Below are 112,319 nucleotides of genomic sequence, written 5' to 3'. Positions count from 1 at the left end.
CGCCACATCATCCACTAGGTGGGCAGTCACGCTATTCACATCGACGTATTTCTCAAACATCGCCATGTCGTGCGTCTGCACTGCGGCGGCGGCCGAAACCAGCGCGCCACTCGGGCCTTGCTTCAGGCTTCGGTAGTAATAGTACCCGCCGGCTGCGAGGGCTAGCAACACAACAAGTAGCAGTAGTTTTTTCATGAAATCATAAAAGGTTAGGATGAGCTGTAAAATTACCTCAAACCATGTAGCAAACACCGCACTTCATTAGCGGCCCGCTTAGTCCATGCTACGCCGCACACTTTACTTATCCCTCATTCACATACCCACTCCATGTCTGTTTCCTCTCAAACCTCACTTCCGGAGCTTCACGGCCATCGCGGCTGTCGTGGCCTGCGCCCTGAGAATACCTTGCCAGCCTTTCTGCACGCCCTCGCCCTCGGCGTCGATGTGCTCGAGATGGACGTGGTTATTTCTGCCGACCATCAGGTTGTCGTTTCACATGAACCTTGGCTCAATCCGGCTATTTGCCTCGACCCTGAAGGCAGAATTATCGAAAATAGCCCCTTTCCGCGCTTCAATCTTTACCAGATGCCCTACGCTACTATTCGCCGCTGCGACTGCGGCCTGCGGCATCATCATGTCTTTCCTGAGCAAGTTTCTGAGCGGGCCTACAAGCCGCTATTGCGGGAAGTGTTGGCCGCCATTGAGGCCATAGTCCGTCCTTCCGGCCGCCCACAAATTCGCTACGCCATCGAAATAAAAAGCAGCCCGGCCGGGGACAATATTTTTCATCCCGCTCCCGAATTTTTCCTGCCCTTGGTCCTGGCAGAAATTGATGAGGCACAAGTTTCAGCCCGCACCACCGTGCTCTGCTTCGACCCACGGGTTCTTCGCCTCGTCCATCTTCAACAGCCCGACCTCGCCACCTGCCTGCTCCTTGAAGCCAACCAACCTTGGCTTGCCAGTATACAGGAGCTAGGCTTTATACCCACCACGTTGGGCCCCGACTTTACTACTGTTACAGCCGCACCAGTGCATCAGTTGCGGACCCTATACCCAAACCTACGGCTTGTACCATGGACCGTAAACCACCAGTGCGACATGGCAGCCTTAATCGCACTCGGCGTTGACGGCATCACAACTGACTACCCAAACCGATTTCTAGATTTAGTTCAGCTACGGCCTATTTAAGGGTGGTTTTTATGCTAGGCCGGTGACAGCTGAGTAAACTTTCCAGTGTATCAACATACATGTAATTTGTGTTACAATAGTGATTTGTAAAGTGTAAATACAATCAATATTGTACGCAATTTGTAATGGTGTAACAGTTTTGATGGAGTTACGTAACATTGATATAGGTGTAATTAATGTTCAATTGCATTTGTTTAATCGGGTTACATTAAACATATTTGCATCAGCGTTACGCAACATCATTTCTATGCCACACCAGGGCGAAATCCTTCAGGAAGCTATTAAAAACAGCGGTATTTCCATCACTCGCATAGTCGACGAGCTAGGTATTACACGTCCGACAATTTACCGTAAATTCAAAGATGAGACAGTCGATTACAGCTTTGTAAAAAGAATAGGAGAAATAATTAATCATGATTTTTCCGACGAAATTACAAGTGTACAACAATCTGTATTGCCGTTTGTAACAACTGTTCAAAAAAACCCGATTGTAAACTCTGTTACACCGCGTGTAACGCAAACACTTAATACCGACGCTGACCTGTCTAAACAGTTATTAGCACTCCAGACTAAGTACATAGCTCTTCTCGAAGCATACAATGAACTCCTGTTAAGGGTGTATGGCCCGAAGTGACAAAAACGTTCCACGTGAAACATTTTTGTTCTGTTAATGGGTGCAGTAGTCGAGCCAGGGTGATTCTGGAAGCGTAAAAGCAGCGGAGGATAGTCACCAACAGAGGCTCAATCACCAATTCTATTCTGCGGTAAAGATGGGCCTTACAACAACCGATAGTTGACTTGCCAAGAGTTGCAAAATGGCATCGGTTTGCCCCAGATAATGGGTTGGTCTATCGGCCAAAAAATAGGGGCCTACCAGAGCCGAAACGATTATAGGAAGATGACTTCCGTTACCACCGTCTCCCCAACTTCTGCATTGATAAGTTCGGCCACGCGGGTCTTTGCCATGAGTAGCTCATGCTTGAGCGGAGCGGAACTGAGACGCACGAATAGTCGACCCTTATTCACGTAAACTTCCTGGGTTTTCAAAGCGACAGCTTTGCCCATCACCCGCTCCCAACTCGATACCACGGTTACCTCGTTGAGCTTGCCCTGCAGGCGGTAAGCCCGAACAAGCGCTTCGAGGCCTTCCTTGAGTGGAATGATATCGCCGGAGCGGGAAGGAGCAGAGGGTTTTTTCACGCGACTTTAAGGCAAGTTCAACTAGCGACAGCAAGCCAGTTGCAAAGTCACAAAGGTACTGCTGAGCGGAGCCTAAACGGGTGCCACAGTACCATTCTGCACCCGAAATCGGATGATGGGAACCGCTACCCGAGCCAAGGCCTGGTCGGTGCGCTCCAGATTAGTATCGGTAAGAAAAACCTGACCGAAGGTCTCGTCGGCGACCAACTCCAGCAGGCGGGCAATGCGCTTATCGTCTAGTCGGTCGAAAATGTCGTCGAGCAGCAGTAGGGGCTTCTTCTGTTGCTTGGCTGCCAACAACTCAAACTGGGCTAGCTTAAGAGCGATGGCGAACGACTTCTGCTGGCCCTGCGAGGCGTGGCTCTTCACCGGCTGGTCATTCATCAGAAAGACAAAGTCGTCGCGGTGGGAGCCCACGGTGCTGCGTTGCATCATGAAGTCCTTGCGCTCATTGAGGCGCAATAATTGGGCAAATTCGGCCCCGGCCAACTGGCTCTTGTAGGTAAGCAATACTTGTTCCCGGCCGTCGGCGAGCTGCTCGTAGTGCCGCTGAAAGATGGGCAGGTAGTCGATAAGAAAGGCTTCACGTAGCGCAGTAAGCTGCTGCCCCAACGGCGCAAGTTGCTCATCAATGGCTAGTAAGTATTCGCGGTCAAAACCATGGGCGTTGCTATGCCCGCCTTGCTTAAGCACGGCGTTGCGTTGGCGCAGTAAGGAATTATAGGAGATGAGGTGCTCCAGAAACTCATGGTCGAGCTGCGCCATGAGGCTGTCGAAATACTTGCGCCGCTCTTCGCTGCCCTGGCGAATCAGGTCGGTGTCGTAAGGGGAGATGAGCACGGCGGGGTAGCGGCCAATGTGGTCGGCCATGCGCTCATAGGCCTGCTTATCGTGCGTGACAGTCTTTTTCTGGCCCTGCCGGAGGCTTACCTGGATAGTTTCTTTCTCAGTAATATTATTTGAAGAAAAAATACCCTTAACTACAAAGAAATCAGCGTCTTGCTTGATGCAAAGAGCGTCTGAAGCAGTAATGGCACTTTTGGTCAGAGACAAGTAGTGAATCGCATCCAGCAAGTTGGTTTTGCCGCTCCCATTATCACCGATGAAGCAATTGAGGCCGGGCGATAAACGAAGCGCGGCGTCGTCGTAATTTTTAAAAAAAAGAAGCTGGAGGGAGTCAAGAGTCATAAGGTGCGGATTTGCCAGCAGTTTTACGTAATTTCGCCCTCCCAACGCGAATTATTCTTTCCTTAACAGTGCTATGGCGGATACGAAAGTAAAAGCTGCTTCTAAAAAACCGACGGCCCCGAAGGCTACCAATGGTTCAGCCGCCAAAGCTGCCAAAGGAAAGAGCAACGGTGTGACCACCGTGGCCCAGCCCGACCCCGTTATGCCTGGAACCGATAAGCCCACAGCGGCGGCATCAGGTTCTGCTACGACGATGCCTGCCTCCACGGCTACGTTCCCCAAGGAAACGTACCTGCAGTGGTACGAGCAAATGCAGCTCATGCGCAAGTTTGAGGACAAGGCCGGGCAGCTCTACGGTCAGCAGAAAATCAAAGGTTTTTGCCACCTCTACATTGGCCAGGAGGCTTGTGTAGCCGGGCAGGTATCGGCGCTGGAAAAAGGCGATAAGTACATCACGGCTTACCGCGACCACGCCCATCCGCTGGCGCTGGGCACCTCGCCCAATGCCGTGATGGCCGAGCTGTTTGCCAAAGCTACTGGCTGCTCAAAAGGCAAAGGCGGCTCGATGCACATCTTCGATAAGGAAGTTGGTTTCATGGGCGGCCACGGCATCGTGGGCGGCCAGGTGCCAATGGGTGCGGGCATTGCCTTCGCCGAGAAGTATAACAAGACAGGCAAGCTTTGCATCTGCTCGATGGGCGACGGCGCGGTGCGTCAGGGCGCACTGCACGAGGCCTTCAACATGGCCATGTTGTGGAAGCTGCCGGTCATCTTCGTGATTGAGAACAACGGCTACGCCATGGGCACGTCGGTGGCTCGTACTTCCAACGTGACGGACCTCTACAAAATTGGCCTGAGCTACGACATGCCCTCCGAGCCCGTGAACGGCATGCGCGTGGAAGACGTGCACGAGGCCGTGGCCCGCGCCGCCGAGCGCGCCCGCGCCGGCGAAGGCCCCACGCTGCTCGAGTTCAAAACCTACCGCTACAAAGGCCACTCGATGAGCGACCCGGCCAAGTACCGCACCAAAGAGGAGCTGGAGGACTACCGCCACCGCGATGCCATTGAGGGCGTGCGGCACACCATCCTGACGAACAACTTCGCCACCGAAGCTGACCTCGAAGCCATTGACGAGCGCATCAAAGCGGCTGTTCAGGCTTCGGTTGAGTTTGCCGAAAACTCGCCTTACCCCACGCCCGATGAGCTGTACAAGGACGTGTACGTGCAGGCCGATTATCCCTACATCCACGACTAATTAACCGGGCCCCGGGCCCCCGGCCTGCTTGCGGGCCGCCGTAGCAATACCCTTTGTAATGTCGAAGATTCCGTACACTGGCAAGAGCCAGCAGGCCCGCCAGGGGCAAGCTAACCAGCAGACCAACGTGCCCGCCGACCCGCTGGCCCCGGCCGAAGAATTTGTGCCGTCTGAAAACCCATTGCTGGAAGACCCGGACGCCCTGGCTGCCCGCCTGGCCGAGTCCGAGGATTTCGTGCGCAACAACCGCAGTCTGCTGCTGGGTATTCTGGCCGTGGTGGTGCTGGCCGTGGTAGGTGGCTTTGGTTACTACACCTGGCGCAACCAACAGGACTCGAAGGCGCAGGCCAGCATGTTCCGTGCCGTGAACAACTGGGAAGCTGATTCGCTCAACAAAGCCATCAAAGGCGACGGCAAGGCGCCCGGCCTGACCACCGTAGCCAATGAATACGGCAACACCAAGGCTGGCAACCTCGCCAACTTCTACGCTGGCGTGGCTTCGCTGAAGAAGGGCGACTACAAAGCGGCGCTCGATTACCTGGAAGATTTCAGCTCCGACGACTACCTGGTGCAGAGCCGTGCCTACTCGCTGATGGGCGACGCGCAGCTGGAGCTGAACAAACCGAAGGAAGCCGCCGACCTCTACGCCAAAGCCGCCGAGCACAATGCCAATGAGTTCTTCTCGCCCGGTTACTTGCTGAAAGAAGGCATGGCCCGCGAGCTGGCCAAGGACGACGAAGGCGCGGTGAAAGCCTACGACCGCATCATCACCGATTACCCCACGGCCCAGGAAGTGGCAGAAGCTCGCCAGTACAAAGCCAAACTGGAAAAATAAGCCTGGTGAGCTGCCAATTCAGGCAGGCATGCCAACATTCGATTGCGCTTTCTCATCTTTGAGGAAGCGCAATTTTTTTACTTTAATCAGGAGAAAAGCAAACCATCGCGCCCGTTACGGCTTACTGGCACGGCGGCGAAAGGCCTCTATACAAATTTCTCTTCCGATACGAAAACCGCGACATGGCAACTTCCCTACAAAACTTGAGCGAATACGACGCTTCAACTTTCATTGACATCAGCAACAAGCGGTTTGGCCTGGTAGTAGCCGACTGGAACCGCGAGATAACCGATGTGCTCAGCGCCGGGGCCTACGATACCCTGATAAAGCACGGGGCCGTAGCCGATAACATTTACCGCAACACCGTGCCCGGTAGCTTTGAGCTGACGCTGGGGGCCCAGTTTCTGGCCCAACACGAGGAGATTGATGCCGTCATCTGCCTGGGTGTGGTAATTCAGGGCGAAACCAAGCACGACGACTACATCTGCCACGCCGTGGCGCAGGGTATCACCCAAGTAGGGTTGAAGTTCAATAAGCCCGTTATTTTTGGGTTGGTGACGACTAACACGCTGGAACAGGCTTGGGACCGGGCCGGCGGAAAGCACGGCAATAAGGGCGTAGAAGCAGCTGTAGCAGCCATCCAAATGCTGGGCTTTTAGCATTTGGAGGAAAAGCGCCCCGAAAGAGCTAACTTTGCACCCGCAAAATCAAGCCTGCAAAGGCTTGTAATGGTGGGAATAGCACCCCGTCCGGGGCTGCCAAACTTTTTAGCAGCTCCCGGCGTTGCGCCACTACCACCGCTTCACCATTCCTTAACTTCCCCTAGCAGGCCTTTTTTCTCATTGTAATGAACGACGACAACATTCGCTATTCGCGGGAGGACTTGAATGAGTTCGACCAGATTATCCAGGAAAAACTGACGGCGGCCCGCAAGGAGTTGTCGTTCATTAAAGAAACCCTGAATCGCAGCAACGACTCGGGCACCGACACGACGGCTTCGTCGGCCAAAGTATTGGAGGATGGTGCCGAGACCGCCGAGAAAGAGAGCATGAACCAGTTGGCCTCGCGCCAGATGAAGTTCATCCAGCAGCTCGAAAACGCGCAGGTTCGCATCAAAAACGGTACTTATGGCGTGTGCATCGGCACGGGCAAACTCATCCCCAAGGAGCGCCTGCGCGCCGTGCCGCACACCCAGCATTCCATTGAAGCCAAAATGGCCCGGCGCGACTAAGCAGCCGCTTTTTTGGTAGTCGGCATTAAGTGGCCGGCAGTCAGAATTTTATTTGGGTTGCTGTTGTTGACCCGCTTCTGACCGCCGGCTACTTGATGCCGACCTTTTTTTAACCTGTACCGTAGCGATACGGCACGCAACTTTTCTCCCCATGGGCAAGAAACATTTTTCAGAAGATAGGGCGGACCGTCGAGGCGGCCGCAATGCCGGCGGTCCCGGTGGCTTTGGTGGCAATAGCGCCGGCCGCAGCGAGCGGCCAGGCAGCAGCCGGGGCGGTGAGCGCGGCAGCGACCGAGGCAATTTTGGTGGCAACGGCCGTCCTGCTTCGAATGGCGCATTCGGTCGTCCTGCTACTGGTGGCGCGTTTGGCCGTCCATCGGGCGGCGCTTTTGGTGGAGGAAAGAAATTTGATGGTGCCGAGAAGCGCCCTTATAGCGGCGGCCAGCGCGAGAGCGGCTTTGGCGGTGGCAACAAGAGCTTTGGTGGTAAGAGCTTCGGCAATGACCGTCCTTTTGAGCGTCGCGACGAGCGGCCCAGCTTTGGCAAGGAGCAGCGCAGCGGCACCAGCTACGGCCGCACCGCTACGCCCCGCCCCGAGCGCGGCAGCTTCGGCGGTGAGCGTGACCGCGACGACCGCGGCGCTAGCACCGATTCCCGTCCCATCCGGCCGTATCAGCCCAAGGAAAACTGGGCCGGCCAGCCCTACCGCCGCGACGGCGAAAAGGCGGTGCCTCGGGGCCTGCCCGGTGAGCGCAACCGCAAATTTCAAAAGACCAACCCCTACGCCACGGACGCTGATAGCAGCCCACGCGGCGGTAGCAGCTTTGGCCGCAGCACGCCGCGCGAGCCCGAGAACTTCGACCGCAGCGACGAACGTGGCCCGAACCGGCCCATTCGGGCGGCTCGGCCGTTTGAAGCCAACCCGCCGCAGCCTCGTGAGGAGCGTGGCGAGCGCCCGGAGCGCCGCAGCTTTGGTGCCGAGCGCAACGAGGCTGGCGATGCCGATTACCGCGCCGACCAGGCCGCATTTGGCCGTAAATTCACGCCCGGCGCGTTTGGTCGCCGCGATGGGGCACCCGGCACGCCCCGCAGCACCGGCGAGCGCCCCGGCGGCTACGAAAAGCGCAGCACCGAACGCTGGACGCCGGCTCCCGGCAGCTTTGCCGAGCGCCGCGAAGCCCTGAAAGCGCAGGAGCGTAGCGTACGTCGCTCGGGCACAGCCTACGGCTCCGGGGTGGAGAAGGCCCGCCCGGCCCGCCCTGTGGTGCAGGAAAACCGCGCCGACAAGCCCCGCTTCGGCGAGCGCCCCGGCGAGGCACCCGACTACAAAAACCTGAAGCACTACGAAGCTGATAAAACCCGTGGCAACAAGCGCCGCCGCGAGGAGGACGATTTTGGCGTGGATGAGACGCGCCTGAACCGCTACATCGCCAACGCAGGTATTTGCTCGCGCCGCGAGGCCGATGCGCTGATTGCGGCCGGCGAAATCCGGGTAAACGGCGAAGTGGTGACCGAAATGGGCTACAAAGTGCAGCCCGAAGACACCGTGCAGTACGGCAAAACCAACCTCAACCGCGAGAAGTCGGTGTACGTGCTGCTGAACAAGCCCAAGGATTTCATCACCACCACAGAAGACCCGGAGGGCCGCCGCACGGTAATGGACCTGGTGGCCAGCGCCTCGAAGGAGCGCATCTTTCCGGTGGGCCGCCTCGACCGCAACACCACCGGCCTGCTGCTCTTCACCAACGACGGCGAAGTGGCCCAGAAGCTCTCGCACCCGTCGCACAAGAACAAAAAAATCTACCAGGTAGAGCTCAGCCGGCCGCTGGCTGAAGACGACCTGCGCAAGATTTCGGAAGGCCTGGAATTGGAGGATGGTAAAGCCATTGTCGACGACGTGGCTGTAGTGGCGGGCAACGCGCACTTCGTGGGCATCGAAATCCACATTGGTCGCAACCGCATCGTACGCCGCATTTTTGAGCACCTCGGCTACGAGGTAGTGGCTCTGGACCGTGTGCAGTACGCGGGCCTTACCAAGAAGGACCTGCCGCGCGGCAAATGGCGCTTCCTGAGCGAGCAGGAGGTGATTCGTCTGAAATACTTCCTGTAAGAAAAAATGAGGAATGAAAAATGAGGAATGAAGAATTGTCCGTCTGGGCAGCCTTCAATTCCTCATTTATCATTCCTCATTATTCATTCTAGAGAATGCGGACTCTGGTTCTGGACATTGGCAACACGGCCGTGAAGGCCGGCTGCTTCGATGGCCCGCTGCTGCGCGAAATGGCGGCTGGCCTCACGCCGGCCTCGGTGCGGGAACTGGTGCGGCGCTGGCAGCCCTTGCATGTCATCGTTGCCTCGGTGGCGGAAGCGGCGGTGTTGGCCGTGGAAGAACTGCAGGATTTGGTGCCGGGTCAGGTGCTGGGTTTTAGCCCCGGCACCACGCCCGTGCCGCTGCGCAATGCCTACGCCACGCCCCACACGCTGGGGGCCGACCGGCTGGCGGCGGCCGTGGGCGCGGCCGGCCTGCGCCCGGGCCAGGATACCCTCATCATCGACGCGGGCACGGCGCTGAAGTTTGACCTCGTGACGGCCGACGGCGCCTACCACGGCGGCAGCATAGCGCCGGGCCTGGCCATGCGGCTGCGGGCGCTGCACACCTTCACGGGGCGGCTACCGCTGCTGGAGTTGCCTGCTCCCGATGCAACGATTCCGCTGGTGGGAGACTCCACTACCGGGAGCCTGCTGAGCGGCGTAGTGAACGGCACGGTAGCCGAAATCAACGGCTTAGTGGCTCAGTACCAAATGCAATACCCCGGCATTGGGGTATTGCTGACCGGGGGCGATGCCGCGTTTCTGGCAGCCCGGCTCCCGCCTCGTATCTTTGTAGTTCCCGAGCTGGTGCTGCTTGGTCTTAATCGGATTCTAGTTTATCATGTTGACAAATAAAGAGATGAAGCGTTTGGTGCTGGTAAGCCTGGCGGTAGCGGCGGCCGGCGGCGCGCAGGCGCAGGGCCTCGGCAACTCGCCGTACTCACGCATCGGGCTGGGCGAATACAACGCCAACACCGGCGGCGTGCGCCAGATGGGCATGGGCGGCGTTGGCCTGGCCGCGCCCAACGCTATCAACGTGAATGAGTTGAACCCGGCAATGCTTTATTACACGGGCCGGACCACGTTTGAGGCCGGCTACAACGGGCAATACAAAACGGTGAAAAACGCCAGCGCTTCCAGACGCACCGGCAACGGCACACTAGGCTACTTTGCCATGTCGGTGCCGCTGAGCTCGAAATGGGGCGCGGCCGTGGGCCTGAAGCCACTCAGCGCGGTCGACTACGAGTCGAACATCGTGAAGGACGTAACCAATACGCCCACCGGGCAGCCGGCGCAGTCGCTCACGCAGCTGAAAGGCACGGGCGGTGTTTCGGAAGCCTATTTTGGACAGGGTGTGCGTATCACAAAAGCCTTCACGCTGGGCTTCACAGCCTCGTATGTGTTTGGCGTGGTAGATGAAACTACGGGCACCACCGTGGTGGTGACCAACGGCACCAACACGCTGGAAAAGGCCGTGGACCGCCAGCACACCCGCTACTCAGACTTCGCTTTCCGGGCCGGTGCGCATTACCGCCAAAAGCTCGGTAAGAACCTCAACATGAACCTGGGCGGCGTGTATAGCTTCGCTCATAATCTTAAAGGGCAACAAACCAACACCCAAGAGCGCGAAGACACCAACGGCACCCTGGTGGGAACGTCCACGGTGGTGACCGACGGCCGGGGCAGCACGTTTGTGCCGGCGCTGGCGCAGGTTGGCATCAGCTTCGACAATGACAAGAACTATAGCCTGAACCTGGATGTGGCGCAGCAGCAATGGTCGCAGTTCCGGAGCTTCAACTCCACCGGGCCGGCGCTGAGCAACACCATGCGTTTCGGCCTCGGAGGAGAAATTACCCCGGACCCGGGTTCGGTGGAGCATTACTTTCAGCGGGTAGCCTACCGGGCCGGCATTTCGCTGGCGCAGCTGCCGTACCAGCCGGGCGGCAAAATGCTGTATGACCGGTCGGTAAGCTGGGGCTTTGGCTTTCCGCTGCCCACGGCCACGCCGCTGGAGGCTACTACCATCAGCTTGGCCTTCACCTATGGCGTGCGCGGCAACACGGAGTTGGTGGGCGCGACCACGGGCAGCAGCAACGTGCAGGAAAACTACATCCGCGGCCAGCTGGGCATCACGCTCAACAACCGCTGGTTTATCAAGCGTCGCCTGCAATAAGGCCGGAATTACCTAACCGATATTCAAGTGAGAGCATCGTGGCGCGCGGCAGGAGTGGGGGCAATGCTGGCCGCACTGGCCCTGGCTGCCTGCGAAAAAAAAGCCGCCACCGGCCCCATGGAGGTCTACACCGGCCCGCTGATGGAAACTACCAACGTGCTGACGCTGGTGAGCGACTCGGCCAAGCTGAAGTTTCAGCTGACGGCCCCGCTGGAGCAGCAGTTTGAGAACGGCGACATCATTTACCCCAAGGGCATGGTGGTCACGTTTTACTCGGCCGATGGCAAGAAGAACGTTATCAACACGCTGAAAGCGAATTACGGCAAGTCGGACAAGGCCAAAAACCTCTACATCATGCGCGGCAAGGTGCACGTTATGAACGTGCCCGAGCAGCAGAACATGGACACCGAGGAGCTGTTTTTTGACAAGACCAAACAGCTGATTTATACCGATTCGGCCATGTTTGTGAAGGTGACCACGCCCACCGAGTACCTGACGGGCTACGGGCTGAAAGCCAACCAGAATTTCTCGCGGTATCAGATTACCCGGCCCACCGGCGTGTTTGCCGCGCCGCAGGCCGTGGCCGCACCTCAGCCGGCCCGTTAAAACACAATCCCATGAAATTTGACAAAGACTTGCTGCGCACCGTGCTCTTCGCCGTGGGCGTGGCAGCCATGGTTATTGGCATTTACCAGACGCTGCTCTTCAACGACCTGATGCGCAACTACTGGATTTTCATGGTGGCCATGGCCTGCTGGATGCCGCTACTCTACTGGCGGCAGCAGGAGCGGCTGGAGGCAAAAATTGCTGAGCAAAAAGCCAAACTGGCCCAGCAGGCTCGCGCCAAAACCCCAGCCAAATCGACCAAAAAACGCCGCTAGGCCAGCACTGGGCCGAAACGCCGCTGTAGCAATCCGGGCGATGCAATCGGTTGGGGTGGGCTGGGTGAGGACTTTAAAAACGGTAAAACTTTGATTGCCGGTCAAATTCTGGTTATTTTGCGCCTCTTTTGACCAACACAGAGTTCGATTCTTTTGACAAGTAAATGGCTTTAATTAACACGATACGGGAAAAATCTGGCTGGGCGGTGGGTACCGTAGCCGTCGGGATGCTGCTCTTCATTGTGGGCGGCGACCTGGTGGGCGGCAAAAACCGCCTCTTCAACCGCAACGACCAAACCGTGGGCGAAGTGGCGGGCGAGAAAGTAGAGCTGGCCGATTACAACAACGCCCTGGAGCAGGCCAAGCAGGCATTTGTGGCCCAGCAGCAGCGCCAGCCCGACGAGCAAGCCCTTGGCTACCTGCGCGACCAGGCCTGGAACCAGACCATTTACCGCATGGCTTTTAAGCCGGAATGGGATAAGCTGGGCCTGGCCGTGAGCGACGACGAGCTGGTGGACATGGTGCAGGGCGATAACATCAGCCCCGGCATCAAGCAGGCCTTTACTGACCAGAAAACCGGCCAGTTCGACAAAGCCCGCCTGATTGAATACCTGAAAAACCTCGACAAGCTGCCCCCCGAAAACCAGGCCGCCTGGCATAATTTCGAAGCCAACCTGCCTGCTGAGCGCCTCGCCAACAAGTACAACGCCCTGCTGAAAAACTCGGTGTACGTAACCACGGCCGAAGCCAAGCGCTTCGACGCGGCCCAGAACACCAAGGAAACGGTGAAGTACCTGTTCGTGCCCTACGGCAGCATCTCCGACTCGGCCGTGAAAGTGACCGACGAGCAGCTGCAGGCTTACCTCGACAAGAACAAAGGCAAATACAAAGTAGAAGACGGCCGTTCGGTGGAGTACATCACCGTGCCGGTGGTGGCTTCGAAAGAGGACAGCGCCGCCGTGAAAAACTCGATGGCCGAACTGACTACGCAGTTTGCTTCGGCCCCGGTCGACTCGCTGTTTGTGATGCAAAACTCGGAGCAGCCTTACAACAAGGCCTTCCGCAGCCCCGCCGATTTGCCTGAACAACTTCGTAAGCAGCTGCCGCTGGAGCAGGGTAAAATCTACGGCCCGTACGCCGAGAACGGCACGTACTCGCTGTACAAAGTGACGGGTACGGGTGTGGGCAAAGAGCCCGCCGCGCGCGCCAGCCACATCCTCATCAAGGCCGAGGGCACCACGCCCGAAGCCAAAGCCGCCGCGAAAGCCAAGGCACAGGACATTCTGAACAAAATCAAGGGCGGTGCCGATTTCGCGGCCATGGCCCGCCAGTTCGGCACCGACGGCACCAAGGAGCAGGGCGGCGACCTCGGCTGGTTCGGTAAGGGCCGCATGGTACCGGAGTTCGAAAAAGCCATTTTTGGCGCTACGGCCCCCGGCCTGTTGCCCAACGTGGTGGAAACTTCGTTCGGCTACCACATCATCAAAATCACGGCTGCGCCCACCAAGCAGACCTATCAGGTTGCTGAAGTGAAGAAGACCATCGCCCCGAGCGATGCCACCCGCGAAGCTGCTTATGCCAAGGCTCAGGAACTGAAAGGGCAGGCTACGGACCTCGCCAGCTTCCGCGCCCTGACCACCAAAGACAAGACCCTGCAGAAACAGGAAGCCAAAAACCTGGACCGCGGTGCCCGCAGCGTGAACAACCTGCAGAACGCCCGCGAGCTGGTGCGCTGGGCCTTCGGCTTTAGCCCGAACGGCACCGAAACCAAGGTGGGCGACATCTCGGAAGTGTACGAAATGGGTGACCAATACGTCATTGCCGCCCTCACCGACGAGCGCGCCAAAGGCACCGCTACCGTGGCCAACCTGAAGCCCGAGCTGTCGGCCATGGTGCGCAACGAAGAGAAAGCCAAGCAAATCATTGCCAAACTGCCCAAGACCGGCAGCCTGGAAGAAATGGCCACCAAATACGGCCCCACCGCCCAGGTAGGCACCGCCGAGAACGTGATTTTGGGGCAGGGCAACATTGCCAACATCGGCTTCGAACCGCTGGCCGTGGGCAAAGCCTACGCGCTGAAGCCCGGCCAGAAATCGGCTCCGATTCAGGGCGAGCAAGGTGTGCTGGTGATTGAGCCCGTGAGCGTAGCCACGCCGCAGGTGGCCAATACCAACCTGAAAGCCGTGCAGCAACAGCTGGCCCAGCAGCGCGCCCAGCAGCAGGATGGCAAGATTTACGAGGCCGTGAAGGCCCACGCCAACGTGAAAGACAACCGCACCAAGTTTTTCTAGGACGTCAATTCGCGAGTTTGAAAAGGGCCGTACCTTCGGGGGCGGCCCTTTTTCGTTTGTTGAGAGAAGGGTTTTCGGAACCGGGCCAGTCTTCTGATATTGAACGATGCGCCCGAAGTTCTGCGTTTTGAGGCGGGCAACCGGTGGCGTCTCGCGCCCGACTATTGCTTCGTGAATCGACTACTGAAATCTATGCGTTCGCCTTCCTTCCTTTTTGCTGCTGCTTTACTCTTGAGCCTACCTGCGCACGCGCAGCCATCCAAGGGCTGGGCGCCCGTGAGCAATACGACGCTGGCGCAGGATTACGCCAGCCGGGGCGAGCACGAGAAAGTGGTTTTTTTGTTTGAAAAGCTGCCTGTAGAAGAGCAAACCAGCCTGACGACCTTTCCGGTCTACATCGCGTCGTTGCAGGCCTTGAAGCGGAATAAAGACGCCGAGAAACTGACTAAGAAAGCCATTAAGCTGCGGCCCGAGGATGCCACGCTGGGCGTGACATTAGGCGGCGTGTATCAGGCGGCCGGGGACAAGCCAGCAGCTGAGAAGCAGTGGCAAAAGGTGCTGGCCCAGCTCACGCCCGCGCAGGTGCAGCCGGTGGCGGTCGAATTCAGCCGCCGCGAGCTGCCCGAGTGGACCGAGCGCACTTACCTCCGCGGCCGTGCCCTGGCCAAAAACGACACCGAGTACGCCCCGCAGCTCATCCAGCTTTACACGCAAACCCAGGACCAGCCCAAAGTGCTGGCCGAAACCCTTCGCCTGATAGCCCAGGACGACAAGCAGTTGCCCTACGTGCGCAACATGCTACAAAATGCCCTGCACGAAGAAAAAGACTTCGACGCATTGGAAAAGCAGTTGATTACCGCTACCCAGGAGCACCCCGACCAGGCGGCCTACAGCGAGCTCCTGCTGTGGCTGCAGATGCAGCGGCACGATTTCGGTGGCGCACTGATGCAGGCCCGTGCCCTGGACCGCCGCAGCCGCAGCGAGGGCGTGCGGGTGATGGAGTTGGCATCCATTGCGCAGCAAAACAAGGACTACGAAACGGCCATCGAAGGCTTTAGCTACGTGGCAAAGGAGTATCGCAACGGTCCGTACTACACCGGAGCACGCCAGCACCTGCTGCAGGCCCGCGAGGCCCAGGTGCGCGAAACCTACCCGGTGGATGTGACCAAGGTGCGCGCCCTGGTGACGGAATACGACCAACTGCTGGCCGAGCTGGGCCGCACGCCCGATACCGCTCCCGTTATTCGCAACCTGGCCAACCTCTACGCTTTTCAGCTGAACGACCGGGCCAAGGCCATGACCTTGCTCCAAGAAGTCATCGATATGCCCCGGGCCAGCGATGAGGTGGTGGACGAGGCCAAGGTTACGCAGGGCGACTTGTACATCCTGAAAGGCGAGCCTTGGGAGGCCACGCTGCTCTACTCGCAGGTAGAAAAATCGCATAAAGACTCGCCGCTGGGCTACGAGGCCAAGCTGCGCAACGCACGCCTGAGCTATTACGCCGGAGATTTCAAGCTGGCCCAGAGCCACCTCGACATCCTGAAAGAAGCCACCACCCGCGAAATTGCCAACGACGCCATGCAGCTCTCGCTGCTGATTCAGGACAATACCGTGGAGGACACGCTGGGCCTGGGCCTGAAAGCCTACGCCGCCGTGGAGCAGCTGGTGTTTCAGAACAAGATTCCCGAAGCCATCAAAGGGCTGGATGCGCTGCTGGAGCGCTTCCCCGGCCACTCGCTGGCCGATGATACTTACTACCTGAAAGCGCAGCTCCAGCGCCGCACCGGTGATTTCCCTGGGGCTATTGCCACCCTCGAACGCATTACCGCCAACCCCAAAACCGACGTGCTGAGCGACGACGCGCTGTTTCTGCTGGCCCGTATTCAGGAGGAGGATGTAAAGGACAGAGGGAAAGCGCAGGAGCTCTACAACCAGGTGATTACAAAATTCCCCGGCAGCATTTACGTGGCCGAAGCCCGCAAGCGCTTCCGCAAGCTGCGGGGTGATGGTGTGCAGTAGGCTTTAGGGCAGGAGGGTGTGGGGGTAAGAGGGTAGGAGGCAGGAAAGCTGCATTCTTGACCCTAGCCCTGACACCCGTTTACCCTAAAAACACGAACATCAGCGCCAGTACCAGGATGAATACCCCGTACATCAGCACATCGGTGCCGATGTACTGGCGGTATTGGCGGTAGAAATCTCGGAGCTTTTTCATGGCGCGCGGGGGTGGCAAAACGTGGGGCAAAGGTAGGGCCTTCGGCGTGGGGGAGGGGTTTGGTCGTACTTTTGGACCCATTTTGACGAAGTATCCAATGTCCGTATCCGCTGGTAAGCGCTGGAATTATATCCCCGAACCCGACCCTGCCCAGGTCCATAGCCTCACCCAGGCCCTATTCATTGCCCCCGAGATAGCCGCCCTTTTGGTGCAGCGCAGCATTGCCACGCCCGAAGCCGCTGCCTCGTTTTTCCACCCCGACCTGCGCCAGCTACCCAACCCGCTGCTGATGCGCGACATGGACCGCGCCGTGGCTCGCCTGGCCCACGCCCTGCAAGCCGGTGAGAAAGTACTGGTGCTGGGTGATTACGACGTGGACGGCATCACCTCGGTGGCCACGGTAATCAGCTACCTCACGCCGCTGTTCGGGGCCGAGCGCCTGCGCGACTACATCCCCGACCGCTACACGGAGGGCTACGGCATTTCCCAAAAAGCCATTGACACGGCTGCCGACCAGGGTTTTGCCCTCATCATTGCGCTCGATTGCGGCATCAAAGCCGTAGAGCAAGTGACCTACGCCAGCAGCCAGGGCATCGATTTTATCATCTGCGACCACCACCTGCCCGGCGAAGAATTGCCGGCTGCCGTGGCCGTGCTCGACCCCAAGCGGGCCGATTGCGAGTACCCTTACAAAGAGCTTTCGGGCTGCGGCGTGGGCTTCAAGCTGATGCAGGCCCTGGGCGAACACCTCGGCCTGCCCAAGGAGCCGCTGCACGACTTGCTGGATTTGGTGACGGTGAGCATTGCCGCCGACATTGTGCCCATCACCGGCGAAAACCGCATTTTGGCCTCCTACGGCCTGCGGCGTTTCAACGAAGATGCCCATTTGCTGCGTCCCGGCCTGGCCGCCCTGCGCGAACTGGCCACGCTGCGCGAAGGTCCATTGGGCATCAGCAGCCTGATATTTGGCTTTGCGCCGCGCATCAACGCGGCCGGACGCATGGGCGACGCCCGCCGCGCCGTGGCCATGCTGCTGGCCCCCGACCAGCAGGAGGCCCGCTACACCGCCGAAGTAGTGGACCAGATGAACCAACAGCGTCGCGGCTCGGACCAGCACACCACCCAGGAGGCGCTGGACATGATTGCCGGCGACCCCGTGCTGCAAAATGCCCGCGCCACCGTGCTCTACAAGGCCGACTGGCACCAGGGCGTGCTCGGCATCGTGGCCTCGCGCTGTCTCGACCAGTATTACCGGCCCACCGTCATTCTCACGCAGCGCGATGGCAAGGCTACGGGCTCGGCTCGTTCTGTAGCGGGGTTCGATGTGCACGAGGCGCTGGAGGCCTGCTCGGCGCTGCTCGACCAGTTTGGCGGGCACCGCGCCGCCGCTGGCCTCACGCTGAAGGTGGAAAACGTACCGGCTTTTCAGCGTCGGTTCGAGGAAGTGGTGGCCGGCACGCTCACCACCGAGCACTTGGTGCGGCCCGTGGAAATAGCCGCCGTGCTGCCCCTGGGCCGCATCACCGAAGAATTCTTCGGAGAATTGCGGCGCATGGAGCCTTTCGGTCCCGGCAACCCCAACCCAGTGTTTGCCTCGCAACGGCTGATTGCCGTGCCGCACAGCGCCCGGGTGGTGGGGCAAGGCCACCTCAAGCTCCGCCTGGCCTCGGCCGATGCCCAGGGGCCGGCCGTGGACGCCATTGGCTTCGGCCTGGCCGACTACCTGCCCGAGATTGAGCAGGGCCGCCCCTTCAGCGCCTGCTACACGGTGGAATTGAACGAGTACCGCGGCCAGCGCAGCGTGCAGCTGCGCCTGCTGGACGTGCGCTGGGAGTAAGCTCAGGGCAGGAGGGTGCGATGGTAGGAGGGCATGAGTTCACTAGAATAATTCATGCCCTCTTACCCCCGTACCCTCCTGCCCCAGAAACCCGCCACACCCACCACAGCAGCGGCAGTTGCAGCGGCAGCCGGCCCCACGCTACCCAGACGGGAATGTGCAGACGCTCATGAATGAGTGCCATGTACACGTTGGCCGGAAACACAGCTATCAGCAGCGCCAGCAAGCCCCAGCCGGCCAACCGCCGCGTGCGCGTCGGCAATAGCCCCAGCCCGCCCATTATTTCGAAAATACCGCTCGCGTACACCAGCGCCAGCGGGGCCGGTAGCATGGGCGGCATAATGGCCAGGTAAGTGGCAGGATGCACAAAATGCCAGCTGCCGGCCAACACAAATAGCAAAGCCAGCGCGTAGCGGCTGAGGAGGCGGAGGGTCATATCCGGGTAAAAGTCGGGCAAAAACTTCGGGCCGCTCAAGGCAGTTGTTTTGGTGCCCAAAGCCAGTTTTATTGGCTAACGGCTGTTCGGGGAGCTGGCTACTACCATTCATCTTGCCCGTCGTGCCCTGAGGGCGTACTTTTGCGCCATTAAATCAATTATTCCCACCCCGCCCATGCAAACCGCCACATCTTCTAATATTTACCAACTCAGCGAAGAGCAGCTGGCCGTGCGCGACGCTGCCCGCGACTTCGCCCAGAGCGAGCTGTGGGCTGGTGTCATCGAGCGCGACGAGCACCAGAAATTTCCCGCCGAGCAAATCAAAAAGATGGCCGAGCTCGGCTTCATGGGCATGATGGTGAGCCCCGAGTACGGCGGCTCCGGCCTCGATACCGTGAGCTACGTGCTGGCCATGGAGGAAATCAGCAAAGTTGATGCTTCATGCTCGGTGGTGATGAGCGTGAACAACTCGCTGGTGTGCTGGGGCCTGGAAAAGTACGGCACCGAAGAGCAGAAGCAGAAATACCTGCCCCGCCTGTGCTCAGGCGAAATCATCGGCGCCTTCGCCCTAAGCGAGCCCGAAGCCGGCTCCGACGCCACCAGCCAGCGCACCACCGCCGAAGACAAAGGCGACCACTACCTGCTGAACGGCACCAAAAACTGGATTACCAACGGCACCACGGCCTCGGTTTACCTAGTTATCGCCCAAACCCACCCCGAGCTGAAGTCACGCGGCATCAACGTCCTCATCGTTGACAAGGACATGCCCGGCTTTATTCAGGGCCCGAAAGAGAACAAGCTCGGCATCCGCGGCTCCGACACCTGCTCGCTGATGTTCACCGATGTGAAGGTGCCCAAAGAAAACCGCATCGGCGACGACGGCTTCGGCTTCAAGTTCGCCATGCAGGTATTGGCTGGTGGCCGTATTGGCATTGCGGCGCAGGCACTCGGTATTGCCTCTGGCTCTCTGGAGCTTAGCCTGAAATATGCCAAGGAGCGCAAGGCCTTCGGTGTGCCGATTGCGCAGCACCAAGCTATTCAGTTCAAGCTGGCCGACATGGCCACGAACGTGGATGCTGCCCGCCTGCTCTGCCTGCAGGCCGCCGCCGACAAGGACAACCATGCCGACTACGGCAAGTCGGGCGCGATGGCCAAGCTCTTCGCTTCCAAAGTGGCCATGGATTCGGCCGTAGAAGCCGTACAGATTCATGGCGGCTACGGCTTTGTGAAGGAGTACCACGTTGAGCGCTTCATGCGCGACGCCAAGATTACCCAGATTTACGAAGGCACTTCGGAAATTCAGAAAATTGTGATTTCGCGGGATATTCTCAAGTAAGCCGGGAATTGCCTAAAATTCAGATTCATTGCACAAAACCCAGCCACTATTTGGCTGGGTTTTTAGTTTTTGTGAATTTCAAGCTGTTATATTGCATTGCGGTAGCCACCCAGTTACCTCCTCCGCACCCCTCAACGGCCTTCCGGGCCACCTGAATTATGGAAGATTACAATAAAGTCATCGAGTCGTTGGGCGTCCGCTACATCAAGGCCAAAAACCTGGTGTTGCACCAGCCCTTCACCGTGCGCAACTCTTACGATGTCGGCAACAACCTGATTCTCTTGCACAAGGGCCACATCACGTTTGGCGAAGAGGCCATGGTGGTGGAAGAAGGCGAAATGCTCTTCATTCCCGGCGGCCGGCCCACCCGTGTGAGCTACGGCGAAGACACCAAGAACCGCGTCATTACCAACGACGACCTCATCTCGAACAAGGACAAGTTCTTCCATTCCAACGACAACCTCGACCTCATCGGCGACGCCGACGAAAGCCACAGCTTTGTGAGCTTCGAGGCCAAGGTGTTTGATTCAGTTAACTTCTTCGCCTCGCTCGACGTGCCGGCCTTCCTCATCTCGGGGCAGCCTAAGCTCGCCAACCTGGTGATTAAGGTGGTGGAAGAGAGCATGCAGGACCTGCCCGGCCGCGAGCGCCTCATCAACATCTACACCGAGAACATCGTAGTGGAAGTGGTGCGCTACGTGCTGCGCAACAACATGTTTGTGGAGCAACTGGCCACCAACAGCACCTACTTCAAAGACCCGCGCCTGATTGACCTGTTCAACTACATCAAGGAAAATCTGGGCGGCGATTTGTCGAACAAAGTGTTGAGCGGCGTGGCCAACGTGAGCGAGGACTACGTGGGCCAGTATTTCAAGATGCTGACCAACATCAACCCGCAGGACTACATCGAATACCAGCGCATGGAGCGCGCCGTGTTCCTGCTGCGCACTACCAAGAAAAGCATCCGCGACATCGGCAAGGAAGTGGGCTACAAAGACACCGCCTATTTCTGCCGCCGCTTCAAGATGATGTTCGGTATCCCGGCCGGCAAAATGCGTCGCCGCGAGTCGGCCATGAACATCTAAAACACGCTTTCGCCTTTGGGGCGATAGAAAGCAAAAAGCCCCGCTTCGATGAGAAGCGGGGCTTTTTGCTTACAAAAGCACGATGCTATTCGATGCTACGGAAACCGTCATCCTTAGAATGGGAGCGGTGCTCAGAAGCCTGCGAGCCATGGTCGGTAAACGACGAGGCGCTGGGGCTGCTTTCGCTACGGCCGCTGCCCGAATGGATGCCGGTGTTGCCGGATGATTTAGAAGCACTGCTATCGCTGCCGTAGCTACCGCTGCTGCCGTAGCGGCTGCCGCTGTTGGCGTAGAGAGCGCCGCTATCGGAACGGCCGGTGGTGCCGGCGGCTGGGCGGCGGCTGGTGGTTGCATCGGGGGCCTGATAGCCGTAGCTGCGGCGGCCGTAGCTGCCAGCATCGCGCTGGCGACCATAGTTATACGGGCTGTTTTCGCTGCTGCCCGACTTGCTCTTGCGGGTAGCCAGCCAGGCAATGCCGCCGGCCAGAATGGCGCCGCCCACTACTTTCTGGGTCGTGCTGAGTCCGTTCACACGGTCGAGGGCGCGGTTGCCGAGGTCCTTGAGCGACTGGGGCAACTGATTTACGCTGTCGAGCATGCCCGAATCTTCAATCCATTTTTTGCCGCTGTTCAGGGCCGTGTCGAGCAGGGTGCCTTCTTGGGCATTTGTTTGCTGGCCTTCGCCCTGGCGGCTGTCGCCGGCGTTGGCCGTGGTCTGGTTTTGGGCGTCGGGAGTCTGGGAGGAGCTTTGGGCGCTGGGCGTGGGGGCCGATTTGCGCGAAGCGGCAGAAGCGCCGCTGGAAGTGCTAGAGGCACCCGGCGTGGTGGGGTTCTGGCCGGTGCGGCCGGTATTGCCGGTATTGCCGGTATTAGCTTGGTTCGGGGTCCCGAACTGGTCTTGTTGGTTATCCATGAGTATGAGCGGGAATTGGGTGGTGGAAAGAATAAGAAAATTGCCGGGCGCTGAAGCGCCGGAGGCGTGTGGTTTATTCGTAATCAACTGCCGGTTAGTTGCAATTCGCCGGTTTTATTTTGACTAATGCCGGCTTGGCTAGGCAGTTTCGGGGCCGGGCTGGGCGTGGCGCGGCAGGGGGCACAGCACATGCTTAGGGTCGGCCAGCACTACGCGGCGGGCTTCGTCGCGGGCTTCCACTTCATACTTGTTGTGGTAGTAGCCTACGCGGGCCGATTCAATGAGGTATTTCCAGAGAAAAGGGAGCAGGCCGTGCTCTTTGTACTGGCGCAGGTGCACGGCCTCGTGGGCCACCCACTCGGCATCGGCCAGAAACTCTTCACGGGAGGCCCCGCTCAGGTGCACCGTTTGGCCCACCACCATGGCCACGCGCTGGGCCTTGAGCACGCGTCGGGCAATGAGAGCAAGGGGAGAGTTGGTCCAGGTCTGAAGCTTTTCCATAAAAGAGAGGATATAGGAATATTTTGGTCGCGCAGATACGAAGCAAAGATGAGCTTGGTTGCAAGCTGTTAAGTTAATATTTATTGATAAAATTATCTTTTAGAAAGTGTTTTTGCTTTTTTTTAAGAAAAAGTGCCGGAGTTACCAAAAGTTTAACATAGCTTTACCCCACGACCTATTCTACGAACAATAGAAATTATCAGGTACGACTTCTTTTCACCACCTCTTCACTCGGCTGCACTCAGCCTTGCCTATCGCCTAAGAAAGCTACTACTCCGGCTCTTCCGCTCTCACCGAGGAATCCGGTTTTTTGCCCCCAACTCTAACGACGGACAATGAAAAACAGCCTCCTGTATTGCCTCGCCGCTACCTCGCTGGCCCTCTCCTTCTTCTTCGAACGTGCCCCCGAAGCTTCGGCTACGGCCCGTGCCACCTCGGCACCGGTCGTGGCCGAAGCTTCGCTGCTTCCGGCCCTGACGAGCGAGACTGCCCCCGAAAGCGACCCGAGCAACCCGCCGGCCACCAAACCCACCGCCGCCGAGCTGGCCGCCTCCCGCGACTCGCTCACTTACAACTACTACGCCCAGACCTTGGGCCTGCACCTTGCGTTCAACGAAAACAAGGACTTGTTGCGCACGGTAACTGACTGGATTGGAGCTCCTTATAGCTACGGCAGCAACTCGCGCCGCGGCACCGATTGCTCGGGCTTTGTGACGCGGGTGTTCCACGAGGTGTACGGTATCAACCTGATTCACTCGTCGCGGGCCATGTTCAGCAACACCAAGCGCGTGGCCAAAGCCGAGATGCAAACCGGTGACCTGGTGTTCTTCCGCAGGGGCAAAGGGCCGATTTACCACGTAGGTATCTATTTGAAGGACGGCAAGTTTGCCCACTCGGCCTGCAACGGCGGCGTGATGGTGAGTTCGTTGAACCAGCCTTATTACCACCGCAATTTTTATGCGGCCGGCCGCGTGCGCGCCGCGGCAGCGGCCGATGTGGCTGCAACCGAAGCAGTCGCTGAGTCAGCAATTGCCTCGGTTCAATAGTCTTCGACTCTGAATCAGAAGTTCAAAAAACGCCCGGCCTTGCAGCCGGGCGTTTTTTTTGTGCCCTTCGCCGGGCTATTGGCTCCGTTGGCGGAGAGTTCAGTGATTACTCAGTAAGAAACAGGATACTTGTATTAAACGCAACAGGCTTTGTCTGGTCTATGCTAAACTATTGGCCCAGAAGGGGAAGAATGCCGGGCCAAGCGTCGTTTCATTGTTGCTTCTGATTACATCATTACGCCCTGCTTATGAATCGCAGACATTTCCTCCAACGAAACGCGGCCGTCCTGAATGCCCCGGCAGCGGCCGTGGCCGAGCAGCCCGCCGCCGCGCAGAATCAGCAGGAACCGCCCGAAACCGTGAGCCGCTACGCCAACAAGGCGCTGCCCACCGGCCTAGCCCGTACCACCAGCACCCTCACGCCCTACGCCGGCGCCTGGGGCTACGCGCAAGCGGCACATTTGCTGCGCCGCTGCCTGTTTGGGCCCACCCGCACGGAGATTATGACGGCGGCGGCCTCCAACCTCACGGCGGTGCTCAACGGGATGCTGACGGCCCCGGCCACCGCACCCGACCCGCCCGTGAACGTATCGGCCACCGATACCAGTGTGCCCATCGGCCAGACATGGACGGCGCAGGTATTCGACCAGAATTTTGAGGGTGTGCGGCGGGCTTCGCTGCGCGACTGGTGGCTGGGGCAGCTGCTGGGCCAGGGCACCACGCTGGTGGAGAAGATGACGCTGTTCTGGCACAACCACTTCGTGATTGAATTCGGCGACATCAACGACGCCCGCATAGGCTACGAATACTGCCGGCTGCTGCGCCAGCACGCGCTGGGCAATTTTAAGCAGCTGGCCAAGGACGTGACCGTGACACCCGCCATGCTGCGCTACCTCAATGGCAACCAGAGCGTAACGGGTGCGCCCAACGAGAACTACGGCCGCGAGCTGCTGGAATTGTTCACGGTGGGGAAGGGGCCGCTTATCGGCACAGGCAACTACACCAACTACACCGAGGCCGACGTGCAGGCCGCCGCCAAAGTTCTCACCGGCTGGCGCGACCAGGCCACCGTGCCCGTGGGTAGCTACTTCACGGCCAGCCGCCACGATACCAGCACCAAGGTGTTTTCGTCGGCCTTCGGCAATGCCAGCATCGCCAACAGCGGCGCTACGGAATATCAGGCGCTTATCAACCTGATTTTTCAGCAGGTGGAAACAGCGCGGTTCATCGTGCGTAAGCTCTACCGCTGGTTTGTGTACTACCTGATTGATACGCAGGTGGAGACGGATATTATCCGCCCGCTGGCTACCATTCTCATCAACAACAGCTTCGATATTGTGCCGGTGCTGCGCGCGCTGTTCAGTTCCGAGCATTTCTTCGACACGCTGAACGTGGGCTGCCTCATTAAAAGCCCGCTCGATTTCACGGTAGGCCTGTGCAGGCAAATGGAAATGGTGTTTCCGCCTGCCACCAACGTGGCCGTGCAGTACACCATGTGGGACTACCTCAACAGCCTGACTTACGTGCAGCAGCAAACGCTGGGCGACCCGCCCAACGTGGCCGGCTGGGCCGCCTACTACCAGACGCCGCAATACCACGAGCTCTGGATAAACGCCGTGACGCTGCCGCGTCGCAATCAGGTAACGGACCTGTTCATCGGCCCGGGCTACACGCGCAGCGGGGTCAAAATCGTGATTGACGTGCTGGCCCTCACGCAGTCGTTTCCGGCTGCCACGGCCGCCGATTGCAACCTGCTGATTGCCGAATATGTGAAGTTGATGCTACCCATCGGCCTCACCACCAATCAGATTGCCTTTCTGAAAACCGCACTGCTGCCCGGCCTGCCCGATTTTGAGTGGACTGTGGAGTGGCAGCAGTACCTGGCTGCGCCCACCAACACGGCCAAAAAAGCCGCCGTGACAACCAAGCTGCAAGCCATGCTCCGCGCCCTGATGGGCCTGGCCGAATATCATTTGTCCTAACGCCAACCGATTCCCATGAAACGTCGCGAATTTCTACAGACTACAGCTGCGGCCTCGGTTGGTACTGCTTTTTTGAGCGGGCTGCCCATTGGCGCCTACGGGTATTCGGCCCAGCTGGCGGCCCTTACCAATGCCACCACGGTTACGGATAAGGTGCTGGTCATCATTCAGCTGCAAGGCGGTAATGATGGGCTGAACATGATTATTCCCTTGGACCAGTACCCGGCCCTGCTGGCGGCCCGCAGCAACATTGCGCTGCCGCAGGCGCAGGTGCTGCCGCTCACCACGGCTACCGGCATTCACCCGGCCATGGCCTCGCTCCAGAACCTGTACCAGAACGGCAAGCTGGGCGTGGTGCAGAGCGTGGGCTACCCCAACCCCAACTTCTCGCACTTCCGGGCCACCGATATCTGGACTTCGGGCTCCGACTCGAACGTGACCTGGACAACCGGCTGGGCCGGCCGCTACCTCGACAGCGAGTTTCCGGGCTACCCCACCGGCTACCCCAGCACCGCAAACCCCGACCCGCTGGCCATCAGCATTGGCTCGGTGGTGAGCAACTGCGTGCAGGGCCCCACCGTGAACATGGGCATGGCCATTGCCAGTACGTCGTCTTTCTATCAACTACTTAGCGGGGGCGTGGATGCCGCGCCGAACACGCCGGCCGGGCACGAGCTTACCTTCATTCGGCAGGTGGTGAGCCAGACGCAGGTGTACACCACGGCCATTCAGGCGGCGGCTGGGCGGGCTCAGAACCTCTCGCCGCTGTACCCCACGGCGGGCCAGAACTCGCTAGCCGACCAACTCAAAATAGTGGCCCAACTGGTGGCCGGGGGCCTGAGCACGCGCATCTACGTGTGCCAGCTCGGCGGCTTCGATACTCACACGCTGCAGGTGCCCAGCACGGGCAGCACCACCGTGGGCACCCACGCCACGCTGCTGGGCAAGATTGCGGAGGCCGTGAATGCCTTCCAGGACGACCTGCGGCGGCTGGCCATTCAGGACCGGGTGGTGGGCATGACATTCTCGGAGTTTGGGCGGCGCATCCGGTCCAATTCGGGCTTCGGCACCGACCACGGCGCGGCGGCTCCGCTGCTAGTGTTTGGCACCAAGGTGAACCCCATTGTGCACGGAGCCAACCCCACGTTGCCCACCAATGCCGGCGTCAACGACAACATTCCCATGCAGTTCGACTTCCGCAGCATCTACACCAGCATCCTCAAAGACTGGTTCCAGGTGACGCCAACTACGCTCACGCAACTCTTTGGGCAGTCGTTTACCTACGTGCCGGTGCTGCGGCCCGGCGCCGTCACTGCCACCGCTTCGGCGGCCGAGGTAGCTGATTTCACGGTATACCCCAACCCGGTAGCGCGCGACGGCCGCACTACCGTGGCCTACGAAAGCGCCGGCGGACACGTCCAGATTGTGGTGCTGGATGCGCTGGGCCGCGAGGTGCGCCGAGCCGTGGACCAGGTGCTGCCCCGCGGCTCCCAGCTGCTGCCCGTGGACCTGCACGGACTGGCTCCCGGCGCTTATTACTGCCAGGTGCGGGAGGACCGGCGCACCGGCTCCCGCATTGTGGTGGTGGAGTAAATTCGGGAATTGTCAGGCAATTTGCGTGAATGAATAATGTTGATAATGAGGGTTTTGGGTTTGGGTATTGTTTGTTGGCTGGCTTGGGGAAATGAAAAAAGGCAGCCCCGCTCCGCGCTTTTCCGTACAGCGAATCCGGGGCGGTAATTGCCCTCTTTCACCTCTCCCTTCTCAAGACCCAGCTTTATGGAAGCGCAAATCGAAAAACAACTCGAAGACATCCTGCCCGAAGACCTTGCCCGTACTTTCGAGAGTGCCTACCACGTATTTCAGGGCAAGACCGAGCACGTAGACGACCTGCTGAAAAACGGCGGCGTGCTGCTGCGCAAAGCCGCTCAGCGCTTCACGCCCACGCAGATGGTGCTCGGCATTGCCGCCATCGCGGCCGTGACGGTAGTGCTCATCAACCGCGCCAACCACGACTAAATAATTGCCGGCTTTCTGCTGTAAAACAGTGGATTTCCTGTGTGATACGGAAAAGGCGGCCTTCTACGGAGGGCCGCCTTTTCTGTGTGCTTAAGATGCTGATTCTCGACGAAAAAGCTGTTTAGCGAATATCAATCAGGACTGGTACGGCCAGGCGCACGGCTACCGGCTGGCCGTTGTGGCGTCCGGGCTCGAAGCGGGGCAGGCGCAGGGCGGCCGCCAGCACGGCCTCGTCCATCGCGCTGTTGATGGGCTTGAGCATCACCGGGCGCGTGACGCGACCATCGGGCTCCACCACGAAGCTGACCTGGCCCTCGCCGCTGGGGGCGCGCTCAGGGTACTCAATCAGCTCCTGCAGGGCGGCTTGCAGACCAGCGGAGCCGCTACGGCCGGGCAGCACGGGCATCTGCTCAACCTGGCTGTAAACCTGGTTTTCGGGCACCGGCGCAGCCTGCCCGCTGGGCGGCGCGGGCGGGCTGAACCAGATGTTGACCACTTGATACATGGCCACGGGCTGGTCGTCGTAGCCCAGGGCGGGCTGCCAGCGCGGAAAGCCGCGCACGAGGCGCAGGGCTTCGTCGTCGCAGCTGGGACAGAGGGAGTTGATAACTTCGCTGGCGCCTACGCGGCCGTCAGGCTTGAGCACGAAACGCACCACCACGCGGCCTTTGAGGTCGCGCTGTTTCACTTCGGCGGGCGTGGTTTTGTTCTTTTGCAGGTACTGCTCCAGTCCCGCATCGCCGCCGGGAAACTGGGCCGGCCGGGAAACCTCCGTGCTGGCAAATACGTGGCGCGGCGACAGGAACATGACCGGCACCGTGAGCAGCACCGCCACCGGCTGGCCCTGGTAGCGGCCCGGCAGCAGGCGCGGCATGCGCTTCACGGCGGCCAGCGCGGCGGCATCGCAGGCGGGGCTGAGCGACTGCACCACGGCCGCTTGCCGGGCCACACCACTCACCCCCACCACAACGCGCACGAACACCCGGCCTTCGGTGCGGCCCTCGCGTACTTCTACCGGCAGCTGGAGGTGCTGCTGCACAGCCTTCACCAGGGCCAGGTTGCCGCCCCCGCCGGGTAGGGTGGGCATCTGGTCCACGTAGTTGAATATCTGGGTGGTATCGACGGCATACTGGCCGTAGTATTGGGCAGCGGCGGGGCGGGTAGTTAGTAACGCCAGCACCAGCAGCAGCCATAGCCGCTGGGAATGCTTGCTGCCAAGGATGTTGAAGAGAGTGCGGGTATCCATGCCGCAAATTTATTAGCAGCTAAGGCTGTCTGGCCATATTGCTTCAATAGCTGATTTTTAGTCAAATTACTTCGCTTGCAGCGTCCACGCTGTAGTCACTCGCGCATTCGGCACTTCCGCGCTGCGCAGGAATACCAGCTCGTCGAGCTGGCCCACGCGCCAGGTTTCCAGCAGGTTGCTGTAGAAGGGTGAGCCGGGGTTGCCGCTCTGGCCGCCGGGGTACACGCCGTAGGCGCGCACCTGCGGGCCCAGGGCCACCACCATACGCCAGCTGGGGCCGTTGCGCTCGGTGGTGGCGTTCACGATGCCGGAGCCGCCGCCGCAGTCCACGTCCATCTGCCCGAAGCCGGGAAGTTTGAGCAGGTGCAGAATGTCGGTGCTTTTCTGGCTGGCCCAGCGCCATTTGGGACTTTGCGCGCCGTACTTGCGGGTGAGGCTGTCCACGGCCCAGCGCAGGCTTTGGCGGGCTAGCAGGGGCAGGGTTTCGCGGGCGCGGGTGCGGCGGTCGTCAATCCAGCGGCTGCTGTCTTCTTTCAAAATCAGATTGTTGGTACGGTCGCGGGCGGGGTAGCGGTAGGCCGGGCCTTTGGGGTCGAGGGGGAAGTCGTCGTCCCAGAGGCGCTTCACCAAGTTGTCGTACCACAGCTCAAACAGGCTCGGCCCCACAGCCTCGGCCGTGTATTGGTAGTTCCAGGCGCGCAGGGCGGCCAGCGCCTGGCCCTCGGGCGTGGTGGCGGGCGCGGGGCCGGCCAGCGCCAGCATGCGCGGCAGCATTAGTTGGGCATTCAGGCCAAGCACGTCGTTCTGGAGCAGGCGCAGGCTGTCAGCCGTCACGCGGGGCATCTGGCCCAGGCGCTGGTTGATGCGCCGGCCGCGCTCCGACGAGCCATAATCCCAGTTCATATAATACGGGTAGTCCTGCGGGCGCACCGACGACTGGTTGGCCGACGACACGAAGCCCCGGGACGGATTCTTGGCGTGGGGGTTCTGGGCGGCCGGAATCCAGCCCTGCCAGTCCTGGGCCGGGTCGCGGCCATCGAGCAGGTACTTGCCCTGCTCGTGCCATTTCAGTGGTAGGCGGCCGTTGGGCCAAATGGCAATGTCCTGGCCAGCATCGGCAAACACGAAGTTCTGGGCCGGCGCGCCGTAGCTGGCCAGCGCGGTGGTGTAGTCGGCGTAGGTGCGGGCGCGGTTGAGCTGGTAAAACGTCTTAAACTCGTTGGCCGCATCGTGGGCCGTCCAGCGGGCCGCGTAGCCGATAGGAGTCTGCGGCAGAAAGGGCTTCTCGGCGTGGTCATACACCACCGGGCCGTGGTGGGTGTATAGCACGGTATCGAGCCGGTCGGCCTGCCCGCGTACTTTGATGTGCTCCACCACGCGGCGCACGGGCTTCCAGCGGCCGGCGTGCCAGTATTCCAGCTTGCGGGCATCGCGAAACTGTACCTGGTACCAGTCCAGCACGTCAGCGTAGGTGTTGGTCACGCCCCAGGCCACCTGCTCGTTAAAGCCGATGATGGCCAGCGGCGCGCCCGGAATGCTCACGCCGTATACGTTCACGCCCGGCGCGGTCATCTGCACCTGGTACCAGATGCTGGGCAGGTTGAGCTGCAGGTGCGGGTCGTTGGCCAGCATCGGGAAGCCGGTGGCCGAGCGGGCCCCGCTCACGGCGAAGTTGTTGGAACCCAGGTCGCGCGAGGGTTCCTGGTTGGGCGCATACGGCGCCTCGGCTGCCACAAAAGCCGGCGGCACGGGTGGCGTGGCCAGCGGCTTAAAATCCAGGGCTGTGCCCACCGGAATCACCGGGTCTTCGCGGGTGGGGTAGTCCGGAAACAGGTCGCGCATCACCGCCGGGCCGTACTTGCGCAGGGCGTTGCTCATGCGCAGGTCGTCGGAGCGGCCCGTCAGGTCAAAGGCCATGTATTTGAGAATGAGGGCGCTTTTCAGCGGCTCCCAGGGTTCGGGCGCGTAGTCGAGTAGCTTGTATTCAAACGGATAGGTGGCGGGCGTGAGGCTATTGATGTAGGCGTTGATGCCGTCGGAATAAGATTGCGCCACCACGCGGGTCACCGGGTCGGCCAGCACGGCGGCCACCGATTTCTGCGCCCCGAAGCCCAGGCCCATGCGCCGGAAAAACCGGTCCGTCTCCAGTCGCTCTGGCCCCACAATTTCGGCCAAGCGCCCGGCCGCTACGTGCGCCACGAAATCCATTTGCCAGAGCCGGTCGCGGGCCGTGAGGTAGCCCTGCGCCAGGTACAGGTCGTGGTCGTTCTGGGCGAAGATGTGCGGCACGCGGCGGTCGTCGTAACGCACCGTCACGGGCTGTTGCAGGCCCGCGATTTCCAGCTTCTGCTGAGCCGGGAAATCCTCGGGCCGCTCGCCGTTTTGCCAGAAGCCTCGGTACGGGCTCAGCAGCTTGCCGAAGGGCGGCAGGTTGCCCTGCTTGGTATTCAGCACCCAAACGAGGGTGAGGCACGCGGCCAGCGCCAGTATGGCTTTTATCATGGCAGATAATGGATTGGATTTCCGAACGCAAGCTACGGCCCGGAGCCGCAGCGCGGCGACAGGTTTGTAGGTCGGTACTGAAGAAAGAACAAAAGCCGCGTAGCGGCGACAGAAATTCCTGCTGGATTCTGTCGCCGCTACGCGGCTTTTACCGGTTGCGGTTGGTTTGCTACAAACATGCCGCCGCTATGCGGCTAGTCTACTGTTATCGAAGGGCGACTTCGCGTACCAGTCCGCCGATGCCCCAGACCAGTAATTGCTGGCGCACGGCCTCGGCCTCGGGGCGCTCGCCAAACTGGCCCACGAGCACGCGGCTGCGCTGACGGCCATCGAGCAAATCCTGGGAAATCGTCACGTTGAGCTCGGGCATCAGCGACTTGATACGGGCCTGCACCGACTGGGCATTGGCGGCATCAATGAAAGAGCCAGCCTGAATGAGAAAGCCCGCCGGGCAGTTCACCGATTCGGTAGAAGTGATAACCTCGGCTTTGGTGCTGGTGGAAGCGGCGATGAGCGTGGCCGTGGCAGCTACCCGGGCTGCCGAATCAGCGGGGCTGATGCGGGCGTCCGGGGTTACTGTGTAGGTCGTGAACGCAGCATCGGGGTTGGGGTCGGCGGCGAAGAGGGCGGCCAGGTTTTCGGGGGTAGAAGCGGGGCCGAGGGGCGTTTCGGGGGCCACTACTTCGGCCACAACGGTAGTAGCGCCGCAATCAACTACGCCCAGGGGCTTGGCGGCGGCTTCGGATAAGTCGAGGATGCGCTGGTGGCGGAACGGGCCGCGGTCGGTAACGCGCACGATAACCGACTTGCCATTCTTCACATTCGTGACCCGCAGGCGGGTGCCGAAGGGCAAGGTTTTGTGGGCGCAGGTGTATTTGAAGCGGTTGTAGCGCTCGCCGCTGGTGGTGCGCCGGCCTTGGAAGTAACTGCCATACCAGGAGGCCCGGCCGCGCAGCACCGTGGTGGCGGTGCTAGTGGCGGGAACTGCTTTGGTGGTACCGGGGGCGGTGCGCGCCGAAGCGCCCAGCAAAGTCAGCAGAAAAAAGAAGCAACTGGAAAGGACGAGTACTTGTAGGCGGCGAAATAAAATCATGCGATTTGCAGATGGTGAGCAGGACAAACATAGACCCATCCATTTGAGCAATGCTAAAAATTTGCTGACCTCTACTAACCGAATTAGGTTAAAAATTGACCTTTATTTAGAAAACTTGCATTTAATTAATCTTCATGTTGGCCGGAAAAGTAGCCGTGAGGTTGTCTCAAAGTATATTTTGCCGAATGAGGCCTTTGCCATTGCGCAGGTGCAAAAATTAGATTATGCGGCGGGTATAAAATTTGGGCATCGGCGCGGCGACTACCTTCGAAGCCGGGTTGCAAAAGTCCGGTTTTTGTCGTAAGAGCATTAGCCCGCCACCGGGGCCCCAACCCTACCTTTGCCCCATGGATTTTGGCCGCCTGCCCGACCTTCGCTACGTTAATTTCAGCCTGCCGCCCGACCACCCCGAAACGGCCCGGGTACTGGCCCGCGCCCGGCCCACGCAACCCGCGCCGGCCCGCCTCTACGTCGGCTGCCCCATCTGGACGAATAAGGAATGGCTGGGCACGTACTTCCCGGCCGGCATCAAGGAGCCCGACTACCTGCGCTATTATGCGCAGCAGTTCAACAGCATTGAGCTGAATACTACGCACTACCGCATCCCGGATGCCGCCACCGTGCGGCGCTGGCGCGAGGCCGTAGGGCCGGATTCCGGCTTTAAATTCTGCCCCAAGCTGCCGCGCAGCATCAGCCACGAGCGGGAGTTATTCCAGGCTGATGACCTGGTGGTAACCACGGCGCGGGCCTTCGAAGGGCTGGGCGAGAACCTGGGCTGGGCCTTTTTGCAGCTGCCGCCGCACTTCGGCCCCGAGCATTTGCCGCGCCTGGAACGCTTCCTGCTCGACTTCCCCGAAACCGTACCGCTGGCCGTGGAGCTGCGCCACCCGCGCTGGTTTGCCGATAAGGTTTTGGCCGATGCCGTGTTCGCCACCCTCGAAGCCCTCAATAAAACGCTGGTGATAACCGACGTGGCCGGCCGGCGCGACGTGCTGCCCTTGCGCCTGACCACGCCCACCGCCTTTATCCGCTTCAATGGCCACGGCCTGCATAGTACCGACTACCACCGCGCCGATGCCTGGGCCGAGCGCATTGCCGCCTGGGTGGCGCAGGGTGTGCACGAAGTGTACTTCTTCATCCACCAGAAGGACGTGCGGCACGCGCCGGTGCTTACCCAATACTTATTGGAGAAAATCCGCATCCTGACGGGCATTGTGGTGCCGCCGCCGCACATCATTCCGCAGCCGGTGCAGGGGAATCTGTTCGGGTTTTAACAATTTTCAGCAGCTACGAGCTGACCGGCTGCTGCAGCAGTGGCCCGAGCACCTGCCATACGTTCTCGGCCAGGATTTTCTGCCCGGCCGCGTTGGGGTGCACGCCGTCGGCCAGGTTCAGCTCGCGGCGGCCCAGTACGCCTTGTAAAAGAAAGGGCACGAAGGGCAGCGAGTTTTTATCGGCCAAGGTCCGAAACAGGGCTTTGAATTCAGTAGCGTAGTGGGCCAGGCGGTGGCCGCCGAGCGGGCCAAGGTCGAAGGGAAACTCCAGGCCGGCCAGCACAATTTGCGCTTTAGGATATTGCCGCCGCACGGCGTCGATGATGAACTGCAGGTTCTGGGTGGTTTCGCGCACGGGAATGCCTCGGATACCGTCGTTGGCCCCAAGGGCCAGCACAAATACATCGATGGGGTGGCGGGCCAGCACGGCGGCCAGGCGCTGGCGGCCACCGGCGCTGGTTTCGCCGCTCACGCCGTAGTTGTAGGCTTTATAAGGAAACGACTGCGCATCGAGCCGCTGCTGAAGGAGGCTGGGAAAGCTATTGGCCGCGGGCAGGCCGTGGCCGGCGGTGAGGCTGTCGCCGAAGAAAATGATGTTTTTCATATAGTGCTGTTTAAACAGCACAGGCGGCGATTTCGTGCCCGGCTGGTGGGCTGCGGCTTATTGGTAGGGGGATAAAAAAGAACGTCATGCTTAGCCTAGGCTCGGCACGACGTTCTCGATAAAGGCAGTGGAAGGCTTTACTCCACCACTTCCAGCACGGTCCGAAACGAGACGTACTTGCCGGCGAAGTGTTTTTCCATATCGGCGCGTAGGGAAGGAGCGCAGATGGCCTGATATTCTTCCAGTTGTTCCAGGCTAAGGCAGTAGTACTGGGCGGCGTAGGTAATGCCGCCTTCTTCCTCGTTGAGCAAGCGGCAGAGCTGGCTCTTGATGAAAAAGCCGGTCTCCATCACCTCGGGTATGTGGGTGGAGCGCATGTAGTCCAGCCAGTCCTCGGCGGCGCTGGGCTCGATGCTGCTGGTGACGTTGTAGAGAATCATATGCGGGTTGGTGGATTGGTGGGTTGGTGGATTGGTGGTTTCCTGAAATGACGGGACCGATTAGGCAAAATCCTCCATTCCACTACTCCGCCAATCCACTAAATCAGACGCGCATGGTGTCGAACTGAAAATCGGTAATACGGGCCTGGATGTCTTTTGGCGAAAGGTTGGAGGTTGCGGCGGCCTGGGCCAGGGCCGGCAGTTCGGCGTCACCGGCCAGGCGCAAGCTCAGGATTTGGGCGAGGCTAAGCTGCTTTTCGAGCGGCGCGAAGCGTTGGCCACTCACCTCAAAGTAGCGCTGACGCACTTCGAGCCGGCAGATGCGGTCCTGCAATTGCAGGGCGTAGTGCTGGCGCAGCATCAGGAGCACACCCAGGCCAATAACGGCCAGTGCGGCCACCGTGAACCAAAGCCGGGCTGTCTGGTCGTCGTCGCCGGCTACTTTGGTGTAGCGAGTGATGGCGTAACCAGCCATGAGGAATGCCAACGGCAGCAGCACGAAGTGGTGCCACGGGTAGTACATGGTGGTGTTTTTGGTAGGTGTGGCCATGCGGGTATTGGGAAATGGGGACGAAAGTAGGAGCAGAGACCGGCAAGCGGGCAATAAAAAACTCCGGCCGGGGCCGGAGCTTTACTGAATACGACGGATAGGCTGCTTCGTTATTTCATTTCCTTGGCGCGTTTCTTTGCGGCCTTGGCCATGTCGCGGGCGTCGCGCTCCTCTTTCTTGGCTTCGGCGGCGACGTCGCGCTGCTCTTTAAGCTGGGTTGTTTGGGCTTTTTCGGCGTCGCGCTGCTCGTGCAACTGCTTTTTCAGGTCTTTTGCTGGTTGGCGGTTTCTTTTAGCTGGTTTTTGCTGTCGCGCACGGCTTGGTCGCTGTTGTTGCTTTGCTGCTTCTAGGCGTCGTAAGTGGCTTTGGCATCGGCCGCACGCTGGGTCTGCCGAGGCCGGCGTGATGGCGGGAGTGGTTTGAGCGTGGGCCGAAAGGGCGGAGGCCGTGAAGATGGCCGCGCCAAAAAGGAGTTTGTTCATGGCAAGGGATTACGGCCCGCCAACGGTGGGGTGTTTCTTCAAACGCAACGCGCCCGCCGAAGGTGGTTGTTTGCTGGCTTACATCAGGTTTATTCTTTCGCGTGGCCCAGGTATTGGCGTGGCGCCAGCGGTGGCTGATGGCCGCGATACAAGGCGGTATCAAAAATAAAATCAAGCAGGATTCCTGTAGAAAAAATACTTGCGGTGCGGCCGCGGCTACCCAGGCCGACGACACCAGGGCCGGGGCGCACCGCATAATACCCGTTATACTTGTGACTGCCCCCACATTTTCTGCTCTATTTATGAAACTTTGGCGCTTATTCCTGGCGGTGGCTGCACCGGCCGCACTCGCAGCTTTTCAATGGCCGACCGATGATTTCGGGCCGCGACTCGCGCAGCAGCTGCGGCGTTTCTACGCCCTCACCACCCCGGAGAAAGTGTACCTGCAGCTCGACCGCGACGCTTACGCCGCCGGCGAAACCATCTGGTGCAAGGGCTACGTGACCGGTGCCGCGCCCCTGCTGCCGGACAGCCTCAGCCGGGTGCTTTACGTTGACGTCGTCGGGCCCGACCAGAAGCTGCTCCTGCACCACGCCCTAGCCGTGCAGGACGGCGGCGCCCCGGGCAGCTTGCCGCTCCCGCCTAACCTGCCCGAAGGCCTCTACACGCTCCGCGCCTACACCAGCTGGATGCGCAACACGCCCAACTACCTCTTCAGCCGCGTGGTGCCGGTGGTGGCCGCCTCGGGGTCTGGGGCTCGGGCCCCGGAAAAGAAGCCGCCGGCTACGGCCGGCGCGGTGCAGTTTTTCCCCGAAGGCGGCGAGTTGGTGGCGGGGCTGCCGAGCACCGTCGCCTTCAAGGCCACCGATGCCGCCGGCCGGGGCATTGGGGTGCAGGGCACGGTGCAGGACGAGCAGGGCACGGTGGTGGCCCAGTTGCGCAGCCAGCACCTGGGTATGGGCCGCTTCGAGTTGCAGCCCGCGCCCGGCCGGCGCTACACGGCCCGCCTCCGCTTTTCCGGCGGGCCGGAGGCCACGTACCCGCTGCCCGCGGCCCAGCCGGCCGGGCTTACCCTGCAGGTGCAGGAGCGGCCCGATGCTTTTCTGGTGCTGGTGCGCCGCATGGCCGGCTCGGGCGAGGCCGCGACCGAGCGCGTGGCCCTGGCCGCCCATGTCCAGAACACCCTGGCTTATGCGGGGCAGGCCGAGGTGAGCGAGGGCCGGCCGCTGGAGCTGGCCGTGCCTAAGAAGAACCTGCCGGCCGGTATTTTGCACGTCACCCTGTTCGACGGACAGCAGGTGGCCCGTTGCGAGCGGCTGAGCTTTCACGACCCTGGCCCCGGTGTCCGGCTGCGCGTGCAGCCGGACAAAGCCGCGTACGCCCCGCACGAAAAAGTAACGCTGCAGGTATCGGCCCAAGATGCGGCTGGGCGGCCGCTGGCCGGCAACTTCGCCCTGGCCGTGACCGACGCGGCGGCCCCCACGCTAGCGCACGGCCCGGATATTCGCACCGCGCTACTGCTCACGGCCGACCTGCCGGGGCCGGTGGAGCAGCCCGGGTATTACTTCGCGGCCCGCACCGCGGCTGTCGGCCGCGCCCTCGACGACTTACTGCTCACCCAGGGCTGGCGGCGCTTCGTGTGGAAGGAAGTGCTGGCCAACCAGTGGCCGGAAACAAGCTACCCGCGCGAGCTGGGGCCCAGCCTTGGCGGCCGCGTCGTGGACAAGCACCTTGCGCCGGTGCCCGGTGCCATCGTCAGCCTCACCCGCTTGCAGCCCTTGCAGGTGCACGAAGTGCAGGCCGACGGGCAGGGCCGCTTTATGTTTACCGGCTTTTCGGGGCAGGACTCGGCGGCCGTGCGCGTGGTGGCCCAGCCCGTCAAGGGCACCCGGCACCCGCAAGTGCTACTCGACGACAATACGCTGGCCATTTCGGCCGCGGACCGGACGCCGTGGCCCTGGGCTGCCGACAGTGCCGGACCGGGTTTTGCCGCTATTCAGAAGCAAGTGGCGGCCTACCAGGGCCGGAGTATCCTGTTGGGCGAGGTGCAGGTGAAGCAGCGCGCCCCGCAGGCGCCGCTAACTGACAACCGCCGCATCTACAGCCGCCCCGACGTCACCATTCTGACCAAAGACATACCGGGCATTGCCACTTATCAAAACGTGTTGCAAATACTGCAAGGCCGGGTCTCGGGCCTCAGCGTGACCGGTAGCCAGGGCAACGTGCGCATTACCATGCGCGGCCAGAGCGGCGCCGAGCAAACCCACCTGGGCCCGGCGCTGCAGGCCGCTTCGGGCGCGGCTAGTGCCGCCGGACGCTCGCGCCAGCCGGTGGCGACCGAGCCCGTCAGCGAGGCGGCGGGCTTGCCGCTGCTGCTGCTCGACGGGGTGCCCGTGAGCCCTAGTATGCTGGCCACCGTGCCCATCGTCGACTTTGAGGCCGTGGAGGTGCTGCGGCCGGGGTCGGCGGCCATTTTTGGCGAGCGGGGCGGGGCCGGGGCCCTGTCCTTTCTGACCAAACACGGCAACCCCAACTACGTGGCCGGGGCCGAACCCGCCCCCACCACGCGCCCGCCGCTGTACGCGCCGCCGCGCCTGCAGCGGGTACGCGAGTTTTACCGCCCCGCCACGGGCGCCGAAGCCCCCACCGACGGGCGCAGCAGCGCCACGCTCTACTGGAACGCCGGGGTGCGCACCGGCGCCACCGGCACGGCTACCGTGACCTTTGTGAGTGCCGAAAAGGCGGGCAGCTTCCGCATCGTGACGGAAGGGCTGACGCAGCAAGGGGAACCGGTGCGCACCACAGGCCAGTTTCAGGTGGAAGCCCCGAAGTAGGTCCGTCCGGAGTGCGCCGCGCCGCCTGCTGCGCAGGCTATTCTTCCACGTAGTCGAGGTCCTTGCCGTAGCTCTCGGGCAGGGTGCTCACGGCCCAGAAGGCCACCAGCAGCGAGAGGCCGCCCAGCACCGCCGCGCCTGGCACGAAGCCCAACGCCCCGCTCAGGTACTTGAAAGCGGGCACCAGGCCCACCACCGCGCCGCGCGCAAAGTTGGGGGCGGTGGTGGCCACTGTAGCCCGCAGATTGGTGCCGAACTGCTCGGCGGCCACCGTCACAAACAGGGCCCAGAAGCCCACCGACACGCCCAGTACGAAGCATACACCATAGAAAACCGCCGGCGAAGCCCCTTTAATTCCGAATAAATACACTGCCACCAGCGTGGCGCAAAATACCAGAAACACCTGCAACGCCTTGTTGCGCGAGTGCCACACCTGGCTCAGCGCCCCGCTGATAAAATCGCCAAACACCAGCCCGAAGTAGCACCAGAACACCGCCAGCCCGGCCGTAACCTCGCCCGTGAGGCCCAGCGCCCGCCCAAACTCCGGCGCCAGCGTCACCAGGATGCCCACTACAAACCACAGCGGCACCCCAATCAGGAGCACGCGCAGGTATTTGCCCAGCCGCACCGGATGGGTGAACAAGCTCAGGAAATTGCCGCGCGACACCTCGGCCTGGGCCTGTACCTGCTGGAACATGCCCGACTCGAACACGCTCACGCGCAGCAGCAGCAGGGCTAGACCCAGCCCGCCGCCCACGAAATAAGCATTGCGCCAGCCCAGCTTTTCGCCCACCCAGTAACCCAGCATGGCCCCGCTTACGCCCACGGTGGCCACTATCATGGTGCCGTAGCCACGTTTTTCTTTGGGTAGGCTTTCACTCACGAGGGTGATGCCCGCGCCCAGCTCGCCGGCCAGTCCGATACCGGCTATCAGGCGCAGCCAGGCGTATTGGTCGATGGTCTGGACGAAGCCGTTGGCAATGTTGGCCAGCGAATAGAGCAGGATGGAGCCGAACAGTACCGAGAGCCGGCCCTTTTTATCGCCCAGAATGCCCCAGAGAATGCCGCCGAGCAGCATGCCGCCCATCTGCATGTTTATCAGGAACAAGCCCCGGTCCGTAACGGCGGCTTTGTCGATGATGCCAAGGTCATTGAGGCTTTTGACACGCACGATGCTGAACAGAATCAGGTCGTAAATGTCGACGAAATAGCCCAGCGCGGCCACAATGACGGCAGCGGTGAGAACGGTGGATTTAGTGGGGTGGGAAACTTGCATGGCGAAATGTAGCACCAACTTGTGGTGGCACAAGCCGGAAGCGGGTTCGCCAAGGTATTAGTGGGCGTGTACTGCCGCCGGTTCGGCCGGTGCGGCCAGTTCGCAGTGGCTGTGGCAGCCGCCAGGCAGGGGCCCATCCTCCACCTGCACGGTGCTGTGGCGGATGTTGAATTCGGTTTCGAGGCCGTGGGTGAGGGTACTCAGCCAAGTAGCATCGGCTCCGCCGGGGCGCACGAGGTGGGCCATAAGGGCGGCATCATGGCCGGCGCTACTGAGGCTCCAGATGTGCAGGTCGTGGACGGATTCGACCTGCGGCTGCTTCAGTAAGTAGGCGCGCACGGCCTCGGGGTCGATGCCGTCGGGCACAGCTTGCAGGCCCAGGCGCAGGCTGTCGCGCAACAGCCCCCACGAGCTGTAGGCGATGATGCCGAGGATAATGAAGCTGATGGCCGGGTCGAGCCAGGTCCAGCCGGTGAGCAGCACCAGGCCGCCGCCGGCCACCACGCCCACGCTCACCAGGGCATCGGTCATCATGTGCAGGTAGGCGCCGCGCACGTTCACGTCGCCCTTTTGGCCGCTGCGAAACAGCAGGGCGGTGATGCCGTTTATTAAGATGCCAATGCCGGCCAGCAGCATCACCCAGCGGCCGTTCACGGGCTCGGGGTGGCGCAGGTGGTCAATGGTTTCCCACAGAATGAAGCCCAGCGCGGCGTAGAGCAGGGCTGTATTGAGCAGCGCCGCCTGAATGGTGGCGCCCCGGTAGCCGAAGGTGTAGCGCCGCGTAGCGGGCCGGCCCGCCAGCCAGGCCGCGCCCCAGGCCAGGGCCAGGCTGAGCACGTCGCTCAGGTTGTGGCCGGCATCAGAGAGCAGGGCGCTGGAATTGGCCCAAAAGCCGCCAATGGTTTCGGCAATCACAAATGCCAGATTGAGGCCGATGCCAATGGCGAAGGCCGCACTGAACGCGCCGCCGGGCGGCGGAGCGGCGTGCTGGTGGCCGGCATGCGAGTGGCCGGGGGCGCTGTGGTCGTGGTCGTGGGGCATGGGGGCGAAGCGTTGACGCTGCGCCAAGAACGTAAATGGACGGGCTTTGGGTGCGAGGGGTGGTAATCGCGGGGTAATACGGCCTGCTAACTTCTCGTCAGCACCTCGTCAATCAGGCCGTATTCCTTAGCCTCATCGGCGCGCAGCCAGTAGTCGCGGTCGGAGTCGGCGTGGATTTGCTGGTAGGTTTTGCCGGTGCGCTCGGCGTAGATGCCGTAGAGTTCCTCGCGGATTTTGATGACCTCGCGGGCCGTGATTTCGATATCGGCCGATGGGCCCTGCACGCCGCCGCTGGGCTGGTGAATCATGACGCGGGCGTGGGGCAGGGCCGAGCGTTTGCCAATAGCGCCGCCGCACAGCAGAAACGCCCCCATGCTGGCGGCCAGCCCGGTGCAGATGGTAGCCACGTCGGGCGTGACGTACTGCATGGTATCGTACATCCCAAACCCGGCGTACACCGAGCCACCCGGCGAGTTGATGTAGAGCAGAATATCCTTGCGGGCATCGGCCGATTCCAGAAACAGCAGTTGGGCGTTGATGATGTTGGCGATGTTGTCGTCGACGGCCTGGCCCAGAAAGATGATGCGGTCCATAATCAGGCGCGAAAACACGTCGATTTCGCGAAAGTTCTGGGGTCGCTCTTCGATGACCGAGCGGGTCATGTTGGTGATGTAGGGCCGGGTTTGTCCCTCTATGTGGGAGATGTACTGGTCAACGCGCAGGCCGTTGAGGCCCTGGCCGTGCACGGCAAATTTTCGGAATTCAGTTTGGTTGAGCATGTGAATGTTGGGGAGGGAAAGGCATGGCGGTGCCCGCCCGGCTGAAAAGCAAGGGTAAGGTGGCCCGCAGTGAAGAGGTGGAGGTAGAGACGCAATATTTTGCGTCTGGTCGTTAGCTACGTTTGCTAATGTTGTTGTGAATGCGTGGTTCGGCGCGGTTCCGGCCGTTCAACGCCGAGACGCGAAGTGTCGCGTCTCTACATGGGCCAGATGCGGCGGAGCCAGGCGCGCCAGCCGCCGTACAGTTGCGCATGAATCTGGCGCAGCTCCTGCCGCAGCTGCTGGCGGCCGGCCAGGCGCAGGCCGTGGTAGAGCTGCTGCTGCGTTTCCGCATCGGCGGCCAGTTCGCCGTCGACTAATAGCCGCACGGTCCAGTCCTCGGCCGAGAGGGCGGCGGGGGTGTTGAGGATTTGCTGCTCAATCAGCTGCAGGCGTTCGAGTTCGGGACGCATGGCTTAGCGGTAAAGGACTTCGGAATGAAAAGCGGCCCGCACCGAATTCCGCAGCCGCTCCAGGCACTTGAACTTCTGCACCGTAGCCGAGCGCACCGAGCGGTAGCCATTGGCCTCGGCAATCTGGGTGAGGGGCTGCTGGAAATAATAGAAGGCCAGCAGCACGTTCCGGCACTTCTCGCCCAGGCGCGCCACGTAGTCCAGCACGGCAAAAGTCGGCTCGATAGCATCGTCGGATTCTTCGGCGGCTAAGGCGGCCAGCGGGTCCGCGTCGTCGGGCAGGGCCTCGTGCGGCAGGCGGGCGCGGCGGCGCTGCTCGTGGTGCCACAGGTTGCGAGCAATGCCCACCAGGTAGGTACTGGCCGAGGCAGTGAGCACCAGCGTGCCGCCCACGGCCTGCTCATAAAGAACCACCAACGCATCCTGAAACACGTCCTGCGCATCTTGGTCCGTGCCGCCGTGGCCGCCCATGTAACGCCGCACCAGCGGAAAAGCCCGGCGGTAGAGCCGCGTCAGGGCCTGCTCGCGGTCGGCGAGTAGGGCATCGCGCAGCGCGGTGGCGGCCGGCGCGGGCATGGAAAGTGAGTGGAAAGCAGTCATAAGAGCAGGCATGTACTAATTAATCCATTTCCGGCCCAACTATCACCCATCGCCCGAAAAAAAAGCCCGCCCCCCAGGCGGGGATGCGGGCAATTAAGCGCAAAAGGGGCAACCAATATTAAACCGCCAACACCTGCTCGCGGCGGCGCATAAAGCGGTGCACCAGGGCAGTGGTGCCGCTTCGCAAGGCCGCCTGAATGCCGCTGGCGGCCAGGCGGCCGGTTTCGGCGGCGCCGTTCATGTAGCCCTGGTACCAGGCGCTGCAGTGCTCGCCGGCAAAAAACAGATTGCCCACCGGCTTGCCTTCGGCCCCGGCAATGGTGCTGTACTGGCCCACCCGGTAGCAGGCGTAGCTAGCCAGCGTGTGCGGGTGCGTGGGCCAGTGGAAGCGCTGCACGTTGCCGTTGAAGGCGGTGCGGGTGCCGGGCCAGGCGGCATCGAGCACGGCGAGGTGCTGGCCGGCCTGCGATTGCGGCGTGCCCGTGCCCATGTCGACGCCAACCTGCCCGCCCACAAACACCGTGAAGGTGCCCACGTTGCCGGGCTGCATTTGCGAGCCGTCCCAGCCGCCCTGGGTCACGGTATCCGAGAAGAAATAGCCGGTGTAGCCATTGGTACGCCAGGGCCGGCCGTTGAAGCCCAGGAAAAGCTTGGCGTTGGTGCCGTAGCCCAGGTTTTGGATAGCGTTGGTTTTCCAGGCGGGCAGCGGCAGGTTGAGGGCCACAGTCCGCAGAATGGTGAAGGGAATGGTCAGGGCCACGTAATCGGCCGTGACCACGGTGCGGGTGCGGTCGGGCAGCTCGAAGGTGAGCTGATACGCAGCACCGCTCTGGCTCAAGGCCACCAATTTGCGCTGGAGCGTGATTTGCCCGGGCAGCTGCGCCGCCACGGCATCGACCAGCTGCTGGTTGCCGCCCTTTATTTTGTACCGCTCGTCGCTGATGCCGAAAATGTCGAACGTGCCCTTGCTCGCATCGGCCTGAAACATCCACAGGAAGTTGATGGACGTCTGGTCGTTGGCCTCGCGGCCGAACTCGGTCACGTACGCCTCTTCCAGCAGCGTCCGAATCCAGCCCGTCATTCCGATGGAATCGAAATACGCCGAAATCGAGAGCTGGTCGAAGCGGGCGGCGCTGGCGCTCAGGTGGTCGTAGGTGATGTTGTTGTTCGGCAGCGAGCGGCCGTCGGCCTGAATTTGGTTGGCGTAGGGCTGGAAAGCCTGAATGACCTGGGCCACGCTATGGTGCTGGCCCCCAAAAAAGTAGGCATCCTTGGTGAGCACCGTTTCGCTGGGCGATTCCACGTCGTAGAGCGGCAGGCCGAATTCCTGTACCAGCCCCAGCATATCGGCGTGGCCCGAGTCGATGAACTCGCCGCCCAGCTCCGTGGTCACGCCCGAACCCATCAGGCCGGACGCCGTGAAAATGCGGCCGCCCACGCGGTTGCTGGCTTCGTAGATATCAGCCCGGACGCCGGCTTTTTTCAGCTGGTAAGCGCAGTTGAGGCCGGCCATGCCCGCGCCCACAATGGCAATGCGCGGCCCCGTGCCCTTGGCATCGGCAAAGCCGGTGGTGCCGGGCATGCCGGGCTCGATGGCCACCTTTTCGCAGGCGGCCAGCAGGCCACCGGCTCCCACCAGCACGCCCAGCTTGGTGGTGGTGGCCAGGAAGTCGCGCCGGGTCTGGCCGGTGGCCAGCTCTGCCAGCTCCTCGGCCGAGGGCGCGCCGGGTTCGTTGGCCGCCACGGCCAGCTGAAAGGCTTTCTGCAGCGAGCGCAGCAGCGAGGTACGGGCTTTGGGAAGGTTCGTAAAGAGTTCGGACATATAAGTTTGAAAAGGGCGGGATTTATGAAATTTACCGAAAGAAACAGTTTTATATCGGGATAAAAAAATACGGTCGGCGCCTTCCGGATGGAAGCCGCCGACCGTTGCGAAAAGCCGGGCCTTGAGTAGCCGGCGGGTTGTATTAGTGCGGTTCTGCCTAGGCAGCAAAAGCCGCGCCCGGCTACTTAAACGCCAGCGGCACCACCAGCCGCACGCTCACGTTCCGCCCTTGGTTGAACACGCCATAACGGCCGTTCGAGGCGTTGAAGTCGGCATATTTCAGGCGGCTCAGGTGGCTTTGGTAGCCCACGTCGAACAGGTTGTTGGCGGTGATGAAGAGCGAAAACAGCGTCCGGCCCTTAGCATCGGCCAAATCGGTGCCAATGCCAGCGTTGATGAGCGTGTAGCCGGGCGTGGCCGTCTCGGTGTCGAAGGCCGAGAAGTAGCGGTTCTGGGCGAAGTTGTGTTCCAGCTGCACACGGGCGTAAGGGTTGGTGATGCGCTTGCCTTGGCGGCGGAAATTGGCTCGCAGCTCCGATTGCAGCCGGTCGCCGGGGATGAAGGGTAGGTACTTTTCGGCCTGTTCCACGTTCAGCTGCTCGGCGCGCACCATCGAAAACGAGTTTTCGAAGTGCAGCCAGTCGAGCGGGTGGGGGTGAAAGTCGAGGCTGACCTCGCCGCCCATCAGCCGGGCCTGGCCCTGGTCGTACTTATAGGCGCGGGTGTCGTCGCGCAGCGAGTCGCCCCCGCTGGCCGTGAGCAGGCGGCGCGTAAAAATGTAATTGCTGATACTGTTCTCGAACGCATCGACGCTGAGCCGAACGTGGTCCGTGACGTAGCTCACGCCGGCATCCACCTGCAGGCTGGTTTCGGGGGCCAGGTTGTCGTTGCCGATTTCGTAGCGAATGGTGCCCTCGTGCTTGCCATTCGAACCCAGCTCGGCAATATTGGGGGCCCGGAAGCCGCGCGAAAGGTTGGCCTTCACCGTCAGCTTCTCATTCAGATTATACGCCGCCCCCAAGCTGCCGCTGTAGTTGCGGAAGGTGCTCCGGAAGCCAGGGAACTTAGTCTCGGCCGTGGGGGCGTTGCTGGGCCGCTCATTACTGTCAAGCAGCAGCTTATCGGCCGAAATCTGGCGCACATCGTACCGCAGCCCGCCGCTGATGTCGAGCGCGCCCAGGGTTTTCTTGGCCACCCCGAACACGCCGCCCTCGTTCACGCGGTAGGCCGGAATCAGGAATTCCTGGCCAAGGTTCTGGTTTTGCTGGTGCAGGCCGCTGGTGCCCACGGTCAGGTTCCAGCCATTTTTTTCGGGCAGGAAGTAGCGCAGCGAGTAATCCACGGTGCGCAGCTGGAAGTACAGGGAGGTTTCACTGGGGTCGAGCACGTTGCCGTATTCGCGGCGTAGGTTCTGCTGGTAGCTCACCTGCAGACCAATGCGCCCGCCGTTCGAGCCCAGAATGAAGCTGTTGTCGGTGCCCAGGCGCAGGTGGTTAATCTGTTGCTGCGGCACGGCCAGGCCGTAGCCGCGCAGGTCGCCGTCGGTCACGGGCACGCTCAGGGTCGAGTCGCCGCTGGGCACGTCTTTCAGGAAGCGCCCGGTTTGCGGGTCGCGGGCGCCTTCCGTCAGCCCCAGCCGCTGGTTGAAGCTGCTGAACGTCAGATGCGAGTAGCCCCATCTTTTGTTCACGCCCACGTAGCCGTTGGCGTCCCACTCATTGAAGCCCGAATTGTACACCCGGCCATCGTAGCGGTTCTGGTAGTCGCCGGCCACCTTGCGGGTGCCCCGCGCCAGCCAGTTGAAGCCGTTCAGGTTGCCCGCGTTCTGGAAAGAGTAGGCCTGCAGATGATTGTTGGTCTGATAGTTGGCCGTGGCCGTGCCCGTGATATGGCCTTCGGCAATAGGGTCGGGCGCCACAAAATTGATGACGCCGGCCATGGCATCGGACCCGTACAATAGCGAGCCCGGCCCCTTAATAATTTCGGCCCGGTCCACGCTAAACTCGTCAATCTCAATGCCGTGCTCGTCGCCCCACTGCTGGCCTTCCTGCCGGGCGCCGTTGTTCAGGGTGATGACGCGGTTGTAGCCCAGCCCGCGCACCACGGGCTTGCTGATGGCCGCGCCGGTCGTAATCTGGGCCACGCCCGGCGTGTGCGCAATGGCGTCCACCAGGTTCGAGCCGGCCGTTTGGTTCAGCCGCGTGCGGTCCACCACCGAGGTCGGGATGGGCGAGCGCCGCAGTTGCGTGGCCTGGCTCACGCCTGTCACCACCACTTGCCCAATCTCGGTGGCCGCCGCCGTCAGCTTGAAATCAAGCGGCTGGCCGCTGCCCGTGTCCACGGTCTGCGTCACGGTGTTGTAGCCCAGCGAACGCACTTGCACCGTGAAGCGCCCCCGCGGCAGGCTGCTGAAGCTGAACGAGCCATCCGGCCCAGCGGCCGTGCCCTGCTTCAGGTCGTCGAAAATAATGTTGGCCCCGGGCAGGCCCTCGCCGGTAGCCGCGTCGGTAATGCGGCCGGTAAGGGGTGCCGCCGTGCGGACACGCGGCGCAACGGGCGGGACATTCTGAGCAAAAAGAGCCGTGGGCACTATCGCCAGGCCCATCAATAAAGAAAAACGGGGAATGAGGAATGACATAAAAAAGCCAAAGCAGCCCGGCCCGCCAACCGCGCAAAAGCGCAGCTGCGGGCGAAGCAGGGTAACACCAGTAAGAAAAAAGGGATGCGCCGGAGGTTAGGCGCGGGCGGGCGGGCCGCGCAACGACCGCGCAAACAGCACCTCGCCTGCCGCCGGCCGCACGGGCGGCAGGGCGGGCGCAGCGGCGTAGCGCACAGCCACGCGGGGCTGGGGCACGCCCACCGGGCCGGCCGCCTGAAACGCCACATCATAAAACTGCTCTACGTCGCAGTGCTGGTGCTTGGCACTGACGAGGGCCTTGCCTTTGTGGCGGAAAGCCGGGGCCTGGGCTGGCTCCTCGGTGGTGTGGGCGTGGGGGTGCAGGGCCAGAATCCATGCCTCAGGCAGCAGCGTCCGCACGAGGCAGAGCAGCAACAGCAGGGCTAAATGGGAACGGATGGCTTGCACAATACAAAGATGGATGTAAAGGATGAAAGTTGCTCAGTAAATAAATTTCACGCGCCATAATGGTCCACAAATCCACTGCGCTACATTTCTCGTAATGATGCCGTAACTTGCTGCCCGAGCGGCCTTTTAGCGCCTTTTTCTGTGATAATTAGCAATATTCCTGACTTTTCTTTGCAATACGACGAACAGCTGAGCCTGTTGCGTATTGAATGGGCTTCAGGAGCCGACACCCGTACCCTGCGCCAAAGCGCCGAGCAGCTCCTGACCCTGGACCGGGAGTTGGGCGTACGCCACCTGCTGCTCAACATGAACACCTTCCCCGACATCTCGGTCTACGACCAGGTGTGGCTGGGCGTAAGCTGGATGCCGGGCATCGTGAAGCTGCCGCTGGAGCGCGTGGTGCTCGTCAACCACCGCCACCGCGTGCACAACCAGCTGGCCATCGACTCGCTGCTGGCCATGTTTCGGAGCATCATCAAGTTTGATATTCAGTATTTTCCCCAGCCCGAGCCCGGCCTGAAGTGGCTGGCCGACTATTCGGCCCGCCTGCCCGAGCTACAGGCCGAATGGGATGCTGTGTACGGTGCCGGCCCGGTGGCCGCCAGCAGCCTCGGGGTGCCGCCCCGGCACCAGCCCGAACGGCTGTAATCCGCCGCCGCTGTCAATCTGACAGCCGATTACCCCTTGGAACGTCCTTTGAAAGCCACGACAACCGTGGCCGGTGCTTCTGCGCTCGGCCATTACGTCTGTCTTCAACCGTTTCCAACCTATATCATGCAAGAAACCGGCTCCATCTCCATCCACACCGAGAACATCTTCCCGATTATCAAGAAGTTCTTGTATTCCGACCACGAGATTTTCCTGCGGGAACTGGTCAGCAATGCCGTCGATGCCACCCAAAAGCTGAAAAGCCTGGCCCAGCTGGGCGAGTACAAAGGCGAGCTGGGCGAGCTGAAAGTGCGCGTGACCGTGGACAAGGAAGCCCGTAAAATCACGATTTCGGACCACGGCCTGGGCATGACCGGCGAGGAAATCAAGAAGTATATCAACCAGATTGCCTTCAGCGGCGCCACCGAGTTTGTGGAGCAGTACAAGGAGAAAGACGCTGCTACTAAAGACCAGATTATCGGGCAGTTCGGCCTGGGTTTCTACTCGGCTTTCATGGTGGCCAGCGAGGTTGAAATCTTCTCGCAGAGCTACAAGGAAGGCACCGAAGCCGCCCACTGGACCTGCGACGGCAGCACTTCCTTCACCCTGGAAACCACTGAGAAAGCCGAGCGCGGCACCGATGTGGTGCTGCACGTGGCCGATGATTCGGACGAGTTTCTGGAGGAAGCCCGGTTGCGCGGCATTCTCACCAAGTATTGCAAGTTCCTGCCCATTCCGATTGAATTCGAGGGCCAGGTTATCAACGATACCAACCCCATCTGGACCAAGCAGCCGAGCGAGCTGACCGACGAGGACTATAAGAAATTCTACCAGGAGCTGTATCCCATGAGCATGGATGAGCCCCTGTTCTGGATTCACCTGAATGTGGACTACCCGTTCAATCTCACGGGTATTCTCTACTTCCCGAAGGTGAAGGACGAGCTGCAGTTCTCGCGCAACAAGATTCAGCTCTACTCGCGCCAGGTGTTCATCACTGATGAGGTGAAGGACGTGGTGCCCGAGTTCCTGATGCTGCTGCACGGCGTCATCGACTCGCCCGATATCCCGCTGAACGTGAGCCGCAGCTTCCTGCAGGCCGACGCGGCGGTGCGCAAAATCAACACCTACATCACTAAAAAGGTGGCCGACAAGCTGAGCAGCCTGTTCAAGCAGGACCGCGCCGGCTACGAGGAGAAGTGGGGCGATATCGGCTTGTTCGTGAAGTACGGCATGCTGAGCGACGAGAAGTTCTACGACAAGGGCAAAGACTTCGTGCTGCTGAAAAACGTGGATGGAAAGCTGTTCACTATCAACGAGTACACCGAGCACATCCAGGCCAACCAGCAGGACAAAAACGGCAACACCGTGGTGCTCTACACCAACGACGCCGAACACCAGCACAGCTTCGTGGCGGCTGCTCAGGAGCGCGGCTACGACGTGCTGAACTTCGACCAGGTGCTCGACCCGCACTTCGTGGGCCAGCTGGAGCAGAAGCTGGAAAAAACCAGCTTCAAGCGCGTGGACGCCGATACACTGAGCAAACTCATCGAGAAGGACGACGCCACCGAAAGTGTGCTGAGCGAGGACGACCAGAAGAAGCTGGAAGAAACCTTCACCACGGCCATCGCCAACCCGGCCATGCACGTGAAAGTGGCCGCCCTAAGCCCGCAGGATGCCCCGGTGGTCATCACACAAAACGAGTTCATGCGCCGCATGAAGGACATGCAGCGCACTGGCGGCGGGGGCGGCATGCAGATGTTCGGCGCCTTCCCGGAGTCATACGATGTGACCGTGAACGCCAACCACCCGTTGGTGAGCAAAGTGCTGGCCGACGGCGGCGACACACTCGCCAAGCAAGCCTTTGATTTGGCGCTGCTGTCGCAGGGTATGCTGAAAGGCGAGGCCCTGACGGCCTTCGTGAAGCGCAGCACGGAGCTGCTGGGGTAGTCTCACCCCCGGCACCTCTCCGCGGAGCGGGGAGCCTGACGATTTTAATAAAAATTCCCGGCTCATTTTTGAGCCGGGAATTTTATTTTACTGAAGTTCTGGCGCCGCATGGCTCCCCTCTCTGCGGGCTTCGCGCTTCAAGCGAATCGGGGCCAGGGATGAGGTTACGTCGCTACTTCACGTTCCGCGCCACCACAAACATGCGGTCGCCAAACCGGCCGGTTAGCTTGTTCAGGTAATACGTGGGGTACTGCCCGGCCAGCTTGCTTACCTTCTCCACCACGCTGCCGCCGAGGCGGATGTTCTTCGGCGGCTTCACCGGGTTCAGCAGTTCCACTACTTCAAAGCCCTGCTTCTTCAGCATTTTGGTGATGGTGGTGGGGGTGAATTCGAACAGGTGGTAGGGTGGAATGTCCATCTTGCGCTCCTTGCCCAGCGCGGCATAAGCCGCGAAACCCAACCGCACGGTGGGCAGGTTGAGCGTGGCCGGCAGGGCCAGCACCAGCAGCCCGCCCGGCTCCAGAATGTGGTGGAACTTGGCCAGCGTGGCGCTGGGCGAGAGCAGGTGCTCCAGCACGTCGCCCATGTAAGCCAGGTCGAACTGGTTTTCGTGGAAGTCCTCGGTGGTTTCGATGTTGCCCGTCACCACGGGCAGGTGTAGCTCGCGGCGGGCAAAGTCAGCGGCGTGCTCCGATATTTCCAGGCCATGGGCTTCCCAGCCCAGCGCCTCCAGGCTTTTGAGGGTGTAGCCGGGGCCGCAGCCCACGTCGAGGTAGCGGAACCGGCGGCCGGGGTACTTGCTCAGAATGTAGTTCGTGAACTTGTCGGGCCGAACTTGGTTTAAAGCAGCCTGCTTCTGGCCTTCTTCGATGAACACGACCTCCTGCTGGGTCCGGTCGTAGTTGGGGCGCTCGGTGAAGTAGTCTTTGCCGTAGAGCCGTTCCAATTGCGCCGGCGTGGGCTGCGGGTCCAGAAACATTAAGTCGCAGCTGCGGCACTGGGTGCCTTGCAGCCGCTGGCCTTCAAATTCGTAATAAAAGGGCAGCTTCTTAAAATCGGTGCTGCCGCACAAGTCGCAGGTACGCATGGCACAAAGGTAGAGACGCATATTTGCGTCTCCGCGTCCGGGCCGGTTGGTTTCAAGAGAAGCGTACCTGTTTATCGTTCAACGACCAGACACGTATTCGCGTCTCTACATCATATGCTCGACGTTCTCATTATCGGAGCCGGCCCCGTGGGCCTCGCCTGCGCCCTCGAAACCCAGCGCAAAGGCCTCAAAGTTGCCATCGCGGAAAAGGGCGCATTGGTTAATTCCCTGGTGGGCTACCCCACCAACATGGAATTTTTCTCCACCCCCGAACTGCTCGAAATCGGTGGCTACCCTTTCCCCACGGCGCACTACAAGCCCCTGCGCGAAGACGCCCTCGACTACTATCAGCGCGTGGCGCGCGACGAAAAGCTCGACATTCGCCTGCACGAAAAGGTGCTGAAGCTCGACGGCGAGCAGGGCAACTTCACCGTCAGCACCAGCAAAGGCGAAATCCCGACCCGCAACGTCATCTTGGCCACTGGCTTCTACGATTTGCCCAACCTGCTGGGGGTGCCCGGTGAAGACCTGTCGCACGTCAGCCACTACTACAAAGAGCCGTACCAGCACGTTTTGCAGCACGTGGTCGTCATTGGGGCCAAAAACTCCTCGGCCAAAGCCGCCCTGCAACTAACCCGCGCCGGGGCCAAAGTCACGCTCATCGTGCGCGGCCCGGAAGTTAGCAATTCCGTCAAGTACTGGATTCGGCCCGACCTCATCAACCGCATTGCCGAAGGCCGCATCACGGCGCACTTCAACTCCACCGTCACCGCCATTCACCCCGAGGCAATAGAAATTCTCACCCCCGACGGCCCCCTAACGATTCCCACCGATTTCGTGTACGCCCTCACCGGCTACCACCCCGACGAAGCCCTGCTCGGCCGCTTCCGGGTGGAGCCCGACCCGACCGATGAAGCCTGCGCCCCGCTCTTCAATCCTCAAACCCACGAAACCAGTCGCCGCGGTGTGTTCGTGGCCGGCACCGTGTGCGGCGGGCGCGCCACCAGCCGTTGGTTCATCGAAAACGGTCGGCACCACGCCCAGCTTATCGCGGCATACCTGGCCGGCCAGGTTTTAGGCAGTGCCGGACAATAAAAAAGGGCCGCTTCCACGAAGCGGCCCTTTTTTATTGCCTGTAGTAAGCTGTTGTGAGGCTTATTGAGCCGCCAGCGTAAGTTCGGCCGTTTTGCCGGAACCCATGAAATCAGGCTCCGTCAGCACGAGGCTCGTGCTGGTCAGCGTGGTGATGTTGGCCTCGGTTACGTCGCCGTCAGGGTCGGTCAGTTTCAGCTTGGTTTCGTTCGTGGTGAAATCCCAGCTGCCTTTAGCCGTTTGCGGGTCGGTCGACACACATCTTAGCGTGCCTTGGTCGTAGGTCGACGTTTTGTCGGTGTTGAACTTTACCAAATCGTCCTTCTCGCAAGCATCAATGAGCGGCGTGTTGTACACGCTGATACCATCAATCTTGACGTCGGTAGTTTTCCAGCTTTTAGCGGTTAAGAGGCTGGTCTTTGAGGGCGCGCTTTCGCTGTCTTTTTTGCAGCTGCTCAGGGCGGATAGACCCATAACGGCAGTTAGGAGGTAAATGGAAAGGTTTTTCATGAACAAGTTTGTGAAAAGGAGAGAAATTTAAAAAGCACCGTGCTTATTTATCCGGCAAAGCTAAACGGCTTGGGGTAGACTTATTGTATTCGGGAATAAAGAATTTGTTGATTCTCGCGCTTTTATCCTCATTCCGGACACGTGCCATAAAGCAAAAAGCGTCTTCCCACTAGAGGAAAGACGCTTTTTGCTTTGTGAAGCAGTGCTGCCTACGGGAACAGTACGCCGCGGTAGTCGTTCGGTGCCACAGTCGGAACAGCCGAGCCGTAGTACGAGTTGATAACGCGGATGAACTCGTTGGCCACCACGGCGTAGCCGCGCGGCGTGGGGTGCACGCCATCCAGGCTGAACAGGTTGCCGGAGGCAAACGTGGCCGTGTTGTTCACGGCATTGGTCACGATGCCCTGCTGGGCAATGGTGGTGAAGAAGGTGTTCATATCGGCCAGGGCCACCTTGTTCTGGCGGGCCGTTTTGGCGATGATGGCATTCAGCTGCGTGGTGCGGGCCACCACGGCCGCCGCTTCGGTCGCGTCGAGCACGTAGTTGTTAGGCAACGGGCTGGTGGGCAAGCTGCCCGGCGCGGTACCGCCGGCCGCCACCACGGCGGCAATGTAGCCCTGGGTAGTCAGCGTCAGCAAGTCGGCCGAAGTAGCCAGGCGCACCACTGGAGCTGCAGCCGTACCCGTGGTGATGAACACGCCCGGCGATGCCGGATTGGCTGCCTTAAACGAGGCAGCAACGGCCGCCACGGTCACCGTGTTGAAATACGGAATCGTCGTCACGTTCGGAATGTTGGCTGCAACCCCGGCTACCGTCCCGTTTTTTGAGATGGTCGACAGGATGTTGCGGTAGCCCCGGCCGAAACTGGTGGTATCCGTCATGCCGCTGAAAGGGTTGGTGGCGCTGGCAACCCCGCCGTTGGTGGCGAATGTCAGCACGTCGTTGTTGCCCATCCAGCAGGTGAAGAACGTGGGGGTTTTCTGGCCGATGTAAGTCACGTAGTCTTTCGTGCCCCGGTCGGCCGCCGGCAGAATGCGCTGGTAGAAGTTGTTGAGAACGCCGTAGGCTGCCGCGGCGCCGCGGGTCTGGGCATCCACGGTTGCGTTGCCGCTCGCAGAAGCCGTTTTATCGGCGCTCAGCACCGAAATGCCGGGCACGCCCAGGTTATCGGGCTGGCTGCCGGTGTAGGCTTCCAGCTCTGAGGGGAAAGCGGGGTTGTTGGTGTAGGCCACCTGCTCGCCCAGGAAGCTGTTGGCCGCCGAGGGCTGCACGGGCGTAGTCGTGCCGTTCACGACCCGGAGCTGCACGTAGCCGGAGCCATCCTTTTTGGCGGCCGAAAACGACGGCTGCACGAAGGCAGCAGGCCCCTTGGCCGTTTTGGCAAACTGCTGGGCCAGAATGGCGGGGTACGACGCGGCCTGGGCCTCGTTGTAGAGGCCACCGTCGGAATAGCCCGAGGTGAGGGAGTTGCCCACGGCCACGTAGCTGCTGAAGTTCAGCGAACCGGCATCGGCGGCGGGGCGGGTGTCCTCCAGCGTGGGCTGGCAGCTGCCCAGCGTCAGCCCCAGCAGGGCCAGAGCGGGCAGCGAGTAGTTAAAAGTGCGTTTCATGGTTGTGCGTCGGAATGCGGGGGTGGGAATTAAAATTTAACGTACAGCCCCACGCCGGGAATGGCAATGGTCGTTTTGTAGGTGCCGGCCACACGGTCGGTGGTGCCGTTGTTCAGCAGGTCGCTCTGGCTCTGGCTGCGCTTCAGGAAGTCCTCAAACAGGAACGACGCATCAACACCGAAGCGCTTGGCAAACTCATAAGAAACACCGGCCGACAGGCCAATACGGTCCGCATCCGGGGTTTCGGGGCTCACGTAGCCGTCCTTCACCGCCGCTTGGTCGAAGAAGCCGCCGGCGCGCACCGTCAGGGCATCCGTGGCTTTGTACTGAGCGCCGAGGCGGAAGCACAGCGCATCCTGGTAGTAGCGCTTGGCCGACGAAGAAGTGTTGTAAGTGGTGACCCCATTCGTGGTGGTGCTGCCCAAGCGGCTGTCGGTGTTTTCACCGGGTTTAGCAAAATCCTTCGCGTAGCCGTTGTTGCCGCTAAAGGTGAAGTCGAGCGTGCGGTAAGCGCTCCAGAACACCAGGTTGGCATCCAGCGAAACCGTCAGCTTTTCGGTGGGCATCACAGCCATGCCCACGCTGGCTGTGCCTGGCAGGGGCAGCGTCGCGGAGAAGTTGGTGGCGGTAAAGGCGGCTCCGGTCGAATAAATCACGTCGCGCAGGCGCACATCGCCGTTTTCAATCTTGGCGTCTACCTGCGAACGGTAGCTGGCGCCCACGCTCAGCTTGTCGCTGGGCTTGAAGAGTACGCCCACGTTGTAGCCAAACGACTGCTTGGCCTTGCCGTTGAGGGTGACGTGGGGCGTGGGGGCGCCATTCTGGGCCGTCAACGGAACGTCTTTTTGCAGGTCCACGTCCCCGTAAGCCAGCATCACCAGGCCCGCGCCGACGCTCAACTGGGGCGTGATAGCATAAGAGCCCGTAACCTGGGCGAAGATGGAACGCAGGTTGATATCCGTGAGGGAATAGCGGCCTTCCCAGTTGCTGGCATAGTGCAGCTCGCTGCCAAAAGGCGTGTAGGCGCCAATGCCGATTTTCCACTTGCCCTCCTTCGGGCCGAAGCCAGCGTAGAAGTTGAAGGGCGTTACCAGCTTGTTGTTGAGGTTGCTCTGGCCGCCGCCGCTTTCCGGACGGTAAGCACTCCGGGCCATCGCCGCGTTGAAGCCAACCTGCACACCGTTTTCGCGCACCATAGCCAGCGCACCGGGGTTGTAAAACATGGCGGCCTGGTCAAGCGTCAACGCCACGCCGACACCGCCCATGCCGATGTTTTTCTGGCCACCCAGGTTCACCTGAAAGCCACTGGCAGACGCGGCCGACGCGCTGACCAGCAGCGTGCCCCCCGCAAGGAGTAGTGTTTTTACCGTCATAAAAAAAAAGAAAAATTAGGTGGGTTAGGTTGTGGGCTTAAAAGTAACGGAAAATTTCACGCCATTTGTTAGGCAAGCCGAATATTTTACCCCTGCCAATCGTTTGGCGCGGCATTCGCCCGCCTTCCGCCCAGCCCGTACCTTTGTCCGCATGATTCTTCGCGCCGACCATCTCGTTAAAAAATACAAAGCCCGCACCGTCGTCAACGACATGTCGGTGACCGTTGAGCAGGGCGAAATCGTGGGCTTGCTTGGGCCCAACGGGGCCGGCAAAACCACCTGCTTCTACATGATGGTGGGCATGGTGAAGCCCAATAGCGGCCGCATCTTCTTGGATGACACCGAGATAACCACCATGCCTATCTACCAGCGGGCACGCCTCGGGGTGGGCTACCTGGCCCAGGAAGCCAGCGTGTTCCGCGACCTGAGTGTGGAGGAAAACATTATGGCCGTGCTCGAGATGACCAACATGAAAAAAGACGCCCGCCACGCCAAGGTGGAGGAAATGCTCGAAGAGTTCAGCCTGACCCATGTGCGCAAAAACTTGGGGAAAGTATTGAGCGGCGGCGAGCGCCGCCGCACCGAAATAGCCCGTGCCCTGGCCGTGGACCCCAAATTCGTCCTCCTCGACGAGCCCTTTGCCGGTGTGGACCCCATCGCCACTGAAGAAATTCAGGGCATCGTGGCCAAGCTCAAGCACCGCGGCATCGGCGTGCTCATCACCGACCACGACGTGAACTCTACCCTCAGCATTGTGGACCGCGCCTACTTGCTCTTCGAGGGAAAGCTCCTCAAAGCCGGCACTGCCGAAGAGCTGGCCAGCGACGAAACCGTGCGCCGCGTGTACCTAGGCAAGAATTTCGAGCTCAAGCGGAATGTGTAGAAAGGAATTATGAGTTTTGAGTTATGAATTGTGAGTTAGCCAGCCACCCCATAGGCTGAATTTTATCATCAACTCATAATTCATAACTCAAAACTCATAACTCAAATAGATGCTCGACCAGCTACTCGCTCATGCCGTTCAACTCAGCAGCCTGCCGCGGCTGGCCCGCATCCGGCAGCAGCCGCTGGAGGTGCAGGCGCGGGTGTTGCGGGGGCTGCTGCGCCGGGCGCAGGGCACGGAGTGGGGACGGCGCTACGGTTTCGGCGAGCGCATGACGCCCGCCGACTTTGCCCAGCGCGTGCCCGTGAGCACCTACGAGCAACTATACCCCGAGTTGGAAAAGGTGCTGCGCGGCCAGCCCGACGTGCTGTGGCCCGGCCGTCCGCAGTGGTTTGCCAAAAGCAGCGGCACCACCAACGCCCGGAGCAAGTTTATCCCCGTTACGGTCGACGCGTTGCACGACTGCCACTACCGCGCCGGCCGCGACATGCTGGCCCTGAGCACTCACCTTTACCCCCGCGAGCGGCTGCTGGCTGGCAAAACCCTCTCGCTGGGCGGCGCGCACGCCCCCAATCCATTTCGGCCCCACGAGTCGGCCTCGCAGGTTGGCGACGTGTCGGCCGTTATCATGGCGCAGCTGCCGGCCTGGGCCGAAATATTGCGTACCCCGCCCCTCAGGCTGGCCCTGCTGGACGAATGGGAGGAGAAGATTGAGCGCATTGCCCGCCACGTGCTGCGGCAGGATGTGCGGGTGCTGGCCGGCGTGCCCACCTGGATGGTGGTGCTGCTGCGCCGCGTAGTGGCGCTGGCCGGGGCCGATAACATCACTCAGGTGTGGCCGCAGCTGCGGCTGTTTCTGCACGGCGCGGTGGCGTTTGGGCCGTACCGTGAGCTGTTTCGCCAGCTCATTCCCGAGGCGCAGATGCGCTACCTCGAAATCTACAACGCCTCAGAAGGCTACTTTGCCTTGCAGGACGAGCCCGGGAGCGAGGACCTGCTGTTGCTGCTCGACCACGGCATTTACTACGAATTCCTGCCCGCCGACCAGTGGGCCGCAGCCGACCCGCGCCCCGTGCCCCTGGCCGAAGTGGAGATGCACCGTTCTTATGCCCTGGTCATCAGTACCAACGCCGGCCTGTGGCGCTACCTCGTGGGCGACACCGTGCGCTTCACTTCTCTGGCCCCGTACCGGGTGCGTATTACCGGCCGTACCAAACACTTTCTCAATGCTTTCGGTGAAGAAGTGGTGATTGAGACGGCCGAGGCGGCCGTGGTAGCCGCCAGCCAGGCCACCGGTCTGCTAGTGCACGATTTCACGGCGGCCCCGGTCTGGTTCGTGGCCGATAGCGCCACCTCGCGGGGCGGGCACGAGTGGGCGGTTGAGTTTGCCACTGCCCCGGCTGCGCCCGATGTAGCCCGGTTCGGAGCCGTGCTTGACGCCACGCTCTGCGCTCTCAACTCCGATTACGCTGCCAAGCGCCATCGCAGCCTGGCGCTGGCCCCGCCCAAAGTGCGGGCCGTGCCCAGCGGCACCTTCGAGGCGTGGCTCGCCCACCAGGGCAAGCTGGGCGGCCAGCATAAGGTGCCGCGCCTGCTCAACTCGCGCGAGGTGCTGGAGGCCGTGCTCCGAACCGCCTATATGGTGGCGGGGCCGGCGTAGCAGTCAATTCTGTAGGCTTTCTGTATCCGTTTAAAGGGTTAGTTATGCGTTTGGCATAGAAAACTTGGACTTTAGTCGAATTGAACCTGTATATATTGAGTTAGAAGTGGTAATATTACCGTCATATTCCCACACACTGTCCTATACTTCCGAATTGTCAACTGTACAGAACTCGGCTTATAAACGTCCTTATAAGTCGCGGCAACAGCGCCGCGAGGCCGACCGCCGCAAGCACGACGAATCCAGCGATGTCAAATTTCTGGTGCGCATAGCCGTGGGCGTGGCCCTTGTGCTGGTGGTAGCCCTGGCATTTGTGCTCAAGGGTGCCATGAACTCTTCCGAGCCCGCCGCTACCGAAGCGCTGCAATAACGGCCCCGGGGCTGCCGCTATTCATCAAGCATGCCGCCGAGGAGGCCGCCCAGTACCCCACCGCTTTCTTTCTGAGCATTGCCGCCGCCCGGCGCCAGTGCCCGAATGAGTTTTTTGACGGGCATCGATTGCAGCCACACGCGGCCACTGCCGCGCAGTGTAGCCAGCAACAGTCCCTCACCGCCGAATATCATCGACTTGAGGCCGCCCGCCCGGGCCACGCTGAAGTCGATGCCCGGCTCAAAGGCCACCACGCAGCCGGTATCTACGCGTAGCAGCTCGTTGTGGAGCCGCTTTTCGACGATGGTACCGCCCGCATGCACGAAGGCTTTGCCGTCGCCGGTCAGCTTTTGGAGGATAAAACCCTCGCCGCCAAACAGGCCAGCCCCAAATTTCTGGTTGAAATGCAGACTGATTTTGGTGCCCCGTGCGGCGGCCAGGAAGCCGTCTTTCTGCACGATGAGGCCGGCGGGCATCTCCCGCAAATCGATAGGGATGATGGTGCCGGGGTAGGGGGCCGAGAAAGCCACCTTGCTCTTGCCAAAGCCGCCCCGGTGTGTGAAATGGGTAAGAAATAACGACTCGCCGGTGATGAGGCGCGTGCCCGCCGAGAACAGCTTGCCCATCAGGCCCTGGTCGGGCTCGGAGCCGTCGCCCATCTTGGTTTCAAACGCAATGGCTTCTTCCATGTACACCATGGCCCCGGCCTCGGCAATGACCGTTTCGTTGGGGTCGAGCTCAATTTCGAGCACCTGAATATCGGAACCGAGGATGCGGTAGTCAACGTCGTGGGAAGTCATGGCGGGGCGAATGGTTGGTGCGGCCAAAGATATAGGCGAAGGGCTATTTCCTGCCGGTGAACGGTGGTTAATACAATATTTTTTCACGGATGCGTTGGAAGAACTTCTGTTAACTAATTTTATAGTTAACACCTCCTCTTTCCGCCGATGATGCCCTTCCGGTTCCTTTTGCTATTTGTATTCAGCGCCTTGCTGAGCGGCTGCGCCGGCTCGCGCTTCGCGCTGGCACCGCCCGCGTGGGCCTTCTGGCTTCCCAACCGCTTCGACCGGCACGGCCTCGAAACCGGGCGTTGGCGCACCTACTACGACGATGGCCGCCACCGGCCCTACACCGCCGGGCGCTACCGCCACGGCCAGCCCGTGCGAACCTTCCACTACTACGACCCCACGGGCAAACTCGACCGCACCGAAACCTATCAAAAGGAGGGACACTGTGAGGTGAGCTACTGGCACCCCGGCGGCCAGCTGGCCCGGCGCGGCGCGGCCCAGTGGGTCACCGGCAAGGGCCAGGCCCCGCGCTTTTATTGGTACGGCACCTGGACGAGCTATGAGCCCGATGGGCAGGTTTCGGCCGTACAAACTTATAATGATGGCAACATCACCCGCGCCGAAACCTACGAAAACGGCCAGCTCACGCAGGTCGAAACCTTCGAAAAAGACAAGCGCACCCGCGTCGAAACTTACGCCAACGGCCAGCTTATCAAAGTAGAGTCCTTTGAGAAAGGCCTGCGCACGGGCACCACCAATACGCTGTAATCAGCTCGGGCTTACTCTTCCAGCGGAAGCTCGCCCCGGGTTTCGGCGGCTTCTTTGTCGGGGTCGCCCACGGTTTTCTTGCGCTTGGCTTCGCGGCTGCTGCGCTTGATGAAGTCTTCGTCTGATTCTTCGGGCTCGGTGTGGCCGTCTTCGATGGGGAAATTTTCGTCTTCGGCGTCATCATCGCCGGGCTTTTCGCCGAATTGGCCGGCACGGTCCACCAGCTTTTTGTCGCGCACGTGGCGGCCCAAAAACTGGTTTATCTGCTCGATGGAGTAGTTGGACGTGATTTCACCCAGTGGGTTCACCCCAATCTCAAAGCCCTCTAGTTCTTTGTGAACACGGGCTTTTTTGGCGGGGTCGGTGGCAGCTTTCTTGGGTTTAACGGGTTTCTTGGCCATGACGGGGTGCAGAGACGGAGAAATACTCCGCTGCTGTACGCGAAATCATAGGTTTGGGTGATGGTAAGCCGGTGCGAAGGATAAAAAGACGGTTGTGGCCATTAATAATGGGCTTCTTTCTGCTACGGCAACCTGCTTATGCGTCTGCCTTCAGCCCAAATGGTCGGCGCGGACTAGCCAGTGGCACGGCCACCTGCACCCGGAAGCCCCCGCCGGTTGCGGGGCCGGCGGTGGCCGCTCCGCCCATGGCTTCGGCCCGCGTGGCCATGTTGCGCAGGCCGTGGCCTGTGCCTTGTTCAGGACGGGTGCTGGCAGAAGCAGGGCCGGGGGCGTTGTCGTGTACTTCCAATACCAGTTGGGGCAAGCTCCGGGCTACGTAGCGCAGGCGTACGGCCACCGCAGTAGCGCCGGCCGCGTGCTTCAATACGTTGTGCAGGCTCTCCTTGTAAATGAGGTAAAGGTTGCGGCGCAGCAATACCGACAGCCGCTGGTCGGGGAGGCCCGCCGGAAAATCAAACGTCACTTCGAGGCCCGCCAGGTGCAGCACCTCATATGCATAGTCCCGCATGCGGTTCAATAGGTCAGGCAGGCGGTCGTTGTGAGTGTCAAGGCTCCACACCACGTCGTTGAGCTGGCGCACGGCCGTGCGGCTGGCTTCGGTGATTTCGCCCAGTTGCTGGCGTTGGCCGGCCGCATCGGCCAGCCCTTCCTGCAGCCGGCCACTTTGCTGGGCAATCTGGCTTAGCAGGGTGCCTACATCATCGTGCAGGTCAGCGGCCAGAGTATTGCGCAGGGCGATTTCGCGGCGGCGCTGGCGCTGGCGGTAGCGCCACAGCAGGGCGGTGCCGCCCATGGTGGCCAGTAGCAGCAGCACCAGCAGGCCCGCGGCCAGGCGCTGCCGACGCAGGTGGGCCAACTCTTCTTGCTGGCCCATCAGCTGCAACTCGGCGCGGTGCTGAGCCGCGGCGTGATTGAAGCGCAGGGCGGCGGTGCGGCGGCTCACGTCGGCGCCTTGCAGGCTGTCGTTGTAGGTATCGAAGCGGCGCTGGTCCTGGTAGGCGGCGGCCCAGCTACCCTGGGCGGCGTGGGACTGGGCCAGCACTTCGTAGGCCGCGCGCAGTCCTTCGAGGGACCGGGCCTGGGCGCTGGCCTCGCGGCCGCGGGTGGCGTAGGCCAGGGCGCTATCGGGACGGCCCTGGTGCAGCCAGGTGCGGCCCAGCAACGCCAGCAGTTGCGGCACCAGCAGCACATCGTGGGCTTCGGCGGCCTCGTGCAGGGTCGTGCGGGCCAGGGGCAGAGCGGCATGGTCGCCCAGCCGCTCCGTCACATCGGCCAGATGGAAACGCATGGCCCGCACCGTGGACTGGTCGGCCACGGCAATGCGGTGGCTGACGGCAATGCCCAGGCCGTAGAAGCGGCGGGCTTCGGCCCAGTTGCCTTGGGCACGATTAAGCTCGCCCAATTCACCCATAATCAAGTTGATGCGGTCGGGGTAATCGTGGTAGCGGGAAATGGCCAAAGCTTCTTCCAGTTATTGCCGGGCCGGGCCAAACTCCCCCAGCCGGGTATAAAGGCTGGCCGCGTGAATTTTCAGGCTGGTGTGGAAGCGCCGCTCATTGCCCGTCGAGCTGATGGCCATGCCGCGCAGGCAATACTCAAGCGCCTCGGCCAGGCGGCCCTGCTGGTCGGCGATGCGAGCCAGCCGGCCCAGGCCGCGCATCTGCCCACCCAGGTCGTGCAGGCGGGCGAATTCGCGGCGGGAGGCTTCCAGCGGCTCGCGGGCCGAATCATACTGAGCCAGGGCGATGTGGTAGTCGGCCAGGCTCAGCAGGGCCTCGGCCAGCAAGTCGCGGTAGCGCACGCGGGCGGCCTGCCGGAGTGCCTCCCTGCGGGGGGCGCCAGCGGCCCGTGTATCTACCTCCAGTAGCTCCTCACCGAGCCTGTTTAGCAGTTCTAGCCGTATAGTGTCGGGCCGTGGGTGCGCCCGCAGCAGGGCCTGCAGGCTGTCGATGGCGTGAAATGGTGACCGGTCCTGCGCCGCCGCCTGCCAGGGCAGGACGAAACATGCCCCCAACAGCCAGCAACTTACATAAATGCGAAAAGAGAGCAGGCAGCGCCCGTAAACAGCCACGGAGGTAATGAAAAAAACGACTTCCAGAAGCCCCGGTTTTAGCAGAGCAAGTGGCTGAAAAATGCTATCGGACTGATGACCCGGTACCAGTCAAAGGTATGCGGTTCTGAGTAATACGGGCGGTGGCGGCAGTTATAACTTTATGGCTAGCTGCTGCGCACCCGGTTGACTGCTGAGCTTTCAAAAATGTCCTGACAAACAAAGCCCGGCCGCCTGATGCAGGCAGCCGGGCTGTATGCCGCAGTCAAAACTGAACTTATGCCGCTACGGGAATGGTAGCCACGGCCGTGCGCAGGCGCTCGGCCACTTCGGGCACTCCCAGAATCACGAGGGTTTCGAATAAGTCGGGGCCGGCGGCTGCGCCGGTCACGGCCACGCGCAGGGCCTGCAGCACCTGGCCGGGCTTGAGGCCCTGGGCCGCCATGGTGTCGTTGAACAGCGTTTTCAGGCTTTCGGCCGATACTTCGGGGGCGCCGGACAACGCCTCGGCGTAGGCCGTAAGGGCGGCGGCTACGGGGGCATTCCATTTCTTGCTCACCACGGCTTCGTCGTATTCCGTGGGGGCCTGAAAGAAGTACTTGGCTTCCTGCCAGAAGTCGTTGGGGAAGCTCACCCGCTCCTTCATCACGCCCACAATTTGCTCGGCTTTTTCCTGGCTGCACACAATGGCGTGCTCGTGTAGGGCCTGCAGCAGGTAGGGGGCCAGTTCGGCGTTGGGCTTGGCGCGCAGGTAGTGCTCGTTGAACCACTTCACCTTGTTCTGGTCGAACTTGGCCGGCGACTTGCTCACCCGCTCAATCGAGAAGGCCGCAATCAGCTCGTCCATCGAGAAAATCTCCTGCTGGGTGCCGGGGTTCCAGCCCAGGAAGGCCAGGAAGTTCACCAGCGCCTCGGGCAGGTAGCCGTCTTCGCGGTAGCCGCGGCTGATGGTGGCTTCGCCGGTTTCGGCGTCGGTGCCGTGCCATTCCAGCGGGAATACGGGGAAGCCGAGGCGGTCGCCGTCGCGTTTGCTCAGCTTGCCGGTGCCGTCGGGTTTCAGCAGCAGGGGCAGGTGGGCAAACTGGGGCATGGTCTTTTCCCAACCCAGGTAGCGGTAGAGCAGCACGTGCAGCGGCGCGCTCGGCAGCCACTCCTCGCCCCGGATGACGTGCGAGATTTCCATCAAATGGTCGTCTACAATATTGGCCAGGTGGTAGGTCGGCATGCCGTCCGACTTCATCAACACCTTGTCATCCACCGCCGAAGAGTGCACCACCACCCAGCCGCGAATCAAGTCCTGGAAACGAATTTCCTCCTTGCGGGGCACTTTCAGGCGAATTACGTACTGCGCGCCGCCATCCAGCAGCGCCTTCACCTCGTCCTCGGGCAGGGTGAGGGAGTTGCGCATCTGGGCACGGGTGATGGAGTTGTACTGCGGGTTGGGCACTTTGGCGGCCTGCAGGCGGGCGCGCATAGCGTCCAGCTCTTCGGCCGTGTCGAAGGCGTAGTAAGCGTGGCCATCTCGGATGAGCTGGTCGGCATACTGCTTGTACATGGGCTTGCGCTCGCTCTGCTTGTAGGGGCCGTGGGGGCCGCCCACGCCCTGGCCTTCGTCAATCACGATGCCGCACCAGGCCAGCGCTTCCAGGATGTACTCCTCGGCACCGGGCACGAAGCGGTTTTGGTCCGTGTCCTCAATGCGAAGCAGCATTTTGCCGCCCAGCTTGCGGGCCAGCAGGTAGTTATACAGGGCGGTGCGAACGCCGCCAATGTGCAGCGGCCCGGTGGGCGAAGGTGCGAAACGCACCCGAACTTCTCTTTCGGTCATAACAGAAAAAAAGCGCGCCCCGGAGTTCGGAACGCGCCGCAAAGGTAAGACGGTAAGCCGGTCGGCACGAAGCTCGACATTCAGCGCCCACGAGGCTTCGCTGCTTACTCGCCCCAGGGGTAGAGGTCGGGTGGCCCATTTTCTTCGGCGTGAATTGCCAACGGATGCAAGGGCTTGGTGTGGTCCAGGAACGCAAACGCGTCGTAGCGGTCGGGTATCAATGAGGGCACGTAGTTACCGAATTGCTCAAGCTGCGGCCGGTACACCACCCCGATGGCCCTGTGCCCAACGGCCCGCTCCAGCCGCGCATCACCCCTGATTTCTGAAGAAAACAGCAGCGCATTATCGCCGCCCAGCTGCGCGTGCAGCATGGCCTCCCAGGAATCACGCGGGGCGGTGGGTACGGGCATCTTCTCCAGCGGTGCGCCCCATTCCCTGCCTGCCACCACGCCGCCCTGGTAGGAGCCAAAGCCCACGCTGAACACCTGCGCACGCCCCAGCTGCTCCCGCGCCAGCTGGCCGATATTCACCATGTCTTCGCGCCGCATGTCGGTGTAGCGGGCATCGCCCACGTGCGTGTTGTGCGCCCAGATGATGGCCTTGCTATCCGGCCCGTGCAGGGCTAGCAGGCGGTTGAGGGTTTCCATCATGTGCTCGTCGCGCACGTTCCAGGAGGCGCCGCCGCCGCGCAGCATGGCCTTGTAGTAGCGTTCGGCGTTTACAGCCACCAAAGCATTTTGCTCGGCGGCGAAGGCTTGCTCGCGCTCCGGCAGGCTGGCGTAGGCGCGGGTGCCGGCCTCACGGCGCAGGGCACGGAGCACGGCCGTCACTTCATCCTGGCAGTCTTCGGCGACGAAGGCCACGGCACGGGCATACTCCTGCGGGTCGTGGCCGTAGGGCTCAAAGCAGCGAAAAGCCTGTCGGGCGGCGGTTATGGCACCGTCGCCCTGCTGCTCGGCGTACTGGAGCACGGCTTGGAGTGATTCCCAGAGGCTGTACACGTCGAGGCCGTAGAAGCCCACGCGGCTCTCGGCGGGCCGGCGCTGGTTCTGGCCGTGCAGCCATTCCACCAAAGCCGCGATTTCCCAATTGCCCCACATCCAGGTGGGCCAGCGGCTGAAGGTGGTCAGTAGGCGGGCCGCCGTGCCATAGGTCACCGCGTCCTGCTTAATGGCCGCGTTCACCTCAAAGCAATCGGGCCAGTCGCCCTCCACGGCAATGAAGTCGAAACCTTTCTCTGCAATCAGTCGCTGGCTCAGGGCCGTGCGCCAGGTGTAGTATTCGTGGGTGCCGTGCGAGGCTTCGCCCAGTAGCACCACGCGGGCCTCGCCAATAGCAGCCAGCAAAGGGGCCAGGTCGGCTGCCGTGCGAAGCGGATGGGTAGGGAAGGGCGTTGCCATAGTTGGCAGGGGTAGGCGCGGGCAGCGTTGTCCGGCCAGGGCGCCCTATCTACGTGTTTGATTAATTGTTAGTTAACGACGAGCTTGTTGGTCGCGCCCTTCAATTCTAATCCTATCCCCGGTCCTTAAATCCCAGCCAGAGCACTAGCCCCAGCAGCGTGATACCGCCCCGAATACCCCATGCCACGGCACTGCCCCACTGGTCAATCCAGGTCAGAAAAACGTAATGGATATTGGGGTTGATAAACGGCAGCGCCAGCGAAATAAGCCCAATAATGAGCAGGCCGAGTCCAAGTTCTTTCATGCAATGTGGGCGTTAGACGGAAAAATATTTCTCAGCCTAACGCCCACATTAGCCGGATATTATGCGCCTACAGCAATGCAGGAAATTTCCACTTCCACGTCGCGGGGCAGGCGGCTTACCTCCACCGTTTCCCGAGCCGGGGCCGTGGCATCGTCAAAGTACGAACCATACACCTGGTTGATGGTGGCGAAGTTGCCGAGGTCTTTCACGAAGATGCTGCACTTCACTACATCAGTCAGGGCGAGGCCGGCGGCGGCCAGCACAGCGGTCAGGTTCTTGAGTACCTGGTGAGTCTGGGCGGCCACGTCGCCGGCTACCAGTTGCCCACCCGCATCAAGCGGAATCTGGCCCGAAACGTACACGGTATTGCCCGCTTTCACGGCTTGCGAGTAGGGGCCAATGGGGGCTGGGGCTTGGTCGGTGAGGATAATTTGATGGGACATGTTGGCGGATTGTTGGTGTTGTGAGTTGGTGGATTTAGGGCCGCAAATAAAGCGAAAAGCCGCCCCTGTTTCCAGAAGCGGCTTCCCGGAGGTAGGTTTTGGAAACCCGCCAATTCAGCATCCACTAATCCATCGTTACTCCACCGTCACCGACTTCGCTAGGTTGCGGGGCTGGTCAACGTTGCAACCGCGCAGTACGGCAATGTGGTAGGAGAGGAGCTGTAACGGCACCACCGATACCAGCGGCATCAGCACTTCCGAGGTATGGGGTACCTCAATTACGTACTCGGCCATTGCCGGAATTACGGTGTCGCCCTCGCTCACAATGGCGATGATGCGGCCCTTGCGGGCTTTCACTTCCTGAATATTGCTTACCACCTTCTCGTACGAGCTGTCGCGGGTGGCAATCACCACCATCGGCATGTTCTCGTCAATCAGGGCAATGGGACCGTGCTTCATCTCGGCAGCAGGGTAGCCTTCGGCATGGATGTAGCTGATTTCCTTAAGTTTCAAAGCGCCTTCCAAAGCAACCGGGAAGTTGTAGCCCCGGCCCAGGTACAGGAAGTTGGTGGCATCCTTAAACTCCTCGGCAATTTCCAGAATCTGGGCATCCAGCTCCAGGGCCTTGGTCACTTTGGCCGGAATCGTCTCCAATTCCACCATCAACTCGCGCAGCTTGGTATCGGTGATGGTGCCGCGCTTCTGTCCCATAATCATGGCCAGTAGCGTGAGCACGGTCACTTGGGCCGTGAAGGCTTTGGTCGACGCCACCCCGATTTCGGGGCCGGCGTGGGTGTAGGCGCCCGCATCCGTGGCGCGGGCAATGCTGCTGCCCACCACGTTGCAAATGCCAAAGATGGTAGCGCCCTTGCTCTTGGCCAGCTCTATGGCTGCCAGCGTATCGGCCGTCTCGCCGCTCTGCGAAATGGCAATTACGATGTCGCGCTCGGTGATAATCGGGTTGCGGTAACGGAATTCCGAGGCGTACTCTACTTCCACCGGAATGCGGGCCAGGTCCTCAATCAGGTATTCGGCCACCAGGCCGGCGTGCCAGCTGGTGCCGCAGGCCACGATGATGATGCGCTGGGCATTGATAAATTTCTGCTCATAGGCCCGGATGCCACCCATGTTCAGGTGGCTGGCTTCTATCTCCAAACGGCCGCGCATGGAGTCGAGGATGGAGCGGGGCTGCTCGAAAATCTCCTTCAGCATGAAGTGCGGGTAGCCGCCTTTCTCGATGGAGTCCAGCTCCATCTCCAGCTTCTGGATGTAGGGCGTCTGGCTCACGTCCTCGCGGCTGCGGATTTCCAGTTGGCCGTCGCGGATAACCGCAATTTCGTAGTCGTTCACATACACCACCTCGTTGGTGTACTCGATGATGGGCGTAGCGTCGGAGGCGATGAAAAACTCGCCTTCGCCAATGCCAATCACCATCGGCGAGCCTTTGCGGGCGGCGATGAGCTGATTGGGCGCGTCCTTGCTGAGCACTACGATGGCATAGGCACCCACTACTTCGTGCAGGGCGAGGCGTACGGCTTCTTCCAGCGAGCAGTGGTTCTGCTTCTGGATTTCCTCAATCAGGTTCACGAAAACTTCCGTGTCCGTATCGGAATGAAATACGTGGCCCTGCTGCTGCAAGTGCGTTTTCAGGGCCGCGTAGTTTTCAATAATGCCGTTGTGGATGATGGCAATGCGCTCCGACGTGGAGTAGTGCGGGTGAGCATTCTCGTCGTTGGGCTCGCCGTGGGTGGCCCAGCGGGTATGGCCCATGCCCACGTTGGCGTGCGTGTTCTTCTCGGCGATAAATGCTTCGAGGTCACTTACTTTGCCTTTCTTTTTATAAACGGTCAGGTCGCCGTTGAGCAGCGCCACGCCCGCCGAGTCGTACCCGCGGTATTCGAGCCGATGCAGGCCTTTGAGGATGATGGGGCAGGCCTCACGATGGCCCAAATAAGCAACAATGCCGCACATGGCAAATGGGTTTAAGTTCTTGAAAACAGAGGTTGATTGAAGCGCCCGATGGCGGCGCTTCCGCCCGGCGCTAGCGCTGGGAGTAATATATCCGCAAAGTTATTTTCGCGGCATCAATAGCGGCCCGGTCTAGGCTCAGGGGGTTCAGGCTTAGGTTGCCGTAGGAGCGGAGGCTGGGAGCCAGCACCAGGGCGTCGGGGGTACTATCAAGTTTGTTGGTCAGGTAGGCCTGCATGTAGGTCGTAACGGGGATGCTGTAGTACGGTTGGGATGAGGTTCCGTCAAACAGCACGCTATACGCCGGATTGCCGGCCCCTATCTGGAGCGTACCATCGGCCTGCACTACCCGGTCAACGGACGTATAGTTCACTATCCGTTGCAACACTTCGTTCGCCGTGTTCACTTCTAGGGCATAAAGCCGGGCCGGATTCGTGAATAGCGCATTGGAAAAAGGCTTCACCGGCACCCGCAACTCCGCGCGGTTTATGGTTAGTCCCGGTTTGGCAGCCAGTGCCGTCAGGCCCGTGAACGTAATGCGCGTGCCCAGGCCGGTGCCTTCCTGTGCGTAGCTGGTATTGTTCAGGTCGCCGGAGGCCACGAAGCCGGGACGGGTAGCCAGCGCTTGCAGTGCGGGGGGCAATGCGTTGGTAATCTGCGTATAATATCGTGGGTCGCTGGCGGTAGAGGTCCCACTAGCCAGATAGGACGACACCGGGCCGAAGTAAATTCCGTAAAAGTGCTTGAGTACGTTGTTGGTCGCACCCGTCGAATGGAAATACACGATGATGCGCGGCAGGCCATTTTGGCCAAAGCTCAGGATATTGCCGTTGTGGCCAGCGCTGGGGGTAATGGCAATGCCTTTCAGCAAGGCATCAAACTGGGCCTGCGTGAAGCCAGGCTGCTGCAGCTTTTGGAAAAAGTTGGTGAAAAAAGCCGACGGTACTGCCGGCTGCCCGGCGCTGGCCGTGGTGCGTTGCAATATCAGGCGCACGGTAGGGTCGGGCGCAATGGTTGTCACGGCCGGCACAGCGGGATTGGCCGCAGTGGCCGCCACGGCCGCCGTCACAATTTGCACCTGCGTGCGGTCGAGGCGGCTGGTCAGGTTCAGGCCCAGCGGGGTGCCCACCGGGGTTGTCGTGCTGGCATCATACACCTGCCGGTCGTCGAGCGGGTTAAGCAGCTGGTATACATCGTATTGCACCGGGGTGGTGGCGCCATTCACCTTATCAAAGCCCAGCACCATTACCACCGAATCCATCACGGGAGCAGTGAATTTAGATGGCAGCGAGTCTGCCACAGCGCCATTGAACAAGTTGAAGTAGGCCCGGGCTTCGGTCTGGCCCGCCACGTTGTCGTTGAGGCGGCCGATAAGAAATCGGTCCGTTTTCAGGCTTTGCACGGGCGCCAAGCGCACGGTACCGCTCGTCACGGGCAAATCCAAGTATTGGGTGCTGATGCCCGTGGTATCGGGCAGGTCCACGTTGAGGGCGGTGCCCGTGTCGCAGCCCGTTAGGGCCAGGGCGGCAAACGCGACCAGCGGGGCACAGCGGCTAGTTAGCCAATTCATTGTAGAGCGCTAGGTAAGAAGAGTGCAGGTTTTCGTCGGTAGCCACCTGGCTGAGCTTGTTGTGCAGGGCGTATTCGTGGAACATGCCGTTCATGTTGTCCGAGAAATCCTCGTCGGACCGCACCACGGTGTCGGCATACTCCATGCCCATTTTGATGAAGCCGCTGAAATCAGCGGTTTTCAACGATGCCAGCATGGCATCGTCAATGTCGAGCATCTTGGCCTTCTCGAGGATGTTGCCCTCGAATTTGTCGTTGAACTCGTTGTTGTAAATCGAAAACACCGACTTGGCGTCCTTGAAAACCGGGTCTTTTTTGTAGGTGGTTTTCAGGTACAGCGGAATCAGACCGGTCATCCAGTCGGAGCAGTGCACGATGTTGGGCGACCAGCCCAGCTTCTTCACCGTTTCAAGTACGCCTTTGCAGAAAAAGATGGCGCGCTCGTCATTGTCGGCGTAGAATTTGTCGTTTTTATCGACCAGAGCCGACTTGCGGTGGAAATAATCTTCGTTATCGATAAAATAAACCTGCAACTTTGCCGTCGGAATCGAAGCAACTTTGATAACCAAAGGTTTTTCGTCATCGCCAACCGCGATGTTGATGCCGGACAGGCGCACTACTTCGTGCAAACGGTTCTTGCGCTCGTTGATGATGCCAAAACGTGGCACGAAAATCCGGATTTCGCAGCCCATCTCCTGCATGCTGGCGGGCAGGCGCCGCAGCATTTCAGCCACCTTGGTGGTCTGGAGAAACGGGTCAATTTCGGTGGCCGCGTATAGGATTCGTAGCTTCGACATAAAGGAATTATTGAAGAGAATGGAACAAGGCCATGCTATGGGTGCACAAAATTAAACAATTTTGAGCGGAAATTCAACATAAGCTACTTTGGGGGCCATTCCAATTGCCTTCCTCTCCTATGCAGATACTAACTACCGCCGCCGGGTTGCAAGCCTACACCGAACAGGCCCGCCAAGCGGGCAAAAGGTTGGGCTTGGTGCCCACGATGGGTGCCTTGCACGCGGGCCACATTCAGCTGGTGCAGGCTGCCCGCGCCGAGTGCAACGAGGTAATAGCCACCATCTTCGTTAACCCCACGCAGTTTAACAACGCCGATGACTTCCGGCTCTACCCTAGGGTGCCGGAGGCCGATGCGGCCCTGCTGGAGCCGGCCGGCTGCACGGCTTTATTCGTGCCATCGGTGGAGGAAATGTACCCCCTGCCCGCCGTGTTGCGGTTCGATTTTGGAGCACTGGAACAAGTGATGGAAGGGGCGCACCGGCCCGGTCACTTCAACGGGGTGGCCACGGTGGTAAGCAAATTGTTCCATCTGGCCCGCCCGCACCGGGCGTATTTTGGGCAAAAGGACTGGCAACAGGTGGCGGTGGTGCGCCAGCTGGTGGCCGACTTGTCGTTCGACCTGGAAATTGTGGCTTGCCCCACCATCCGGGAAGCCGACGGGCTGGCCATGTCGTCGCGCAACCGGCGGCTCGACGCGCCGGCGCGGGCCGTGGCACCGCTGCTCTACCAGGTGCTGAGCGCCGCTGCAGTCCAGGTGCGGCAGGGCGTGCGGCCGGCCCAGGTGCAAGCCGAGGCCCTGGCCACGTTGGCCCAGGAACCCGCCATCACCCCTGAGTACGTGGAAATAGCCGATGCGCAAACCCTGCAGCCGCTGGCCGAGTACGTGCCCGGCCGCGCCGTGGTGCTGTGCCTGGCCGCCCACCTGGGCGGTGTGCGGCTTATTGACAACGTGGTGGTGGATGGTTGAGCTACGCCCAGGCGGGGCGGGGGAGGGGTTATCTTTGTGGCCCCAATCAATGCCCTCGGGCCAAGCTAGCTATGCACATTGAAGTAATGAAGTCCAAAATCCACCATGCAACGGTCACGCAGGCCGAATTGCACTACGTGGGCAGTGTGACGATTGACGAAGACCTGCTGGACGCCGCCAATTTCGTCGAAAACGAAAAGGTGACCGTGGTAAATGTGAACAACGGCGAGCGTTTCGAAACTTACACCATTCGCGGGGAGCGGGGCTCGGGCACCATTTGCCTGAACGGCCCGGCGGCGCGCAAAGTGGCGGTGGGTGACGTGGTTATCATCTTTTCCTACGCGCTGGTCGATTTTGCGGAAGCCCGGCAGCACAAGCCCACGGTTATTTTCCCCAACGAGCACAACCGGCTGGCTTAATCCAATGAGTGAATGGGCGAATGAGTGAATGAGCGAGTGACTCCCGCAGCCATTTGCTCATTCACCCATTCGCCCATTCACTCATTCCTTCATTGATTAAATGAAACACCTGCTGACGATTGTTAAATACGTGCTGCTGCTGAGCATCTCGGTGGCGCTGATGTGGTACGCGGTACGCGGGCAGGACCTGTCGCGCATCGGGCACTACATTGCCACGGCCAATTATTTCTGGCTTACGCTCACGCTCACGCTATCAGCGCTGGGCTATTTCAGCCGCGCCTACCGTTGGCAGATGCAGCTCGATGCCTCCCAAACGCCGGCCCCGTACTGGGCTGTGTACCATGCCATGATGGTGGGCTACCTGGCCAACCTGGTGCTGCCGCGCATGGGCGAGGTCATTCGCTGCTCGGTGCTGCGGCGCACGAGCGGGGTGCCCGTACAAGTAGCGCTAGGCACGGTAGTAACCGAGCGCGTGATTGACGTGTTGGTGCTGTTGGGTTTAATAGTAAGCCTGTTGCTGCTGGATTTCAATACCTTCTGGAACTTCGTGACGGTGCAGGTGCTGGGCGGGCGCTATGAGGCGTTGGCCCGCAACCGCACGCCGCTGCTCATCGCGGCCGTCATTGCGGGCGTGCTGCTGCTGGCAGCAGGCTACGCGCTGTTTCGCAACCTAGAACGCCTGCGGCAGAATGCGTTTTTTAACAAGGGCGTGCTGTTTGTGAAGGGGCTGCTGGCGGGTGTGTTCAGCGTGTTAAAACTGGAGAAAAAGGGCGTGTTTCTAATGCACACCCTGTTTACCTGGGCCGTGTATTACCTTATGGATTACCTGGCCTTCTTCTGCTTTCCCGAAACTTATAACCTCGATATGAAGGCCGGACTGGCCGTGCTCACCTTCGGCGCCTTTGGCATGGCCGCGCCGGTGGCGGGCGGCATCGGACCGTTTCACGTGATGGTGCAAGGCATTTTGCTGGTGTACGGCGTGAGCAAAGAGGCCGGCATTGCCTACGCGCTGGTGGTGCACGGAGCCCAAACGCTGCTGGTGGTGCTCATGGGCGGCATCAGCTTCGTGGCCGTGGCCGCCGCCGATAAAGGCAGCGTCCTCACCGAGGCCGAAGCCCTAGCTGAGGAACCGCTCACCAGTGAGTAAGATGGTAAATGAGTAAGTGAGTGGATTTTTTATCTCTCTTACTGTTCGCTCATTTACTCACTTACTCATTTTCCATCTTACCGCATGTGGACTAAAGATAAAATTCTGACCCGCGAGCAGTTGCCGGCCACCCTGGCCGACTGGCGCGCGCAAGGCCGCAAGGTGGTGTTCACCAACGGCTGCTTCGATTTGCTGCACCTTGGCCACGTCGACTACCTGGAGCAGGCCCGGCACCTAGGCGATGCGCTGGTGGTGGGCCTGAATACCGATGCCTCGGTGCGCTGCCTCAAGCCCGGCCGGCCCATTCAGGACGAGGAGGCGCGGGCCCGCATTCTGGCCGCGTTGGCATTTGTGGATGCCGTGGTGCTCTTCGGCGAGCCCACGCCCCTGGCTCTAATCGAACTGGTGCAGCCCGACGTATTGGTGAAGGGAGATGACTACGCCGTGGAGCGCATTGTGGGCCACGAGCTGGTGCTGGCCCGGGGCGGGCAGGTGCTCACGGTGCCGCTGGTGGCGGGCTATAGCACCTCGCGCATCGTGGAGCACATCATCGCCACGCAATAGTCATTTTGGCAGGGCCGAAATACTGCATCTTTTTTGCAGAGCAAGTGTTTTGATAGCAGTGCCGGGAGCGGCCGAAGTGTTGGCCATCTGGTTCGGGCTTTGGTTTCCGGTTGCGATTAAATCCCTTCAATTCACTTCCTCCTCATGTCATCTTCCTATTGGCTCATCATCGTGCTAATGGCCGCAAGCTGGGCCATTCAATGGCGGCTGCGCAGCAAGTTCAAACAGTACGCCCAGGTCGGCCTGAGCTCGGGCCTGAGTGGGGCCGAAATCGCTACCAGGATGCTGGCCGACCATGGCATCTACGATGTTCGCATCATCAGCACCGAGGGCCAGCTTACTGACCACTATAATCCCACCGACAAAACCGTGAACCTGAGCGAAGGCGTTTATGCCGAGCGCAGTGCGGCCGCTGCGGCCATTGCGGCCCACGAGTGCGGCCACGCCGTGCAGCACGCCACAGCGTATTCTATGCTGCAATTCCGGTCGGCCATGGTGCCGACCCTGACGGCGGTGTCGAAGTGGATGCCCATTATTTTGCTGGCGGGCGTGTTCATGATTAACCGGAGTGTGATTCCGTTGGGTGTGGGCATCGGCCTGTTTGCCCTCACCACGCTGTTTTCGTTCATCACCCTGCCGGTTGAGTTCGATGCCTCGCGCCGCGCCCTGGCCTGGATGGATAAGCGTGGCGTAGTGACCGTGCAAGAGCACGCCATGGCTAAGGATGCGCTGTGGTGGGCCGCTATGACCTACGTGGTGGCAGCCCTTGCCTCGCTAGCCACGCTGCTTCATTACGTGAGCATTTTTATGCGCCGCCGGTAAATTACCGACAGGATTTCATTAAAAAGAGCCGCCCTTCTGCTTGCAGAGGGACGGCTCTTTTTGTGGCTGACCGACAGGCCTGAACGAATTAAAACCAGAATCCGATTTGCTGAAATATTCTGGCAATTCTGGTTTGCGCTGATGAACCGGTTTATCCCAGCTTCTTGTACCGCACGCGCTTCGGCTCTACGTCGCCCAGGCGCTTGCGCTTGGCTTCTTCGTAATCGGAGAAGTTACCCTCGAACCACACCACTTCCGAATCGCCCTCAAAGGCCAGAATGTGCGTGGCCAGCCGGTCCAGGAACCACCGGTCGTGGCTGATGATAACAGCGCAGCCGGCGAAGTTCTCCAGTGCGTCTTCCAGCGCCCGGATGGCGTTCACGTCCAGGTCGTTGGTCGGCTCATCGAGCAGCAGCAGGTTCGCGCCCTGTTTCAAGGTCATGGCCAGGTGCACGCGGTTTTTCTCACCGCCCGAAAGCATGGCCACCTTCTTCTCTTGGTCGCCGCCGCCGAAGTTAAACTTGCTCACATAAGCGCGCGAGTTCACTGGGCGGCCGGCCAGCAGCATGGTCTCGGTGCCGCCCGTGATGGCGTCGAATACGCTCTTGCTGGGGTCCAGCGTGTCGTGCTGTTGGTCGATGTAGGCCGTTTGCACCGTGGGGCCTACTTCGAAGGTGCCGGCATCGGGCTCCAACTGGTGCGTGATGAGGCGAAACAGCGTCGTTTTGCCGGCGCCGTTCGGCCCGATGATACCCACAATGCCGCCCTGCGGCAATGAGAAGCTCAGGTTCTCAAACAGCAGCTTGTCGCCAAACGCTTTCGTGATGCCCTCGGCCTCAATCACCTGCGCGCCCAGGCGCGGGCCGTCGGGGATGAACAGCTCCAGCTTCTGCTCCTTGTCCTTGGCTTCCTCGCTGGCCAGCTTGTCGTAGTTGGCCAAGCGGGCCTTGCCCTTGCTCTGGCGGGCTTTGGGCGACATGCGCACCCATTCCAGCTCACGCTGCAAGGTTTTGGCGCGCTTGCTTTCCTGGTTTTCCTCCTGAGCCAGGCGGGCGGTTTTCTGCTCCAGCCACGAGGAGTAATTGCCCTTCCACGGAATGCCCGAACCACGGTCCAGTTCCAGAATCCAGCCCGCCACATTGTCAAGGAAGTACCGGTCGTGGGTCACGGCGATGACCGTGCCTTTGTATTGCTGCAAGTGCTGCTCCAGCCAGTACACGCTTTCGGCGTCGAGGTGGTTGGTGGGCTCGTCCAGCAGCAGCACGTCGGGCTCTTGCAGCAGCAGGCGGCACAGGGCCACGCGGCGCTTCTCGCCCCCCGAAAGGTTGCCGATGATGGCTTCTTCGGGTGGGGTGCGCAACGCGTCCATGGCACGTTCCAGCTTGCTGTCGAGGTTCCAGGCATCGAGCTGGTCCAGCCGCTCCTGCACCTTGCCCTGCCGGTCGAGCAGCTTGTCAAAATCGGCATCCTCTGCCCCGAAGGCTTCGTTGATTTCGTCGTATTCCTTCAGCAGGGCCACGGTTTCGGCCGCGCCTTCCTCCACCACCTCGCGCACGGTTTTGGTGGGGTCGAGCTGGGGCTCCTGCTCCAGGTAGCCCACCGAGTAGCCCGGCGAAAACACGACCTCGCCCTGGAATTGCTTATCAACGCCGGCAATGATTTTCAGCAGACTCGACTTGCCCGAGCCGTTGAGGCCGAGCACGCCGATTTTGGCCCCGTAGAAAAACGAGAGGTAGATGTTTTTAAGAACTTGCTTCTGCGGCGGGTAAATCTTACTCACGCCGGCCATGCTAAAGATGATGGTCTGGTCGCTCATGGGGTGGGGGTGGGGCTAATGAAAGAAATGCAACCGCAAAGAACGACAGCCGCCGCTTGCAACCCACACCCCAGCCCCGGGTTCTGTCAACAGATTGGTCCGGTCCCGGCCGCCGACCGGGCCGGCTCAGCCGCTGTTCAACGAAAGCTACATCTTTTCATCACGTTTTTCCCGTAAACTTGTACTCCCTTCCCGGGTCGTGTTTCAACCGCCGCCCGTACGTCCTTTTTTGTCCCTCCTGCCCAAGCCCCCACCTTCCTACCCACGAGCTTACTATCTGTTATGGAACCAACCGACCACCTGCTGGCCGAAGCCAAGCGCTACGGCTACGTGGAAGCCGATGGCGTGTGGCTGCGCCCGGTGCTGGGCCAGCCCGCCCGCCAGATTGGCTTAGTCAAAGATTCGGACGATGCCGCCCTGCGGTACTTCAGCCAACGCTTTGAAGCCCTGCGTGCCAAAGTTGATTCGCTGCTGGAAAAAATGGAGGCCAGCGAAAACAAAGGCTCCTTCCTGATGAAGGCCCTGCACCTCAAAGAACAGCTCCTGACCCATGACGGCCTCGGCGATTTCGCTGCCTTGCACCGCCGCCTCACCGAGGCCGAGGATGCCATTGCCGTGACCGTGGCCCGCAACCGCGAAAAAAACCTGGCCACCAAAATCAGCTTCATTCACGAAGCCGAAGCGCTGAGCGAAAGCGTAGAGTGGGTGTCGGCGAGCGAGAAGGTGAAAGACCTACGCCAGGGTTGGCTCAAAACCGGCCCCGTTGACAAAGCCATGACCGACGAGCTCGAGCACCGCTTCCAGTCGGCCATTCAGGTGTTTTTCGACCGCCGCAAGGCCTTTCAGTCCGATAAAAAGGCCATGACCAACCGGGTGCAAACCCGCTACCGTGACCTCATTCAGCAGGCCGAAGCCCTCAAAAACTCCGACCAGTTCGAAACCACTTCCCGCCAGCTCAAAGCCCTGCAGCAAGCCTGGCGCGAAGTCAACGGCAATCTGCCCAAAAAGCAGGCCTCTGAACTCTGGACGCGCTTCCGCGCCGCCAACAACCACTTTTTTGAGCGCCTCAAGGCGCACATTGCCGCGCAGCAGTCGGCCGGAGCGCCCGGGGCGCCTGCCACCCCCGAGGTGCTGCTGGCCCGCAAACGCTCCCTAGCCGAGCGCGCCGAAGCCCTGATGGCTATTCCGCCCCAGGAAGCCATCCACCAGGCCAAGTCGCTGCAAGCCGAATGGAAGCAGGTGGGCACCGTGCGCGGCGAAGAGTCGGACCGCATCTGGCAGCGTTTCATGGTGGCCTGCGACAAGATTTTTGAGCTCAGCGCCCTTGAGTACCACCTGCGCAAGCGCGCCGATGGGGCACCCATGCCCACGGCCCCGGCCGAGCGCGCCCGTTTCCGGGCCAGCACGCTGCGCGAGCTGCTCAAGGACGACCACGAAGAGCTCAACACGCTGCGGGCCAACCTCGACAACCTCAGTCCCAGTGCGGCCAACGATGCTTTCCGGCAGATGCTACAAACCAAGGTGCGGTCGTTCGAACGCAAGATTCGCACAAAAAACGACCTGATTGTTCTGTTCAGCCAACAGGCACAAGCCGCGGGCTAACCCTGGCCAAAAATTTGCGTTGTCGGGTGAAACGGCCCGGCCGTTTGTATCTTGACGGGAAACTGTTACCTTCGCCCACCCTTTTTTATCCGCTTCACTATGTATTGGACACTCGAACTGGCTTCCTACCTGGAAGATGCTCCCTGGCCCGCCACCAAAGACGAACTGATTGACTTTTCTATCCGCTCGGGTGCGCCCATGGAGGTAGTAGAGAACCTGCAAGCCCTGGAGGATGACGGCCAGCCCTACGAAAACATCGAAGAAGTATGGCCCGACTACCCGACCAAGGAGGACTTCATGTTCAACGAGGACGAGTATTAATAGAGTTATGAGTTGAGAGTTATGAGTTATGAGTTGAAAAAGGACTTACCTGCTGAACTCATAACTCATAACTCTCAACTCATAACTCCCACGCTCGGCGTGGAAAATCTGGTTGCGGGCTACCCCGGTAGGGTGCTGGTCCGCAACCTTTTTTTGTGCCTGCCCGCGCCGGCTTTCGTGGCCGTGGTGGGGCACAATGGCAGTGGCAAAACCACCCTGTTTCGGGTGCTCACGGGGCAATTGCCTTACGAGGGAAGCGCCAAGTTGCACGGCCACGAAGTGCGCGAGCTGCGCCGGGCTGCCACGGCCGGCCTGTTGGGCTACCTGCCGCAGCGCGGCAGCCTCGATTTCGCCATTGCCGTGCGCGAACTGGTCGTGATGGGCCGCTACCGCCACCACGGCTTGCTAAGTGCCTACGCCCCGGCTGATTACGCGCTGGCCGATGCCGCGCTGGCTCGCGTAGGCATGGCCCACCTGGCCGCTCGCGACTTTACGCAGCTGTCTGGTGGCGAGCAGCAACTGGTGTGGCTGGCCCAGCTCAGCCTGCAGGATGCCCAGGTATATCTGCTTGATGAGCCCACCCAGCAGCTCGATGTGTACTATCGTCGTCAGGTATTCAACCTCGTGCACGACTGGACAGTTAGGGAAAATAAAACGGTGCTGTGCAGCACCCACGACCTCGACAATTTGCCCGAACTCACCGGTTACTTGCTGAATCTGTCAGAACCAGAACCGCAGCTGCGCCCCATTTCCGAAGCCACGGTGCGCGAGGCGCGGGCGTGGCTGGAGCAGGCCCCAAGGCCGGTAAGCTAAGGACTCAACGCCGCCCCGGCCGGCCGCGCAGCACCTGCCCGATGGACCGCATAAACGGCCCGGCCGATACCGAATTCATCACCCGTAGGTTGTCGGCCCAGGAAGTCTGTTCATCCAGAAAGCGGAAAATGCGCTCTATGGGATTGCGCTCAAACAGCTGCCGGAAGATGTCGCGCGTGGTTTCGCCCCGGCGCTGCATGATGTCGAGCAGCAGCGTATCAAATAGTTGGAACTGCCATTTGTCGCCCGTGGCATCGGCGGGCGGGCGGCCGGTTTTCGCCAGCGCCGCTACCAGTCGCGCCGAGTGCTGCTGAATGCGCTTGAAAGCGTAGCCGGTGCTGGGCTTGGCCCGTCCGCCCCGCGTGCCCAGGTTGATGATGTGCGCGCCGTTGTGGGCGGGCAACGGGTGGTCTGTCATCGGAATTGCGCCCACTTCTTCGGCTATAATGCGGTAAGTTTTCAGGCCCAACGTATTGCCCAGATATTCTCGAATAGCCGCTTCGTATTCGGCTTTGGGCAAGACGTTTTCTGAAAACAACGTGTATTCAATCAGCGCTTTACGATTCGAGAAAGGCAGCACGTAGATAAACCGCGCCTCGTGCTGCTGCGCGCCGCGAAAGTCCATGAACTCCACCGTCGTTGGGTCGAAGACATCGGTATCCGCCTCAATTTCCCATCCCACGAAGTGCTGCAACAGGTAGCGGTGCTTCTCGGGCTGCTTTAGCTGCGCCAAGTCCGGCGGGCGGCTGTCGAAGGCGTAGCGGGCCCTGAAGTCGCCCTTACTGCTCCGAACCCGCACCCCACCATTGGCATTTTCCAGGCTGGTTACTGTGGCCCGCACCCAGGTAAACTGCGGATTATTAGCCAGTGCCTGCTGCACGAAGCGGTAGTAATCAAGTCCATTGATGGTTTTGTAACGGTAGCGCCCCAAATCAAGCACGCGCTCGAAGCCGGGGCTACGGAAGGCAATTTTGCGCCACTCGTGCGCCACAATGCCGTCGAACATGCTTGGCTCATCGGCCCAGAACGACCACGTGCGGTCGTTTTGCGTCTTGGCTTCGGGTTCGATAATCAGTACCTTCTTGAGGGCCAGCCGCGGCTCTTGCGCTACGTGGTACGCCAGGCTCAGGCCCGCCGCGCCGCCGCCTACAATGAGGTAATCGTACTCAATCAGCGAATTGGCATTGGACATTAGCGGGGGATATCAAACGCAAAAATGGCACAGCGTTCAACAAAAAAGCCGAACCTCACGGCCCGGCTTTCTTGATATTTAAATAACGACCAAATGGTCTAGAAGTTCGGCGACAGCAGGTACTTGTGGTAGAAGTCGTCGATGATTTTCACGGCTTCGCTGGCATCGTCCACAATCTGCACCAGGTTCATGTCCTCGGGCGAGATGTTGTGCTCCTCGTGCAGCATCACGTCCTCAATCCACTTAAACAGGCCATTCCAGTAGGCCGAGCCCACCAGCACGATGGGGAAGCGGCTGATTTTCTTGGTCTGAATCAGAGTCATGGCCTCAAACAGCTCATCGAGGGTGCCGAAACCGCCGGGCATGCCCACGAAGGCCTGCGCGTACTTCACAAACATCACCTTGCGCACGAAGAAGTAATCGAAGTCGATGCACTTGTCCTGGTCGATGTAGATGTTGTGGGTCTGTTCGAAGGGCAGCTCAATGTTGAGGCCCACCGACTTACCGCCCTCGGAGCGGGCACCTTTGTTGCCGGCTTCCATGATGCCGGGGCCGCCCCCCGTGATAACGCCGTAGCCGTGGCGCACCAGCTTGGCCGCAATTTCCTCGGCCATCTGGTAATAGGGGTTTTCGGGCTTGGTGCGGGCCGAGCCGAAGATGCTCACGCAAGGGCCAATTTTGGACATCTTCTCGAAGCCCTCCACGAACTCGGCCATCACCTTGAAAATCTGCCAAGAGTCGGCGATTTTGATTTCGTTCCAGTCCTTGTCTACGAAGGCTTTGCGCAGGCGCTGCTCGTCTTCGAGGGCCATGGCGGTCTGGCCGTTGGTATTCTGGCGCATCTCCGTGATGGAGGTGAGTTTATCGTCGTTAACGTTTGGCTGCTTGATGGTTTTGCCGCTGCCGGCATTCAGCATGTCGTCAGCAACTTTGGTTTTGCTGGTTTTCGGTTTTTTCAGTGTAGACATAGTGTTCAGTTGGGAGTTCCTTCAAAAACAAAATCGCCCCAAATGTGGGGCGACCAAAAGTAGGGCGTCAAAGTTATCGATTTGTTACCAAATAAAAATGCTGCCGGTTGAAAGGAATTTCGTCTGTCAACCTGAGCGTAGCGAAGGACTTTATCACGCCGAAATCGTTTGCGGTAAACAAACGGCTGCAAATGTGACCGAGGCCTTCGCTACATTCAGGATGAAAAACAGGGATTTTACGCTCTTAATGAGCCCTATACCAGCTGGCGCAGTGCCATCTCGAACGAGCGCTGCGCGATGCCGGTGGGCTGCGCGTTCTCGGCGTGCGTGCGCTCCAGGGCCGCGCCGATGATGCGCGAGGTATCGGCAAAAATGGCCTGGTCGGTGATTTCGGCGCCGGTTTCCATGAGGTAGGCAAACACGCGGGCCATGCCGCAGTTGGCGATAAAATCGGGGATGACGGCCGTGCGCTCATCGGCAAATACACCGGTGGGGCCGAAGAAAATCTCAGGGTCGGCAAACGGCACGTTGGCCCCGCAGCTAATGACCTTGAGGCCGCCTGCTACGAGCTGCTCCACCTGCGCGCGCGTCATGAGGCGCGAGGCCGCGGCCGGAATAAAAATATCGGCCCCCATGGACCACACTTTCTCATTCACTTCCTCGAAGGAGAGCAGGTTATCGGCTGCCAACGCATTGCCCTGGCGGGCCAGCAGCAGCGCGCGGATTTCTTCCAGACCGAGGCCCTCGGTGCTCAGCAGGCCCCCGGCCCGGTCGATGATGCCCACTATGCGCACACCCTGTCCGGCCAGGTAATAGGCCGCCGCCGCGCCCACGTTGCCCCAGCCCTGGATGATGGCGCGCTGCCCGCGCAGCTCGGTGCCGGGCCAGAGGCGGTAGTAGTGGCGCACGGCCTCGGCCACGCCGTAGCCGGTGATGAGGTCGGCCACGGTGTATTTGCGGGCCAGGTCGGGCGAGAACGTGGCGTCTTCCACCACCTTGATAACGCCCTGGCGCAGCTGGCCGAGCTTCTGAATTTTCTGGGGCTCGGTGGCGTGATAATGGCCGTTCACCACGCCTTCCTGCGGGTGCCAGAGGCCGTACTCTTCGGTAATGGCAATGACTTCGTGGATTTCGTCCACGTTGAGGTCGCCGCCGGTGCCGTAATAATTTTTCAGCAGCGGAAACACGGCCCGGTACCAGCGCTCCAGCACGCCGCGCTTGCGGGGGTCCTGCGGGTCGAAGTTGATGCCTGATTTGGCTCCGCCAATAGCTGGCCCGGACACCGTGAACTTCACCTCCATGGTCTTGGCCAGGCTCTCTACTTCGCGCTTGTCCAGGCCTTTTCGCATGCGGGTACCCCCGCCGGCGGCTCCGCCCCGTAAGGAGTTTATGACGACCCAGCCTTCGGCTTCAGTTTCGGCGTCTTTCCATTCAAAGACGATTTCGGGGCGTTTATTTTCAAACTTGGTGAGCAGGTCGAGCATATAGCGAAATGGATAAGAAAAACTGCCAATAAGCAGAACTACAAAGGTAGCGCCCGTCTCTGAAGTGACTGGAGACCAAAAATAGCATTTCAGAAAGAAATGAAAATGTGTGAATATTAAAGTATTTTAGGAATAACAAACCCCTTTACCCCTATTTTGCGTAATGATTAGGAACTACCACGGTAGTGCCACTGTATTGCATTTATCCTACTCTTCCAACCTCCCCTTCACTTTTTATCGATTTCATGAAACCATTACACTCGCGTGTAGAAGCGCAACAGTTGGACCGCGCCGCGGCTATGCTCAAGGTTCTCTCTCATCCTAAGCGTCTTGCTATCGTGGACCTGCTGGGAAAAACCAAGGGCAAAGACACCCAAATGTCGGTGACTGATATCTACCAAGCGCTTGATTTGCCCCAAGCCATTGCATCGCAGCACCTCATTACCCTCAAAGACCGGGGTGTGCTGAAGTCCAGCAAAATCGGCACGAAGATTTATTACTCACTGGCGGTGCCCCAGCTCCTGAAAGTGATTGATACTTTAGAAGATTATTCCGGCCGCATCTAGGCTTTCCCAGCGTCCGAAGGATAAGGCTGCCCCGCGAGAGGCAGTCTTTCTTGATTTAGGGGGTACCAGTTTACGCGCTGAAGGCCGCGTGCAACGCCAGCACCTGCGGCAGCAGGGGCTGCACGTCATCGTTGGTAAGCACGTAGTTGGCGCGCGCCATTTTCTCTTCCTCGCTGAGCTGCTTGGCCATGATGGCCTGTACGTCGGCGGGCGAGCGGTGCGGGTCGCGCTGTAGCACGCGGGCTGCGCGCACCGCTAGCGGCGCAAACACGGTGATGACGCGGTCGAGCTGCTTGTAGGAGCCGGCTTCAAACATCAGAGCGGCTTCCTTGAGCACGTAGGGGTGGCCGGCCTGCGCCTGTGCTTCGGCCCAACGCTCAAAATCGGTGCCTACGTGCGGGTGAACCAAGCCATTGAGCTGGGCCAGCAAAGCCGGGTTGTTGAACACGGTGCCGGCTAATACCGGCCGGTTGAGACGCCCAGTAGCATCGTAAGTGCTGGGGCCAAAGGCGTCGGTGAGCTGCTGACGCAGTTCCACGTCGTTTTCCATCACCCAGCGGGCGCGGGTGTCGGCATCGTAGATGGGCACGCCCAACGCATGAAATAAGCGGCTGACAATGCTTTTGCCCGAACCGATGCCGCCGGTGATGCCGATGCGCAACATGGAGAAATAGGAAGGTGAGTGAAAGATGGGCTGGAAGCCTGCTAGCGTCGGGTCTGGCGCAGGCGCACCGTGGGCACGGAGGCCCGAATTCGGGCCGGCGTTTTCACGTCGGCCTCAACTTCCTCCGCCTTGCCACGGGCCGAGGGCTGCGGCGGCACAACAGGGTAGGGGCTGGGCAACTCATTTACCAGGCTGGCCGGTCCTCGAAACGTCACCATCGCGGGCGTGAAGCTGGCCTTGTAGCGCTTGGCCGAATCCGGCGGCAGCGTCAGCGGCAAGCGGCGGGTGGCGTAGCGGTCGAAGGTGAGGCGCAGGGTATCGCCGGCCCATTCGGTTACCTGCACGCCTTCTAGGGCGTTTTGCAGGCCGCGGTGCCAAGCGGTAGCGGGCAGGTAGCGGGTGCCGGGCAGCGGCACGGGGCGTAGGTCGGCGGGATGGGTGCCCCAGCCCAGGTTGGCACGCAGCAGCCGCCAGCCCTGGCCTGTGACCGTAACGGGCAATGCCGCCGGCAACGGCCGCAGGGGCACGTAATGCACCGAGTCGTAGTGCCAGGCCAGCGGGAAGTTGATGCGGGTGGTGTAGGTTTTGTTCAGGGCGTTCATCTGCCAGAACAGGCCCGCCGCCAGTAGGCAGGCCGTGATGGCCCGGTAGAAGCTGGGCTCCTGGCCCGCGAAGGGACGCACGAACCAGCGCAGCAGCCAGCTTGCCCGATTCAGCGGCCCGTCCATGGCTTAGGCGGCGGTAATGGCGTCGGTACCGGTAGCAGTGTTGGCTTTGTTGCCCACTTCGCGAGCAATGGCCGAGCGGTCGAACCGCAGCTTGGTGCCGCGGTCTACTTCTACCACTACGGTGTCGTCGGTGAGCTCCACAATCAGGCCGTGCAGGCCGCCGATGGTGACAATGCGTGAGCCCTTGGTCAGCGACTGGCGAAAAGCTTTGGCATCGTTCGACCGCTTTTGCTGCGGCCGAATCATGAAGAAATAAAAGACGCCAGCGGCAATCAGCAGGAAAAGCGGCTGGGCGTAGTCGGTGCCGCCGGCGGCTTGCAGCAAAAGGGTCAGGAACATGGTGTTGGAATAAGAAGCTTGAAAAGGCTAGTTGGCCTTGGGAGTGAGTACGTTGCCTTTGATGAGAATGGTGGTGATGGTAGGCTGCGTGTTGGCCCGCACCGCTACCTGCTTGCTGATGATGCCCTGCTTACCGCGGCTATCGAACTGCACTTCCATCTTGCCCTGGGCCCCGGGAGCCACGGGCTCCTTGGTCCAGCTAGGGGTGGTGCAGCCGCACGAAGCGGTGGCGTCCTCAATCAGCAGCGGCGACTTGCCGGTATTGGTGAAGGTAAACGTGTGGTGTACTTTGGTATCGGGCTGAATATCACCGAAATCAAATTCGGCCTCGGCGAATTTCATCACCGGGGCGTTGGGGTTCACGGCGGCTTCGTCGCTCACCACATTGGGGTTGTCCACGGTGGGGTTGGCGGCGTCAGATTCGACGGTGGCGGCGGCGTTAACGCCTTCGGTGCCTACTTCGGCGGTTTTGTCGTGGTTGCAGGCTCCGAGCAGGAGCGCTGCGGCTAGTATGAGGTATTGTTTCATTTCAGTTTTTGGTATTCGGTATTAGGTATCCGGTAGTCCGATAAACGTGTATCAGACCACCGAATACCCAATACCGAATACCTTTTTCAAATTACAGCTTGGCAATAATGCTCTGGGCGAACTGGCTGGTGCTGGCTCTGCCGCCGAGGTCGCCGGTGCATTCTTCTTTGTTCATGAGCGTGGCTTCCAGGGCTTTGTCGATTTGTTCGGCCTTGGCATGTTCGCCGATGTGGTGCAGCATCATGATGGCCGAACGAAGCAGGGCGGTGGGGTTGGCTTTGCCCTGGCCGGCGATGTCGGGAGCCGAGCCGTGCACGGCTTCAAAAATGGCCATGTTGTCGCCTATGTTGGCACCCGCTACCACGCCCAGGCCGCCCACAAGGCCAGCACAGAGGTCGGATAGCAGGTCGCCAAACAGGTTGGTGGTCACAATCACGTCGAACTGCTCGGGCTTGTTCACGAGCTGCATGCACATGTTGTCGATGATTTTATCCTCGAACACAATCTGCGGAAACTCGTTGCTTGCCTCTTTGCAGGCGTTGAGCATCAGTGTGCCGGCCATCTTAATGATGTTGGCCTTGTGGGCCAGGGTCACCTTCTTGCGGCCGTGCTTGGCGGCGTAGGCAAAGGCAGCGCGGCAGATTTTGCGCGAGCCTTCCACCGTCACGCGGGCAATGGCGTCGGCGATGCCGAGTCGCTCGTCGTACACTTCCAGGCCAGAGTAAAGGCCTTCGGTGTTCTCCCGGAAAAGCACCAGGTCGATGCCCTCGTAGCGGGTGTGGATGCCGGGCGTGGTTTTGCTGGGCCGCACGTTCTGGTAGAGGTCGTACTTCTGGCGCAGCGTTACGTTGATGCTGCGGAAACCCTTGCCCACGGGCGTGGTAATGGGGCCTTTGAGGGCCACCTTATTCTTTTCCAGCGACTTGAGGAGAGCAGTCGGAATCAACTCGCCCGACTGGTCGAACGTGGTCTGCCCCGCATTCTGCTCTTCCCACTGAATGGGCACCTGCGCCGCGGCAAAAATATCGGTTACCGCTTTCGTGATTTCGGGGCCTATGCCATCGCCGGGAATAAGGGTTACTACGTGCATCGTACTGGTAATAAATGACTGAATGAGAAAGCAAAGAACGGAATGAGTGAATGAGCGAAGACTGAATTTTCATCGGCCATTCACCCATTCTCTCATTCCGTCAGTTACTTAGGTACCCGCAAAAAAATTAAGCGCCCTTGCGGGAGTTGATTTGGTTGATGAGCTGGTCGACATCGCCGAGCAGCTGCTCAGCTTTAGATTTGGCATCGGAAATCACGCGCTGGCCTTCGCTTTTGGCCGTCGATTGGCCCACGCCTTCGCGGCTGGTTACCAGGCTGTCGGTGAGGTCGGCAAGCACCGAGCGGTACTTTTCGAGCTGATAGCTGAGCCAGGAGCGTGTTTCGGTGCCAGTTTCGGGGGCGTAGAGCAAGCCAAGGGCTGCGCCGGTGAGGGCGCCGCCCGCGAAGCACAGGATGCCGGTGGTGGTTTTGCTGGCCATGGTCGTCGAGGATTGGGGAAGAGAGGTGAGAATGTTTTCAAGCCTGCGTACGCAGAAATACGGCGGCAGATGCAAAAGTGGCTATATCGGCCCAATGTTCAGCCGCAGGCCATAAAGTTGCCGTCGGCCGGTACCGGCTGCCTACTGGTTGTCCAGTAGGCCGCGGCCCGATTTGCGAATGTCGCCGCTGGCGGCCAAATCCGTCGCCAGCTTGTCCAGAATGCCGTTAACAAATTGCTTGCTTTTGGGCGTGCTGTAAATCTTACTGATTTCAATGTACTCATTGATAGTGACTTTCACCGGAATGCCGCGGAATAGCTGCATCTCGGTAAGGGCCATTTTCAGGATGATTTTGTCGAGCAGCGCCACGCGTTCCACGTCCCAGTTCTGCACCGAGCCGGCGATGAGCTTCTCCATCTTGTCGTCCTCGATGAGCGTCTGCTTATAGAGCGTTTCGGCAAATTCGCGGTCGTCGGCCCAGTTGGCCGAGAGATTCATCAGCTCCTGCGTGGGTTCGGCGGTGAAGGGCAGCATTTTCAGCGTCTTCAATACCAGGTTGCGCACAATGGGCCGGTTTTCCTCCCAGTTCAAATCAGCGGATTCGAGCTGACGCGGCAGCGCTTCGCCTTTGAAAACGAAGTCTTTGTAGATGTGGCGCAAGATTTCGAGGTCCGTGTCGTAGTCCATCTCGGGCTGGGCAATGTCCTTGCCGTTGAGGTAAGCCAGCACGGTTTCATCGGCCTTCATTTCGCCCCAAGCGGCGCGCAGCGCTTCCACTTCTTCGGTCCCTTCCCAGGCCAGCTTGCGCCGGATGGTCTGGCCCTGCAACTGCTCATTAGCCATCAGTTTGGCAATGGCCTTGTTCTGATGCAGGCGCGTGGCGTCGATAGCGTTTTCGCTGGGCCCGAGGCGGCGGCGCTCCTCGCGGCTCTGTTCTTCCTCAATCACGCCGAGCAGGGCGGCGGGCAGGTTCAGCAGGTGCAGATACTGGTCGTGGATGCTTTCGGCGCCCACCAGCAGCTGCCCGCCGTAGAAATCAGCGTCCTTCTTCACCTGGTTCTGGAAGGAGTTGATGGCGTCGGCTACGGTCTTATCCACAGCTTTGTCGTCCGTTTTTTCGGGCGCGGTGCCGGTGCGGTACCAGTCGCGCAACTGGGCTTCGCTCAGCTTGCGCTGGCCTTCCAGCTTGCGGCGGTCGGGGGCCTCTTTGGCCGTCAGGTCGGGCTCGAAAGCCGCCGCGATGCGGTCCTGTGCCAGCAGAAAATCGGCCCCCACCGCCTGGTGGTAGGAATAGAGCGACTGCATGACTTTGATACGGAGGAGGCGGCGATTGAGCATTTCTTTGAGTTATGAATTATGAGTTAAAAGTCGTGAGTTAGAAGTTGTGAGCAGGAGAGACAAGGTGGTTAGATTCAAGCGCCTCAACCAACTCATAATCCATAACTTTTAACTCATAACTCCTTTAGTACGTCGACTTCACCCGGCCCACGTTGGCGATGCGCTCCTTGGCCTGCCGGATGGCGGCCGCCTGCGGGTGCGTACCTTCTTCGTCGGCCTTCTGGAGAACTTGGAGGGTGAAATCGTAAATTTTTTCGGTCTGGGTGAGGGCGGCCTGGCGGCTGCCCCCGGTTACTTCGGAGTACACGTTGATGAGGCCGCCGGCGTTGATAAGGAAGTCGGGGGCGTACACAATGCCGCGGCGCACGAGTTCGGGGCCGTGCTGGTTTTCAACCTTGAGCTGGTTGTTGGCGCAGCCGGCCACCACGCGGGCCTTCAGGCGCGGAATGGTGTCGTCGTTGAGCGTGGCACCCAGCGCGCAGGGCGAGTAGATGTCCATGTCCTGGTCGTAAATCTCGTCCAGGCCCACGGCGGTGGCGCCGAAGCGGTTGGCCGCATCCAGGGCGCGGTCTTCGTAGTAGTCGGTCACGAGGAGCTTGGCGCCCTCTTTCTGGAGGTGCTCCAGCAGGTAGGTGCCCACGTGGCCCGTGCCCTGCACGCCGATGCGCTTGCCGGCCAGGCTCTCCGAACCGAAAGCCTTTTTGGCGGCGGCTTTCATGCCCATGTACACGCCATAAGCCGTCACGGGCGAGGGGTCGCCCGAGCCGCCCATGCTCTCGGGCAGGCCGGCTACGTGGGTGGTTTCCATGCGGATGTACTCCATGTCCTTGGTGGTCATGTTCACATCCTCGGCCGTGATGTACTTGCCGTTCAGGTTCTTCACGAAGCGGCCGAACTTGCGCAGCAGGGCTTCGGTCTTCAGCGTTTTGGCATCGCCGATGATGACGGCCTTGCCGCCGCCCAGGTTAAGGCCCGAGATGGCGGCCTTGTAGGTCATGCCGCGCGAGAGGCGCAGCACGTCGTTTAGCGCTTCTGCATCAGAAGCATAGTGCCACATGCGCGTGCCGCCGAGGGCCGGCCCGAGCACGGTGTTGTGGATGCCGATAATGGCCTTGAGGCCGGTTTCGTGGTCGTGGCAATACACAACCTGTTCGTGCTGATGCTCGGCAATCTGACCGAAAATCGACTCGGGGGCGACAATCTGGGTTTCAATCATGGGGATGAATTGAAGGTTGGTGGGAATTTGGGATGGATGGTTGGGAAGAGTGCGGCGTAACTTTGTTGGGTCTTATACGGAGAAACCGGAACGTCATGCAGAGCGCAGCGAAGCATCTGGCCCGGGGAAGTAAATCAATCGTAAAAAAGATTGAATACCACTGCAAGCAAGATGCTTCGCTGCGCTCTGCATGACGTTCTAGATTCTCTTTCAGGCCGCAAAAGTACCGCTATTTTCCCGAACCGGCCCCCTTCCCACCCTGCCCGTGCGCGCACTATCCGCCGTTAATCCCTTCATCTTCCGCTACAAGTGGCATTTCCTCGCCGGGGTGCTGTTCGTGGCGCTGAGCACCTTGCTGGCCATTTTTCCGGCCCAGCTGGTGCGCTACGCCTTCGATTTGGTGAACGAGGGCATCGACCTCTACCATCTCTATGCTGGTACTGAGGCCCAAAAGGGCGTGTATCAGCTGTTTGGGCGCAACGTGCTGTTCTACGGCGTGCTCATCATTGTGCTGGCGCTGGGGCGCGGCATCTTCCTGTTCTTTATGCGGCAGACCCTCATCGTGATGTCGCGCCACATCGAAAACGACCAGAAGAACCAGATTTACCAGCACTACCAGTCGCTGCCGCTCAGCTTCTACCGCCGCCACAGCACCGGCGACCTGATGTCGCGCATTTCGGAGGACGTGAGCCGCGTGCGGATGTACCTCGGGCCGGCCATCATGTATTTTTTGCAACTCGTGCTGCTGTTCCTGCTCATCGTGCCGCTCATGCTTATGGTGAACGTGAAGCTGACGCTCTACACGCTGCTGCCGCTGCCCATTCTGTCGGTCAGCATCTTCTACGTCAATAACTTGATTGAGCGCAAGTCTGACGAAATCCAGCGGGCGCTGTCGGGCATGACGACGTTTGTGCAAGAGGCATTTTCCGGCATTCGGGTGCTGAAATCCTTTGTGCGCGAAGCCGATTCGCACGCGCAGTTCTCGGCCGCCAGCAACGAATACAAGGAGAAATCGCTGAGCCTGAACTTTGTGAACTCGCTGTTCTTTCCGCTCATTCTGTTCCTCATCGGCCTGAGCACGCTCATCACGGTGTGGGTGGGTGGCCAGGAAGTTATTCGCGGCACCATCACCACGGGCACCATTGCCGAGTTCCTGATTTACGTGAACCTGCTCACTTGGCCGGTTACGGCGCTGGGCTGGACGTCGTCGCTGGTGCAGCGCGCCGAGGCTTCGCAGGCCCGCATCAACGAATTTCTGGACCAGAAAACCGACATCATCTCGCGCCAGAATGTGCAGCGCGAGCTGGTGGGCGACATCGTGTTCGAGAACGTGTCGTTCACCTACCCCGATACCGGCATTCAGGCCCTGAAAAACGTGAGCTTCCGCGTGAAGCCGGGGCAGACGCTGGCCGTTATCGGCAACACCGGCTCGGGCAAAAGCACCGTGGCCGCCCTGCTCTGCCGCCTCTATGATGTGACCAATGGCGACATCAAAGTGGATGGTGTGGATGTGCGCGACTATTCCCTTCGCGCCTTGCGCGGGCAGATTGGCTACGTACCGCAGGACGTATTCCTGTTCTCCGACACCATCCGCAACAACATCAACTTTGGCCTCGACCAGCCCGACGAAGCCCGGATGCTGCAGGCCGCCAAAGATGCCGATGTGTACGAGAACATTCTCGCCTTCCCCGAAGGCTTCGATACCAAAGTGGGCGAGCGAGGCATCACCCTCTCGGGCGGCCAGAAGCAACGCGTGAGCATGGCCCGCGCCTTGGTGAAAGAGCCCAAAATCCTGATTCTGGACGACTCGCTCTCCGCTGTGGACACTAAGACGGAGAATGCCATTCTCGGCAGCTTGCAGCGCATTATGGCGGCGCGCACCAGTCTTATTATCTCGCACCGCGTGAGCTCGGTGAAGCTGGCCGATGAAATTCTGGTGCTCGACGACGGCGTGATTGTGCAGCACGGCACGCACGATGCGCTGATGGCCGACGCAGCAGGGCTATATAAAGCGCTCTACGACCGGCAATTGCAAACCGAAGAAGCGTAAACTGGTGGGTTGGCGGATTTGTGGAATGGTGGATTCGCTGTTTCATCCGCGCCAATTCACCAATCCACTCATCCACTAAGCCACCGCATGAACCAGCGCCTCGCCCACGTCACCCTGCTCGTTCGTGATTACGACGAAGCCATTGCCTTCTACACCACTGTACTGGGTTTCGCCCTGGTTTCTGACCTGGATATGGGCCAGGGCAAGCGCTGGGTGGTGGTAGCCCCGCCTGGCCCCACTGGTTGCACCCTGCTGCTGGCCGAGGCCAAAACCGACGAGGAAAAGCGCGGTGTGGGCCATCAGGGCGCGGGCCGCGTCTGGCTGTTCCTCCACACCGATGATTTCTGGCGCGACTACCCGGTGCTGCAGAGCCGTGGCCTGCGCTTCCTCGAAACGCCGCGCTCCGAAGCCTATGGCCATGTAGCCGTCTTCGAGGACTTATATGGCAACAAGTGGGACCTGCTGGAGCCGCTGGGTTAATACTGAATGACGCAAACGGAAAAGGCCGTCATGCTTAGCATGACGGCCTTTTTAAATAGTCTTTGTTTCGGAGTACGAGATGCTTTTCTACTGACCAATCATAACGCGGCGCATGCCGGTTTTTTCATAAGCGGTGCAGCGCACGATGTAGGCTCCGGCCGGCAGCTGGCTCACGTTGAGCACGGCCGGCGTCTGCCCGTTCATCATGGTGTGGGTGATGACCGGACGGCCGCCGGCATCGGACACTTCTACGCGGGTAGGGCCGGGGTTATCGGTTTTCACGGTGAGCTTGCCGGCCACGGCATCGGCTTTCACCTTAATGGCGTTGGGGTTGGCGGCGGGCGTTTCGGGGGCCAGGGCAATGCGGCTGGCACCCTCGGCGGCTGGCGCGGCGGTGGCCGCAACCGTTGCGGGGGTGGGGGCTACTGCACCGTTGGGCAAAATTGCTTCTTCTTTGGCGGGAGCTGCTGCAGGGCTGGTGGAAGCCGGTGCTTGGGCCTGCGCGGCGGCCGAAGCCAACATGCTGACCAACACAAGTAGTAATAACTTTTTCATAAGTAGGATAAGAACAAGATGAGGTAAAACGGCTTGCGTAAAGCTAAGCAATTATGAGGCTGATTGAACCAAAACCGCTCCAAAAACTGGCCCTAGGCCACTGCTGACAAAACTTTATTTTTGCTCAGCTTGCACAAGAATCAAAAATAACCTTACCTTTGTCGCTCCAATACCAATCGGGGTGTAGCGTAGCCTGGTATCGCGCCAGCATGGGGTGCTGGAGGTCGTAGGTTCGAATCCTGCCACTCCGACGGAAGAGCAGCCGCTCTTGTAAAGCCTCCGAACTTCTGGGTTCGGAGGCTTTTTTCGGCCGCTAATATTGGAGCAAGAAAACCGGTCGCCCCATCGGCCGGCTTTCGGGGTGTAGCGCAGCCCGGTAGCGCGCGTCGTTCGGGACGACGAGGCCGTAGGTTCGAATCCTGCCACCCCGACTTTCCCGTAAGCTTCAATGCCCCTGTCTTCTCGGCAGGGGCATTGTGCTTTTCAGGCCGTTGGGTGGTGGGACCGGCTGCACAGCCGTAAGGATTAATGGAAGGCGGGTGTTGGATTGGGTGAAAACGGGAAGACCTTTACGGTTCTTTTCCCATTCATTATTTCCTCCCACATGAGAAATACAGTACTTCTACTGGCTGCGCTAGGCAGCACTCTTTCGGCCGCGCAGGCCCAGTCTACCATTGGCAAGGGCACCGGGCTGCTCACCGGTAGCGTTGGCTACCATACCCAGACCGAAAACGTAAGCAGCACCACCGGCAACGGGAGCGCATTCAGCAGCACTTCCAGGTTCGGGACGTTCATGCTGGATTTATCCGTGGGGGGCTTCGTGGCCGATAACTTGGCGTTGGGCTTGCAGCTTAACCACACGGTAACCGGAGGCTCCTACACATCTTCAAATAACAACAGCTCCTCACCATCCATCCCTACGGCTTCTACTTTGCGGGTGGGGCCCATGGCCCAGTACTACAAAATGCTGAGCGAACAGTTTGGCCTGACGACGATGCTTGGCGCGGGCTATGAGTCGGACAACAACGTGAGCCAGAGTTTGTATTACAACAACTACGGCAACCCAAGCATTTACTATTCAACACGCAAACTGACCGGTTTTTACGCGGCGCTTACGCCGGGTATTATCTTTTTTCCGGTGCCTAAGCTTGGCCTGACGGCAAGTATTGGCAGCCTGAGCTATAGTCGGTTGAAAGTGAAGAACGACAACAACATCGACCAGACGCTCAATTCGCTCGATGCCGGCTTTGGCCTGAGCCAGCTGCAATTTGGGGCCGGCTATTATTTCGGGCGCAAATAACGAAGCAGACCTTTTCGCCTGCTGATAAAAGCCTTGGCATCATCCGATGCCAAGGCTTTTTGTTGCCACTCATGATAGTCGCGGCAGGGCAGGCTATGAGGGCTTTGGTGCAAGCCGTTGGCCGGTAGCTACTTCACGCCCACCCATACTTCCGATTCCTCGTTGGCCCCGAAGCGTTCCAGGTAGAAGTCGCCGCGCTGGGTAAGTTTCTGGGCTTTCACGGCTTCGAGGGCAGCGGGGTAGAGCTTATTGGGTGCTAGCAGGTAGCTCACGCCCTTGAGGCGGGCGGCCAGCACGCGCTGTCCGGGCGGTACTACACGGTAGTGGAAACCGGTGGGCAGAGCTTGGGTGGTATCGGTCACGGCCAGGCCGATGAAGGCCCGGATGGTATCGTGGGCCGTTTCAGGGTCGTTGAGGTAGAGGTTGGCGAGGTCGCCGTGCAGCCGGGCCTGGGCGTCTTTGGCTTGGCGAAACAGGGTGCCGAAGGCATCGCCGGTGACCTTGCCGTGGAAAGGCTGGCCGGCCAGATATAGCGGCGCGGCAGTGATTTCGAGAGTCGTTTTAGGTTCGTGGGTACCGCCAAGGTAAACGTAAGTGCCGGCCGCAATGAGCGTGAGCAGGATGATGGCGAGAAAGAGGTAGCGCATGGTTCAATGGGTGAGTGGGTGAATGAGTGAATGGGTGAGTAGGTGGATGGCGCAGTTGTCATTCATCCACTCACCCACTCGCTCATTCATCCATTGACGACGTACTGCATGCGGTAGAGCTGGGCATAATAGCCGCCCTCGATGCGCAGCAGCTCGTCGTGGGTGCCGGTTTCCTTGATTTCGCCCTTGTCGAGCACGATGATTTTATCGGCTTTCTGGATGGTGCTCAGGCGGTGGGCGATGACGAGCGAGGTGCGGCCCTGCATCAGCTTTTCGATGGCCTGCTGAATCAACTCCTCGGTTTCGGAGTCGACGGAGGACGTAGCTTCGTCTAGCACGATGATGTGGGGCTGGTACACCATGGCCCGCACGAAGCTGATGAGCTGGCGCTGACCCACGGAGAGCGTGGCCCCGCGCTCCATCACGGGGTAGCCGAGGCCTTCGGGCAGGCGCTCGATGAAGCGGCGGGCACCCACGAGGTCGGCGGCTGCCCAGATTTGCTGGTCGGTGATGGCCTTGTTGCCCAGCGTGATGTTGTCGCGGATGGAGCCGGCGAAGAGGAAAACATCTTGCAGCACGATGCCGATTTGCCGGCGCAGCAGGCTGAGGTCGTACTCGCGCAGGTCGCGGCCGTCAATGAGGATGCTGCCGCTCTGAATGTCGTAGAAGCGGCTCAGCAGGTTGATGATGCTGGTTTTGCCCGCGCCGGTGGCCCCCACGAAGGCGATGGTCTGGCCGGGCTTCACGTGGAAGCTGATGTCTTTGAGCACCCAGTCGGGCTCATTGTAGGCAAATTTGACGTGCTTGAATTCCACGTCGCCCTCCAATTCAGCGGGGGCGAAGGTACCGGTGGGGGCGATTAGCTCCTGGTTGTCGAGCAGTTTCAGGAGACGCTCTGTGCTTACCAAACCTAATTGCAGGGTGTTGAACCGGTCGGCAATCTGGCGAATAGGGCGGAAAAACAGGGCGTTGTACATGATGAAGGCGATGAGCGCGCCCTTCGAAATCGAGCCCTCAATCTGGCCCTGCGCGGCGTACCACACCAGCAGGCCCACGCCGATGGCGCCCAGCACCTCGGCCACCGGGAAATAGATGCTGTAGTAGAGCACCGAGCGAATGTTGGCCTCGGTGTGCTCCTTGTTGATGGCGGCGAACTTGCGGTACTCGCGCTCTTCGTTGTTGAAAATCTGGACCACGTTCATGCCTGTGAGGTGCTCCTGCACGAAGCTATTGAGCTTGGCCACGGCCGTCCGCACGTCCTGAAATGAGCCCTTGATTTTCTCCTTGAACACGTAGGTGCTGAACAGCAGGGGCGGAATTACGGACAAACTCACCAGCGTGAGCCGCCAGTCGATGTAGAACATAAAGGCCATGATGAACAGTAGCTGCAGAATGTCGCCCACCATGGCCGCTAAGCCCTCGCTGAACACGTCGGACAGCGTTTCGACGTCGGAGATGTTGCGTGTCACGAGCACGCCGATGGGCGTCTGGTCGAAGAATTTGAGCTTGAGGCTGAGCAGGTGGCGGTAGAGGTCGGTGCGGATGTCGCGCACGATGTACTGACCCAGCCAGCCGCCGTAATACGTCTGCAGGTAGCTCACGCCGGCGTGGGCCACCAGCAGTACCAGCAGCAGCAGAAACATAAAGTTCAGCCCCTTCATGTCGCCTTGCTCGATGCTGACATCGACCATGCGCTGAATGATGAAGGGCCGCAGCGTGCCCAGCACGGCCGTGGCCACGGTAAGCACAATCAGGCCGATAAAGACGCGCCGGTAAGGGCGCACGTAGCCGAGCAGGCGGCGCAGCACGGCCCAGTCGAAGACCTGGCCGGTTTTGGTGGCGGAAGTGGTGGGGTCCATAAGTAGGGCAAAGGTCGGGAGGAAACCGTGGCCGGGGCCAAAGAGTTGGCTGTGGCCACGGTTTCCTCCCGGCTCGGCTGCTACTGGACCATCAGTTTTTTGACGACGATGACAGTGTAGGCAGGCTTGCCATCGTTAGAAAAACAAGCGCTAGCGCACAAGCTCCACCCAGCCCTTGCCCAGCGTTCCGCCGTCGGCATCGTGCAGCAGGTAGTAGTAGAGGCCGGCCGGCAGGCCTGCGCCGCCCCAGTCGTTGTGGTAGGTCGGGGTGTCGAACACCAGTTGGCCCCAGCGCGAGAATACCTGGAGGCGGCCCGTGCAGCCGCCCAGCTCCGGAGCGAAGGTGTCGTTCAGCCCATCGGCGTTGGGAGTGATGATATTGGGCACGCGGGCGGCCTGCACGTCCACGGGTGGCAGGGTGAGCTGGTTGGGGCAGCTGCCGGCGGGCGCGGCGGGCAGGCTGGCCAGCGGCTGGTAGCGGCCGGCTGCGGCGTATGTATGCTCCACCACTGCGCCGGTGGCCGGCGGCGTGCCATCGCCAAAATCCCACTGCACCTGGGCCGACGCGGCCCCGGTGGCCTCGAAACGCAGCCGGCGCGGGGCGTAGGCATTGGCGGGGCAGGCGGGTACAGTCCAGCGGGCCTGGGCCGAAAGTTGGGCGGGCACGGTCACGCGGTAGGGGGCCGGGTCGCAGGAGCCGGGCAGCTCGTAGTAGAGTGTGGTGGTGCCAGGCGCGGTAGGCGGGGTAAACACGCCGGCGGCCGTCACGCCCAGCCCGGTCCAGGTGCCGCCGGCCGGGCTAGCCCGCAGCTGCAGGGATGCGGGCGGAGCGCAAAGCACGGTGTCAGGCGGCAGGTGCACGGCCGGCACCAAGCTCACATTCACGGTTTGGCTGATGGTGGTAGGGCAGCGCACTTGGGCGAAGTCCCAGGTGTAGGTGAGCGTGTGGCGGCCCGGCCCGGCATCGGAGGGGTTGAAACGGTTGCCCACCACCCCCGGCCCGCTAAATACGCCGCCCGCCGGTAGGGCTGCCAGCACAATGCCGTGGGGCGGCGCGGCCAGGCAAAAGCTGACATCGCCCACCGGCGCAAAAAACAGCGGCGGCAGCGGCAGCACCTGCAGGCGCAGGCGGCCGGCCACGGGGCAGTCGGCGGCGTTGGCTGGGGCCGGGCCGATGTAGGCCAGCACCTGCACCCCCATCAGCGCCGCCGTTGGCGTAAAGAAAAAACCGCCGGCCACCGAGCCCGATACTCCCGGGCCGGTCCACATGCCGCCACTGGGAATGGCACTCAGGCGTTGGGGCCCGGCCACGGCGCACATCACGGTGTCGGGCGCCGATACCGTGGCCACGCCGCTCGTATTCACGGTCACGACGCGCTGCGCCCGGCCGGGACAGGCCGGCGAGTTGCCGGGCGGGCCGGTATAAAGCAGCGTTTGCGGCCCGGTGAACAGCGGGGACGGGGTGAAGAAGAACCCTGTGGCCACGGAGCCCGATACGCCGGGCCCGCTCCAGGAGCCCCCCAGCGGTGTGCCGCCGAGGAGCCGGAAGGGCCGCGTGCCGAGGCAAAGTGCCGTGTCGGGTGGGGCTGCGCCGATGGGGCCGGGCGGCAGCACGGTCATGCGCAGGGTGTCGATTACGGCATCGCAGTCGGTATTGCCCTGGAAAGTATAGATGAGGATGTGCGGCCCGCCCAGCAGCGCCGGGGAGGGCGTAAACACGAAGCCGCCGATGGAGCCCGACACGCCCGGGCCCGTCCAGATGCCGCCCGGCGGCAACCCGGGCAGCGCCGTCGGCGGGTCGTTGAGGCATACCTGGCGCGGCGGCAGGGGCGTGTGGGGCGGCACGGTTTTCACCGCCATTTGCAGGGTAGCCAGCACCGGGCAGCGCCCCGCAGACACCTCGTAGGTGAGGGTGTGGCTGCCCGGCCCGGCCAGCAGCGGGTCGAATCGGGCCGTGCCCGGCACTACGCCCTTGCCGGTCCAGGTGCCACCGGCAGGCAGCCCCGTGAGCGGTACCGTGGGCTGCGGCAACCCCGTCAACAAGCAAAACGAGCGTTGCGGGGCCGTTGCCGTGGCCCGGCCCTGGGGCAGCACCGTGATGCGCCGCGTGCTGGTGCCGGCGCAGCCATTGGCCGCGCCGGGGCTGGTGTAGGTGAGCACATTGGGGCCTAGCAGCGTCGGACTGGGCGTAAAGATGAAGCTGCCGACAGTGCCGCTCACGCCCGGCCCCGTCCAGGTGCCACCGGCCGGCGAGCCCCCCAGTGCCACCGGCCCCGCCTGTGCGCACACCGAGAGCGTATCGGTACCCGCTGGCGAGGCCGCCGCCAGAAACGCAAACTTGAAGGCCGCATTGTTGCAGCGCGGCGCTCCATTGGCGGCAGCATAGGTGAAGGCCCCGGGCGGAATGGGCAGGCTGCCCGTGCCCGCGCCGCCCTGGTCGCAGGCGCACACGGCTTGGTAGAGGATGCCCTGGGCATCGAAGCGCGAAGTGCCACCGTCCACGTGGTCATCGGCTGAGGTGCCGAAAAAGGTGGCGTAGTCGAGCACTCGCGCGCCATCAGAAAGCTGCATCAGGTAGAAATCCTGGCTGTCGGTGTTGTTCTGCAGGGCGTTGGCCGTCACGGGCAGGCCGGTGGTCGAGCCGTTGTTGGGGTCGAGCCCACCGCCCCAGCCCGCCAGCAGAATGCGCCCGTAGCAGTCTACCCCAAATGCGGTGGGGGAAATGTCCGTGGTAGTGCGCCCGCTGCCAAATACCGTGGCAAACACCGACGAGCGCAGGTTTGACGCCAACTGCTGGATAAACTGCTGGCCCTGCGCCGTGTGGTAGCGCGTGGCATCGAGGCCGGGCCAGGCCGGGTCCAGCGTCTGGCCCAGCACGTACACCTGCCCACCCGGTCCCTGCCGCACAAAAAAAGCCTGGTCGTAGGCACTGGTGCCCAGATAAGTGCTTTGCTGCAGCGTGCCGTCGGGCCGCAGGCGGGCCACGTAGCCATCCACGCCGCCGCCGGGCGCGGCCTGGTAGCCGCCCGTGGCTCCGGCCAGACTGGGACTGGTAGTGCCGCCCGCCACCAGCAGTTCGCCGCCCGCGTCTTCGCGCTGTAAAGAGTATGCCGCATCGGCCCCGGCGCCGCCCAGCAGCGTAGTCCACCGCACGCGGCTGAAGCTGGAATCGAGGCTGGTGACGAGGCCATCGGAGCTGCCGCCCCAGTAGTTGCCGGGCACTAGGCCAGGGAAATCGGCCGAACCCGTCACGCTGGCCACGTACACGTTGCCCTGCGGGTCAAGGGCCAGGTCGCCCCGGAAGGCATCACCGTAGTTGTGGCGCAAGCGCGGCGTGGCGGCGGCCGGGTCCAGCAGGCCATCGGTGCCAGTGCCGCCCAGGTAGGTGCTGGCCCGCAGCCGGCCGCCGTTGGCGCTCAGGCGCGTCAGCACCAGGTCGGAGCCGCTGCTGAGCACGAAAGGCGAGTTGTTGCCGAATGGCGCGATGGCAGGCCCGCCCCGTAGCGCCCGGCTCAGGGCGGTGGTGGTGGTAGGGAAATCAGGGGAAGCAGTAGTGCCCAGCAGCACAAGCTCGTTGCGCTCGTTCACCAGCAGGCTGTGCGGAAACTCCAGGTTGTTGCCGCCCACGTAGGTGGCCCAGGCCCGCGCGCCGGGGCCGGTGGCGCTGGTCGTGAATTTCATGATGGCAATGTCGGTGCTGCCGGCAAAGGCCGTCTGGTAGGCTCCGGTCGTGACCGGATAACCGGCCTCAAACACCACGCCCGCCGTGTAGAGGTTGCCCGCCGCATCGTGCGTAGCCGCAAAGCCCCAGTTTTCCACCGGCGAGCCCGTGTAGCTGGCAAACTGCACGGCGGGGTCAATCACCAGTGGCCGGCTGGCATCATACGTTCCCAGCTTAAAGCTCACCACTTCGCCGCGCAGCACAAAGGCGCAGGCCACCGGCTGCCGCGCCCCGGTAGCCGGGTCGGTCTGCCAGGCCTCGGGCCGAAAATCACTCAGCACGCCGGCCGAAGTCTGCACCCGCAGCTGGCCGGTGGCGGGGTCGAGGCGCAGGCCGTCGGCCCCGCGGTAGCGCCACTGGGCCCGGGTGGGGTCGGCCCCGGGGCTTAGCAGCAGGTCGTATTCGAACTGGTAAGTGGAGCTTTCTTTCAACAAAAAGTCGATACCAGCCCAGAGCTGGCGGTAGCGCAGCTGCCGCCAGGCGCGCACGTCGGTAGCCCAGCGGGCAGCGGCGGTGCCGCGCAGGTAGTGGCGGCGGCCGGGTACTTCGGTTTCGGCTTCGGGGGCAAGCGTAGCGGCGGCGCTGGGCTGCACGAACTCCAGCCGCAGGCCGTGGGCAGGAAGCCGGCCATTGGCCCGGGCGGTTTTGGCGGGTCCGTGGCCCGGCAGCCCGGCGGTCAGGGCATAAGTCAGCCCGGTTTTCTCCACAAAAAGGCGGGCTCCGGAGGCTACCTGGGCGGCATAGCGGGCGGGGGCATCCCACTGGCCCCGGTTTTCAACAAATTCAATGGTGCGGGCCGATTCCTGCGCCCGGGCGGGGGGCGCGAGCAAAACGGCCAGCACCAGCAACAGAGTAGCTGTTGGGCGCATAAGCAAACGGTGGAAAGGAAGGCCAAAGGTGGCCTGTTGCTACGCGCAAAAACAATGCCTTGCCCGCAAGCCCGCTCAAGTTAAGCCGCGCTTGCCATTACTCCGGCACCACGTCGGGCTCATACTCTACCCGGCTCAGGAAAAGGCCTTTGGCCGGGGCGGCGCTGCCGGCATCTACCCGCTTTTGGGCCCATAGCAGCTCCTGAAACTGGCGGGGCGTGAGGCGGCCCCGGCCCACGTCGAGCAGGGTGCCCACCACCAGCCGCACCATGCCCCGCACAAAGCGGTTGGCCCGGATGTGGAAGCGCCAGCCGCCCGGTGCCGGGTGCCAGCCAGCGGCCGTGCAGTAGCACACATAATGGTTTTCGCCGCCCTTCACCTTCGAGAAGGTGGTAAAATCGAACTGCCCCACGAGGTAGTCAGCCGCCTCGTTCATGGCTGCGATGTCGAGCGGGCGGTCCACATATAGGGCCTGGTCGCGCCGGAAAGGGTCGGGCTCCGTCACCACAAAGTAGTTGTAGTTGCGCTCCTCGGCCGAGAAGCGGGCGTGGGCCTCGTCGGGCACGGGGTGCAGGCGCAGGGCCCCGATGTCGGGCGGCAGGGCGCGGCGCAGGCGGTAGAGCAGCACGTCGAGCGGCAGGGTTTCGGGCAGGTCGGCGTCGAAATGCGCCACCTGGTGGCTGGCATGCACGCCGGTATCGGTGCGGCCGCTGCCCAGGCAGTAGGTGGGATGGCGCAGTATCTGGGTCAGGCAGCGGTCGATTTCGGCCTGCACGGTGGGCTGGCCGGGCTGAATCTGCCAGCCGCGGTAGTTAGTGCCGTCGTAGGCAAGGTGCAGGAAGTAGCGCATCAGACGCAAAAGTACGGCGCTACTCCACCACCACGCACCAGTATAGGGTAGCGCTAGTAGTAACGGGGGCCAGTTCCAAGTTAAGGGCGTGGTGCGAAAAACTAACTAAATAGACGTCATACAAACAAGTAGGGGCGGGGCTTGCTCCCGCCCGCCGTGCGCGCCGTTCTCACGGTCGTGCCACGACGGGCGGGGGCAAGCCCCGCCCCTACAAGGTTTTTACCTGTCCCTACAGCTTCTCGTAAATAACGGCCGCGCCCTGGCCCACGCCCACGCACATGGTGGCCAGGCCGTAGCGCATGCCCTCGCCGCGGCGGTGCATCTCGTGCAGCAGCGTGGCGGTGATGCGCGCGCCCGAGCTGCCCAGCGGGTGGCCCATGGCAATGCTGCCGCCGTTCACGTTCACCTTGGCCATGTCGAGGCCCAGCTCGCGCACGCAGGCAATGCTCTGGGCCGCGAAGGCTTCGTTGAGCTCAATCAGGTCGATATCGGCCAGTGTAAGACCGGCGCGCTGCAGCACCTTCTGCGTGGCCGGAATCGGGCCGAGGCCCATTACCGACGGGTCCACACCGGCCACGGCCGAGGCCACCACCCGCGCCAAGGGCTTCAGGTTGTACTTCTTCAGCGCCTCTTCGCTCACCATCAGCACGGCCGCTGCGCCGTCGTTGATGCCTGCCGAGTTGCCGGCCGTCACCGTCCCGCCCTCGGGCTGGAAGGCGGGCTTCAGCGTTGCCAATTTCTCAAGGGGCGAGAAGCGGGGCTGCTCGTCGGCGTCAAACAGGGCCGTATCACCTTTGGGGCTAGGGATGAATACGGGCACAATCTCCTTGCGGAAACGGCCTTTCTCCAGTGCCCGGGCGTATTTACGCTGGCTCTCGAAGGCAAACTGGTCCTGCTCTTCGCGGGTCACGTGGTACTGCTTGGCCACATTTTCGGCCGTCTGGCCCATGGCGAAGGGGTAATGCAGCTTGCTCAGCTTGGGGTTGATGAAGCGCCAGCCCAGCGTGGTGTCGTGCGCCGTGAGCTCGCGCCCGAAGGCCGATTCCGACTTGGCCATCACGAACGGGGCGCGGGTCATGCTCTCGGCCCCACCGGCTAGGTACACGTCACCCTCGCCGCACTTAATGGCACGGGCCGCGTCCATGATGCTCTGCAAGCCCGAGGCGCAGAGGCGGTTCACCGTATTGCCGGGTACCGTGATAGGCAGGCCGGCCAGTAGTGCGGCCATGCGGGCCACGTTGCGGTTATCTTCCCCGGCTTGGTTGGCGGCCCCGATGATAACATCTTCGACAGCGGCCTTATCAACAGAAGGGTTGCGGCGCATGAGCTCGCGGAGCACGTGGGCGGCAAGGTCGTCGGGGCGGACGCTGCTGAGCGCACCCCCAAATTTTCCAATCGGGGTGCGCACGGCATCCACGATATAAGCAGTTGGCATTCGTAAGGTAATAATGGCGGCGCAAGCGCCGGATGGGATTAAATTTGCGGCCCGGGTACTGGCCCGGACTTGTTCTACACTACAACAAAGATGATACAAAGAATCCAAAGCGTGTTTTTGCTTTTGCTGGCCCTGGCCATGTTAAGCCTGCTGGCGCTGCCCCTATGGCACAAAATCGACGGCCTCACCAATCAGGAATTAACTCTCACCGCCTTCGGGTTCGATGCCAAAGGCCTCACCGTGCCGGCCGGTATTGGTCCGGTCTGGGCCATCGGGGCGCTGGCCGCTGCCTCAGCCGCGCTGGCTATTTTCGAGATTTTCCAGTTTCGCAGCCGCATGAAGCAGCTCATGCTGGGCTCCATCAACCTGCTGCTCATCACCGCCACCCTTGGGGCCGAGTTCTACTTCCAGACAAAAGGCGAGCAGCTGCTCAACATCAAGCTCGAAGGCCAGGTCCTCATCGCCTTCTACCTGCCCACACTGGCCTTGCTGCTCAATCTGCTGGCCAACCGCTTCATCCGCCGCGACGAGCAGTTGGTGCGCAGCGCCGACCGCCTGCGCTAAGAAATATCATTCCGGCGCAGGAGGAATCGGAGTTGAATATTCCTCTGATTCGTTCTGCGGCGAACAAAAAAAGGGCCGTTGTCATTACGACAGCGGCCCTTTTTTTATTATTCACTCAATTCCCACTCGCTCAGCGCTGCGAAGCATTATTCAAGGCATCTTCTACCGCCTTGGCTCCGCTTTCCGTCTCAAACGCATCATACACCCGGTCGAAATTCTCCGGGTCGCTGACGTGAGAGTAGGCAAACGTGGCCAAATCTATCCGGCAAGCCTCGGAATTGATGCTACGCAGGATACGACTCAGTTCATCGGCTCGCAGGCTACGCTGGGCCAAGCCATCCTTAGCCGCACTCAACTTACTGGCCTCCGTAATGCGCCCCTGCACAGTTTTCACTAGCGCATCCACGTCTTGCGAAGCCATGCTGCGGTAGCTGCTGGTGGCCGTGCCGGGATAATTGCCGGGCGTGGGGCCGTTGTTGTAGCCGCCGTTGCTGGGGTAGTTTGGGTTGCTGCCATAGCCACCGCCGTTGCTGGGGTAGTTCGGGCTGTTGCTGTAGCCGCCGTTGGAGGCATTGGGGGCCGGGGCGTTGTTGTAGCCACCGTTGTTATACGGGTCGTTGCCGTAGCTGCCTTGGTTGCCGTAGCCGCCGCCCTGGCTGTAGGGTACCGGGCTGTTGTAGCGCCCGCCGCCGTTGTTGTAGTAGCCCCGGCCACCATAGCCGGGCGCGTACAGTGCCACGGCATTCACCTGCTGCAAATACAGCGGCTGGCCGGGCCGCGTCACCAGCACAAACGTGGTTTCGAGGCCGGGCTCCAGCCACACGCGGCTGCGGAAGCGCAGAGCCCCACCATACGCCGTAGGCACACTGAAATCGGCCCAGTGCTGGCCGGGCATTAGCTGGTCCACGTGCACCTGCCGGGCCATGCCCCGCGTGAGCGGCCGCCCATCCAGCACCAACCCAAACGGTACCCCGCGCTCCGACGAAAAGTTAACATTAGCCGGCATGGGCGGATACGCCAGTGCGGGAGCCACGGCGGCAAACAAACCCGCCAACGCCAGAAGTAGAGCCTTTTTCATTGCAGTAAAGAAGAAACAACCGGCCAGAAAATCCAGCCGCTGTTCAGCTATTTCCAAAACCTGTGCCACGTTTTACCATCCCCTAAATCAACTGGCTCGCCGTTGCCTCTAGTAAATGGTCGGGCAGCAAAAAGCCCCCGTAACGTTAGCTGCGGGGGCTTTTTTACTATAATCAGAAGGCTCAGGCTACTTCGCTATCCGGGTCACTTTGAACTCGGTGCGACGGTTGCGCTGGTATTCTTCTTCCGTCGTCGGCTTCAGCACGATGGGGCGGGTTTCGCCGTAGCCCTTGGCCGTGATGCGCGACTTCGAAATGCCTTTGCTCACGATGTAGTCAACGGCGGCCTGGGCGCGCTGTTGCGAAAGCTTCAGGTTGTAAGCGTCCTTGCCGCGCTGGTCGGTGTGCGAGCTCAGCTCGATGGAAATTTTGGGGTTATCCACCAGCGTCTGCACCAGCGTATCGAGGCGGATGGCGGCATCCGGCCGGATGTCATATTTATTGTAGTCGTAGAGAATGTCTTTGACTTCAATTGCCTTGGCCAGGATGATTTTGTTCAGCGTCAGAGTCACTGGCAGCTGAATATCGTTGGTCAGGTTGGGCAGCTGGTCCTGGCTGGGCTTGCGGCCCACGGTGCTCAGCGTGGCACGCGACGAGAAGTCACCGGCGCGCTCAGCCAGCAGGTTGTAGCTGCTCACCGAGTCCAGCTTCAGGCTGAATTTGCCGTCTGGGCCGCTGGTAGCGGTCTGGCGCTGGCCGTTGGCACCGGTCACCGTCACGGTGGCACCGGCTACGGGCAGCGTGGTTTTGGCTTTGTCGTCGTGCTCCAGCACGGTGCCGTCAGCATAGAAGGTCACCAGCTTGAGCGGCTTCTTCTTGAACATGTACTCGTCGTCCGAACCCTTGCCACCGGCGCGGTTCGAGCTGAACAAGCCCATGTCGCCGGCCATCGGTACGGGGGCGAAGTCGTCGGCGGTACTGTTCACATCAGCCCCCAGGTTCACGGGCTGGCCGTTCTTCACCATGAAGAGGTCGAGCTTGCCTAGGCCGGGACGTCCGTCCGAAGCAAAGTACAGCGTGCCATCCGGCGCTACGCCGGGGAAGTTGTCATTACCGGCGGTGTTGATGCTCTCACCGAGGTTTTCAGCCGGCGAGAAGCGGCCGTTCGGGCCGAGCGTGGCCTTATACAGGTCGTTGCCGCCCTGCCCGCCCTTACGGCCCGAAGCGAAGTACAGCGTGGTGCCGTCCGGTGCGAAAGCTGGAGCAAAGTCATCGGCTGTGCGGTCGTTGATGTTTGCCAGCACGGGCTCGCTCCAGGCACCAGCCTTGAGGTATGAAATCCAGAGGTCAACGCTCAGGTAGCCTTTTTTGCTGCCGTCGTTCGAGCGAGCAAACACCATCGTCTTGCCATCGGGCGTGTAGGTAGCGCTGGCTTCGTGCTTATTCTCGGTATTAAAGGGGCCTTCGAGTTTGCGCACCGTGCCGCCGGTCATGGCCGCCGCGTTGTCAAACTTAATGGCATAGAGGTCGTTGAAGTTCTCGCCGTTGCCGAGGTACTTCTTGCCCTCGCGGCCTGACGCAAATACGAAGTCGCCGGTACCGGCCATCATCGTGCCGCCAAAATCGGAGCTGGCCGAGTTCAGCGCGTCCACGGGCATCACGTCGTACTTGTTTTTGATAGAAGCCACGGCCTTGCTGGCGGCGGCGTTCTTGCTTTCGGTTTCAGCGCGGGCAGCCAGGGTGCGGTTACCGCCGCTGCTGGCGTAGCTCGCAAACTGCGCCGCAGCCTCGTCGTACTTGCCGTTGGCTTTCAGTGCCTCCGCGTAGCGGAAGCCCGCGTCAGCATTTTTCACCCCACCATCCAGTGCGGCTTTGTAGAAAGGCTCGCTTTCCTCAATCCGGTTCGAGAGACGGTAAGCCTCGCCGATGCGGAAGTTGGAGATTGCAGCTGCCTTGCCTTTGGCCACATCGGCCTTGTATAGGGGAATGGCTAGCTCATACTGGCCACGGGCGAACTGCTTGTCGCCCTTGCTCATAGCACCGCTAGTAGCACAGCCGCTCAATAGCGCGACAGAGCCAGCCGCAGTGCAGACGAATAATAGTTTCCTCATAGGTGAAGTGGGGTGGTGGTGTGGGGAGGGAAGAGGGAGGAATCAGGAATATTCCCGATTAGGCATTTTTGGGTTAGCAATAATACTACCTTTAAACAGGATTCACGTAAGCTGTCCGTTTTTTTCTTCCTGCCCGAAGTAGCGAACCAACCAGGTTTGGCTGGCTGGACGGGGCCAGCGGGTATCCAATTCACCCTTAGTCGCTAGCGTATTATCGAAATAAAAGGTGTCCGGGCCTATTGTTCCGGCTGCTACGGCCGCTTTCAATTCTCCTCGCTTGAGTAGCTGCACCGTGCCGGCCTGTAAAAACGCCAAGCGGGATTTTTCCAGCAGTTCCACTCCCAGGCGCTGCTCAAGCTGAGCCACGAAGCGCACCGAAGCATCAATAGAACAACCGCTTGCGCCGGCCACGCCCTCATCCAGCCCAATCACCAAAAACTGTTGATGCAGAAATTCGCCCGAAGCCAGCAGGCTGCGGCCGTGGCTGGTCCATTCTTCGGCAAAGCGGGCCAAAATGGGCATCACGCCCACTATCTCCGGCCCGCTGAGCGGACGGCTGGCCTGGTAAATCCACACCCGGGCCTCGGGCGGCAGCTGGTCGAAGGCAACGTACATAAGGAGCGGTTTAAGGCAGTGAGTACGGCTGGGCAGCTCCCCCAAACGGGCAGCCCATTCCTCCAAAGGTATGGGGGTAAACGGAGCTAAGCACGTTTTCTTGTTTCCGCTTACCCCCAGAAATGTATTCACACCCTCAAAATTTAGGCATTGATGCCCTCTGCCGAAGCCACCAGCTCGGCCAGGTCAAACACCTGCACCTTGCTTTCCTGCTCCTTGTTTTTTACGCCGTCACTCATCATCGTCATGCAGAAGGGGCACGAAACAGCGATAATGCTGCCCTGCAAATCGTGGGCACCGGGGGCACTGGTTTCGGTTTCCACGCCGCCCAGGTTGGCCAGCGCTTCGGCCTTGCCGGCCAGTGTAGCCAGGGCCTCCTCGGTGCGCTCTATGTTGATTTCCTTTTTGCCCGGTTCGGCTTCTTTCCACATCTGCGCGCCGCCCGCGCCGCAGCACAGGCCGTTGGCGCGGCTGCGCTTCATCTCCACTAGGTCAGCATCGAGGGCGGCCAGCACCTCGCGTGGCGCTTCGTAGATGTTATTGGCGCGGCCCAGGTAGCAGCTGTCGTGGAAAGTAATGCGGCGGCCCTTGAAGCTCTCGCCTCCGGTCACGCCCACTTTGCCCTCGTTAATAAGCTGCTGCAGGTACGTGCTGTGATGAATGACCTCGTAGTCGCCGCCCAGGGCAGGGTATTCGTTCTTGATGGTGTTGAAGCAATGCGGGCAGGCGGTCACGATTTTCTTGATGCCGTAGCCATTCAAGGTCGTGATATTCTGCATGGCCTGCATCTGAAACAGGAATTCGTTGCCGGCGCGCTTGGCGGGGTCACCGGTGCAGCTTTCTTCCAGGCCCAGCACGGCGTATTTGGTGCCCACATGGTCGAGGATGCGCACAAAAGCGCGGGTCACGCGCTTGTACCGGTCATCGAACGCGCCGGCACAGCCCACCCAGAACAGGATTTCGGGCGACTCGTTGCGGGCCGCCAAATCGGCCATGACGGGAACGTTGATTTGCTTTTTAGCGGGAGCTTCTGGAGTCATAGTTGGGGAAGTGGAGAACGACACGGGTGCCATCCTGAGCGGAGCGAAGGACCTTATCACGTCTCCGCCGCAGTGAGATTAGTAAACTAGACGAAAGCAGCGATGATAAGATGCTTCCTTCGTCAGCATGACAGGTGGTTGTTACGCAACCGTCGCTGCCGGTTTCTCGGCCGCAAACAAGTCATCAGCCCAGTTGAACCGGTCCGACGGCGAGAAAGCCCACGGCGCGCCGTTGTTTTCAATGTTCGAGAACATCACGTTCAGCGAGTTTGGCGCGGCCGACTCTTCCAGCACCAGAAAACGGCGCATCTCGATGATGCTTTCCAGCGGGTTGATGTTCACCGGGCAGCTTTCCACGCAGGCGTTGCAGGTAGTGCAGGCCCAAAGCTCCTCCGGCGTCACCTTGCCGCGCAGCAGCGTAGCCTCCATCATGTCGGTAATGGGCTCGTGCTTGGCTTCCTCTCCGTACACATTAGGGCGGAAAATGACGGGCGAGTTATACTTCTCTTCCATCCGGTCGCGCGTGTCCATGATGATTTTGCGCGGCGAGAGCAGCTTGCCCGTCAGGTTGGCTGGACACACCGAAGTGCAACGGCCACACTCGGTGCAGGAGTAGGCATTCAGCAGGTTGGTCCAAGGCAGGTCGTCCACGTCTTTCGCACCGAAAGGCGTGGGCGCCAGCGCCGAGCCATCGGGCGCGGTAGGGGCGGGGGGCACTACAAAGCCGGGGTCCATCATCGCCTTCACCTCGTTGGTGATGCTCTCCACGTTCGAGAACTGCCCCTGCGGCACCAGTCGCGAGTACCACACGTTCGGAAACGCCATGATGATGTGGAAGTGCTTCGAGCTGGGCAGGTAGTTTAGAAACAACAGGATGCCGGTAATATGAATCCACCAGCCCAACCGCTCCAACACGTGCAGCGTGCCCTCGTTGCCGGGCAGCAGGCCCACCAGCAGGTTGCTGATAGGGAATGTCCCCGGCAGGTCTTCGCCGCGCAGTTCGTGCAGCTTCAAATCGGCCGTATTCATAAAGAACAATGCCACCATCAGCGCCACCTCTATATAAAGGATGATATTGGCATCCATCTTCGGCCACAGTCGCAACTCCGGCCCCGTGAAGCGCTTGAGCGGCGGGTTGCTATTGCGGCGCCACCAAAACGCGGCTACGGCCACAATCACCAGCGCCGCCAGGATTTCGTTGGTCGCCATCAGCACATCATACACCGGCCCCAAGAACTTCAATGCCCGATGAAAGCCGAAGATGTTGCCAAATAGCCCATCCACCACAATCTCAATCACCTCAATGTTGATAACCAGAAAGCCCACGTACACCACCAGGTGCAACAACGCCGGCGTCATGCGCTTGAACATTTTTTGCTGCCCGAAAGCCACCAGCAAGGTTTTCTGAAACCGCTCGGCCACATTGCCACTCATGTCGCGCTCACGCCCAACTAGGATGTTAGCCCGGATTTTCCGGACCTGCCACGTGAAAAAGCCAAAAGCCGCTACCAGGAGCAGTAAAAAGAGGATGGATTGCAACATGCAGTAAAGGTAAGCAGGTGGAAACGTTTGGGGCTGCAATATACTCGGCATGCCTACTACTTTTTAAACTTGGCGCACATATTCACACTTTTTTTGCTGGGACTCTTGCTTCGTTGCATTGCTTTCGTACCTTTGCGGTCCCCTAAGCAACCTAAAGGCGCAGTGGGGAGACGGCAACATAGCTCAGTTGGTAGAGCACAGCACTGAAAATGCTGGTGTCGTTGGTTCGATTCCAACTGTTGCCACAAAAAAGGCCCTCCGCATTGCGCAGAGGGCCTTTTTTAATGCCCCTGCGAAGGCGGAAAATGCTGGTTAACATCGCTTGGTTAGCAAAGGCTGCACAGGAACGAAGAACTAGCCAAGACATGCAGCCCGCCCGCTTATGCTGACACTAAACATAGCTAATAGTCAAACGCTGCTCTTCAAAGCTTGTGGACTTCTCCTCAATAAGGTGGAAACAGCCATTATTTTTCCAATAGTGCAGCAGCCTTACAGCGCAGTAGCGCACATTTAGCACCGGCCACCTCCCATGCTTGTTTAGATATTCAATCGGTTGAATATAGCGAGGTGTAGCCCTATTGGTCAGATAGAGGCTTAACGCCCTAAGCATTATAATAATCTAACCCCATCCTTAGTCGTTTACCTTCATCAAGGAAACACTAAAGTCAAAATGAGTAGCTAGTCTCTAGTATTACTTGTCTGGTCCCTAAAGCGTGCTGGACCTCAAGGCCGATAGTGCGACGATAGAAATGAAACGCGTGGGGCCTCAGCTACACCCAACGGCGTATTGGGCAGTGTACCCACAGTACAATAGCTAACCAACAGTAGTGTATAAAAAACATACTTTGGTTGTTCCGTTGCTCAAATGCATGAGGGGCATTGTACCCGCTTTTCAGATATTATTCCTTGCTGTAGTTTCTTCCATGCATCAATACTATTGGTAATTCACATTAATCATAGCAATGTCACAGTCTTTGACTATATAGTGTTCATGCGATTCATGTAGTGAAGTAGTATGCATTACCACACATTATAGAGGTAGTCAAAAGAACATCTTGGGATGAGGTACCTATTAATAGTAGTGAATTCGTGAAACCGGTACTTTGCCAATTGAACCGCGACAAACCGAATATTTGCCCACTATTCTCTTCGACTACTTGCATTCCGAAAAAATCCCCGTACTTTTGCACTCCCAATCGCCAACAGGGCATCGGGTTCTGCGAAAAGCAGCTGCTCTAGTAGAAA

At 60.6% G+C, this 112,319-nt stretch carries 102 protein-coding genes and 3 tRNA genes (1 of these 105 running past the window's edge); 46 read left to right on the top strand and 59 right to left on the bottom strand.

Features of this window, described 5'->3' with window-relative positions; all coding sequences use genetic code 11:
• Nucleotides 1-195, bottom strand: partial view of a hypothetical protein gene (locus I7X13_RS19790; protein ID WP_198076796.1) — the 5' portion only. It extends 426 nt beyond the left edge of the window; the window shows 195 of its 621 coding nt (coding positions 1-195); the start codon lies at nt 193-195; its stop codon lies off the left edge, out of view.
• Between the two features lie 132 nt (nt 196-327).
• Here I7X13_RS19790 and I7X13_RS19785 point away from each other — a divergent pair, with 132 nt between their 5' ends.
• Nucleotides 328-1,188, top strand: a complete 861-nt coding sequence (locus I7X13_RS19785) for a glycerophosphodiester phosphodiesterase family protein (protein ID WP_198076795.1) — start codon at nt 328-330, stop codon at nt 1,186-1,188.
• A 247-nt stretch (nt 1,189-1,435) separates the two neighbouring features.
• Nucleotides 1,436-1,822: a helix-turn-helix domain-containing protein gene (locus tag I7X13_RS19780; RefSeq protein WP_198076794.1), complete on the top strand. Its 387-nt coding sequence runs from the start codon at nt 1,436-1,438 to the stop codon at nt 1,820-1,822.
• A 254-nt stretch (nt 1,823-2,076) separates the two neighbouring features.
• Here I7X13_RS19780 and I7X13_RS19775 read toward each other — a convergent pair whose 3' ends face one another.
• Together I7X13_RS19775 and recF are read right to left on the bottom strand one after the other, a co-directional pair.
• Nucleotides 2,077-2,388 carry a DUF721 domain-containing protein gene (locus I7X13_RS19775; protein ID WP_198069578.1) on the bottom strand — a complete coding sequence of 104 codons (312 nt, stop codon included), beginning with the start codon at nt 2,386-2,388 and terminating at the stop codon, nt 2,077-2,079.
• A gap of 72 nt (nt 2,389-2,460) precedes the next feature.
• The gene (gene recF / locus I7X13_RS19770; RefSeq protein WP_198076793.1) at nt 2,461-3,576 is read right to left on the bottom strand and encodes a DNA replication/repair protein RecF; all 1,116 of its coding nucleotides are present in this window, start codon (nt 3,574-3,576) and stop codon (nt 2,461-2,463) included.
• Nucleotides 3,577-3,829: 253 nt separating this feature from the next.
• Here recF and pdhA point away from each other — a divergent pair, with 253 nt between their 5' ends.
• The 12 genes from pdhA to recJ all read left to right on the top strand — a co-directional run bounded on the left by pdhA (nt 3,830) and on the right by recJ (nt 18,382).
• Complete coding sequence (gene pdhA / locus I7X13_RS19765) at nt 3,830-4,831, top strand: pyruvate dehydrogenase (acetyl-transferring) E1 component subunit alpha (protein WP_198069710.1); 1,002 nt, start codon at nt 3,830-3,832, stop codon at nt 4,829-4,831.
• Between the two features lie 58 nt (nt 4,832-4,889).
• Nucleotides 4,890-5,666, top strand: coding sequence for a tetratricopeptide repeat protein (locus I7X13_RS19760; RefSeq protein WP_198076792.1), 777 nt, complete (start codon nt 4,890-4,892; stop codon nt 5,664-5,666).
• A 182-nt stretch (nt 5,667-5,848) separates the two neighbouring features.
• Nucleotides 5,849-6,325 carry a 6,7-dimethyl-8-ribityllumazine synthase gene (gene ribH, locus I7X13_RS19755; RefSeq protein ID WP_198069581.1) on the top strand — a complete coding sequence of 159 codons (477 nt, stop codon included), beginning with the start codon at nt 5,849-5,851 and terminating at the stop codon, nt 6,323-6,325.
• Nucleotides 6,326-6,513: 188 nt separating this feature from the next.
• On the top strand, nt 6,514-6,897 hold the full coding sequence (locus I7X13_RS19750) for a TraR/DksA family transcriptional regulator (protein ID WP_198069582.1): 384 nt from the start codon (nt 6,514-6,516) through the stop codon (nt 6,895-6,897).
• A gap of 151 nt (nt 6,898-7,048) precedes the next feature.
• A complete protein-coding gene (locus I7X13_RS19745; protein WP_198076791.1) occupies nt 7,049-9,007 on the top strand; it encodes a pseudouridine synthase in 1,959 nt (652 codons plus the stop codon).
• Nucleotides 9,008-9,102: 95 nt separating this feature from the next.
• Nucleotides 9,103-9,843 (top strand): type III pantothenate kinase, encoded by a 741-nt coding sequence (locus tag I7X13_RS19740; RefSeq protein ID WP_198069584.1) that lies wholly within the window; start codon nt 9,103-9,105, stop codon nt 9,841-9,843.
• Nucleotides 9,830-11,161 (top strand): porin family protein, encoded by a 1,332-nt coding sequence (locus I7X13_RS19735; RefSeq protein WP_198076790.1) that lies wholly within the window; start codon nt 9,830-9,832, stop codon nt 11,159-11,161. The genes I7X13_RS19740 and I7X13_RS19735 overlap by 14 nt, the downstream gene beginning before the upstream one ends.
• 27 nt (nt 11,162-11,188) lie before the next feature.
• Complete coding sequence (gene lptC / locus I7X13_RS19730; protein WP_317191594.1) at nt 11,189-11,767, top strand: LPS export ABC transporter periplasmic protein LptC; 579 nt, start codon at nt 11,189-11,191, stop codon at nt 11,765-11,767.
• 11 nt (nt 11,768-11,778) lie between these two features.
• A complete protein-coding gene (locus I7X13_RS19725; RefSeq protein WP_198069587.1) occupies nt 11,779-12,042 on the top strand; it encodes a hypothetical protein in 264 nt (87 codons plus the stop codon).
• Nucleotides 12,043-12,206: 164 nt separating this feature from the next.
• Nucleotides 12,207-14,333 carry a SurA N-terminal domain-containing protein gene (locus I7X13_RS19720; protein ID WP_198069588.1) on the top strand — a complete coding sequence of 709 codons (2,127 nt, stop codon included), beginning with the start codon at nt 12,207-12,209 and terminating at the stop codon, nt 14,331-14,333.
• A gap of 231 nt (nt 14,334-14,564) precedes the next feature.
• Nucleotides 14,565-16,352 (top strand): tetratricopeptide repeat protein, encoded by a 1,788-nt coding sequence (locus tag I7X13_RS19715; protein ID WP_233454863.1) that lies wholly within the window; start codon nt 14,565-14,567, stop codon nt 16,350-16,352.
• A 290-nt stretch (nt 16,353-16,642) separates the two neighbouring features.
• Nucleotides 16,643-18,382, top strand: coding sequence for a single-stranded-DNA-specific exonuclease RecJ (gene recJ, locus I7X13_RS19710; RefSeq protein WP_198076788.1), 1,740 nt, complete (start codon nt 16,643-16,645; stop codon nt 18,380-18,382).
• Between the two features lie 52 nt (nt 18,383-18,434).
• Here recJ and I7X13_RS19705 read toward each other — a convergent pair whose 3' ends face one another.
• Nucleotides 18,435-18,818 carry a DoxX family protein gene (locus I7X13_RS19705; RefSeq protein WP_198076787.1) on the bottom strand — a complete coding sequence of 128 codons (384 nt, stop codon included), beginning with the start codon at nt 18,816-18,818 and terminating at the stop codon, nt 18,435-18,437.
• Between the two features lie 175 nt (nt 18,819-18,993).
• On the opposite strand from I7X13_RS19705, the gene I7X13_RS19700 reads away from it, so the two are divergent.
• Entirely contained in the window at nt 18,994-20,154 is a 1,161-nt protein-coding gene (locus tag I7X13_RS19700; protein ID WP_198069592.1) for an acyl-CoA dehydrogenase, read from the top strand.
• A gap of 158 nt (nt 20,155-20,312) precedes the next feature.
• The gene (locus I7X13_RS19695) at nt 20,313-21,239 is read left to right on the top strand and encodes a helix-turn-helix domain-containing protein (RefSeq protein WP_198069593.1); all 927 of its coding nucleotides are present in this window, start codon (nt 20,313-20,315) and stop codon (nt 21,237-21,239) included.
• 85 nt (nt 21,240-21,324) lie between these two features.
• On the opposite strand, the gene I7X13_RS19690 is transcribed toward I7X13_RS19695, so the two are convergent.
• Nucleotides 21,325-22,152, bottom strand: coding sequence for a hypothetical protein (locus I7X13_RS19690; protein WP_198076786.1), 828 nt, complete (start codon nt 22,150-22,152; stop codon nt 21,325-21,327).
• A gap of 138 nt (nt 22,153-22,290) precedes the next feature.
• On the bottom strand, nt 22,291-22,653 hold the full coding sequence (locus tag I7X13_RS19685) for a hypothetical protein (protein WP_198076785.1): 363 nt from the start codon (nt 22,651-22,653) through the stop codon (nt 22,291-22,293).
• A gap of 335 nt (nt 22,654-22,988) precedes the next feature.
• On the opposite strand from I7X13_RS19685, the gene I7X13_RS19680 reads away from it, so the two are divergent.
• The 4 genes from I7X13_RS19680 to I7X13_RS19665 all read left to right on the top strand — a co-directional run bounded on the left by I7X13_RS19680 (nt 22,989) and on the right by I7X13_RS19665 (nt 27,700).
• Nucleotides 22,989-23,699, top strand: a complete 711-nt coding sequence (locus I7X13_RS19680; RefSeq protein ID WP_198076784.1) for a C40 family peptidase — start codon at nt 22,989-22,991, stop codon at nt 23,697-23,699.
• Between the two features lie 248 nt (nt 23,700-23,947).
• The gene (locus tag I7X13_RS19675; RefSeq protein ID WP_198076783.1) at nt 23,948-25,681 is read left to right on the top strand and encodes a DUF1800 domain-containing protein; all 1,734 of its coding nucleotides are present in this window, start codon (nt 23,948-23,950) and stop codon (nt 25,679-25,681) included.
• 15 nt (nt 25,682-25,696) lie between these two features.
• Nucleotides 25,697-27,274, top strand: coding sequence for a DUF1501 domain-containing protein (locus I7X13_RS19670; protein ID WP_198076782.1), 1,578 nt, complete (start codon nt 25,697-25,699; stop codon nt 27,272-27,274).
• Between the two features lie 186 nt (nt 27,275-27,460).
• Entirely contained in the window at nt 27,461-27,700 is a 240-nt protein-coding gene (locus I7X13_RS19665; RefSeq protein ID WP_198069599.1) for a hypothetical protein, read from the top strand.
• 121 nt (nt 27,701-27,821) lie between these two features.
• On the opposite strand, the gene I7X13_RS19660 is transcribed toward I7X13_RS19665, so the two are convergent.
• From I7X13_RS19660 to I7X13_RS19650, 3 genes are all read right to left on the bottom strand, one after another.
• Complete coding sequence (locus I7X13_RS19660; RefSeq protein WP_198076781.1) at nt 27,822-28,946, bottom strand: energy transducer TonB; 1,125 nt, start codon at nt 28,944-28,946, stop codon at nt 27,822-27,824.
• Between the two features lie 66 nt (nt 28,947-29,012).
• Nucleotides 29,013-31,448 (bottom strand): penicillin acylase family protein, encoded by a 2,436-nt coding sequence (locus I7X13_RS19655; RefSeq protein WP_198076780.1) that lies wholly within the window; start codon nt 31,446-31,448, stop codon nt 29,013-29,015.
• Nucleotides 31,449-31,653: 205 nt separating this feature from the next.
• Nucleotides 31,654-32,541, bottom strand: a complete 888-nt coding sequence (locus I7X13_RS19650; protein WP_198076779.1) for a septal ring lytic transglycosylase RlpA family protein — start codon at nt 32,539-32,541, stop codon at nt 31,654-31,656.
• Here I7X13_RS19650 and I7X13_RS19645 point away from each other — a divergent pair.
• Together I7X13_RS19645 and I7X13_RS19640 are read left to right on the top strand one after the other, a co-directional pair.
• Nucleotides 32,540-32,845: a hypothetical protein gene (locus I7X13_RS19645; RefSeq protein ID WP_198076778.1), complete on the top strand. Its 306-nt coding sequence runs from the start codon at nt 32,540-32,542 to the stop codon at nt 32,843-32,845. The genes I7X13_RS19650 and I7X13_RS19645 overlap by 2 nt on opposite strands.
• A gap of 43 nt (nt 32,846-32,888) precedes the next feature.
• Complete coding sequence (locus I7X13_RS19640; RefSeq protein WP_198076777.1) at nt 32,889-33,815, top strand: DUF72 domain-containing protein; 927 nt, start codon at nt 32,889-32,891, stop codon at nt 33,813-33,815.
• Between the two features lie 13 nt (nt 33,816-33,828).
• On the opposite strand, the gene I7X13_RS19635 is transcribed toward I7X13_RS19640, so the two are convergent.
• The 4 genes from I7X13_RS19635 to I7X13_RS19620 form a co-directional block, all read right to left on the bottom strand.
• The gene (locus tag I7X13_RS19635; RefSeq protein ID WP_198076776.1) at nt 33,829-34,419 is read right to left on the bottom strand and encodes an arylesterase; all 591 of its coding nucleotides are present in this window, start codon (nt 34,417-34,419) and stop codon (nt 33,829-33,831) included.
• A gap of 137 nt (nt 34,420-34,556) precedes the next feature.
• The gene (locus tag I7X13_RS19630) at nt 34,557-34,859 is read right to left on the bottom strand and encodes a DUF4286 family protein (RefSeq protein ID WP_198069606.1); all 303 of its coding nucleotides are present in this window, start codon (nt 34,857-34,859) and stop codon (nt 34,557-34,559) included.
• A 103-nt stretch (nt 34,860-34,962) separates the two neighbouring features.
• Complete coding sequence (locus tag I7X13_RS19625; protein ID WP_198069607.1) at nt 34,963-35,409, bottom strand: DUF6526 family protein; 447 nt, start codon at nt 35,407-35,409, stop codon at nt 34,963-34,965.
• A 110-nt stretch (nt 35,410-35,519) separates the two neighbouring features.
• Nucleotides 35,520-35,891, bottom strand: coding sequence for a hypothetical protein (locus tag I7X13_RS19620; RefSeq protein ID WP_198076775.1), 372 nt, complete (start codon nt 35,889-35,891; stop codon nt 35,520-35,522).
• A 302-nt stretch (nt 35,892-36,193) separates the two neighbouring features.
• On the opposite strand from I7X13_RS19620, the gene I7X13_RS19615 reads away from it, so the two are divergent.
• On the top strand, nt 36,194-38,725 hold the full coding sequence (locus I7X13_RS19615; RefSeq protein ID WP_198076774.1) for a TonB-dependent receptor plug domain-containing protein: 2,532 nt from the start codon (nt 36,194-36,196) through the stop codon (nt 38,723-38,725).
• Nucleotides 38,726-38,762: 37 nt separating this feature from the next.
• Here the strand turns inward: I7X13_RS19615 and I7X13_RS19610 are convergent, their stop codons facing one another.
• The 8 genes from I7X13_RS19610 to I7X13_RS19575 all read right to left on the bottom strand — a co-directional run bounded on the left by I7X13_RS19610 (nt 38,763) and on the right by I7X13_RS19575 (nt 47,780).
• Nucleotides 38,763-40,001: an MFS transporter gene (locus tag I7X13_RS19610; protein ID WP_198069610.1), complete on the bottom strand. Its 1,239-nt coding sequence runs from the start codon at nt 39,999-40,001 to the stop codon at nt 38,763-38,765.
• Between the two features lie 57 nt (nt 40,002-40,058).
• A complete protein-coding gene (locus I7X13_RS19605; protein WP_198069611.1) occupies nt 40,059-41,042 on the bottom strand; it encodes a cation diffusion facilitator family transporter in 984 nt (327 codons plus the stop codon).
• Between the two features lie 86 nt (nt 41,043-41,128).
• On the bottom strand, nt 41,129-41,821 hold the full coding sequence (locus I7X13_RS19600) for a ClpP family protease (protein ID WP_198076773.1): 693 nt from the start codon (nt 41,819-41,821) through the stop codon (nt 41,129-41,131).
• A 197-nt stretch (nt 41,822-42,018) separates the two neighbouring features.
• Nucleotides 42,019-42,273: a hypothetical protein gene (locus I7X13_RS19595; RefSeq protein WP_198076772.1), complete on the bottom strand. Its 255-nt coding sequence runs from the start codon at nt 42,271-42,273 to the stop codon at nt 42,019-42,021.
• A 3-nt stretch (nt 42,274-42,276) separates the two neighbouring features.
• Nucleotides 42,277-42,873: an RNA polymerase sigma factor gene (locus I7X13_RS19590; protein ID WP_198076771.1), complete on the bottom strand. Its 597-nt coding sequence runs from the start codon at nt 42,871-42,873 to the stop codon at nt 42,277-42,279.
• 118 nt (nt 42,874-42,991) lie between these two features.
• Entirely contained in the window at nt 42,992-44,695 is a 1,704-nt protein-coding gene (locus I7X13_RS19585; RefSeq protein WP_198076770.1) for an NAD(P)/FAD-dependent oxidoreductase, read from the bottom strand.
• Nucleotides 44,696-44,876: 181 nt separating this feature from the next.
• A complete protein-coding gene (locus I7X13_RS19580; protein WP_233454862.1) occupies nt 44,877-47,333 on the bottom strand; it encodes a TonB-dependent receptor in 2,457 nt (818 codons plus the stop codon).
• Nucleotides 47,334-47,429: 96 nt separating this feature from the next.
• Entirely contained in the window at nt 47,430-47,780 is a 351-nt protein-coding gene (locus I7X13_RS19575) for a hypothetical protein (RefSeq protein ID WP_198076769.1), read from the bottom strand.
• A 171-nt stretch (nt 47,781-47,951) separates the two neighbouring features.
• On the opposite strand from I7X13_RS19575, the gene I7X13_RS19570 reads away from it, so the two are divergent.
• Together I7X13_RS19570 and htpG are read left to right on the top strand one after the other, a co-directional pair.
• On the top strand, nt 47,952-48,428 hold the full coding sequence (locus tag I7X13_RS19570) for a hypothetical protein (protein ID WP_198069617.1): 477 nt from the start codon (nt 47,952-47,954) through the stop codon (nt 48,426-48,428).
• A 126-nt stretch (nt 48,429-48,554) separates the two neighbouring features.
• Nucleotides 48,555-50,375 carry a molecular chaperone HtpG gene (htpG, locus tag I7X13_RS19565; protein WP_198076768.1) on the top strand — a complete coding sequence of 607 codons (1,821 nt, stop codon included), beginning with the start codon at nt 48,555-48,557 and terminating at the stop codon, nt 50,373-50,375.
• A gap of 172 nt (nt 50,376-50,547) precedes the next feature.
• Here htpG and I7X13_RS19560 read toward each other — a convergent pair whose 3' ends face one another.
• Entirely contained in the window at nt 50,548-51,462 is a 915-nt protein-coding gene (locus I7X13_RS19560; RefSeq protein WP_198076767.1) for a class I SAM-dependent methyltransferase, read from the bottom strand.
• Between the two features lie 114 nt (nt 51,463-51,576).
• Between I7X13_RS19560 and I7X13_RS19555 the strand changes: the two genes are divergently transcribed.
• Entirely contained in the window at nt 51,577-52,557 is a 981-nt protein-coding gene (locus I7X13_RS19555; protein WP_198076766.1) for a YpdA family putative bacillithiol disulfide reductase, read from the top strand.
• A gap of 60 nt (nt 52,558-52,617) precedes the next feature.
• On the opposite strand, the gene I7X13_RS19550 is transcribed toward I7X13_RS19555, so the two are convergent.
• From I7X13_RS19550 to I7X13_RS19540, 3 genes are all read right to left on the bottom strand, one after another.
• The gene (locus tag I7X13_RS19550) at nt 52,618-53,028 is read right to left on the bottom strand and encodes a lipocalin family protein (RefSeq protein WP_198076765.1); all 411 of its coding nucleotides are present in this window, start codon (nt 53,026-53,028) and stop codon (nt 52,618-52,620) included.
• 245 nt (nt 53,029-53,273) lie between these two features.
• Nucleotides 53,274-54,674 carry an SGNH/GDSL hydrolase family protein gene (locus tag I7X13_RS19545; protein ID WP_198076764.1) on the bottom strand — a complete coding sequence of 467 codons (1,401 nt, stop codon included), beginning with the start codon at nt 54,672-54,674 and terminating at the stop codon, nt 53,274-53,276.
• 29 nt (nt 54,675-54,703) lie between these two features.
• Entirely contained in the window at nt 54,704-56,047 is a 1,344-nt protein-coding gene (locus tag I7X13_RS19540) for an OmpP1/FadL family transporter (RefSeq protein ID WP_198069623.1), read from the bottom strand.
• Between the two features lie 151 nt (nt 56,048-56,198).
• Between I7X13_RS19540 and lptB the strand changes: the two genes are divergently transcribed.
• The 3 genes from lptB to I7X13_RS19525 all read left to right on the top strand — a co-directional run bounded on the left by lptB (nt 56,199) and on the right by I7X13_RS19525 (nt 58,960).
• Entirely contained in the window at nt 56,199-56,930 is a 732-nt protein-coding gene (gene lptB, locus I7X13_RS19535; RefSeq protein WP_198069624.1) for an LPS export ABC transporter ATP-binding protein, read from the top strand.
• Nucleotides 56,931-57,039: 109 nt separating this feature from the next.
• Nucleotides 57,040-58,590: a GH3 auxin-responsive promoter family protein gene (locus tag I7X13_RS19530; protein ID WP_198076763.1), complete on the top strand. Its 1,551-nt coding sequence runs from the start codon at nt 57,040-57,042 to the stop codon at nt 58,588-58,590.
• 154 nt (nt 58,591-58,744) lie between these two features.
• Nucleotides 58,745-58,960, top strand: coding sequence for a hypothetical protein (locus tag I7X13_RS19525; protein WP_198069626.1), 216 nt, complete (start codon nt 58,745-58,747; stop codon nt 58,958-58,960).
• A gap of 17 nt (nt 58,961-58,977) precedes the next feature.
• On the opposite strand, the gene I7X13_RS19520 is transcribed toward I7X13_RS19525, so the two are convergent.
• Nucleotides 58,978-59,760 (bottom strand): TIGR00266 family protein, encoded by a 783-nt coding sequence (locus I7X13_RS19520; RefSeq protein WP_198069627.1) that lies wholly within the window; start codon nt 59,758-59,760, stop codon nt 58,978-58,980.
• A 147-nt stretch (nt 59,761-59,907) separates the two neighbouring features.
• Here I7X13_RS19520 and I7X13_RS19515 point away from each other — a divergent pair, with 147 nt between their 5' ends.
• Nucleotides 59,908-60,516 carry a toxin-antitoxin system YwqK family antitoxin gene (locus tag I7X13_RS19515; RefSeq protein ID WP_198076762.1) on the top strand — a complete coding sequence of 203 codons (609 nt, stop codon included), beginning with the start codon at nt 59,908-59,910 and terminating at the stop codon, nt 60,514-60,516.
• An 11-nt stretch (nt 60,517-60,527) separates the two neighbouring features.
• Here the strand turns inward: I7X13_RS19515 and I7X13_RS19510 are convergent, their stop codons facing one another.
• The 10 genes from I7X13_RS19510 to I7X13_RS19465 all read right to left on the bottom strand — a co-directional run bounded on the left by I7X13_RS19510 (nt 60,528) and on the right by I7X13_RS19465 (nt 71,336).
• Complete coding sequence (locus I7X13_RS19510; protein ID WP_198076761.1) at nt 60,528-60,917, bottom strand: hypothetical protein; 390 nt, start codon at nt 60,915-60,917, stop codon at nt 60,528-60,530.
• Nucleotides 60,918-61,053: 136 nt separating this feature from the next.
• Nucleotides 61,054-62,436, bottom strand: coding sequence for a sensor histidine kinase (locus I7X13_RS19505; protein ID WP_198076760.1), 1,383 nt, complete (start codon nt 62,434-62,436; stop codon nt 61,054-61,056).
• 12 nt (nt 62,437-62,448) lie between these two features.
• Complete coding sequence (locus I7X13_RS19500) at nt 62,449-63,048, bottom strand: hypothetical protein (protein ID WP_198076759.1); 600 nt, start codon at nt 63,046-63,048, stop codon at nt 62,449-62,451.
• A 256-nt stretch (nt 63,049-63,304) separates the two neighbouring features.
• Nucleotides 63,305-64,855 carry a glutamate--tRNA ligase gene (gene gltX, locus I7X13_RS19495; protein ID WP_198069631.1) on the bottom strand — a complete coding sequence of 517 codons (1,551 nt, stop codon included), beginning with the start codon at nt 64,853-64,855 and terminating at the stop codon, nt 63,305-63,307.
• A gap of 104 nt (nt 64,856-64,959) precedes the next feature.
• Complete coding sequence (locus I7X13_RS19490) at nt 64,960-66,255, bottom strand: erythromycin esterase family protein (RefSeq protein WP_198076758.1); 1,296 nt, start codon at nt 66,253-66,255, stop codon at nt 64,960-64,962.
• Between the two features lie 112 nt (nt 66,256-66,367).
• Nucleotides 66,368-66,559 carry a hypothetical protein gene (locus tag I7X13_RS19485; protein ID WP_198069633.1) on the bottom strand — a complete coding sequence of 64 codons (192 nt, stop codon included), beginning with the start codon at nt 66,557-66,559 and terminating at the stop codon, nt 66,368-66,370.
• A gap of 59 nt (nt 66,560-66,618) precedes the next feature.
• Nucleotides 66,619-67,002, bottom strand: coding sequence for a Rid family detoxifying hydrolase (locus I7X13_RS19480; RefSeq protein WP_198069634.1), 384 nt, complete (start codon nt 67,000-67,002; stop codon nt 66,619-66,621).
• Between the two features lie 135 nt (nt 67,003-67,137).
• Nucleotides 67,138-68,973: a glutamine--fructose-6-phosphate transaminase (isomerizing) gene (gene glmS / locus I7X13_RS19475; RefSeq protein WP_198069635.1), complete on the bottom strand. Its 1,836-nt coding sequence runs from the start codon at nt 68,971-68,973 to the stop codon at nt 67,138-67,140.
• A gap of 70 nt (nt 68,974-69,043) precedes the next feature.
• Entirely contained in the window at nt 69,044-70,540 is a 1,497-nt protein-coding gene (locus I7X13_RS19470; protein WP_198076757.1) for a DUF4270 family protein, read from the bottom strand.
• Nucleotides 70,524-71,336: a glycogen/starch synthase gene (locus I7X13_RS19465; protein WP_198069637.1), complete on the bottom strand. Its 813-nt coding sequence runs from the start codon at nt 71,334-71,336 to the stop codon at nt 70,524-70,526. The genes I7X13_RS19470 and I7X13_RS19465 overlap by 17 nt, the downstream gene beginning before the upstream one ends.
• Nucleotides 71,337-71,455: 119 nt before the next feature.
• On the opposite strand from I7X13_RS19465, the gene panC reads away from it, so the two are divergent.
• The 5 genes from panC (at nt 71,456) to I7X13_RS19440 (ending at nt 75,256) form a co-directional block, all read left to right on the top strand.
• Nucleotides 71,456-72,304 carry a pantoate--beta-alanine ligase gene (gene panC / locus I7X13_RS19460; RefSeq protein WP_198076756.1) on the top strand — a complete coding sequence of 283 codons (849 nt, stop codon included), beginning with the start codon at nt 71,456-71,458 and terminating at the stop codon, nt 72,302-72,304.
• Between the two features lie 71 nt (nt 72,305-72,375).
• Entirely contained in the window at nt 72,376-72,723 is a 348-nt protein-coding gene (gene panD / locus I7X13_RS19455; protein ID WP_198069639.1) for an aspartate 1-decarboxylase, read from the top strand.
• 100 nt (nt 72,724-72,823) lie between these two features.
• Nucleotides 72,824-73,870: a lysylphosphatidylglycerol synthase transmembrane domain-containing protein gene (locus I7X13_RS19450; protein WP_198076755.1), complete on the top strand. Its 1,047-nt coding sequence runs from the start codon at nt 72,824-72,826 to the stop codon at nt 73,868-73,870.
• A gap of 84 nt (nt 73,871-73,954) precedes the next feature.
• Nucleotides 73,955-74,434 carry a D-glycero-beta-D-manno-heptose 1-phosphate adenylyltransferase gene (rfaE2, locus tag I7X13_RS19445; RefSeq protein ID WP_198069641.1) on the top strand — a complete coding sequence of 160 codons (480 nt, stop codon included), beginning with the start codon at nt 73,955-73,957 and terminating at the stop codon, nt 74,432-74,434.
• A gap of 144 nt (nt 74,435-74,578) precedes the next feature.
• Entirely contained in the window at nt 74,579-75,256 is a 678-nt protein-coding gene (locus I7X13_RS19440; RefSeq protein ID WP_198076754.1) for a zinc metallopeptidase, read from the top strand.
• A gap of 151 nt (nt 75,257-75,407) precedes the next feature.
• Here I7X13_RS19440 and ettA read toward each other — a convergent pair whose 3' ends face one another.
• Nucleotides 75,408-77,072: an energy-dependent translational throttle protein EttA gene (ettA, locus tag I7X13_RS19435; protein WP_198069643.1), complete on the bottom strand. Its 1,665-nt coding sequence runs from the start codon at nt 77,070-77,072 to the stop codon at nt 75,408-75,410.
• Between the two features lie 282 nt (nt 77,073-77,354).
• Here ettA and I7X13_RS19430 point away from each other — a divergent pair, with 282 nt between their 5' ends.
• The 3 genes from I7X13_RS19430 (at nt 77,355) to I7X13_RS19420 (ending at nt 79,808) form a co-directional block, all read left to right on the top strand.
• The gene (locus tag I7X13_RS19430; protein ID WP_198076753.1) at nt 77,355-78,674 is read left to right on the top strand and encodes a DUF349 domain-containing protein; all 1,320 of its coding nucleotides are present in this window, start codon (nt 77,355-77,357) and stop codon (nt 78,672-78,674) included.
• Nucleotides 78,675-78,773: 99 nt separating this feature from the next.
• Nucleotides 78,774-78,995 carry a DUF2795 domain-containing protein gene (locus I7X13_RS19425; RefSeq protein ID WP_035561220.1) on the top strand — a complete coding sequence of 74 codons (222 nt, stop codon included), beginning with the start codon at nt 78,774-78,776 and terminating at the stop codon, nt 78,993-78,995.
• 99 nt (nt 78,996-79,094) lie between these two features.
• Complete coding sequence (locus I7X13_RS19420) at nt 79,095-79,808, top strand: ABC transporter ATP-binding protein (RefSeq protein ID WP_211532069.1); 714 nt, start codon at nt 79,095-79,097, stop codon at nt 79,806-79,808.
• 4 nt (nt 79,809-79,812) lie between these two features.
• On the opposite strand, the gene I7X13_RS19415 is transcribed toward I7X13_RS19420, so the two are convergent.
• The 3 genes from I7X13_RS19415 to I7X13_RS19405 all read right to left on the bottom strand — a co-directional run bounded on the left by I7X13_RS19415 (nt 79,813) and on the right by I7X13_RS19405 (nt 83,452).
• On the bottom strand, nt 79,813-81,000 hold the full coding sequence (locus I7X13_RS19415) for a lycopene cyclase family protein (RefSeq protein ID WP_198076752.1): 1,188 nt from the start codon (nt 80,998-81,000) through the stop codon (nt 79,813-79,815).
• A 98-nt stretch (nt 81,001-81,098) separates the two neighbouring features.
• On the bottom strand, nt 81,099-81,842 hold the full coding sequence (locus tag I7X13_RS19410) for an LOG family protein (protein WP_232342424.1): 744 nt from the start codon (nt 81,840-81,842) through the stop codon (nt 81,099-81,101).
• Between the two features lie 380 nt (nt 81,843-82,222).
• Nucleotides 82,223-83,452, bottom strand: coding sequence for a Glu/Leu/Phe/Val dehydrogenase dimerization domain-containing protein (locus I7X13_RS19405; RefSeq protein WP_198076751.1), 1,230 nt, complete (start codon nt 83,450-83,452; stop codon nt 82,223-82,225).
• A gap of 245 nt (nt 83,453-83,697) precedes the next feature.
• Here I7X13_RS19405 and I7X13_RS19400 point away from each other — a divergent pair, with 245 nt between their 5' ends.
• Nucleotides 83,698-84,018: an ArsR/SmtB family transcription factor gene (locus tag I7X13_RS19400; RefSeq protein ID WP_198069649.1), complete on the top strand. Its 321-nt coding sequence runs from the start codon at nt 83,698-83,700 to the stop codon at nt 84,016-84,018.
• Between the two features lie 70 nt (nt 84,019-84,088).
• On the opposite strand, the gene coaE is transcribed toward I7X13_RS19400, so the two are convergent.
• The 8 genes from coaE to I7X13_RS19360 all read right to left on the bottom strand — a co-directional run bounded on the left by coaE (nt 84,089) and on the right by I7X13_RS19360 (nt 90,360).
• Entirely contained in the window at nt 84,089-84,682 is a 594-nt protein-coding gene (gene coaE / locus I7X13_RS19395; RefSeq protein ID WP_198076750.1) for a dephospho-CoA kinase, read from the bottom strand.
• Between the two features lie 41 nt (nt 84,683-84,723).
• Entirely contained in the window at nt 84,724-85,410 is a 687-nt protein-coding gene (locus tag I7X13_RS19390) for a YbbR-like domain-containing protein (protein ID WP_198076749.1), read from the bottom strand.
• A gap of 3 nt (nt 85,411-85,413) precedes the next feature.
• Nucleotides 85,414-85,749, bottom strand: a complete 336-nt coding sequence (gene yajC / locus I7X13_RS19385; RefSeq protein ID WP_198076748.1) for a preprotein translocase subunit YajC — start codon at nt 85,747-85,749, stop codon at nt 85,414-85,416.
• A 27-nt stretch (nt 85,750-85,776) separates the two neighbouring features.
• Nucleotides 85,777-86,277, bottom strand: coding sequence for a DUF1573 domain-containing protein (locus I7X13_RS19380; protein WP_198069653.1), 501 nt, complete (start codon nt 86,275-86,277; stop codon nt 85,777-85,779).
• A gap of 91 nt (nt 86,278-86,368) precedes the next feature.
• A complete protein-coding gene (locus tag I7X13_RS19375; RefSeq protein WP_198076747.1) occupies nt 86,369-87,367 on the bottom strand; it encodes an isocitrate/isopropylmalate dehydrogenase family protein in 999 nt (332 codons plus the stop codon).
• A gap of 127 nt (nt 87,368-87,494) precedes the next feature.
• Entirely contained in the window at nt 87,495-87,806 is a 312-nt protein-coding gene (locus I7X13_RS19370; RefSeq protein WP_198069655.1) for a YtxH domain-containing protein, read from the bottom strand.
• Between the two features lie 141 nt (nt 87,807-87,947).
• A complete protein-coding gene (nusB, locus tag I7X13_RS19365) occupies nt 87,948-89,144 on the bottom strand; it encodes a transcription antitermination factor NusB (protein WP_198076746.1) in 1,197 nt (398 codons plus the stop codon).
• Between the two features lie 124 nt (nt 89,145-89,268).
• Nucleotides 89,269-90,360, bottom strand: a complete 1,092-nt coding sequence (locus I7X13_RS19360; protein ID WP_198069657.1) for a Glu/Leu/Phe/Val dehydrogenase — start codon at nt 90,358-90,360, stop codon at nt 89,269-89,271.
• Nucleotides 90,361-90,625: 265 nt separating this feature from the next.
• On the opposite strand from I7X13_RS19360, the gene I7X13_RS19355 reads away from it, so the two are divergent.
• Together I7X13_RS19355 and I7X13_RS19350 are read left to right on the top strand one after the other, a co-directional pair.
• Nucleotides 90,626-92,410 (top strand): ABC transporter ATP-binding protein, encoded by a 1,785-nt coding sequence (locus I7X13_RS19355; RefSeq protein WP_198076745.1) that lies wholly within the window; start codon nt 90,626-90,628, stop codon nt 92,408-92,410.
• Nucleotides 92,411-92,497: 87 nt separating this feature from the next.
• Nucleotides 92,498-92,890 carry a VOC family protein gene (locus tag I7X13_RS19350; protein WP_198076744.1) on the top strand — a complete coding sequence of 131 codons (393 nt, stop codon included), beginning with the start codon at nt 92,498-92,500 and terminating at the stop codon, nt 92,888-92,890.
• Nucleotides 92,891-92,977: 87 nt separating this feature from the next.
• On the opposite strand, the gene I7X13_RS19345 is transcribed toward I7X13_RS19350, so the two are convergent.
• A complete protein-coding gene (locus I7X13_RS19345) occupies nt 92,978-93,445 on the bottom strand; it encodes a T9SS type A sorting domain-containing protein (protein ID WP_198076743.1) in 468 nt (155 codons plus the stop codon).
• A 177-nt stretch (nt 93,446-93,622) separates the two neighbouring features.
• On the opposite strand from I7X13_RS19345, the gene I7X13_RS19340 reads away from it, so the two are divergent.
• From I7X13_RS19340 to I7X13_RS19330, 3 genes are all read left to right on the top strand, one after another.
• Nucleotides 93,623-93,696 (top strand) — tRNA-Pro (locus tag I7X13_RS19340).
• A gap of 106 nt (nt 93,697-93,802) precedes the next feature.
• Nucleotides 93,803-93,876: transfer RNA gene (locus I7X13_RS19335), tRNA-Pro, on the top strand.
• Between the two features lie 173 nt (nt 93,877-94,049).
• The gene (locus tag I7X13_RS19330) at nt 94,050-94,745 is read left to right on the top strand and encodes a hypothetical protein (RefSeq protein ID WP_198076742.1); all 696 of its coding nucleotides are present in this window, start codon (nt 94,050-94,052) and stop codon (nt 94,743-94,745) included.
• Nucleotides 94,746-94,873: 128 nt separating this feature from the next.
• On the opposite strand, the gene I7X13_RS19325 is transcribed toward I7X13_RS19330, so the two are convergent.
• The 5 genes from I7X13_RS19325 to I7X13_RS19305 form a co-directional block, all read right to left on the bottom strand.
• Nucleotides 94,874-95,392, bottom strand: coding sequence for a hypothetical protein (locus I7X13_RS19325; RefSeq protein WP_198076741.1), 519 nt, complete (start codon nt 95,390-95,392; stop codon nt 94,874-94,876).
• Nucleotides 95,393-95,478: 86 nt separating this feature from the next.
• Complete coding sequence (locus I7X13_RS19320; RefSeq protein ID WP_198076740.1) at nt 95,479-97,251, bottom strand: ABC transporter ATP-binding protein; 1,773 nt, start codon at nt 97,249-97,251, stop codon at nt 95,479-95,481.
• 150 nt (nt 97,252-97,401) lie between these two features.
• Entirely contained in the window at nt 97,402-101,841 is a 4,440-nt protein-coding gene (locus I7X13_RS19315; RefSeq protein WP_198076739.1) for a DUF7948 domain-containing protein, read from the bottom strand.
• Between the two features lie 97 nt (nt 101,842-101,938).
• On the bottom strand, nt 101,939-102,691 hold the full coding sequence (gene truA / locus I7X13_RS19310; protein ID WP_198076738.1) for a tRNA pseudouridine(38-40) synthase TruA: 753 nt from the start codon (nt 102,689-102,691) through the stop codon (nt 101,939-101,941).
• Nucleotides 102,692-102,920: 229 nt separating this feature from the next.
• A complete protein-coding gene (locus I7X13_RS19305; RefSeq protein ID WP_198069666.1) occupies nt 102,921-104,126 on the bottom strand; it encodes a thiolase family protein in 1,206 nt (401 codons plus the stop codon).
• Between the two features lie 90 nt (nt 104,127-104,216).
• Here I7X13_RS19305 and I7X13_RS19300 point away from each other — a divergent pair, with 90 nt between their 5' ends.
• Nucleotides 104,217-104,690, top strand: a complete 474-nt coding sequence (locus tag I7X13_RS19300) for a DUF4293 family protein (protein WP_198069667.1) — start codon at nt 104,217-104,219, stop codon at nt 104,688-104,690.
• Between the two features lie 130 nt (nt 104,691-104,820).
• Here the strand turns inward: I7X13_RS19300 and I7X13_RS19295 are convergent, their stop codons facing one another.
• From I7X13_RS19295 to I7X13_RS19275, 5 genes are all read right to left on the bottom strand, one after another.
• Nucleotides 104,821-105,768: a DUF4476 domain-containing protein gene (locus tag I7X13_RS19295; RefSeq protein WP_198076737.1), complete on the bottom strand. Its 948-nt coding sequence runs from the start codon at nt 105,766-105,768 to the stop codon at nt 104,821-104,823.
• Between the two features lie 186 nt (nt 105,769-105,954).
• The gene (locus I7X13_RS19290; RefSeq protein WP_198069669.1) at nt 105,955-107,877 is read right to left on the bottom strand and encodes an OmpA family protein; all 1,923 of its coding nucleotides are present in this window, start codon (nt 107,875-107,877) and stop codon (nt 105,955-105,957) included.
• A gap of 102 nt (nt 107,878-107,979) precedes the next feature.
• Nucleotides 107,980-108,492, bottom strand: coding sequence for a hypothetical protein (locus I7X13_RS19285; RefSeq protein WP_198076736.1), 513 nt, complete (start codon nt 108,490-108,492; stop codon nt 107,980-107,982).
• Nucleotides 108,493-108,635: 143 nt separating this feature from the next.
• Entirely contained in the window at nt 108,636-109,487 is an 852-nt protein-coding gene (locus tag I7X13_RS19280) for a (Fe-S)-binding protein (protein WP_198069712.1), read from the bottom strand.
• 186 nt (nt 109,488-109,673) lie between these two features.
• A complete protein-coding gene (locus I7X13_RS19275) occupies nt 109,674-111,074 on the bottom strand; it encodes a (Fe-S)-binding protein (protein WP_198076735.1) in 1,401 nt (466 codons plus the stop codon).
• Between the two features lie 172 nt (nt 111,075-111,246).
• Between I7X13_RS19275 and I7X13_RS19270 the strand changes: the two genes are divergently transcribed.
• Nucleotides 111,247-111,319: transfer RNA gene (locus I7X13_RS19270), tRNA-Phe, on the top strand.
• The last annotated feature ends 1,000 nt before the right edge of the window (nt 111,320-112,319 follow it).

Source organism: Hymenobacter negativus, assembly GCF_016056375.1.
Classification (GTDB): domain Bacteria; phylum Bacteroidota; class Bacteroidia; order Cytophagales; family Hymenobacteraceae; genus Hymenobacter; species Hymenobacter negativus_A.
This window is presented reverse-complemented; position numbering and strand designations above follow the sequence as displayed.

Excerpts from the sequence above, each read along its gene's own strand:
- I7X13_RS19785 (WP_198076795.1), top strand. The coding sequence starts at position 328 with ATGTCTGTTTCCTCTCAAACCTCACTTCCGGAGCTTCACGGCCATCGC.
- I7X13_RS19780 (WP_198076794.1), top strand. The coding sequence starts at position 1,436 with ATGCCACACCAGGGCGAAATCCTTCAGGAAGCTATTAAAAACAGCGGT.
- recF (WP_198076793.1), bottom strand. The coding sequence starts at position 3,576 with ATGACTCTTGACTCCCTCCAGCTTCTTTTTTTTAAAAATTACGACGAC.
- pdhA (WP_198069710.1), top strand. The coding sequence starts at position 3,830 with ATGCCTGCCTCCACGGCTACGTTCCCCAAGGAAACGTACCTGCAGTGG.
- I7X13_RS19760 (WP_198076792.1), top strand. The coding sequence starts at position 4,890 with ATGTCGAAGATTCCGTACACTGGCAAGAGCCAGCAGGCCCGCCAGGGG.
- ribH (WP_198069581.1), top strand. The coding sequence starts at position 5,849 with ATGGCAACTTCCCTACAAAACTTGAGCGAATACGACGCTTCAACTTTC.
- I7X13_RS19750 (WP_198069582.1), top strand. The coding sequence starts at position 6,514 with ATGAACGACGACAACATTCGCTATTCGCGGGAGGACTTGAATGAGTTC.
- I7X13_RS19745 (WP_198076791.1), top strand. The coding sequence starts at position 7,049 with ATGGGCAAGAAACATTTTTCAGAAGATAGGGCGGACCGTCGAGGCGGC.
- I7X13_RS19740 (WP_198069584.1), top strand. The coding sequence starts at position 9,103 with ATGCGGACTCTGGTTCTGGACATTGGCAACACGGCCGTGAAGGCCGGC.
- I7X13_RS19735 (WP_198076790.1), top strand. The coding sequence starts at position 9,830 with ATGTTGACAAATAAAGAGATGAAGCGTTTGGTGCTGGTAAGCCTGGCG.
- I7X13_RS19725 (WP_198069587.1), top strand. The coding sequence starts at position 11,779 with ATGAAATTTGACAAAGACTTGCTGCGCACCGTGCTCTTCGCCGTGGGC.
- I7X13_RS19720 (WP_198069588.1), top strand. The coding sequence starts at position 12,207 with ATGGCTTTAATTAACACGATACGGGAAAAATCTGGCTGGGCGGTGGGT.
- recJ (WP_198076788.1), top strand. The coding sequence starts at position 16,643 with ATGTCCGTATCCGCTGGTAAGCGCTGGAATTATATCCCCGAACCCGAC.
- I7X13_RS19705 (WP_198076787.1), bottom strand. The coding sequence starts at position 18,818 with ATGACCCTCCGCCTCCTCAGCCGCTACGCGCTGGCTTTGCTATTTGTG.
- I7X13_RS19700 (WP_198069592.1), top strand. The coding sequence starts at position 18,994 with ATGCAAACCGCCACATCTTCTAATATTTACCAACTCAGCGAAGAGCAG.
- I7X13_RS19695 (WP_198069593.1), top strand. The coding sequence starts at position 20,313 with ATGGAAGATTACAATAAAGTCATCGAGTCGTTGGGCGTCCGCTACATC.
- I7X13_RS19690 (WP_198076786.1), bottom strand. The coding sequence starts at position 22,152 with ATGGATAACCAACAAGACCAGTTCGGGACCCCGAACCAAGCTAATACC.
- I7X13_RS19685 (WP_198076785.1), bottom strand. The coding sequence starts at position 22,653 with ATGGAAAAGCTTCAGACCTGGACCAACTCTCCCCTTGCTCTCATTGCC.
- I7X13_RS19680 (WP_198076784.1), top strand. The coding sequence starts at position 22,989 with ATGAAAAACAGCCTCCTGTATTGCCTCGCCGCTACCTCGCTGGCCCTC.
- I7X13_RS19675 (WP_198076783.1), top strand. The coding sequence starts at position 23,948 with ATGAATCGCAGACATTTCCTCCAACGAAACGCGGCCGTCCTGAATGCC.
- I7X13_RS19670 (WP_198076782.1), top strand. The coding sequence starts at position 25,697 with ATGAAACGTCGCGAATTTCTACAGACTACAGCTGCGGCCTCGGTTGGT.
- I7X13_RS19665 (WP_198069599.1), top strand. The coding sequence starts at position 27,461 with ATGGAAGCGCAAATCGAAAAACAACTCGAAGACATCCTGCCCGAAGAC.
- I7X13_RS19660 (WP_198076781.1), bottom strand. The coding sequence starts at position 28,946 with ATGGATACCCGCACTCTCTTCAACATCCTTGGCAGCAAGCATTCCCAG.
- I7X13_RS19655 (WP_198076780.1), bottom strand. The coding sequence starts at position 31,448 with ATGATAAAAGCCATACTGGCGCTGGCCGCGTGCCTCACCCTCGTTTGG.
- I7X13_RS19645 (WP_198076778.1), top strand. The coding sequence starts at position 32,540 with ATGCGATTTGCAGATGGTGAGCAGGACAAACATAGACCCATCCATTTG.
- I7X13_RS19650 (WP_198076779.1), bottom strand. The coding sequence starts at position 32,541 with ATGATTTTATTTCGCCGCCTACAAGTACTCGTCCTTTCCAGTTGCTTC.
- I7X13_RS19640 (WP_198076777.1), top strand. The coding sequence starts at position 32,889 with ATGGATTTTGGCCGCCTGCCCGACCTTCGCTACGTTAATTTCAGCCTG.
- I7X13_RS19635 (WP_198076776.1), bottom strand. The coding sequence starts at position 34,419 with ATGAAAAACATCATTTTCTTCGGCGACAGCCTCACCGCCGGCCACGGC.
- I7X13_RS19630 (WP_198069606.1), bottom strand. The coding sequence starts at position 34,859 with ATGATTCTCTACAACGTCACCAGCAGCATCGAGCCCAGCGCCGCCGAG.
- I7X13_RS19625 (WP_198069607.1), bottom strand. The coding sequence starts at position 35,409 with ATGGCCACACCTACCAAAAACACCACCATGTACTACCCGTGGCACCAC.
- I7X13_RS19620 (WP_198076775.1), bottom strand. The coding sequence starts at position 35,891 with ATGAACAAACTCCTTTTTGGCGCGGCCATCTTCACGGCCTCCGCCCTT.
- I7X13_RS19615 (WP_198076774.1), top strand. The coding sequence starts at position 36,194 with ATGAAACTTTGGCGCTTATTCCTGGCGGTGGCTGCACCGGCCGCACTC.
- I7X13_RS19610 (WP_198069610.1), bottom strand. The coding sequence starts at position 40,001 with ATGCAAGTTTCCCACCCCACTAAATCCACCGTTCTCACCGCTGCCGTC.
- I7X13_RS19605 (WP_198069611.1), bottom strand. The coding sequence starts at position 41,042 with ATGCCCCACGACCACGACCACAGCGCCCCCGGCCACTCGCATGCCGGC.
- I7X13_RS19600 (WP_198076773.1), bottom strand. The coding sequence starts at position 41,821 with ATGCTCAACCAAACTGAATTCCGAAAATTTGCCGTGCACGGCCAGGGC.
- I7X13_RS19595 (WP_198076772.1), bottom strand. The coding sequence starts at position 42,273 with ATGCGTCCCGAACTCGAACGCCTGCAGCTGATTGAGCAGCAAATCCTC.
- I7X13_RS19590 (WP_198076771.1), bottom strand. The coding sequence starts at position 42,873 with ATGACTGCTTTCCACTCACTTTCCATGCCCGCGCCGGCCGCCACCGCG.
- I7X13_RS19585 (WP_198076770.1), bottom strand. The coding sequence starts at position 44,695 with ATGTCCGAACTCTTTACGAACCTTCCCAAAGCCCGTACCTCGCTGCTG.
- I7X13_RS19580 (WP_233454862.1), bottom strand. The coding sequence starts at position 47,333 with ATGTCATTCCTCATTCCCCGTTTTTCTTTATTGATGGGCCTGGCGATA.
- htpG (WP_198076768.1), top strand. The coding sequence starts at position 48,555 with ATGCAAGAAACCGGCTCCATCTCCATCCACACCGAGAACATCTTCCCG.
- I7X13_RS19560 (WP_198076767.1), bottom strand. The coding sequence starts at position 51,462 with ATGCGTACCTGCGACTTGTGCGGCAGCACCGATTTTAAGAAGCTGCCC.
- I7X13_RS19555 (WP_198076766.1), top strand. The coding sequence starts at position 51,577 with ATGCTCGACGTTCTCATTATCGGAGCCGGCCCCGTGGGCCTCGCCTGC.
- I7X13_RS19550 (WP_198076765.1), bottom strand. The coding sequence starts at position 53,028 with ATGGGTCTATCCGCCCTGAGCAGCTGCAAAAAAGACAGCGAAAGCGCG.
- I7X13_RS19545 (WP_198076764.1), bottom strand. The coding sequence starts at position 54,674 with ATGAAACGCACTTTTAACTACTCGCTGCCCGCTCTGGCCCTGCTGGGG.
- I7X13_RS19540 (WP_198069623.1), bottom strand. The coding sequence starts at position 56,047 with ATGACGGTAAAAACACTACTCCTTGCGGGGGGCACGCTGCTGGTCAGC.
- lptB (WP_198069624.1), top strand. The coding sequence starts at position 56,199 with ATGATTCTTCGCGCCGACCATCTCGTTAAAAAATACAAAGCCCGCACC.
- I7X13_RS19530 (WP_198076763.1), top strand. The coding sequence starts at position 57,040 with ATGCTCGACCAGCTACTCGCTCATGCCGTTCAACTCAGCAGCCTGCCG.
- I7X13_RS19520 (WP_198069627.1), bottom strand. The coding sequence starts at position 59,760 with ATGACTTCCCACGACGTTGACTACCGCATCCTCGGTTCCGATATTCAG.
- I7X13_RS19515 (WP_198076762.1), top strand. The coding sequence starts at position 59,908 with ATGATGCCCTTCCGGTTCCTTTTGCTATTTGTATTCAGCGCCTTGCTG.
- I7X13_RS19510 (WP_198076761.1), bottom strand. The coding sequence starts at position 60,917 with ATGGCCAAGAAACCCGTTAAACCCAAGAAAGCTGCCACCGACCCCGCC.
- gltX (WP_198069631.1), bottom strand. The coding sequence starts at position 64,855 with ATGACCGAAAGAGAAGTTCGGGTGCGTTTCGCACCTTCGCCCACCGGG.
- I7X13_RS19490 (WP_198076758.1), bottom strand. The coding sequence starts at position 66,255 with ATGGCAACGCCCTTCCCTACCCATCCGCTTCGCACGGCAGCCGACCTG.
- I7X13_RS19485 (WP_198069633.1), bottom strand. The coding sequence starts at position 66,559 with ATGAAAGAACTTGGACTCGGCCTGCTCATTATTGGGCTTATTTCGCTG.
- I7X13_RS19480 (WP_198069634.1), bottom strand. The coding sequence starts at position 67,002 with ATGTCCCATCAAATTATCCTCACCGACCAAGCCCCAGCCCCCATTGGC.
- glmS (WP_198069635.1), bottom strand. The coding sequence starts at position 68,973 with ATGTGCGGCATTGTTGCTTATTTGGGCCATCGTGAGGCCTGCCCCATC.
- I7X13_RS19470 (WP_198076757.1), bottom strand. The coding sequence starts at position 70,540 with ATGAATTGGCTAACTAGCCGCTGTGCCCCGCTGGTCGCGTTTGCCGCC.
- I7X13_RS19465 (WP_198069637.1), bottom strand. The coding sequence starts at position 71,336 with ATGTCGAAGCTACGAATCCTATACGCGGCCACCGAAATTGACCCGTTT.
- panC (WP_198076756.1), top strand. The coding sequence starts at position 71,456 with ATGCAGATACTAACTACCGCCGCCGGGTTGCAAGCCTACACCGAACAG.
- panD (WP_198069639.1), top strand. The coding sequence starts at position 72,376 with ATGCACATTGAAGTAATGAAGTCCAAAATCCACCATGCAACGGTCACG.
- I7X13_RS19450 (WP_198076755.1), top strand. The coding sequence starts at position 72,824 with ATGAAACACCTGCTGACGATTGTTAAATACGTGCTGCTGCTGAGCATC.
- rfaE2 (WP_198069641.1), top strand. The coding sequence starts at position 73,955 with ATGTGGACTAAAGATAAAATTCTGACCCGCGAGCAGTTGCCGGCCACC.
- I7X13_RS19440 (WP_198076754.1), top strand. The coding sequence starts at position 74,579 with ATGTCATCTTCCTATTGGCTCATCATCGTGCTAATGGCCGCAAGCTGG.
- ettA (WP_198069643.1), bottom strand. The coding sequence starts at position 77,072 with ATGAGCGACCAGACCATCATCTTTAGCATGGCCGGCGTGAGTAAGATT.
- I7X13_RS19430 (WP_198076753.1), top strand. The coding sequence starts at position 77,355 with ATGGAACCAACCGACCACCTGCTGGCCGAAGCCAAGCGCTACGGCTAC.
- I7X13_RS19425 (WP_035561220.1), top strand. The coding sequence starts at position 78,774 with ATGTATTGGACACTCGAACTGGCTTCCTACCTGGAAGATGCTCCCTGG.
- I7X13_RS19415 (WP_198076752.1), bottom strand. The coding sequence starts at position 81,000 with ATGTCCAATGCCAATTCGCTGATTGAGTACGATTACCTCATTGTAGGC.
- I7X13_RS19410 (WP_232342424.1), bottom strand. The coding sequence starts at position 81,842 with ATGCGCCAGAATACCAACGGCCAGACCGCCATGGCCCTCGAAGACGAG.
- I7X13_RS19405 (WP_198076751.1), bottom strand. The coding sequence starts at position 83,452 with ATGCTCGACCTGCTCACCAAGTTTGAAAATAAACGCCCCGAAATCGTC.
- I7X13_RS19400 (WP_198069649.1), top strand. The coding sequence starts at position 83,698 with ATGAAACCATTACACTCGCGTGTAGAAGCGCAACAGTTGGACCGCGCC.
- coaE (WP_198076750.1), bottom strand. The coding sequence starts at position 84,682 with ATGTTGCGCATCGGCATCACCGGCGGCATCGGTTCGGGCAAAAGCATT.
- I7X13_RS19390 (WP_198076749.1), bottom strand. The coding sequence starts at position 85,410 with ATGGACGGGCCGCTGAATCGGGCAAGCTGGCTGCTGCGCTGGTTCGTG.
- yajC (WP_198076748.1), bottom strand. The coding sequence starts at position 85,749 with ATGTTCCTGACCCTTTTGCTGCAAGCCGCCGGCGGCACCGACTACGCC.
- I7X13_RS19380 (WP_198069653.1), bottom strand. The coding sequence starts at position 86,277 with ATGAAACAATACCTCATACTAGCCGCAGCGCTCCTGCTCGGAGCCTGC.
- I7X13_RS19375 (WP_198076747.1), bottom strand. The coding sequence starts at position 87,367 with ATGCACGTAGTAACCCTTATTCCCGGCGATGGCATAGGCCCCGAAATC.
- I7X13_RS19370 (WP_198069655.1), bottom strand. The coding sequence starts at position 87,806 with ATGGCCAGCAAAACCACCACCGGCATCCTGTGCTTCGCGGGCGGCGCC.
- nusB (WP_198076746.1), bottom strand. The coding sequence starts at position 89,144 with ATGCTCAATCGCCGCCTCCTCCGTATCAAAGTCATGCAGTCGCTCTAT.
- I7X13_RS19360 (WP_198069657.1), bottom strand. The coding sequence starts at position 90,360 with ATGATTGAAACCCAGATTGTCGCCCCCGAGTCGATTTTCGGTCAGATT.
- I7X13_RS19350 (WP_198076744.1), top strand. The coding sequence starts at position 92,498 with ATGAACCAGCGCCTCGCCCACGTCACCCTGCTCGTTCGTGATTACGAC.
- I7X13_RS19345 (WP_198076743.1), bottom strand. The coding sequence starts at position 93,445 with ATGAAAAAGTTATTACTACTTGTGTTGGTCAGCATGTTGGCTTCGGCC.
- I7X13_RS19330 (WP_198076742.1), top strand. The coding sequence starts at position 94,050 with ATGAGAAATACAGTACTTCTACTGGCTGCGCTAGGCAGCACTCTTTCG.
- I7X13_RS19325 (WP_198076741.1), bottom strand. The coding sequence starts at position 95,392 with ATGCGCTACCTCTTTCTCGCCATCATCCTGCTCACGCTCATTGCGGCC.
- I7X13_RS19320 (WP_198076740.1), bottom strand. The coding sequence starts at position 97,251 with ATGGACCCCACCACTTCCGCCACCAAAACCGGCCAGGTCTTCGACTGG.
- I7X13_RS19315 (WP_198076739.1), bottom strand. The coding sequence starts at position 101,841 with ATGCGCCCAACAGCTACTCTGTTGCTGGTGCTGGCCGTTTTGCTCGCG.
- truA (WP_198076738.1), bottom strand. The coding sequence starts at position 102,691 with ATGCGCTACTTCCTGCACCTTGCCTACGACGGCACTAACTACCGCGGC.
- I7X13_RS19305 (WP_198069666.1), bottom strand. The coding sequence starts at position 104,126 with ATGCCAACTGCTTATATCGTGGATGCCGTGCGCACCCCGATTGGAAAA.
- I7X13_RS19300 (WP_198069667.1), top strand. The coding sequence starts at position 104,217 with ATGATACAAAGAATCCAAAGCGTGTTTTTGCTTTTGCTGGCCCTGGCC.
- I7X13_RS19295 (WP_198076737.1), bottom strand. The coding sequence starts at position 105,768 with ATGAAAAAGGCTCTACTTCTGGCGTTGGCGGGTTTGTTTGCCGCCGTG.
- I7X13_RS19290 (WP_198069669.1), bottom strand. The coding sequence starts at position 107,877 with ATGAGGAAACTATTATTCGTCTGCACTGCGGCTGGCTCTGTCGCGCTA.
- I7X13_RS19285 (WP_198076736.1), bottom strand. The coding sequence starts at position 108,492 with ATGTACGTTGCCTTCGACCAGCTGCCGCCCGAGGCCCGGGTGTGGATT.
- I7X13_RS19280 (WP_198069712.1), bottom strand. The coding sequence starts at position 109,487 with ATGGCCGATTTGGCGGCCCGCAACGAGTCGCCCGAAATCCTGTTCTGG.
- I7X13_RS19275 (WP_198076735.1), bottom strand. The coding sequence starts at position 111,074 with ATGTTGCAATCCATCCTCTTTTTACTGCTCCTGGTAGCGGCTTTTGGC.